This is a genomic window from Leucobacter komagatae (assembly GCF_006716085.1).
GTDB lineage: Bacteria > Actinomycetota > Actinomycetes > Actinomycetales > Microbacteriaceae > Leucobacter > Leucobacter komagatae.
Genome location: NZ_VFON01000001.1, coordinates 343,355 through 457,306, shown reverse-complemented (window position 1 = coordinate 457,306; position 113,952 = coordinate 343,355). Strand labels below are relative to the sequence as shown.

General features: G+C 68.2%; 100 protein-coding genes, 2 tRNA genes and 4 pseudogenes (2 of these 106 only partly in view). 26 read left to right on the top strand and 80 right to left on the bottom strand.

What is annotated here, in order from left to right; all coding sequences use genetic code 11:
* Window positions 1–294, top strand: partial view of a class C sortase gene (locus tag FB468_RS02050; protein WP_246055691.1) — the final stretch only. 372 nt of this gene lie to the left of the window's left edge; the window shows 294 of its 666 coding nt (coding positions 373–666); its start codon lies beyond the left edge, outside the window; the stop codon is at window positions 292–294.
* 98 nt (window positions 295–392) lie between these two features.
* Here FB468_RS02050 and FB468_RS02045 read toward each other — a convergent pair whose 3' ends face one another.
* The 6 genes from FB468_RS02045 to FB468_RS02020 form a co-directional block, all read right to left on the bottom strand.
* Complete coding sequence (locus FB468_RS02045) at window positions 393–869, bottom strand: helix-turn-helix domain-containing protein (protein ID WP_141885876.1); 477 nt, start codon at window positions 867–869, stop codon at window positions 393–395.
* Window positions 870–872: 3 nt separating this feature from the next.
* Entirely contained in the window at window positions 873–1,316 is a 444-nt protein-coding gene (locus FB468_RS02040; RefSeq protein ID WP_141885875.1) for a GNAT family N-acetyltransferase, read from the bottom strand.
* Window positions 1,317–1,325: 9 nt separating this feature from the next.
* Entirely contained in the window at window positions 1,326–1,748 is a 423-nt protein-coding gene (ctaF, locus tag FB468_RS02035) for an aa3-type cytochrome oxidase subunit IV (RefSeq protein ID WP_141885874.1), read from the bottom strand.
* Window positions 1,749–1,766: 18 nt separating this feature from the next.
* Window positions 1,767–3,413, bottom strand: coding sequence for an aa3-type cytochrome oxidase subunit I (ctaD, locus tag FB468_RS02030; protein ID WP_141885873.1), 1,647 nt, complete (start codon window positions 3,411–3,413; stop codon window positions 1,767–1,769).
* 14 nt (window positions 3,414–3,427) lie between these two features.
* Window positions 3,428–4,300, bottom strand: a complete 873-nt coding sequence (ctaC, locus tag FB468_RS02025) for an aa3-type cytochrome oxidase subunit II (protein ID WP_141885872.1) — start codon at window positions 4,298–4,300, stop codon at window positions 3,428–3,430.
* 139 nt (window positions 4,301–4,439) lie between these two features.
* Window positions 4,440–4,790 carry a HesB/IscA family protein gene (locus FB468_RS02020; RefSeq protein WP_141885871.1) on the bottom strand — a complete coding sequence of 117 codons (351 nt, stop codon included), beginning with the start codon at window positions 4,788–4,790 and terminating at the stop codon, window positions 4,440–4,442.
* Between the two features lie 219 nt (window positions 4,791–5,009).
* Between FB468_RS02020 and FB468_RS02015 the strand changes: the two genes are divergently transcribed.
* Complete coding sequence (locus FB468_RS02015; protein WP_141885870.1) at window positions 5,010–5,582, top strand: DUF3043 domain-containing protein; 573 nt, start codon at window positions 5,010–5,012, stop codon at window positions 5,580–5,582.
* Between the two features lie 123 nt (window positions 5,583–5,705).
* Here the strand turns inward: FB468_RS02015 and FB468_RS02010 are convergent, their stop codons facing one another.
* From FB468_RS02010 to hisD, 3 genes are read right to left on the bottom strand one after another with little or no spacing between them, the layout of a single operon-like run.
* Complete coding sequence (locus tag FB468_RS02010) at window positions 5,706–6,773, bottom strand: quinone-dependent dihydroorotate dehydrogenase (protein ID WP_281290253.1); 1,068 nt, start codon at window positions 6,771–6,773, stop codon at window positions 5,706–5,708.
* Window positions 6,774–6,781: 8 nt separating this feature from the next.
* The gene (gene nrdR, locus FB468_RS02005; protein WP_141885869.1) at window positions 6,782–7,282 is read right to left on the bottom strand and encodes a transcriptional regulator NrdR; all 501 of its coding nucleotides are present in this window, start codon (window positions 7,280–7,282) and stop codon (window positions 6,782–6,784) included.
* On the bottom strand, window positions 7,282–8,595 hold the full coding sequence (hisD, locus tag FB468_RS02000) for a histidinol dehydrogenase (protein ID WP_141888066.1): 1,314 nt from the start codon (window positions 8,593–8,595) through the stop codon (window positions 7,282–7,284). Before hisD ends, nrdR begins: the two co-directional genes overlap by 1 nt.
* Window positions 8,596–8,736: 141 nt before the next feature.
* Between hisD and FB468_RS01995 the strand changes: the two genes are divergently transcribed.
* Entirely contained in the window at window positions 8,737–9,489 is a 753-nt protein-coding gene (locus FB468_RS01995) for a sulfite exporter TauE/SafE family protein (RefSeq protein ID WP_141885868.1), read from the top strand.
* Here the strand turns inward: FB468_RS01995 and FB468_RS01990 are convergent.
* The 5 genes from FB468_RS01990 to FB468_RS01970 form a co-directional block, all read right to left on the bottom strand.
* Window positions 9,486–11,072 carry a DUF7059 domain-containing protein gene (locus tag FB468_RS01990; protein WP_141885867.1) on the bottom strand — a complete coding sequence of 529 codons (1,587 nt, stop codon included), beginning with the start codon at window positions 11,070–11,072 and terminating at the stop codon, window positions 9,486–9,488. The two genes, FB468_RS01995 and FB468_RS01990, sit on opposite strands and share 4 nt — an antisense overlap.
* 35 nt (window positions 11,073–11,107) lie before the next feature.
* Window positions 11,108–11,752 (bottom strand): NAD(P)-dependent oxidoreductase, encoded by a 645-nt coding sequence (locus FB468_RS01985; RefSeq protein WP_141885866.1) that lies wholly within the window; start codon window positions 11,750–11,752, stop codon window positions 11,108–11,110.
* A 131-nt stretch (window positions 11,753–11,883) separates the two neighbouring features.
* The gene (locus FB468_RS01980; RefSeq protein ID WP_141885865.1) at window positions 11,884–13,371 is read right to left on the bottom strand and encodes a glutamate synthase subunit beta; all 1,488 of its coding nucleotides are present in this window, start codon (window positions 13,369–13,371) and stop codon (window positions 11,884–11,886) included.
* Window positions 13,364–18,013, bottom strand: a complete 4,650-nt coding sequence (gene gltB, locus FB468_RS01975) for a glutamate synthase large subunit (RefSeq protein WP_141885864.1) — start codon at window positions 18,011–18,013, stop codon at window positions 13,364–13,366. Before gltB ends, FB468_RS01980 begins: the two co-directional genes overlap by 8 nt.
* A 368-nt stretch (window positions 18,014–18,381) precedes the next feature.
* The gene (locus tag FB468_RS01970; protein ID WP_141885863.1) at window positions 18,382–19,158 is read right to left on the bottom strand and encodes an SDR family oxidoreductase; all 777 of its coding nucleotides are present in this window, start codon (window positions 19,156–19,158) and stop codon (window positions 18,382–18,384) included.
* Between the two features lie 249 nt (window positions 19,159–19,407).
* Here FB468_RS01970 and FB468_RS01965 point away from each other — a divergent pair, with 249 nt between their 5' ends.
* A complete protein-coding gene (locus FB468_RS01965; protein ID WP_141885862.1) occupies window positions 19,408–19,770 on the top strand; it encodes an RNA polymerase-binding protein RbpA in 363 nt (120 codons plus the stop codon).
* 24 nt (window positions 19,771–19,794) lie between these two features.
* Here FB468_RS01965 and lnt read toward each other — a convergent pair whose 3' ends face one another.
* From lnt to FB468_RS17345, 8 genes and pseudogenes are all read right to left on the bottom strand, one after another.
* Window positions 19,795–21,429 carry an apolipoprotein N-acyltransferase gene (gene lnt / locus FB468_RS01960; protein WP_141885861.1) on the bottom strand — a complete coding sequence of 545 codons (1,635 nt, stop codon included), beginning with the start codon at window positions 21,427–21,429 and terminating at the stop codon, window positions 19,795–19,797.
* Entirely contained in the window at window positions 21,426–23,687 is a 2,262-nt protein-coding gene (locus FB468_RS01955) for a DEAD/DEAH box helicase (RefSeq protein ID WP_141885860.1), read from the bottom strand. The genes lnt and FB468_RS01955 overlap by 4 nt, the downstream gene beginning before the upstream one ends.
* The gene (gene tatC, locus FB468_RS01950; RefSeq protein ID WP_246055689.1) at window positions 23,684–24,574 is read right to left on the bottom strand and encodes a twin-arginine translocase subunit TatC; all 891 of its coding nucleotides are present in this window, start codon (window positions 24,572–24,574) and stop codon (window positions 23,684–23,686) included. The genes FB468_RS01955 and tatC overlap by 4 nt, the downstream gene beginning before the upstream one ends.
* 38 nt (window positions 24,575–24,612) lie before the next feature.
* A complete protein-coding gene (locus tag FB468_RS01945) occupies window positions 24,613–25,587 on the bottom strand; it encodes a helix-turn-helix transcriptional regulator (protein ID WP_141885859.1) in 975 nt (324 codons plus the stop codon).
* On the bottom strand, window positions 25,587–26,618 hold the full coding sequence (locus FB468_RS01940) for a helix-turn-helix transcriptional regulator (RefSeq protein ID WP_141885858.1): 1,032 nt from the start codon (window positions 26,616–26,618) through the stop codon (window positions 25,587–25,589). The genes FB468_RS01945 and FB468_RS01940 overlap by 1 nt, the downstream gene beginning before the upstream one ends.
* A 12-nt stretch (window positions 26,619–26,630) precedes the next feature.
* Window positions 26,631–27,569 carry a peptidylprolyl isomerase gene (locus tag FB468_RS01935; protein WP_141885857.1) on the bottom strand — a complete coding sequence of 313 codons (939 nt, stop codon included), beginning with the start codon at window positions 27,567–27,569 and terminating at the stop codon, window positions 26,631–26,633.
* Window positions 27,570–27,652: 83 nt separating this feature from the next.
* The gene (locus FB468_RS17350; RefSeq protein WP_246055925.1) at window positions 27,653–28,744 is read right to left on the bottom strand and encodes a tRNA (adenine-N1)-methyltransferase; all 1,092 of its coding nucleotides are present in this window, start codon (window positions 28,742–28,744) and stop codon (window positions 27,653–27,655) included.
* Window positions 28,745–28,885: 141 nt separating this feature from the next.
* Window positions 28,886–29,443 (bottom strand): annotated as a pseudogene (locus FB468_RS17345) (HAD family hydrolase); the annotation flags it as partial.
* A 64-nt stretch (window positions 29,444–29,507) separates the two neighbouring features.
* Between FB468_RS17345 and FB468_RS01925 the strand changes: the two are divergent.
* The gene (locus tag FB468_RS01925) at window positions 29,508–30,539 is read left to right on the top strand and encodes a PAC2 family protein (RefSeq protein WP_141885855.1); all 1,032 of its coding nucleotides are present in this window, start codon (window positions 29,508–29,510) and stop codon (window positions 30,537–30,539) included.
* A 90-nt stretch (window positions 30,540–30,629) separates the two neighbouring features.
* On the opposite strand, the gene mshC is transcribed toward FB468_RS01925, so the two are convergent.
* From mshC to FB468_RS01910, 3 genes are all read right to left on the bottom strand, one after another.
* Window positions 30,630–31,904: a cysteine--1-D-myo-inosityl 2-amino-2-deoxy-alpha-D-glucopyranoside ligase gene (gene mshC / locus FB468_RS01920; protein WP_141885854.1), complete on the bottom strand. Its 1,275-nt coding sequence runs from the start codon at window positions 31,902–31,904 to the stop codon at window positions 30,630–30,632.
* Window positions 31,901–32,770 carry an undecaprenyl-diphosphate phosphatase gene (locus FB468_RS01915; protein ID WP_141885853.1) on the bottom strand — a complete coding sequence of 290 codons (870 nt, stop codon included), beginning with the start codon at window positions 32,768–32,770 and terminating at the stop codon, window positions 31,901–31,903. Before FB468_RS01915 ends, mshC begins: the two co-directional genes overlap by 4 nt.
* 72 nt (window positions 32,771–32,842) lie before the next feature.
* Window positions 32,843–34,153: a M20/M25/M40 family metallo-hydrolase gene (locus tag FB468_RS01910; protein WP_141885852.1), complete on the bottom strand. Its 1,311-nt coding sequence runs from the start codon at window positions 34,151–34,153 to the stop codon at window positions 32,843–32,845.
* A gap of 97 nt (window positions 34,154–34,250) precedes the next feature.
* On the opposite strand from FB468_RS01910, the gene FB468_RS01905 reads away from it, so the two are divergent.
* The 4 genes from FB468_RS01905 to FB468_RS01890 all read left to right on the top strand — a co-directional run bounded on the left by FB468_RS01905 (window position 34,251) and on the right by FB468_RS01890 (window position 39,084).
* The gene (locus tag FB468_RS01905) at window positions 34,251–35,192 is read left to right on the top strand and encodes an EamA family transporter (RefSeq protein WP_141885851.1); all 942 of its coding nucleotides are present in this window, start codon (window positions 34,251–34,253) and stop codon (window positions 35,190–35,192) included.
* A 22-nt stretch (window positions 35,193–35,214) separates the two neighbouring features.
* Window positions 35,215–36,975 carry an ABC-F family ATP-binding cassette domain-containing protein gene (locus FB468_RS01900; protein WP_281290251.1) on the top strand — a complete coding sequence of 587 codons (1,761 nt, stop codon included), beginning with the start codon at window positions 35,215–35,217 and terminating at the stop codon, window positions 36,973–36,975.
* A gap of 236 nt (window positions 36,976–37,211) precedes the next feature.
* A complete protein-coding gene (locus FB468_RS01895) occupies window positions 37,212–38,297 on the top strand; it encodes a M23 family metallopeptidase (RefSeq protein WP_141885850.1) in 1,086 nt (361 codons plus the stop codon).
* A 7-nt stretch (window positions 38,298–38,304) separates the two neighbouring features.
* Window positions 38,305–39,084: an SDR family NAD(P)-dependent oxidoreductase gene (locus FB468_RS01890; protein ID WP_141885849.1), complete on the top strand. Its 780-nt coding sequence runs from the start codon at window positions 38,305–38,307 to the stop codon at window positions 39,082–39,084.
* A gap of 6 nt (window positions 39,085–39,090) precedes the next feature.
* On the opposite strand, the gene FB468_RS01885 is transcribed toward FB468_RS01890, so the two are convergent.
* From FB468_RS01885 to FB468_RS01860, 6 genes are all read right to left on the bottom strand, one after another.
* Window positions 39,091–40,011 carry a M23 family metallopeptidase gene (locus tag FB468_RS01885; protein WP_246055688.1) on the bottom strand — a complete coding sequence of 307 codons (921 nt, stop codon included), beginning with the start codon at window positions 40,009–40,011 and terminating at the stop codon, window positions 39,091–39,093.
* Window positions 40,011–41,690 (bottom strand): ABC-F family ATP-binding cassette domain-containing protein, encoded by a 1,680-nt coding sequence (locus FB468_RS01880; protein WP_141885848.1) that lies wholly within the window; start codon window positions 41,688–41,690, stop codon window positions 40,011–40,013. The genes FB468_RS01885 and FB468_RS01880 overlap by 1 nt, the downstream gene beginning before the upstream one ends.
* Window positions 41,691–41,840: 150 nt before the next feature.
* Window positions 41,841–42,326, bottom strand: coding sequence for a hypothetical protein (locus FB468_RS01875; RefSeq protein ID WP_141885847.1), 486 nt, complete (start codon window positions 42,324–42,326; stop codon window positions 41,841–41,843).
* A 227-nt stretch (window positions 42,327–42,553) separates the two neighbouring features.
* Window positions 42,554–42,639: transfer RNA gene (locus tag FB468_RS01870), tRNA-Leu, on the bottom strand.
* A 158-nt stretch (window positions 42,640–42,797) separates the two neighbouring features.
* Window positions 42,798–43,286: a Cys-tRNA(Pro) deacylase gene (ybaK, locus tag FB468_RS01865; RefSeq protein ID WP_141885846.1), complete on the bottom strand. Its 489-nt coding sequence runs from the start codon at window positions 43,284–43,286 to the stop codon at window positions 42,798–42,800.
* Between the two features lie 10 nt (window positions 43,287–43,296).
* Window positions 43,297–45,108 (bottom strand): DEAD/DEAH box helicase, encoded by a 1,812-nt coding sequence (locus tag FB468_RS01860; RefSeq protein WP_425460803.1) that lies wholly within the window; start codon window positions 45,106–45,108, stop codon window positions 43,297–43,299.
* Window positions 45,109–45,288: 180 nt separating this feature from the next.
* Between FB468_RS01860 and FB468_RS01855 the strand changes: the two genes are divergently transcribed.
* Entirely contained in the window at window positions 45,289–46,131 is an 843-nt protein-coding gene (locus FB468_RS01855; protein WP_246055687.1) for an SGNH/GDSL hydrolase family protein, read from the top strand.
* 12 nt (window positions 46,132–46,143) lie between these two features.
* Here FB468_RS01855 and FB468_RS01850 read toward each other — a convergent pair whose 3' ends face one another.
* Complete coding sequence (locus FB468_RS01850; protein ID WP_211359063.1) at window positions 46,144–46,674, bottom strand: GNAT family N-acetyltransferase; 531 nt, start codon at window positions 46,672–46,674, stop codon at window positions 46,144–46,146.
* Between the two features lie 73 nt (window positions 46,675–46,747).
* On the opposite strand from FB468_RS01850, the gene FB468_RS01845 reads away from it, so the two are divergent.
* Window positions 46,748–47,092: a hypothetical protein gene (locus FB468_RS01845; RefSeq protein ID WP_141885844.1), complete on the top strand. Its 345-nt coding sequence runs from the start codon at window positions 46,748–46,750 to the stop codon at window positions 47,090–47,092.
* On the opposite strand, the gene gluQRS is transcribed toward FB468_RS01845, so the two are convergent.
* The gene (gene gluQRS, locus FB468_RS01840) at window positions 47,082–48,023 is read right to left on the bottom strand and encodes a tRNA glutamyl-Q(34) synthetase GluQRS (protein WP_211359062.1); all 942 of its coding nucleotides are present in this window, start codon (window positions 48,021–48,023) and stop codon (window positions 47,082–47,084) included. The two genes, FB468_RS01845 and gluQRS, sit on opposite strands and share 11 nt — an antisense overlap.
* Before the next feature lie 89 nt (window positions 48,024–48,112).
* Here gluQRS and FB468_RS01835 point away from each other — a divergent pair, with 89 nt between their 5' ends.
* Both FB468_RS01835 and pdxY read left to right on the top strand, forming a co-directional pair.
* Window positions 48,113–49,483, top strand: a complete 1,371-nt coding sequence (locus FB468_RS01835; RefSeq protein WP_246055686.1) for an FAD-binding oxidoreductase — start codon at window positions 48,113–48,115, stop codon at window positions 49,481–49,483.
* 78 nt (window positions 49,484–49,561) lie between these two features.
* The gene (gene pdxY / locus FB468_RS01830; protein WP_141885842.1) at window positions 49,562–50,416 is read left to right on the top strand and encodes a pyridoxal kinase PdxY; all 855 of its coding nucleotides are present in this window, start codon (window positions 49,562–49,564) and stop codon (window positions 50,414–50,416) included.
* Window positions 50,417–50,453: 37 nt separating this feature from the next.
* Here pdxY and FB468_RS01825 read toward each other — a convergent pair whose 3' ends face one another.
* The 13 genes and pseudogenes from FB468_RS01825 to FB468_RS01770 all read right to left on the bottom strand — a co-directional run bounded on the left by FB468_RS01825 (window position 50,454) and on the right by FB468_RS01770 (window position 66,314).
* A complete protein-coding gene (locus FB468_RS01825) occupies window positions 50,454–53,810 on the bottom strand; it encodes an ATP-binding protein (RefSeq protein WP_141885841.1) in 3,357 nt (1,118 codons plus the stop codon).
* Window positions 53,807–54,430, bottom strand: coding sequence for a DUF4194 domain-containing protein (locus FB468_RS01820; protein WP_141888059.1), 624 nt, complete (start codon window positions 54,428–54,430; stop codon window positions 53,807–53,809). Before FB468_RS01820 ends, FB468_RS01825 begins: the two co-directional genes overlap by 4 nt.
* A gap of 136 nt (window positions 54,431–54,566) precedes the next feature.
* Window positions 54,567–56,132: a DUF3375 domain-containing protein gene (locus tag FB468_RS01815; protein ID WP_141885840.1), complete on the bottom strand. Its 1,566-nt coding sequence runs from the start codon at window positions 56,130–56,132 to the stop codon at window positions 54,567–54,569.
* A 58-nt stretch (window positions 56,133–56,190) separates the two neighbouring features.
* On the bottom strand, window positions 56,191–57,369 hold the full coding sequence (locus FB468_RS01810) for a DUF4303 domain-containing protein (RefSeq protein ID WP_141885839.1): 1,179 nt from the start codon (window positions 57,367–57,369) through the stop codon (window positions 56,191–56,193).
* Between the two features lie 96 nt (window positions 57,370–57,465).
* Window positions 57,466–57,828 carry a type II toxin-antitoxin system death-on-curing family toxin gene (locus FB468_RS01805; RefSeq protein WP_141885838.1) on the bottom strand — a complete coding sequence of 121 codons (363 nt, stop codon included), beginning with the start codon at window positions 57,826–57,828 and terminating at the stop codon, window positions 57,466–57,468.
* Between the two features lie 152 nt (window positions 57,829–57,980).
* A pseudogene (rhuM, locus tag FB468_RS17340) lies at window positions 57,981–58,175 on the bottom strand (RhuM family protein); the annotation flags it as partial.
* Window positions 58,144–58,356, bottom strand: a complete 213-nt coding sequence (locus FB468_RS17335) for a virulence RhuM family protein (RefSeq protein WP_246055685.1) — start codon at window positions 58,354–58,356, stop codon at window positions 58,144–58,146. The pseudogene rhuM and the gene FB468_RS17335, both read right to left, overlap by 32 nt.
* A gap of 136 nt (window positions 58,357–58,492) precedes the next feature.
* The gene (locus tag FB468_RS01795; RefSeq protein WP_141885837.1) at window positions 58,493–59,173 is read right to left on the bottom strand and encodes a GntR family transcriptional regulator; all 681 of its coding nucleotides are present in this window, start codon (window positions 59,171–59,173) and stop codon (window positions 58,493–58,495) included.
* A 75-nt stretch (window positions 59,174–59,248) separates the two neighbouring features.
* Window positions 59,249–60,961, bottom strand: a complete 1,713-nt coding sequence (locus tag FB468_RS01790; RefSeq protein ID WP_211359061.1) for a dipeptide ABC transporter ATP-binding protein — start codon at window positions 60,959–60,961, stop codon at window positions 59,249–59,251.
* 4 nt (window positions 60,962–60,965) lie between these two features.
* Complete coding sequence (locus FB468_RS01785) at window positions 60,966–62,819, bottom strand: gamma-glutamyltransferase family protein (protein ID WP_141885835.1); 1,854 nt, start codon at window positions 62,817–62,819, stop codon at window positions 60,966–60,968.
* A gap of 5 nt (window positions 62,820–62,824) precedes the next feature.
* The gene (locus FB468_RS01780; protein WP_246055684.1) at window positions 62,825–63,748 is read right to left on the bottom strand and encodes an ABC transporter permease; all 924 of its coding nucleotides are present in this window, start codon (window positions 63,746–63,748) and stop codon (window positions 62,825–62,827) included.
* Entirely contained in the window at window positions 63,748–64,701 is a 954-nt protein-coding gene (locus FB468_RS01775; protein WP_141885834.1) for an ABC transporter permease, read from the bottom strand. Before FB468_RS01775 ends, FB468_RS01780 begins: the two co-directional genes overlap by 1 nt.
* Before the next feature lie 5 nt (window positions 64,702–64,706).
* Complete coding sequence (locus FB468_RS01770) at window positions 64,707–66,314, bottom strand: ABC transporter substrate-binding protein (protein ID WP_246055683.1); 1,608 nt, start codon at window positions 66,312–66,314, stop codon at window positions 64,707–64,709.
* A gap of 512 nt (window positions 66,315–66,826) precedes the next feature.
* Between FB468_RS01770 and FB468_RS01765 the strand changes: the two genes are divergently transcribed.
* A complete protein-coding gene (locus tag FB468_RS01765) occupies window positions 66,827–67,807 on the top strand; it encodes an AraC family transcriptional regulator (protein WP_141885833.1) in 981 nt (326 codons plus the stop codon).
* Here FB468_RS01765 and FB468_RS01760 read toward each other — a convergent pair.
* A complete protein-coding gene (locus FB468_RS01760) occupies window positions 67,699–68,199 on the bottom strand; it encodes a GNAT family N-acetyltransferase (protein WP_141885832.1) in 501 nt (166 codons plus the stop codon). The genes FB468_RS01765 and FB468_RS01760 overlap by 109 nt on opposite strands.
* Before the next feature lie 88 nt (window positions 68,200–68,287).
* Here FB468_RS01760 and FB468_RS01755 point away from each other — a divergent pair, with 88 nt between their 5' ends.
* Complete coding sequence (locus tag FB468_RS01755; protein ID WP_141885831.1) at window positions 68,288–68,803, top strand: SRPBCC domain-containing protein; 516 nt, start codon at window positions 68,288–68,290, stop codon at window positions 68,801–68,803.
* Between the two features lie 13 nt (window positions 68,804–68,816).
* Here FB468_RS01755 and FB468_RS01750 read toward each other — a convergent pair whose 3' ends face one another.
* Window positions 68,817–69,137, bottom strand: coding sequence for a winged helix-turn-helix transcriptional regulator (locus tag FB468_RS01750; protein WP_141885830.1), 321 nt, complete (start codon window positions 69,135–69,137; stop codon window positions 68,817–68,819).
* Between the two features lie 63 nt (window positions 69,138–69,200).
* Here FB468_RS01750 and FB468_RS01745 point away from each other — a divergent pair, with 63 nt between their 5' ends.
* Window positions 69,201–70,064 (top strand): SDR family oxidoreductase, encoded by an 864-nt coding sequence (locus FB468_RS01745; RefSeq protein WP_141885829.1) that lies wholly within the window; start codon window positions 69,201–69,203, stop codon window positions 70,062–70,064.
* A gap of 22 nt (window positions 70,065–70,086) precedes the next feature.
* Here FB468_RS01745 and FB468_RS01740 read toward each other — a convergent pair whose 3' ends face one another.
* Together FB468_RS01740 and FB468_RS01735 are read right to left on the bottom strand one after the other, a co-directional pair.
* Window positions 70,087–70,515 carry a fluoride efflux transporter FluC gene (locus tag FB468_RS01740; protein WP_141885828.1) on the bottom strand — a complete coding sequence of 143 codons (429 nt, stop codon included), beginning with the start codon at window positions 70,513–70,515 and terminating at the stop codon, window positions 70,087–70,089.
* The gene (locus FB468_RS01735) at window positions 70,512–70,940 is read right to left on the bottom strand and encodes a fluoride efflux transporter FluC (RefSeq protein ID WP_141885827.1); all 429 of its coding nucleotides are present in this window, start codon (window positions 70,938–70,940) and stop codon (window positions 70,512–70,514) included. The genes FB468_RS01740 and FB468_RS01735 overlap by 4 nt, the downstream gene beginning before the upstream one ends.
* Before the next feature lie 83 nt (window positions 70,941–71,023).
* On the opposite strand from FB468_RS01735, the gene FB468_RS01730 reads away from it, so the two are divergent.
* Window positions 71,024–72,259 (top strand): aminotransferase class I/II-fold pyridoxal phosphate-dependent enzyme, encoded by a 1,236-nt coding sequence (locus FB468_RS01730; protein WP_141885826.1) that lies wholly within the window; start codon window positions 71,024–71,026, stop codon window positions 72,257–72,259.
* Here FB468_RS01730 and erm read toward each other — a convergent pair.
* From erm to FB468_RS01715, 3 genes are all read right to left on the bottom strand, one after another.
* Complete coding sequence (gene erm, locus FB468_RS01725; RefSeq protein WP_141885825.1) at window positions 72,234–73,010, bottom strand: 23S ribosomal RNA methyltransferase Erm; 777 nt, start codon at window positions 73,008–73,010, stop codon at window positions 72,234–72,236. The genes FB468_RS01730 and erm overlap by 26 nt on opposite strands.
* 223 nt (window positions 73,011–73,233) lie before the next feature.
* Window positions 73,234–73,926 carry an SOS response-associated peptidase family protein gene (locus tag FB468_RS01720; protein WP_141885824.1) on the bottom strand — a complete coding sequence of 231 codons (693 nt, stop codon included), beginning with the start codon at window positions 73,924–73,926 and terminating at the stop codon, window positions 73,234–73,236.
* Between the two features lie 9 nt (window positions 73,927–73,935).
* A complete protein-coding gene (locus FB468_RS01715; RefSeq protein WP_141885823.1) occupies window positions 73,936–74,913 on the bottom strand; it encodes a LysR family transcriptional regulator in 978 nt (325 codons plus the stop codon).
* A gap of 77 nt (window positions 74,914–74,990) precedes the next feature.
* Between FB468_RS01715 and FB468_RS01710 the strand changes: the two genes are divergently transcribed.
* Window positions 74,991–76,739, top strand: coding sequence for an FAD-binding protein (locus FB468_RS01710; protein WP_141885822.1), 1,749 nt, complete (start codon window positions 74,991–74,993; stop codon window positions 76,737–76,739).
* A 16-nt stretch (window positions 76,740–76,755) separates the two neighbouring features.
* Here FB468_RS01710 and FB468_RS01705 read toward each other — a convergent pair whose 3' ends face one another.
* Window positions 76,756–77,541, bottom strand: coding sequence for an SDR family NAD(P)-dependent oxidoreductase (locus FB468_RS01705; protein ID WP_141885821.1), 786 nt, complete (start codon window positions 77,539–77,541; stop codon window positions 76,756–76,758).
* Window positions 77,542–77,623: 82 nt separating this feature from the next.
* On the opposite strand from FB468_RS01705, the gene FB468_RS01700 reads away from it, so the two are divergent.
* Together FB468_RS01700 and FB468_RS01695 are read left to right on the top strand one after the other, a co-directional pair.
* Window positions 77,624–78,289 (top strand): TetR/AcrR family transcriptional regulator, encoded by a 666-nt coding sequence (locus tag FB468_RS01700; protein WP_141885820.1) that lies wholly within the window; start codon window positions 77,624–77,626, stop codon window positions 78,287–78,289.
* Window positions 78,290–78,573: 284 nt separating this feature from the next.
* Window positions 78,574–80,205: an ABC-F family ATP-binding cassette domain-containing protein gene (locus tag FB468_RS01695; RefSeq protein WP_141885819.1), complete on the top strand. Its 1,632-nt coding sequence runs from the start codon at window positions 78,574–78,576 to the stop codon at window positions 80,203–80,205.
* A gap of 32 nt (window positions 80,206–80,237) precedes the next feature.
* Here the strand turns inward: FB468_RS01695 and FB468_RS01690 are convergent, their stop codons facing one another.
* The gene (locus FB468_RS01690; protein ID WP_141885818.1) at window positions 80,238–81,122 is read right to left on the bottom strand and encodes a LysR family transcriptional regulator; all 885 of its coding nucleotides are present in this window, start codon (window positions 81,120–81,122) and stop codon (window positions 80,238–80,240) included.
* A gap of 79 nt (window positions 81,123–81,201) precedes the next feature.
* Between FB468_RS01690 and FB468_RS01685 the strand changes: the two genes are divergently transcribed.
* Window positions 81,202–82,215, top strand: coding sequence for an EamA family transporter (locus tag FB468_RS01685; protein WP_141885817.1), 1,014 nt, complete (start codon window positions 81,202–81,204; stop codon window positions 82,213–82,215).
* On the opposite strand, the gene FB468_RS01680 is transcribed toward FB468_RS01685, so the two are convergent.
* The 7 genes from FB468_RS01680 to FB468_RS01650 all read right to left on the bottom strand — a co-directional run bounded on the left by FB468_RS01680 (window position 82,127) and on the right by FB468_RS01650 (window position 91,328).
* Window positions 82,127–83,311: a cysteine desulfurase family protein gene (locus tag FB468_RS01680; RefSeq protein WP_141885816.1), complete on the bottom strand. Its 1,185-nt coding sequence runs from the start codon at window positions 83,309–83,311 to the stop codon at window positions 82,127–82,129. The genes FB468_RS01685 and FB468_RS01680 overlap by 89 nt on opposite strands.
* Window positions 83,308–84,156, bottom strand: a complete 849-nt coding sequence (gene nadC / locus FB468_RS01675; protein ID WP_141885815.1) for a carboxylating nicotinate-nucleotide diphosphorylase — start codon at window positions 84,154–84,156, stop codon at window positions 83,308–83,310. Before nadC ends, FB468_RS01680 begins: the two co-directional genes overlap by 4 nt.
* Window positions 84,157–84,291: 135 nt before the next feature.
* On the bottom strand, window positions 84,292–85,926 hold the full coding sequence (locus FB468_RS01670; protein WP_141885814.1) for an L-aspartate oxidase: 1,635 nt from the start codon (window positions 85,924–85,926) through the stop codon (window positions 84,292–84,294).
* Entirely contained in the window at window positions 85,923–87,260 is a 1,338-nt protein-coding gene (gene nadA, locus FB468_RS01665; protein ID WP_141885813.1) for a quinolinate synthase NadA, read from the bottom strand. The genes FB468_RS01670 and nadA overlap by 4 nt, the downstream gene beginning before the upstream one ends.
* On the bottom strand, window positions 87,257–88,297 hold the full coding sequence (locus tag FB468_RS01660; protein ID WP_141885812.1) for an NUDIX hydrolase: 1,041 nt from the start codon (window positions 88,295–88,297) through the stop codon (window positions 87,257–87,259). The genes nadA and FB468_RS01660 overlap by 4 nt, the downstream gene beginning before the upstream one ends.
* A gap of 96 nt (window positions 88,298–88,393) precedes the next feature.
* Window positions 88,394–90,628, bottom strand: coding sequence for an accessory Sec system translocase SecA2 (secA2, locus tag FB468_RS01655; RefSeq protein WP_141885811.1), 2,235 nt, complete (start codon window positions 90,626–90,628; stop codon window positions 88,394–88,396).
* The gene (locus tag FB468_RS01650; protein ID WP_141885810.1) at window positions 90,618–91,328 is read right to left on the bottom strand and encodes a hypothetical protein; all 711 of its coding nucleotides are present in this window, start codon (window positions 91,326–91,328) and stop codon (window positions 90,618–90,620) included. The genes secA2 and FB468_RS01650 overlap by 11 nt, the downstream gene beginning before the upstream one ends.
* Before the next feature lie 239 nt (window positions 91,329–91,567).
* Between FB468_RS01650 and FB468_RS01645 the strand changes: the two genes are divergently transcribed.
* Entirely contained in the window at window positions 91,568–93,337 is a 1,770-nt protein-coding gene (locus tag FB468_RS01645; protein WP_141885809.1) for an HNH endonuclease signature motif containing protein, read from the top strand.
* Window positions 93,338–93,433: 96 nt separating this feature from the next.
* On the opposite strand, the gene FB468_RS01640 is transcribed toward FB468_RS01645, so the two are convergent.
* Window positions 93,434–94,045, bottom strand: coding sequence for a DEAD/DEAH box helicase (locus FB468_RS01640; protein ID WP_246055924.1), 612 nt, complete (start codon window positions 94,043–94,045; stop codon window positions 93,434–93,436).
* A 24-nt stretch (window positions 94,046–94,069) separates the two neighbouring features.
* Window positions 94,070–96,484: pseudogene (locus tag FB468_RS17535) on the bottom strand (DEAD/DEAH box helicase); the annotation flags it as partial.
* A gap of 421 nt (window positions 96,485–96,905) precedes the next feature.
* On the opposite strand from FB468_RS17535, the gene cyoE reads away from it, so the two are divergent.
* Window positions 96,906–97,973, top strand: coding sequence for a heme o synthase (gene cyoE / locus FB468_RS17040; protein WP_170219601.1), 1,068 nt, complete (start codon window positions 96,906–96,908; stop codon window positions 97,971–97,973).
* Here the strand turns inward: cyoE and FB468_RS01625 are convergent.
* Window positions 97,970–98,566: a helix-turn-helix domain-containing protein gene (locus tag FB468_RS01625; protein WP_141885805.1), complete on the bottom strand. Its 597-nt coding sequence runs from the start codon at window positions 98,564–98,566 to the stop codon at window positions 97,970–97,972. The two genes, cyoE and FB468_RS01625, sit on opposite strands and share 4 nt — an antisense overlap.
* Window positions 98,567–98,713: 147 nt before the next feature.
* Between FB468_RS01625 and FB468_RS01620 the strand changes: the two genes are divergently transcribed.
* Entirely contained in the window at window positions 98,714–99,757 is a 1,044-nt protein-coding gene (locus tag FB468_RS01620; RefSeq protein WP_141885804.1) for an NAD(P)/FAD-dependent oxidoreductase, read from the top strand.
* Window positions 99,758–99,768: 11 nt separating this feature from the next.
* On the opposite strand, the gene FB468_RS01615 is transcribed toward FB468_RS01620, so the two are convergent.
* Together FB468_RS01615 and FB468_RS17035 are read right to left on the bottom strand one after the other, a co-directional pair.
* Complete coding sequence (locus FB468_RS01615; protein ID WP_141885803.1) at window positions 99,769–100,092, bottom strand: thioredoxin family protein; 324 nt, start codon at window positions 100,090–100,092, stop codon at window positions 99,769–99,771.
* Between the two features lie 167 nt (window positions 100,093–100,259).
* The gene (locus tag FB468_RS17035; protein ID WP_246055923.1) at window positions 100,260–101,933 is read right to left on the bottom strand and encodes a GNAT family N-acetyltransferase; all 1,674 of its coding nucleotides are present in this window, start codon (window positions 101,931–101,933) and stop codon (window positions 100,260–100,262) included.
* Between the two features lie 338 nt (window positions 101,934–102,271).
* Here FB468_RS17035 and FB468_RS01605 point away from each other — a divergent pair, with 338 nt between their 5' ends.
* On the top strand, window positions 102,272–103,114 hold the full coding sequence (locus FB468_RS01605) for a DUF2690 domain-containing protein (protein WP_141885802.1): 843 nt from the start codon (window positions 102,272–102,274) through the stop codon (window positions 103,112–103,114).
* Window positions 103,105–103,932, top strand: coding sequence for a hypothetical protein (locus FB468_RS01600; protein ID WP_141885801.1), 828 nt, complete (start codon window positions 103,105–103,107; stop codon window positions 103,930–103,932). Before FB468_RS01605 ends, FB468_RS01600 begins: the two co-directional genes overlap by 10 nt.
* Window positions 103,933–104,173: 241 nt before the next feature.
* Here the strand turns inward: FB468_RS01600 and FB468_RS01595 are convergent.
* The 13 genes and pseudogenes from FB468_RS01595 to FB468_RS01535 form a co-directional block, all read right to left on the bottom strand.
* A pseudogene (locus tag FB468_RS01595) lies at window positions 104,174–105,854 on the bottom strand (long-chain-fatty-acid--CoA ligase).
* 233 nt (window positions 105,855–106,087) lie between these two features.
* A tRNA-Ala gene (locus FB468_RS01590) sits at window positions 106,088–106,160 on the bottom strand.
* A gap of 96 nt (window positions 106,161–106,256) precedes the next feature.
* Window positions 106,257–106,634, bottom strand: a complete 378-nt coding sequence (gene rsfS, locus FB468_RS01585) for a ribosome silencing factor (protein WP_246055682.1) — start codon at window positions 106,632–106,634, stop codon at window positions 106,257–106,259.
* Between the two features lie 19 nt (window positions 106,635–106,653).
* Window positions 106,654–108,078: a hypothetical protein gene (locus tag FB468_RS01580; protein WP_141885800.1), complete on the bottom strand. Its 1,425-nt coding sequence runs from the start codon at window positions 108,076–108,078 to the stop codon at window positions 106,654–106,656.
* Complete coding sequence (gene nadD, locus FB468_RS01575; RefSeq protein ID WP_281290286.1) at window positions 108,075–108,677, bottom strand: nicotinate-nucleotide adenylyltransferase; 603 nt, start codon at window positions 108,675–108,677, stop codon at window positions 108,075–108,077. The genes FB468_RS01580 and nadD overlap by 4 nt, the downstream gene beginning before the upstream one ends.
* A complete protein-coding gene (locus tag FB468_RS01570) occupies window positions 108,677–108,886 on the bottom strand; it encodes a hypothetical protein (protein ID WP_141885798.1) in 210 nt (69 codons plus the stop codon). Before FB468_RS01570 ends, nadD begins: the two co-directional genes overlap by 1 nt.
* Window positions 108,887–108,943: 57 nt before the next feature.
* On the bottom strand, window positions 108,944–110,194 hold the full coding sequence (locus FB468_RS01565) for a glutamate-5-semialdehyde dehydrogenase (RefSeq protein ID WP_141885797.1): 1,251 nt from the start codon (window positions 110,192–110,194) through the stop codon (window positions 108,944–108,946).
* 23 nt (window positions 110,195–110,217) lie between these two features.
* Entirely contained in the window at window positions 110,218–111,006 is a 789-nt protein-coding gene (gene proB / locus FB468_RS01560) for a glutamate 5-kinase (RefSeq protein ID WP_246055681.1), read from the bottom strand.
* A complete protein-coding gene (obgE, locus tag FB468_RS01555) occupies window positions 111,003–112,511 on the bottom strand; it encodes a GTPase ObgE (RefSeq protein WP_141885796.1) in 1,509 nt (502 codons plus the stop codon). The genes proB and obgE overlap by 4 nt, the downstream gene beginning before the upstream one ends.
* Before the next feature lie 169 nt (window positions 112,512–112,680).
* Window positions 112,681–112,935, bottom strand: coding sequence for a 50S ribosomal protein L27 (gene rpmA / locus FB468_RS01550; protein ID WP_119279429.1), 255 nt, complete (start codon window positions 112,933–112,935; stop codon window positions 112,681–112,683).
* A gap of 28 nt (window positions 112,936–112,963) precedes the next feature.
* Window positions 112,964–113,272, bottom strand: a complete 309-nt coding sequence (gene rplU / locus FB468_RS01545; RefSeq protein ID WP_141888053.1) for a 50S ribosomal protein L21 — start codon at window positions 113,270–113,272, stop codon at window positions 112,964–112,966.
* A gap of 136 nt (window positions 113,273–113,408) precedes the next feature.
* A complete protein-coding gene (locus tag FB468_RS01540) occupies window positions 113,409–113,852 on the bottom strand; it encodes a hypothetical protein (RefSeq protein WP_141885795.1) in 444 nt (147 codons plus the stop codon).
* A 77-nt stretch (window positions 113,853–113,929) separates the two neighbouring features.
* Window positions 113,930–113,952, bottom strand: partial view of an IS1249 family transposase gene (locus FB468_RS01535; RefSeq protein ID WP_141885794.1) — the final stretch only. Its footprint extends 1,129 nt past the window's final position; 23 of the gene's 1,152 nt are visible here — the last part of the coding sequence; its start codon lies beyond the right edge, outside the window; the stop codon is at window positions 113,930–113,932.

The window sequence follows — 113,952 nt, the reverse complement described above, 5'->3', positions numbered from 1 at the left end:
CCGGGCAAAGACCTCATGACGCTCATCACCTGCACCCCGCTCGGGGTGCACATGCACAGGATCATCGTGACCGGCGAACGAGTCACACCAACCCCGCCGCGGATCTCGACGCTGCGAACAAACGCCCCGAGGTACCGGGTTTCCCCTGGTGCCTCGGGGGGGGGGGGGGGGGGGTACGGCGCCGGCCTCGCGCTCATTGGCTTGTGGACGTGGCGTTCGGTGCTGCGCGTGGCGGCGCCCAGCCCGTCCGCAGCAGCTCAGCCCGCACCCCCGGCCCCTCAAATAATCGAGTAGCCCGCAGTTTCCGCGGGTAATTGGAGGGGAACCGCGAAATTGGGTGGCGGAGGTGGGGCTGAGCGAAGGCGCAGCGCAGAGCGGGCAGGCGCGACGCGTCAGTCGAGCAGGATCGCCGCGGCGTCCGACAGCACCCCATCAAACTTGGCACCGAGACGCGATCGAAGCCCGCTCAGTAACTCGCCAAGCTCGGGGGAAAGCGCAGGATCGCGCGCGGCCGCAACCGCCTGAAACAGCAACAGCGCTGCATCCGAGCTGAATTGCTCTGGGTCGCGAACGTCGACCCCGGTTGCATCCCCGGCTGCCCCTCCAGCCGCACCGCGAGGAAGCGACCCCGCGGTCGCGTCAAGCTCACGCACGCACGCAAGGAAGAGGTCGCGCTTCGAGGAGAAGTTTGCGTAGACGTTGGGTTGAGAAACGCCGGCGCGCACCGCGATCGCGGATGTCTGCGCGCCGGCGTACCCGTGGAGCCCGAACTCGATGGTTCCGGCAACGATGAGTCCCGCGCGGTTCTCCCCCGGGCGCCGTCGTTGACGGCGAACGCCCGGGGCAGCGCTGTGCGAGGCGCCACTCACGAGCTACTCGAGTTCGAGGAGCTTGCGATAGTGCTCACCGACGGCCTCGAAGCCTCGGTGATTGTAGAACGACCCGATGCGAGCGGTCGACGCAGAGAGCTGACGCACGCCGCGGCCCATGCAGTAGTGCTCGTTGGCCGACATGAGCCTGTCGCCAATGCCGAGCCCGCGGGAGGCCTCGTCGACGACGATCTCCTGCAGGTGTGCGGTGAGGCCCGGTGCGTGAAGCAGGCGCGACACGGTCATGAGGGAGTAGCCGGCGATGACGCCATCGGACTCGGCCACGAAGAGCACGTTGGTCTCTTGGTCACGGCGGCGCAGCACATTGTCGTAGGCGACCTGGAAGTCGTCACGGCCAATGGGATCGCGCCCCGTGGTGAACTGACGGGCCAGGCCGAGGAGCGCTTCCGCGTCCTCGGCCTGGCCCCGGCGAATGGTGATTGCCACGATGTCTAGTTACCTCGCGAAGTGTCCGCGGTAGTACTCATAGACCCAGCCCACGATGCCGACGATGACGAGCGGCAGCGAGAGGAACGAGATCCAGAAGTTGAACCCGAGGCACAGGCCAAGGACAACGAGCGAGATCGCGAGCGACAACACGAGGGGCCACCAGCTCCAGGGGCTGAACTCGCCGAGCTCAGGGTCCCCATCGTCGATGTCCGAGTCCTCGAGGTCCTCGGTGAGGGTGCCGCCCTGCTTCCGCTGAGCGAGCATGAGGTACACGGCGATGAAGCCAGCGAGGAAGCCAGCACCGATGATGGTGGCGCTGCCTGCCCACTCAACTCGATCGTGAACGATCAGGTTCCACACCGTGTACACGCCGCCGAGGAGCGCGAAGTACGCCGTCAGAATCCAGAGGATGACAATGTTCGATTTCATAGCGAATGACTCCTCAGACTACTTCGTCGGTTCAGCGAAATCGGGAACCGTGGCCGGCTTCGGCTGCTCAATGCCACTCACCTCGGGGTGATTGAGATCGAACGCAGGCGACTCGGTACGGATACGCGGAATCGAGGTGAAGTTGTGACGCGGCGGCGGGCAGGAGGTTGCCCACTCGAGCGAGCGGCCGTAGCCCCACGGGTCGTTGACGGTCACCTTCGGCGCACGACGAGCGGTGATGTACACGTTCAGGAGGAACGGAATCATCGATGCACCGAGGATCATCGCGCCAATGGTCGACAGCTGGTTACCCCAGGTGATGCCGTCCTCAGGCAGGTAGGTGTAGTAGCGACGGGGCATAGCCATGACGCCAAGCCAGTGCTGCACGAGGAAGGTGGTGTGGAAGCCGATGAACAGCACCCAGAAGTGGATCTTGCCGAGGCGCTCATTAAGCATCTTGCCGGTCCACTTCGGCCACCAGAAGTAGAAGCCTGCGAACATCGCGAACACGACCGTACCGAAGATCACGTAGTGGAAGTGAGCCACGACGAAGTACGTATCCGAGAGGTGGAAGTCGAGCGCGGGCGACGCGAGGATGACGCCGGTGAGGCCACCGAAGACGAAGGTCACCAGGAAGCCGAGCGACCAGAGCATCGGGGTCTCGAACGTGATCGAGCCGCGCCACATCGTTCCGAGCCAGTTGAAGATCTTCACGCCGGTCGGAACCGCGATAAGCATCGTCATGAGGGCGAAGAACGGGAGCAGTACCGAGCCGGTGACGTACATGTGGTGCGCCCACACGGTCATCGAGAGAGCCGCAATAGCAATCGTCGCGTAGATCAGCGTCTTGTAACCGAAGATCGGCTTGCGGCTGAAGACCGGGAAGATCTCGGAGATGATGCCGAAGAACGGCAGCGCGATGATGTACACCTCTGGGTGACCGAAGAACCAGAAGAGGTGCTGCCAGAGAATTGCTCCGCCCTCACCGCTAAAGATCTGAGCACCGAAGACACGATCGGCCGCGAGACCGAAGAATGCAGCGGCGAGCACCGGGAAGACCAGGATCACGAGGAGCGAGGTCACGAGGGTGTTCCAGGTGAACACCGACATACGCCACATGGTCATGCCGGGAGCGCGCATCGTGATGATCGTGGTGATGAAGTTCACGCCACCCATGATGGTGCCGAAGCCGCCGATACCGAGTCCGAGAACCCAGAGGTTGCCGCCGACGCCCGGCGAGTACGTGACCTCGGAGAGCGGCGCGTATGCGAACCAACCGAACGAAGCCGCACCCTGCGGGGTGAGGAAGCCACCGACCGCGATGAGCGAGCCGAAGGTGTAGAGCCAGAACGCGAAGGCGTTGAGTCGCGGGAAGGCGACGTCAGGGGCACCAATCTGGAGCGGCATCATCACGTTCGCGAAGCCAGCGAAGAGCGGCGTAGCGAACATGAGGAGCATGATTGTTCCGTGCATGGTGAACAGCTGGTTGTACTGTTCCTTGGTCGCGATGACCTCGAGCCCGGGAGCGAACAGCTGCGCGCGGATCAGCAGGGCCATGAGACCGCCGACCAAGAACCACACGAAGGAGCTGATCAGGTACATGTACCCAATCACCTTGTGATCCGTGGAGGTCATCCACGAAACGATGATGTTACCCTTCTTCATCTCTCTATCCCTCGTTACTTCTTCTCGTTCTGAGCCTGAGCCTCGTCGCCGTGGAACGACTCGATGTTCGCGTTCGCCTCGTCACCGATGCGACCGGTGTTGCCCTCAGCGCGGAGCGACTCGACGTACGCGTCGTACTCGTCCTGCTCAACAACCTTGAGCTCGAAGAGCATCATCGAGTGGTCCTGACCGCAGAGCTCTGCGCACTTGCCCATGAACGTGCCGGTTTCAGTCGGCGTGAAGCTCATGTAGTTGGTCTGGCCCGGGATCATGTCCTTCTTGTAGAGGTACTCAACGACCCAGAAGGAGTGGATGACGTCACGGGTTTCCAGGCGGATCTCCGTGGTCTTGTCGACGGGGAGCATGAGCACGGGCATCGTCTCGGGGAGAGCCGAGCCCTTCTCGTCGGTCTTGACCTGGACACCCTGGAAGTGGACGTCGTCGCTGATGTAGTTGAAGTCCCACGCCCAGCGCTTGCCGTAGACCTCTACGACGTTCTCGGGGTTGTCGTAGCGAGCCTCGATCTTTGCCTGCTCCTGCGCGGTGAACGCGAAAAAGCCGAGCACGAGGATCACGGGGACAACCGTGAAGAACGTCTCAATGGGCATGTTGTAGCGCAGCTGCACGGGAAGGCCGGTCTGGCCCTTGCGGCGACGGTACGCGATGGTTGCCCAGATAATGAGGCCCCAGGTGATGACACCCACACCCAGCAGCACGATCCACGAGTTCACCCAGAGGGCGGTGATGCCCTCAGTGTGGTTCGTGGCGTGAGTGGAACCCTCAGGGAGGAAGCCACGCTGCTGCTCGGGAGTACAGCCAGCGAGCAGGAGAGCCGCACCGATGGCGACTGGGGCCGCAACCCACTTGTTTACACGATTGGAACGCACCGCATACCTTTCGAATTCTTACCGGTCATTGCCCACGCAGGCAGGCGAAACTGATGACTACCTGTTAGCTTAGCGCGAACCTGAGCGTTCCCCGAACGCAAACGGGGGTGTCGCGCGCAACTGGGCAGAACATTCTTTCCTACGCGAAGCTATCGCCGCACGCGCAGCTCCCCTGCGCATTGGGGTTGTCTATGGTGAAGCCCTGCTTCTGGATGGTGTCTTCAAAGTCGATCGTCGCGCCGGAGAGGTACGGGATACTCATCTGGTCAACAACGACCTCGACACCCTCGAAGTCAACGATCGCGTCGTTATCGAGCTCGCGCTCGTCGAAGTAGAGCTGGTAGATCAGCCCGGAACAGCCCCCCGGCTGCACCGCGATCCGAAGGCGAAGGTCGTCTCGGCCCTCCTGGCTCAGCAGACTGCGCACCTTCTCCTGTGCTGCTGAGCTCAGTGCGACGCCGTGCTCGGCTACTGCAGTGTCGTTACTCATGCGTTCTCCTCTGCTCATTCGGCGACTCGCCGAATTCTCTCTCGCCCACCCCGCCAGCGCCGCCCGCACCGAAGAGGGCGCAGTTGGAATCTCGCAGGCTAGACAAATAACGGCTGCTCGGCCGGATGCCATCAGTCTACGCCCGATTGACGCGGTACGCTTGAGAGATGAAGTGATGGCCGCTGACGGCCGTCTGACGAGAGGAACACACAGGCGATCATGAGTGCTGCCAAGCGAGACGAGACAGCAGGTTCGGCCCCGGAAGAAACTGCCGGCACACAGGGCAAGGGTCGCCCGACGCCGTCACGAAAGACGGCCCAGGCCGCGAATGCCCGCCCGATCGTCGGTTCCCAGGACAAGGAGCAGCGCCGCGCGCAGCGACAGGCGCAGACCGAAGCGAGGGATCGCGCGCGCGCAGGCATGATGGCGGGCGACGAGCGCTACCTCACGCAGCGCGACCGCGGGCCGCAGCGTCGCTTCGTACGCGACTACGTTGACGCCCGGTGGAGCGCCGGCGAGCTGCTCATCCCCGTCATGGTGATCTTCCTCGTCGTCGCGATGTTCCCGGGCTGGGTGCAGGTGTACGGCGTCTTCTTCGTCTGGGCCTTCCTGCTCTTCGCGATCGTTGATGCCTTCGCGCTCACGTTCATCCTGAAGAAGAAGCTCACCGCAAAGTTCGGCGAGGGCAACGTGCAGCCCGGCTTCAAGTGGTACGGCGCCATGCGCGCGATGCAGTTCCGCATGCTGCGGATGCCGAAGCCGCAGGTGAAGCGCCGCCAGTTCCCGAGCTAACGCCACCGCTCGACAAGGCCAGCAGGCCAGCGAAGAGGGCCCCGGACGATCATCGTCCGGGGCCCTCTTCCTGTATGCGTGGCGGCACACACGCCAGCTACGCGCGCCAACTACACCCACCAGCTACGCAGCCTGGCGCCAGCCCGCCTTCCGCAGACCACGGTTGATCTGCCTCGCCCACAGGGGCCCCTCGTAGATAAAGGCCGTGAAGCCCTGCACGAGCGTGGCCCCGGCTTCGAGTCGCTCGAGCACGTCACCGGCTGTCGTCACTCCCCCGACGGAGATCACGCAGAACTCGGCTGGCGCGGTCGCGCGGATGCGCCGAAGCACCTCGAGTGACCGAGCTTTGAGCGGTGCGCCCGAGAGCCCACCAGCGCCCATATCCGAGACGCGGTCGGCCGGGGTGCTGAGGCCCTCGCGCGAGATCGTCGTGTTGGTCGCGATGATGCCGTCGAGCCCGAGGCGCACGGCGAGCGCGACGATGCCGTCGATCTGCTCGTCCCCCATGTCTGGCGCGATCTTCACGAGCAGCGGGGTCTCGCCGGCAGCGGCCTTCACGGAAGCGAGCAGCGGCTCGAGCAGCTCGAGCTCTTGCAGCCCGCGGAGGCCCGGGGTGTTCGGGGAACTCACGTTCACGGCGAGGTAGTCGGAGATCGGCGCGAGGCGCTCGGCGCTCCAGACGTAGTCCGCGGTCGCGTCCTCGACCTCGGTGATGCGGCTCTTGCCGATATTCGCCCCGATGATCGGGCGGTTCCGGCGCAACCGGGCGCGCTCGATGCGCGGGACGGCGGCGGCCGAGCCCCCGTTGTTGAACCCCATTCGGTTGATCAGCCCGCGATCTTCGACGAGGCGGAACATGCGCGGTTTCGGGTTCCCGTCTTGCGCGTGGCGCGTCACGGTGCCGACCTCAACGTGCCCGTAGCCAAGCTCGCCAAGACCGGCGATGCCGGCCGCGTTCTTGTCAAAGCCAGCAGCGAGGCCAAACGGGCTCGGGAACTCGAGTCCGAGCGCCTTCACCCGCAGCGATGCGTGCGGCCTGCAGAACCGGTGCACGATACCGCCGAGCGCGGGGAGGGCGCGGATGACAGCGAAGGCGAGGTGGTGCGCCTGCTCTGGGTCCATTCGCTTCAGGACCGTCGAAAACAGCAGCTTGTATGGGGTGAGCGGCCCGCGCTCCGTGGTCTCAGGCACAGTCGTTTCTACTCTCCGTCGGCCGCAGCCGAATTGCTTGCCGACACGGGAGCGCCCGATCCACCGCGCTTCACGCGCAGGTCACGGACGGCAGCCTCGAAGTCGTCGAGCGAATCAAACGACTGGTAAACGCTAGCGAACCGCAGGTAGGCGACCTCGTCGAGTTCCCGGAGGTGCGGGAGGATCGCGACGCCGATGTCGTTCGTCTCGAACTGGGCGACGCCCGTGAGCCGCAGCGACTCCTCGACCCGCTGGGCGAGCAGTGCGAGATCAGCCTCGGTGACGGGCCGCCCCTGGCAGGCCTTTCGCACGCCGACCATGACCTTCTCGCGGCTGAACGGTTCGACAACGCCCGAGCGCTTGATCACGGTGAGGCTGGCGGTCTCGGTGGTGGTGAACCGCTTGCCGCACTCGGGGCACTGACGTCGCCGCCTGATCGACATGCCGTCGTCAGCCGTGCGCGAGTCGATGACCCGGCTGTCGGAGTGGCGGCAGAAGGGGCAGTGCATCAGATGCCTTCCTGTTCAAAGCGGGCGCTCACGGCCTCGCCGTGGGCGGGCAGCCCCTCGGCCCGGGCGAGCGCGAGTAGCGGCGCCTCGGTCGCTGCGAGGGCCTCGAGGTCATAGTGGATGATTTGCTGCGGGCGCAAGAATGTATGCGCTCCGAGGCCAGCCGCGAATCGCGCCGTGCCGCCGGTCGGGAGCACGTGGTTCGAGCCGGCGAGGTAGTCGCCGAGGCTGACGGGCGTGTAGCTGCCGACGAAGATCGCGCCCGCGTCGGTAATCGCGGCGAGCACGCCCTCGTCGTCGCGGGTCTGGATCTCGAGGTGCTCGGGCCCGTAGGCGTTCGATACGCGCGCGGCCGTCTCGAGGTCGCTGACAAGGATCACGGCCGATTGGGGGCCCTCGAGCGCGGCGCGAACGCGATCTGCGTGCTGGGTCTTTGGGGCCCGCTCGCCCACCTCGGCGAGTACCCGGGCAGCGAACTCCTCGGAATCGGTTACGAGCACGGAGGCCGCGGCCTCATCGTGCTCCGCCTGGCTGATGAGGTCGGCCGCGACAAAGCGCGGGTCTGCAGAGCCATCCGCGATAACGAGGATCTCGGTCGTGCCAGCCTCGGAGTCGATGCCGACCTTGCCACTCACGACGCGCTTCGCTGCCGCGACGAACACGTTCCCGGGCCCCGTCACGACGTCGACGGGTTCGAGCCCGATCTCGTGGACGCCGTGTGCGAAGGCGGCGATCGCGCCCGCGCCGCCAATCGCATACACCTCGTCGATGCCGCACAGCGCGGCCGCCCAGAGCACAGCCTGGTGCGGCAGCCCGCCGTTATCCTGCTGCGCTGGCGAAGCGAGCGCGAGGCTTGGCACGCCGGCGACCTGAGCCGACACCGCGTTCATAATGACCGACGACGGGTAAGCTGCCTTCCCGCCCGGAGCGTACAGCCCGACGCGCGAGACGGGCTGCCACCGCTGCGTGATCCGCGCGCCAGCGCCGATCTCGGTCACGCGCTCGGCCGGGACCTGGGCGGCCGAGCCAAGCCTGAGTCGCGCGATGAGCTCGGTGAGCGCCTCGCGTACGTCGGCCGGGCAGTCGGCGAGGGATCCGGCAACGAGCTCAGCGGGCACGCGCAGCGCGTGCCCCTCAACGCCGTCGAACTGCAGCGCCTGCTCGCGCAGCGCGGACTCGCCACGGGCGGCGACGTCGTCGACGAGGGGGCGCACCCGCTCGACAGCGACATTCGCGCCGAGCGCGGCGCGGGGCACCAGGGAAAGAAGGTCGCCACGGGAGAGCTCGCGGCCGCGGAGATCGGTGGTTCGCATCACGCATCTATCTTACCGAGCGCGGAAGCGACCCGAGCGCCGGCCCCGGGGTGGGACAATGGGAGGGATGGAAACACTGCCGACCACTGACGCTCGCCACAGGCCACCGCTCCACTCGCCGCACCCCACGGAGCCGGGCCGATGAGCCTCACACTCGGTGCGCTCGTCGTGCTCGTCACCGTTGTCGGCGCCACCGCACAGCGGATGGCCGGCCTCGGGTTCGCGCTGCTGGTCTCGCCGCTCATGACCCTCATGCTCGGGGCACACTCGGGCGTGCTGCTCGTCAATGTGTTGAGCATCGTGTCGAGCGGACTCATCATCCCGCGCGTGTGGCGCCAGGTGAACTGGTCACTGTTCCGCTGGCTTGGAGCCTGCGCCGTCGTCGGCGCGGTGCTCGGGGCCTGGCTCGCGCAGCTCCTCTCCCCCGATGTTATGGGCGTGGCGGTCGGCGCGATTGTGCTCGCGGCACTCGGACTCTCGGCGCTGCTGCGAGGTGATCGGTTCACCATCGAAGCGCGGGGCCCGAGGGTCGCCGCCGGCTTCCTCTCCGGCCTCACGAACTCGCTCGCCGGCGTCGGCGGCCCCGCGGTGAGCGCCTACGCGGTGTTGACGCGGTGGCCGCAGCTCTCCTTCACCGCGACCATGCAGCCGTACTTCGTGCTGACGGGCGCGGCGGCGCTGTCGTCGAAGCTTGCGCTGAGCGCTGCCGAATTCCCGAGCGCCGCCTGGTGGTTCTGGCTGCTCTTGCTCGCCGCGATCCTCATCGGTATTGCCGCCGGTGAGCGGCTCCTTCGCCTCGTCACCCCGACGCAGGTCAGACGGTTCGTCGTCATCCTCGCGTGCGCGGGGGCCCTGGCCTCGCTCGTGCGCGGCTTGGTGGGGCTGCTGGGCTAAGCGAGGGCGTGCCCTTCCGGCGCGATCATGCCGAGCCAGGCAAGCTCGCGCACACCGGCGACGAGCGCCTCACCCGCAGCCACCGGGTCAACCTCGAGCAGGGTCGCGAGCGCGTCAGAGATCTGCCGTAGCGTGAGGTCGCCGTCGCACGCCCCGACAGCGGCGGCGAGCAGCGTGTCTGCGGCGACGCGACGCGCGATGGGGCGATCCGTCACGAGCGTGATCGCGCTCGGGGATTCCTCGCCGGGCGTGTGGATCCGCTCCTCAACAACCTCAGAAGCGCGCACCCAGCGCGTGTCGAGCACGTGGGCGGCGCTCGCTCGCTCGGCCGCGACGCCCGCGAGGAACGCCAGGTGCAGGCTCTCGCCGAGCCGCTCGGCGGCCAGTGCCCCTGTCGCCTGATCGACATGGATGACCGAGGAATCGACAGCGCTGAGGCCATCGGTTGGGTCCTCTGCACGTCGGCGGACGTGTATCGCCCCAAGCCCGACGCTCACAATGTGGCGCGCACCAAAGTCGTCAAGCCAGGACTCGAGGAGCGCATCGAAGGCGACATTGCCGGGCCGCGCTCCCCCGTCTCGTGCCCAGGTCTCGGCGTACTGGACGGTGTCGACCCTGTCGCGCTCGATCACCCAGGCGTCGAGGGCGGAACCCGCGCGCTCGGCGCCGTCGCGCACCCACCCGCGCACGCGTTCGAGCCCGTGGCCGCCCCACTCGGTCTCCCAGTTCGCGAGGCAGACGAGCGAGCCACCCGCGTCGAGGTGCCGCGGGGCCTCGCGAATCACCTTCGCGGCGAGCTCGTCGCCCGTCATGCCGCCGTCCCGGTACTCGTACGTCACGCCGCCGTCGCCGTCCCTCGGCGTGATGACGAACGGCGGGTTCGTCACAATGAGCGAGAACGTCTCGCCTGACACAGGCTCGAACAGATCGCCGAGCCGGAAGTCGATGCGGCCAGCGAGGCCGTTGAGCGCAGCGTTTGCGCGCGCCAGGGTGAGCGCACGCTCGGAGATGTCCGTGGCCACGACCCGTGGCACACCGAGTTCAACCAGGCGCAGCGCCGCGATGCCGCAGCCGGTACCGAGGTCGAGCGCCGTCGCCCCAGGAACCGGGGGTACCTGGGCCAGCAGAGTGCGGGTCGCCCCGCCGACGCCCATCACGTGGTCGGGCCGCGCCGGCCCTCGCCGCAGTTCGTCGTCGAGGTCAGAGAGGATCCACCACTCCCTCGCGCCCTCGCCCGGGTCGAGCGCGACGGGGTTGAGCGAGAGCGCTGCGCGAAACGAGCCCGGCGCGCCGTCGGTGTCAGCCGCCGCAACGAGCCCGAGCTCAGTCGCGCCGGCCGCCCCGAGCGTGGGCAGGGCCGCTGCGAGGCGGTCTGCCGAGACAGCGGCGCCGAGCAGGAACATCTCGCCGAGCGTCGAGAGGGCGCTCGGCTCCTGCTGAGCGAGGACGCGTCGCGCGGGGGCAAACACGCCGCGGCGACGGGCACCCTCAGCGGTCCTCCCCCAAAGGGTCTCGAGCGCCGCGAGCGAGTAGCCCGCCCGGCGCAGGTCGTCACCGAGCTTGCTGATGAGTTCTGCATTCACCAGATCAGCGTACCGGCCCCAGCGGGCACCCCCGCTCAGTACGCGACGGTGAAACGCTCGCGCTCGTGCGCGTGATCCTCGATTTCGTCGACAATTGCAACGCCGAAGTCTGCCCCACCGATTGCCGAGATGCCGTCGGCGTCCGTGAGTGGCACGTCGCCACCCACGCGGTACTCCCCGCGGTACTCGCCGGCCGCCCACGGCCCGAAGTCGCCCGCCGGGCTCACGAAGAACCAGTCGAGGCCGTCCGACCGCGAGCGGAGGTCGCCGAGCACCTCGGCCATTTCGCGAGCCTCGGCGCGATAGTCGTCGCCGAACTCCGGCGTCTCGAACAGCATGCGGCCGCCGGGGACTTCAAGGAGCGAACCAGCCCCGCCGATCACTCCGAGCCGCACTCCCGCAGCCGCGGCCTCGGTGGCCAGCGCGGCGATCGCGGGCCGCACCTGGCCCGCCATATCCCCGCGCGGCGACACCGCAACGATGACGACCTCCGCGCCCGCGAGCGCGGCTGCGCGGTCAGCAGCGTCAAGGATCGAGCCGGTCCTGTACGTGGCTCCTGCGATCTGCGTCGCGGACTCTCGCCGGGTCATGCTCGTCACAGGCAGACCCCGCACCGCGGCCGCCTCAACGATGTGTGAGCCAGCGTAGCCCGAGCCACCAAACACCACTGTCGACGTCATATCCGAGTCCTTCCCTCGCGCAACTGTTGCTCCTGATTCGAGGATAGACCCGCGACCTCTGTGCGGCCCGCACCCGGGCGCCACGCCCTCAGCGAACGCCCGGGTGCCGCCGCCGCGATCGTGCGAGGGCGCTAGGAGAACGCGCGGTCGTCAGCGCCGACGGGGCTGGGAAGGGTCGTGGAGCCCATGAGGAAACGGTCGACCGACGCCGCGGCCGAGCGCCCCTCAGCAATGGCCCAGACGATGAGCGACTGGCCGCGCCCCGCGTCACCGGCAACAAATACCCCAGGCTCGGCGACCGCGAAGTCACGCGTCCGCTCGAATCCGCCGGAACCACCTTGACTACCGGAGCCACCCGGCCCACCGGGGTCACCCGCATTGGCACCGCCCGTGCGAGCGAGCCCAGCGTCCGCCACGCTCTCCGGCCCGGCGAAGCCCATCGCTATGAGCACGAGGTCGGCAGCGATGACCCGCTCAGTGCCGGCGATCGGCTCGCGGCCGCGCTCGGTGAAGCCGGTCTCCGCCACGCAGAGCCCGGTCACGCGGTTCCCGTCGCCACGAAATTCGACGGTCGAGGCAAGGTAGCTCCGCTCGCCGCCCTCCTCGTGCGAGCTCGACACCTCGAACAGGGTCGGGTGCGTCGGCCAGGGCTGACCGGTCGGCCTGAGCGTTCCCGGCCTACGTCCGATCGCGAGGCTCGTGACACTCAACGCCCCCTGACGGTGCGCGGTGCCGACGCAGTCGGCGCCGGTATCGCCGCCGCCGATGACAACGACGTGCTTGCCCGCGGCATGGAGCTCCTCACCCGCTTCTGCGCCGCGGTTCGCGGCAGTGAGGTAGGCCATTGCGGGCGCGATGCCCGCGAGCTCTCGCCCCGGGAGCGCGAGATCGCGTGGCACAGAGGCCCCCGTCGCGACAACGACCGCGTCGAACCGCCGACGCAGTTCCCGCCACGACATGTCGCGCCCGATCTCCACGCCGCAGCGGAATCGCGTGCCCTCGGCTCGCAGCTGCTCAACGCGCCGCGCCACGAGCGACTTCTCGAGTTTGAAGTCTGGGATCCCGAATCGCAGCAGCCCGCCGGGCTCCTCGTCGCGCTCGTAGACGGCGACCGTGTGCCCTGCCCTGGTGAGCTGCTGCGCAGCAGCGAGCCCGGCGGGGCCCGATCCGACGACCGCGACAGTCTTCCCGGTGAGCCTCGATGGCGGCTGAGGAACGACCCAGCCTTCCTCGAAGGCGCGGTCGATAATGCTGTTCTCGATCTGCTTGATCGTGACGGCGGGCTGGTTAATGCCGAGCACGCAGGCCGACTCGCACGGCGCGGGGCAAGCGCGGCCCGTGAACTCGGGAAAGTTGTTCGTCGCGTGCAGCCGCTCGATCGCTTCACGCCCGCGCCCGCGGTGCACGAGGTCGTTCCACTCCGGAATCAGGTTGCCGAGTGGGCACCCCTGGTGGCAGAACGCCACCCCGCAGTCCATGCAGCGCGAGGCCTGCCGGGCAACCATCGCCCCGTCGGCCGCCTCGACGACTTCTCGCCAGTCGAGCAGGCGCAGCGCAACCGGGCGCTTGGGGGCGAGCTCGCGTTCGCGCACCGTCAGAAATCCGCGTGAATCAACCATGTGTCGCCTCCAATATCTCTGTCCAGACGGTCCCGCCGTCCGGGTCTTGCCCGGCCGCGACTGCCCGCTCACGAATGCTCAAGACACGCTCGTACCCGCGCGGGATCAGTCGCGTGAAGCGGCCAAGCGCCGCGCTCGGATCTGCGGCGAACTGATCGAGGAGCCCCGCGGCAACGGCCGATCCGGTTTGCTCAACGTGCCGCCGCAGCAGCGCGGTAATGCGGGCCCCGCCCTCGCTTTCCGCTCCGTCGGAGTCGGGGCCGGAACCGGGTGCGAACCGTTCCAACCGCAGGGCCCCCGAGGCCACCTCGGCCGCGTTTACCGCGCTCGGGTCAAGGTCGAGGATCACGGCTTCGCCGCCAGACATGCCCGCCCCAAGGTTTCGGCCGGTGGGCCCGAGGATGAGTGCGAGGCCTCCGGTGAAGTACTCCAGCGCGTGATCACCAACGCCCTCGACAACCGCGGTCGCGCCTGAGCCGCGCACGAGGAAGCGCTCGCCAACGGCCCCCGCAATCCACAGTGCACCGCCGGTCGCGCCGTAGCCGATCACGTTGCCGGCGAGCACCTCGCTATCCAGGTAGTGCGCGCTCGCCTGCCCTGCGTGTTCGGCAGGGATGGCGTGTTCGGCAGCGATCGGGTGCGGCCTGATCACGATCTCGCCGCCTGAGAGCCCCTTCCCGACGTAGTCGTTCGCTTCGCCCGTGAGGCGAAGTGTGACTCCCGCGGGGAGAAACGCGCCGAGCGACTGGCCGGCTGAGCCCGTGAGCGTCACGTCGATCGTCTCGGGCGCGAGCCCACCGGCCCCGTACCTTGTCGTCACAGCGTGCCCAAGCATCGTTCCGACGGCGCGGTCGCCGTTTCCGATCGGCAGGTCGATCACGACCGGTTCCGCGCGGTCGAGCGCGTCCCCCGCGAGCGCGATGAGCCGAGTGTCGAAGTGATCGCCGAGTCCGTGATCCTGCTCCACGCCGCTCCTACGCGGGGATCCGACCGGGAACTCGGGCCCGCGAAGCACTCCCGTGAGGTCGAGCCCCTCGGCCTTCCAGTGCCGCACCGCCTCGTCGACGTCGAGCGATGCGGTGTCGCCGACGGCCTCGTCGAGGGTGCGGTAGCCGAGGCTCGCAAGGATTTCGCGGACCTCCTCCGCGATGAACGTGAAAAAGTTCACGATGTGTTCGGCCTGCCCCGTGAACCGCTCGCGCAGCTCGGGGTTCTGCGTAGCAACGCCGACGGGGCACGTGTCGAGGTGGCACACCCGCATCATGATGCAGCCGGAGACGACGAGCGGCGCCGTCGCGAAACCGAACTCCTCGGCGCCGAGAAGCGCCGCGATGACGACATCACGCCCGGTTTTCAGCTGCCCGTCGGCCTGCACGACGACGCGCTCCCGGAGCCCGTTGAGCATGAGCGTCTGCTGGACCTCGGCGAGCCCGAGCTCCCACGGTGACCCCGCGTGTTTGAGCGAGTTCATCGGGCTCGCCCCGGTGCCACCGTCGTGCCCGGAGACGAGGATCACGTCTGAGAGCGCCTTCGCGACCCCGGCCGCGACCGGCCCGATGCCGCTCTGCGCGACGAGCTTCGTCGAGATCCGCGCGTCAGGGTTCGCCCGCTTGAGATCAAAGATGAGCTGCTTCAAGTCCTCAATCGAGTAAATATCGTGGTGCGGCGGAGGCGAGATGAGCCCAACTCCGGGCGTCGCGTGCCTGGTGCGCGCGATCCACGGGTACATCTTCCCGGGCGGGAGTTGCCCGCCCTCGCCGGGCTTCGCGCCCTGGGCGAGCTTGATCTGGATCTCGTCGGCGTGGGTCAGGTACATGCTCGTCACGCCGAACCGCCCCGAGGCGACCTGCTTGATCGCCGAGCGCCGCTCGGGGTCGAGCAAACGCTCCTCGGCCTCGCCGCCCTCGCCTGTGTTCGAGCGGCCGCCGAGCCGGTTCATCGCGATCGCGAGTGTCTCGTGGGCCTCGGGCGAGATCGAGCCGTAGCTCATCGCTCCGGTCGCGAACCGCTTCACGATCTCTGAGACGGGTTCGACGCTTTCGACAGGTACCGGCCCGCGCTGCGGTGAGAACCGGAAGAGCCCGCGGAGCGTCATGAGACGCTCCTGCTGCTCGTTCACCCGCGACGTGTACTCGGCAAAGATCTCGCGCTTGCCGGTGCGGGTCGCGTGCTGCAGCTTGAAGATCGTCTCGGGGTCGAAGAGGTGCGGCTCTTCGCCGCGGCGCCAGCGGTACTCGCCGCCGCTCTCGAGGCGCTTGTGCGCGAGCGGGGCCGTGTCGTCGGGGTACGCTGCCCGGTGCCGGGTCGCGACCTCGGCCGCGAGCACGTCGAGCCCGACCCCGCCGAGTTTGGAGGCCGTGCCGGTAAAGAACCTGTCAATGATCTCGCTCGACAGCCCAATCGCTTCGAAGGTTTGCGCGCCGCAGTACGACGACACGGTGGAGATACCCATCTTGCTCATGACTTTGAGGAGGCCCTTGCCCAGGGCCGTGATGAGCCTGGCGGTGGCCTGCTCCTCGGTCACCCCGGCGATCGTCCCGTCGCGGACGAGCAGACTGACGCTCTCCATCGCGAGATACGGGTTGACGGCCGCCGCGCCGTACCCGACGAGCGTTGCAACGTGGTGCACCTCGCGCACGTCACCCGCCTCGGCGATGAGCGCGACACGCATCCGTTCTCCCTCCCGGATGAGGTGGTGGTGCACCGCCGAAACCGCGAGGAGGGTGGGTACCGGCGCGAGATCCTTATTCGAGTCGCGGTCCGAGAGAATGATGAACTCGGCCCCCGCAGCGATCGCCGCGCTCGCCTCCCAGCACATGGCTTCGAGGCGGTCGCTCAGCCCCGCCGCGCCGAAGTCGACGGGGTAGAGCCCTCGGATCGTGACCGCACGCTCACGCTCGACATCCGTACCGAAGTGCTGAATGCGCGCGAGCGCATCGTTGTCGATCACCGGGAAGTCGAGGATGACCTGCCGGGCGTGCGCGGCTGACTGCGTGAGGAGGTTCTGTTGCGGGCCGATCCCGGTGCGCAGGCTCGTCACCAGTTCCTCGCGCAGCGCGTCAAGCGGCGGGTTCGTCACCTGCGCGAACTGCTGCACGAAGTAGTCGTGAACGTGCCGCGGCCGCTCAGCGAGCACCGCGATGGGGGTGTCTGAGCCCATTGCCGACAGCGGCTCGGCGCCCGTCTCGGCCATCGGGGCGAGGATGAGCCGCAGCTCCTCCTCCGTGTAGCCGAACGTGCGCTGGCGCCTCGCGACCGAGGCCGAGGGGTGCACAAGCGGCTCTCGGTCGGGCTCGTCAGCGAGCCTGATTCGACCCGATTCGAGCCACTCACCCCACGGCGCGAGCGCGGCTAACTCGGCTTTCACCTCAGCGTCGTCGCGCACCTCGCCCGTCGCGACGTTGACCGCGAGCATCCGGCCGGGGCGAAGCCTACCCCGGCGAACCACCCTTCCGGGTTCAAGGTCGAGCACGCCCGCCTCGCTCGCGATGATGAGCAGGCCGTCACGCGTGACGGTGAACCGCCCGGGCCGCAGCCCGTTTCTGTCGAGCAGCGCGACGATGTCGGTGCCGTCGGTCGCGATCATCGCCGCAGGCCCATCCCAGGGCTCCATCACAAGCGAATGGTACTCGAGGAAGTCAGCAAGCTCGGGGTCGAGGTCGATGTTCGACTCCCACGCCTCCGGCACCATCATCGCGAGCGCGTGCGGCAGCGACCGGCCGCTCATGACGAGCAGCTCAAGCACCTCGTCGAAGCTCGCGGAGTCGCTGCCGCCAGGCGAACAGATTGGGAGGAGCGGCGTGAGGTCGCCGAGTGCCACCGACTCGAGCTGGGCTTCCCTCGCACGCATCCAATTCCGATTGCCACGCACCGTGTTGATCTCGCCGTTGTGCGCGACGAGCCTGAGCGGCTGCGCGAGGTGCCACGAGGGAAACGTGTTCGTCGAGTAGCGCGAGTGCACGATGGCGAACCGGGTCTCAAAGCGCGTGTCACCGAGGTCGTCGTAGAACCCGGGGAGCTGCAGCGTCGTCACCATTCCCTTGTAGACGATGGTGCGCGCCGAGAGTGACGGCAGGTAGCACCCGGTCTCGTGCTGAATCCGCTTCCGGGCACGGAACGCGCGTCGCTCAAGCTGCTGCGTGTCCGCGGGCGCACCGGTCGGGCTGGCGACGAGCAGCTCGATGACCGGCGCGGCGTCGCGGGCGCTCGTGCCGAGCACCTGCTCCGACACTGGAACCGGCAGCCACGCGAGCACCGTGAGGCCCTCGGTTTCGGCGATCCGCTCGATACGGTACCGCGCGGCGCGGCGCGCCGTCGACTGCTGGGGAAGGAACGCGAGCCCGGCCGCGTACTGGCCCGGGGCGGGGGCCGCGACCCCCGCATCGGCGAACTTCGCGCGGATCAGGCGGTGCGGAATCTCGGTCAGGATCCCCGCACCATCGCCTGTTCCAGCGTCTGAGCCGACCGCTCCCCTATGCTCAAGGTTCTCGAGCGCGCCGAGCGCAAGCCGCACGATGTCGTGGTTCGGGTCGCCACCAAGTGAGATGACTGAGGCGAGGCCGCAGGCGTCGTGTTCCTCGCGCGGGTCGTACAGGCCTGTCGCGGGCGGGGTGCTGCGTGTGGAATCCATCGATAGCGCCATCGACGTCCTCTCTCTCGGCGGGACGTCGGTGACCCGGTCGGAGCGGCTGCTGTGTTGCCGCAGCAACCGCGGGGGTACGAATGTAGCACTCGTTTATTCGGCAGACACAATCCAAAGTCGACGTTTCTGCAAACTTGCCCGAGGTTGCCATCCTGCTTCCGCAGATTCTTCGCCCAAGGCGCCCGGAAGTCGAACATCACACAGGAGCCGGCCGCCCCGCGCCCCTGTCCGCCCGGCCCCAGCACCAGCACCCACCCGCCACCAGCAATAGAAATGCGATCTGCCGTAGGTATCACCCACACGCTTGGCGCTGGGATACCTACGGCAGATCGCAGGGGTTGCGGCCGATCGGCCGCGAACCGGCCGGACTAGGCCCCGAAGCTCGAGACGTCTCCGACAAGGCGGGTGTTGTCTGCCGGCACCTCGTCGACCGCGGCGCGCGCGACCTCGGCGGCGAACTCGGCCACGTTGTACAGCTTGCCCGCCTGCTCGCGGCGCTCCTCGATCGCGCCCGGGTTCATGCGGTTGAGCAGGGTCGCAGTAACGGTCCCCTCGATCATGTCGCCAGAGACAACAACGAACTCGACGCCGCGCTCGGCAAGCGCGGGGATGCGCTCACGCAGCGCATCCTCACCCGCGCGCTTCGACAGCGCTACCGCTTCGTACTCGGGCATGGTCGGCGTCGTCCGAATGAAGTGCGCCTGGTGGCTCGTCACGAAGACGACGCGCGAGCCCTCTCCCATGAGGGGCAGCGCCGCGTCGAGCACCCGCAGCTGAGCGTCGCGGTTGAGCTGAAGCGCGTAGTCCTCGGCCATGCCCGACTCCATCCCGCCCGAGGCGTTGAGCACGAGGATGTCGAGCCCGCCGTACTCGGCACGGATCGCCTCCATCATGCCGTCAACCGAGGCCTGGTCGGTGAGGTCCGCACCCTGCACGAGTGCGCGGACGCCGAGCTCGCGGAGCTGCTCGCCGAGCTTCTCAGCGCGGGGAGCCTTGTTGCGGAAGTTCACGACGACGTCGGCACCTGCCTCGGCGAAGTAGCGAACAGTGTCGGCGCCGACACCGCGGGAAGATCCCGTCACGAGTGCCCGACGGCCTTCAAGGCTCTTGGCTGCAAGCGGTGGAGTGGCTACGGTCTCAGTCACAGTGTGATTCCCTCAGGGTGCGAGTCGATTGGTATTTGAACGTCACCAAGCGTAGTCCACGAGGCCGGTGCGGCGAGTATGCCTCGCGCGGGGGCGCGACCTTCGCGGCGTCCCGAGGCCCCAGCGCAAACTCGCGTTCAGCGAAAGAGGGTGTACTCGGCGACGAAATCGCGATACGCTGCGAAGAAGTCGGCGGCAGAGTCACCCCCACACACTCACCCAGCGCCGCCGAAGGCGAGGGAGGCTTCAATGGCCGATCGAACACTCAAGGGCTCACGCATTGGTTCGACAAGCTTGCAGGGCGAGACAGGCGTCGAGCTGTCAGCCAGGCGCAGAGTCGAGTACATCACCGATAAGGGCGTGGCGTTCTCCGTCTTGTTTGACGCTGACGCCGAGCCGCCGCCAGAGTGGGTCGACCAGCGCAGCGGCGAGATCGGGTTTCTCGACGACGAAGCCGGCCGCACCGCCCGTGCCGAGCTTGAGGCGAAGGAGTCTGCGCAGCGCACCCCGTGGGACATGCTCATCGAGCGGCGTACCCGCGAGGAGCTTGAGGAGCTGCTCGCGGAGCGACTGAAGCTGCTCCGTGCGAGGCGCGGCACGACCGACTCGTAGGCGTCAGGCCACGGCCTCGACGTGCTAGCGTGTTCGGCGCTGCCTGCCCAGCACCCCGGCCGCGATTCCAGCGACACCGAGCGCCATCCACGCGAACGCAATCCCGGCCCCAAACCGCAGCGCCGGCGTCTTCCCCTCAACGAGCGGAACCGAAGCGACCATCGCATCGCGAGTGAACGGTTCGAGCCCGGCGATGTCGCTGCCGTCTGGCGCGATGATCCGGCTCGTGCCCACCGTCGAGATGTTCACGAGCGCCCGGCCCGACTCGATCGCCCGCAGGCGAGCGATCTGCAGTTGCTGGACGCTCTCGTCGGTGCGCCCAAAGTCTGCGTTGTTCGTCGGCGCGAAGATCACCTCGGCGCCATCATCTGCCATCCGCTCGGCCTGGTCATCGAAGATGATGTCGAAACAGATCGCGACACCTGCGACAACCTCACGCCCGAGCGCTTCAAAGCCGTGCACCGGCTCGTACTCGCCGGGCTCATATTCGAGCTGCACGAGGTCGACGAGCTCGGGCGCGAGCGCGTGGAAAAAGTCTCGGTTCGGCATGTACTCGGCGAACGGCACGGGGAACCGCTTGTCGTAGCGCGCGCCGGCCGCCGACTCGACGAGCCCCTCAGGGCCCCACACGACCGAGCTGTTCGTGTAGGTGCCGTCGTCGTTGGCGAGCACGGATCCGGCGACGATCGGCGCGCCGGCCCGCTTCGATAGGAGGGCTACCTCTCTTCCGCGCAGCGGGTTGTCGGTGAGCCCGAACTCCGCGGAGTTCTCAGGCCACACGATCACGTCGACGCTGTCCCCCGAGGCTTCGAGCTCATCGAGCATCTCCTCGGTGGCGCGGACGTGGTCGGCGTAGACGTCGCCCGACTCGCGGTCGTCAAAGATCCCTGACTTCGAGTTGCCCTGCACCGCTCCGACTCGCAGGCTACCTGTCTGCCCGAGCAGCGCGGGGGGCGCAAAGCTCAGCCCCGTGAGCACCCCCGCGACGGTAACCGCCGCTGCGCATCCGCGCACGGCTGTCCGCCGGAAGGCGGGCGCCTGCAGCCGTGCCTGCGACGGTGCCTGCCCGAACGCGCCAATCACAACAGCCATCGCGAACACGATGAGCCCGCTGAGCCCCGCGAAGCCGAACCATGAGGCGAGGGCACCGAACGGGGTCTCGGCGAACACGTGGGCCACGCGCCCCCACGGGAACCCGCCGTACGGCCAGCTCCCCTGCACGCCCTCGCGAAGCACCCAGACGCCCGTCGCGGCAAGCGACTGCGCGAGCACGATCCACGCGCTGGCGAAGCGACCGAGCGATGCGACCCGCCGCATCCCGAGGCGCGCGATGCCCGACGTAGCGACGGCGGTTGCCGAGCCCTGCAGCACGAACCAGGCGGTCATCACCGTGGCGAGCCCGAGCCAGGGTACGGGCCCGAGGTAGAGGGTGAGCCAGCTCAGGTGCGCGAGCCAGAACCCCGCACCCGCAGCGAGCCCGGCAAGCAGGGCGACGCCCTGCCGCTGTTGCCACCAGCTCGCGAGCATGAGGGGCACCGCGAGGAAGACCAGCGGCCAGGCGGCAACGCCGGGGTTCGCGAGGTCGAACAGGAAGCCGCCGAGGCCCGCGGCGGGCACCGCGGCCCACCACGGAAGGCGGCGAGGGGCGGGCGCGGTCACGACGAGCTCGACGTTTCGACGATGCCGCGCTTCACCGAGCGCTTCGCGTCTCGCGCGAACCCGGCGAGCAGGGCAAACCGTGCCGACTCGTGCTCAAGGTCGGGGTGCGCGAGCGCAACCTCGCAGGCCTGCGACACCTGGTCGAGCATGTCGATCGTCTGTTTCGCCCAGCGCACGAAGTCGCCCGCACCGATACCGCTCGACTCGAGCACCCGCTCAAGCGTCGCACCCTTCGCCCAGTCCCACATGGCGCCCGCGAGGCCAGCGTGCGGCATCTCGGCGCGGGGCAGGCGGTACCGCTCAGCGAGGTCGTCGAGCGCGACCCAGCGATCGAGCACCCTGTCGAAGGCCTGCGCAAACTTGCCGCCCGGCCCACGTTCTCCGCCCTCGTCATCGCGGCGCGGTTCGTAACTCAGCGCGCAGCACATGGCCGCCAGGCCGTGCGCGTCGAGGCCCCGCCACAGATCATCGCGGATGCACTCGGCAACGAGAAGGTCGCGGTCGCCGTAGATGCGGCGCAGCATCTCGCCGTAGGGGGCGACCACGAGTTCGCCCCGCCGGGTGTCGCCCTCGAGATAGCCGAGCTCAAGGAGCTCTTCCACGACCCGCTCAAAGGTGCGCGCGATCGTGCCGGTGCGGTTCGCAACCTGGCGCCTGCCCCGCTCAAGCTGGCGGCGAAGCTTGCGCGCCCGATCCTCCCAGCGCTTCTTATCCGAGCCGTGCGCACGCGCGGCGGCGGCTTCGTAGCCCTTGAGCGAAGACTGCGCGGCCTGGAGTTCGCGCGCCTGGTCGACGACGGCCCTGTCTGCCTGGAACTGGGCGAACGAGAGTTCGAGTGTGTCACGGGCCTGGTCGTAGCTCAGGCGCTGCAACAGGTTGACGGCCATGTTCGCCGTCGGCCTAAACGTTGAGCGCACGGGGAACGAGCGGGTGCCGGCGAGCTGCGAGAGCTCTTCGACGTCGACCCCGTCGCTCCACACGACCACCGAGTGGCCCTCAACGTCGATACCGCGCCGGCCCGCGCGACCCGTGAGCTGGGTGAACTCACCCGAGGTGAGCGGCACACGCTGCTCACCGTTGAACTTGTCGAGCCGCTCAATGACCACCGCCCGTGCGGGCATGTTGATGCCGAGGGCGAGGGTCTCCGTCGCGAACACGAGCTTCACGAGCCGCCGCTGGAACAGCTGCTCCACGACCGCTTTGAAGCCCGGCAGCAGACCCGCGTGATGCGCGGCAACGCCGCGTTCGAGCCCCGCGAGCCACTCACGCGTCTCAAGCACCCGGCGATCCTCGTCGCTCAGCGTCGCGAGCAGTCCGTTCGCGACGCGGCGAATCTCCTCGCGCTCCTCGCGGTTCGTGAGGGCGATCCCCTCGTAGAGGCACTGCCGCACGGCCTGGTCGCAGCCGTTCCGGCTAAAGATGAACACGATTGCGGGGAGCAACCGGGTCTCGTCGAGGGCGCGCGCGATGTCAGCCCGCGAGATCCTACGCGTGCGCCGCTGCGGCGGCCCTCCCCGGGAGCGACGGCGGTCTCCCCCGCGGCCCCCGCCGCCGCCACGGCCGCGGTTTCCGAGCATGCGCAGCTCGGGGTTCACTTTGCCCGAACGCGCGAGCTCGCCGTCGCGATCGACGAAGAGCGGCAGCAGCTCCTTCGGGGTAAGCACGTGCTGGTACAGCGGCACGGGCCGGTTCTCCGAGAGCACGACGTCGGTTTCGCCGCGCACGGCGTGCATCCAGTCGCCGAACTCCTCAGCGTTCGACACCGTCGCCGAGAGCGACACGAGTCGCACACTCTTCGGCAGGTGCAGGATGATCTCTTCCCAGACCGCGCCCCGGAACCTGTCTCCCAGGTAGTGCACCTCGTCGAGCACGACGAACGCGAGGTCTGCGAGCGTGTCTGAGTCTGCGTAAATCATGTTGCGCAGCACCTCGGTAGTCATCACGACGATCGGGGCATTCCCGCGGATGTTCACGTCACCCGTGAGCAGCCCGACCTCGTCCTCCCCGTACTCTTCACAGAGCTCGTGAAACTTCTGGTTCGACAGCGCCTTGATGGGTGCGGTGTAGAAGATCTTGGCGTCGCGCTCGCGCCGCGCGAGGTACACGGCGAACTCGGCGACAGTCGTCTTGCCCGAGCCCGTTGGCACCGCGACGAGCACGCTGCGCCCGGCCTCAAGTCGCTCGCAGGCGTTTCGTTGGAACGGGTCGAGCGGGTACTCGAGGCGCGACTCAAAGTGCGCAAGGGCGGTCTCGTTCACGCGTCGCTATTCGTTTCTCGGGGCTTGCCCCGGGTCGGTCGTGCCTTGCCACTCTCGGCGTCATCATCGAACTCACTGAGGTCGGGTTCGCTCATGTCGATCCCGTACTCCGCGAACTCGGCCGCGCGCCGCTTGTCGACGCGGCGGTCGTGCAGGAGCGCAATCCCGACCGCGATGAAGAACAGCAGCACCATGGGAGCTGCGAGGAGGAACATGCTCCAGAGGTCGGCGGCCGGGGTCGTGAGCGCGGCGAAGAGCACGATGATCAGGATCGCGACGCGCCACCCCTTCAGGATCGTCTTGCCGCGAATGATGCCGACGAAGTTCAGCATCACGAGCACGACCGGCATGACGAAGCCGACGCCAACGGCGAGCATGAGTTTCACCGCGAAGTCGAGGTAGAGCCTGGCGCTCAGGAAGAACGCGTCCTCTGACGGCTGGAACGTCGACATCAGACGCACGATGTTCGGCAGCACGGACCAGGCCGCGAACACGCCGGCCAGGAAGAGGGGCACGGCGGCCGCGAGAAAGCCGACGCCGTACAGTTTCTCTTTGCGGGTGAGCCCGGGTGCGAGGAAGGCCCACACCTGATAGAGCCAGACCGGTGCCGTGATAATCACGGCAATGAACAGCGCGATCTGAATGCGCAGGTCGAACGCCTCGGTGATCGTGCCGTAGGTGAGCGTCGCGTTGCGTCCCTGCAGTTGTAGCGCGTTGATCGGCTCGCGCAGCATGTCCCAGACCCAGTCGACAAGGAAGAAGCCGGCGACGAGGCCGACCACGAGCCCGAGTGCCGCGTACATGAGGCGCTTGCGGAGTTCGACGAGGTGTTCGCCGAGGCTCATTCGCCCCTCCCTGTTACGCGGCTCGCGTGCCTCTTTCACCATGGCGCAAGTGTATCGTTTCCGGACTGCGTGCTGCCGCGCTACTCGCCGTATGCGAAGAGCGCGGCCTCGGCCCATTCGCTCACCGCGGCGCGGGCCGCGGGCGGCGACACGATCTCGATTTCGCCGGGCCCGTGCTGCGCGAGACGCACCGCCGCGCCGGCGTGCCACGCCTCAAAGCGCACGAGGGTGCAGCCCGCGGGAACGGCGCGCTCGGGCTTCGCGACCTCCTCGGGGGCGAACCCCCGAATCGCGGGCAGCAGGCGCAGGGGAACAATGGCGAGGATCTCGGTGCCGACACGCGGCTCAGCAGCACCGACGGCACCGGTGCCGCCAGCCGCACCGGCCGCCTCGCCCGCTACCTCCTCGATCCCGCTCATCTGCGCGACACTAAACGTGCGCGCGGCGCCGCGCTCGACGTTGAACCCGTGCAGGTACCAGACGCCCTCGCGCTCATCGAGGGCCTCGGGGCGCACGGTGCGTTCGCTCTCGTTCCCAGCCGCGTCGAGGTAGCGGAACCTGACGGCCTGGCCGCGCTCGATCGCGCCGACGAGCAGCGAGAGGCCGCCTTCGCTGTCAGCCTGACTCACCGCGACCGACGGCACGGTGGTCGCGCCCATTACACTCCCGAGCCGCTCCCCAAGCGCCGAGGCGACGATCGCGTCGGACTCGTTCAGGAGCGGCCGGAGCGCGGCAAGGCCGGCAAGGAGCGCCGCCGTCTCAGCGCCAGTAAAGCGCGGTGTCTCGTCGATGGCGACGGTGTGCGTGAGCGAGACGGTGTCGCGCTCCTCAAACTCGTCCCAGTCAATGTCGAAGAGGTCGTTGTGCTGGTACGACAGCGTCTCCCCCGGAATACCCGCAGTCCCGAGGAACGAGATGAGTCTGCGCAGCACGCGCGGCTCGACATCGAACGTGCGCCCAAGCTCGGCGATGGGCGTCGGCCCGTGCTCGCGCAGGTACGGCACGAGCGCGAGGAGCAGCAGCACCCTGTCGCTCGCGAGCAGTGACTTGGCCATCAGAGCTGACCCTCCCCGAGCGCGGCGCCCGCGTGCGCCCTGTCGACCGAGCGCAGTAGCTCGACGACACGCGCGCGGAAGTCCTTCGGTTCAAGCGCCACGGCGTCGGCGCCGTAGCTCGCGACGATCGCGGCGAGCTCGACGGTGTCGACCGAGCCGAACTCGAGCACGCGCGCGCCCGCGCTCTCCTCGAGCACGCGGGCGCCTCGCGAGAAGCGCGCGTCAGCACGCGATCGTGGCCGAACGCGCACGCGCACGCGGGTGCGCTCCTGGATCTCGCGCATCTCAGTGACGGCGCGCTCGATCAGGATCGCCGGCTCCGCCGGCCGCCCCGGTTCGTTCGCGAGTGCGGCGCGGCAGCGCACCGGCCCCGAGATTCGGGCAAGCAGGAAGACGCGGGTGGCGTCACGGTCGACATCAAACGCGATGAGGTGCCAGCGGCCCTCAAACCTGCGCAGCTGCAGCGGGTAGACGCGGCGCGCGAGGGGCGCGTCGCGCCCAGGCATCTGGTAGTCGAACTCCGCGAGCTGCTCCGCCTCGATTGCGGTGAGCAGCGCCGGGGCCGACGGCTCTGACGTGCCGAAGCCAGCGTTCACGCCGAGGCTCAGCGGGTCGCGCCCGCCGCCGAGAGATTCAAGCTTCATCGCGGCGCGGCGCGCCTCGTCGGTGAGGCTCCCCTCACGCCACGCGAGCACCGCCATGCGCAGCATCATGAGCTCACGGTCGCTGAACGAGAGCCCCTCGGGCACCTCAAGTTCCGCCTTCGAGATCCGGTAGCGCGTGAGCTGGTTGTTCCCGGGTTCGCCGGGCGAATCGATTGTCTCGACAGGGATCCCGAGCAGCCGCAGCTGCTCCTTGTCGCGTTCGAACTGCCGCTCGAGCGAGGCTCGCTGCGAGTCGTCGCGGTAGCGATCGGAGTAGCCGTACACCGACGACAGCAGCTCGTGCTTCGTCAGGCCTCCGGCGCTCGCGACGAGCGCGAGGACGAGGCTAAAGACCCGCTCTTCGCTGGGGACCTTCGACCGGGCCATTCTCGCCCTGAGCTAGCCCGCTGCAATGATGTCGAGCACGATAACGCGAGCGTTGTCGCCGCCCTCGGTGATGACGACCTGCGAGCCGACCTTCTTGCCGTTGAGCTCGCCGCGGAAGGCCAGGCCCTGTGCCTCGGACTCGGCCTGCTTCGGCAGCAGCTGGGGGCCAGTGCCTGCCCAGGTGTTTGTAAGCACGGAGCCGTCCCAGCTCACCACGAGCGTCTGTACGAGCACGCGGTTCTCAGCGGTGACCTTCTCCCCGCTGCCTTCGATGCGCACACCGGTCGTGAGGCCGACGGGAGCGTCGCGGGGCGGCAGAACGACGCCGGGCACGCCATTCTCGTCGGTCACGACCGCGGGGAACCCATTGGGGAGCCCCCGCTTCTTGCCCGAGGCCTTGAGGCCAGATACGCCTTCAACGTCCATGACAGCCACGAGGGCCGATTCAGGCGTTCCGCCAAGGTCCTGGCGCAGCGGCAGCGCGTCCTGCGGGCTCAGCGCGAGAACGACGCGCTCGCCTGGTGCTGCGCACTGAACTGCCGCGGTGAGCGGGTTCATCGTCTCTTCCGAGACCATGAAGAACTCCTTGGTGGTGTTCTGGCCGCCAAAGCCAGCGCTCTCGAAGAGCTTCTCGCCCGTGCCCTGGTCGTAGAACGCGAAGTTCACCGAGGCGATGCTCCCGTTCCCCGCGACCTTCGCTCCGGCCTTCACTCCGGAACTGTCGACAATCGACCGCTGCGACGTCGTGATCTCGGTCTGCTTCGAGATCGACACCTCGGGCGCGGTTCCGAAACCGCCGAGCACGACGACGCCGTCGCTCAGCGCGCCGGCACCGAGCATCGGGGCGCAGTCGCCGCGGTTCACCTCAACCGGGCCGGTCGAGCTGCAGCCCGTGAGAACGGCTGCGGAAACTGCAACGGTGAGAACCGCTGGGGCGATGCGACGAAGCATGGAACACCTCTCGAGTGCGTCGAATGCGAACCTGGCCATCCTACCGGGTGCGCGCTGGGGATCTGGGTTGGGGCGGGCCGCGGCTACTCGGCGGCCGGGGTGTCAGTCTGGTCGACTGCGCCCCCCGCATCGGCCCCGCCTATGCGGTGCTCGGCGATGCGCTGCGCCTCACGTGCTTTCTTGCGGAGGATCTTGTCGCTCTTCACGAGCTGGCCGACGCTCTCCTCGCTCCACGCCGCGGCGTCGCCGTCCTCACCCATGTCGGGGAGCCAGCTCGCCATATCGGCGTCGGTGAAGTCGCTCTTCGACGCCCGCCGCTTGAGGCTCGGAAGGTTCGTTCCCGGCGCGAGCTTGCGCGCGGTGACCAGGAAGCCGGTGTGGCCGACCATGCGGTGGTCGGGCCGCACGGCGAGCCCTTCAACGTGCCAGCCGCGCACCATCGTCTCCGACGCCTGCGGGTGCGTGAACATTCCAGAGCGCCGCAGTTCCTCGACCGTGCGCGAGAGCTGCGTCACCGTCGCGACATAACAGATGACGACGCCGCCGGGTGACAGCGCCTCGGCGGTGACCCCGACGCACTCCCACGGGGCGAGCATGTCGAGCACCACCCGGTCAACGGACCCGGCCTCGAGCGCGGCCGGCAGCGCTTCCTGCAAGTCGCCGACGCGAACCGTCCAGTTCGCGGGATCCTCACCGGCGTACGCGCGCGCGTTTGCGCGAGCGATCTCAGCGAACTCCTCGCGCCGCTCGAACGAGTGCACCTCACCCTCGGGCCCGACGGCGCGCAGCAGGTGCAGCGACAGGGCGCCCGACCCGACCCCGGCCTCGACAACGCGAGCGCCGGGGAAGATGTCAGCGAGCGACACGATCTGAGCGGCGTCCTTCGGGTAGACGATCGCCGCGCCGCGGGGCATCGACATCACGAAGTCAGACAGGAGCGGCCGGAGAGCGAGGTACTCCTCGCCGCTGTTGTTCGCGATGACCGAAGCGTCGGGTACACCAACGATGTCATCGTGTCGGATCATGCCCTTGTGGCTGTGGAACTCGCCCCCAGCTTCAAGCGTGATCGTGTTCATCCGCCCCTTCGGGCCGGTGAGCTGGACGCGGTCGCCGAAACGGAACGGGCCGCGGAGGGCGGGGGTTGCCTGCGCGGGGGCGGCCTCGGCTGATGTCAACGTGTTCTCCTCAGATGATGGTGTGCGGTGCTGCGCCCAGAGCGCGAACGCCGCGTCGGCGTCGAAACCCGCGAGCGTCGTGCGGGTCTCGTGTGCGAGCCCGGCGTCGAGCGGGACAAGGCCGGGGGTTGCGATGACGACGGCGCCGGCGTCGACGGCGGAAGTGGCGCCCGGCCGCGAGTCCTCAAACGCGATGCAGTCGCGGGCGGCAGCCCCAACGGCTGCGGCTCCCCTCAGGTAGGGGTCGGGGTGCGGCTTCTCGTGCTCGACCTCGTCGCCCGCGATCACGGCCGAAAACGTGCCCTCGGGCAGCAGCGCCACAACCGCGTCGGCGATTCGGCGCACCGACATCGTCACGAGCACGTTCGGTACGCCGCGCTCTGCAAACTCCGCAAGCAGCTCGGTCGCGCCAGGCATCCAGCGCGGCCGCTCAACGGCGAGCCCCGCGACGAGCGAGCGCGACCACTCGTCGATAATCTCGTCTGTCGAGAGCGGCACCCCGAGCTTCTGGAAGTGGGTGGCTGCGGTCGTCAGCCCGAGGCCGACGAGCTGCGTCTCCATCCCTTTCGGGAACGCGAGCCCGTACCGCTCAAGCATCGCGATCTCTGCTTTGATCCACAGCGGTTCGGAGTCGATGATCGTGCCATCCATGTCCCAGAGTGCGGCTGCTGGGCGGCCGACAGGCGTCGCGGTCGTCATTTAGCTAATCCTACCTGGCGGCCACAGATCGGCGGCGCCGCGGGCGAGAGATAGTCTGGGTGCTGTGAATGATTCGACTCCCTCTGAAACCGCACCGCGCGTGCTCATCGCCGCGTTCCAGGGCTGGAGCGACGCGGGCGATGCCACGTCGGAGGCGCTGCAGCACCTCATCAAGCTGCAGAAGGCCGAGTTGCTGCACGTGATCGGGGGCGAGGGGTTCGTCGACCTGCAGTTGCAGCGGCCCCGCATGTATCGCGACGAGGACGGGAAGCGCACGATCGACTGGCCCGACACCCGACTGTACGGCACCGTGCATCGGCCGGGCCTTCCCGCCCCAACCGACGTCGACGCGGGCGAGGCCGACGCGATCACCCGCATCGACGGCACCCCCGTCCACGACCTCTTCTTCCTCCCCGGCTACGAGCCGGGCCGCGACTGGGAGAACTTCGCAGACGAGATCGTCGAGCTCGCCGAGGTGTGGGGCGTCGACCTGGTCGTGCTCCTCGGCTCGATGTACTCCGACGCGCCCCACTCGCGCCCCATCATCACGAGCGTGAGCGCGGAGAGCCCGGAGCTCCGCGAGCGCTACGGCGCCGAGCGAAGCGACTACGAGGGCCCCGTCGGCATCGTCACCGCGATCGAGATGGCGCTCGAGACCGCAACGATCGACAGCCTCGCCCTGTGGGTGCAGGTGCCGCACTACGTCCACTCGGCGCCATCGCCCAAGGCGACGCTCGCGATCCTCGACAAGCTCGAAGAGCTGCTCGACATCGTCATCCCGCGCGGCGAGCTCTTCGCGCAGGCGACCGACTGGGAATCGAACATCAACCGCATCGCCGAGAACGATGACGATATGACGCGGTACATCCGCAGCCTCGAAGACGCGCGCGACGAGGCGCTCGCTGCGGAGACGACGGGCGATGCCCTCGCGGCAGAGTTCGAGAAGTTCCTTGAGCGCGACTCGCGTGGCGCGGCCGGCACGATCCGCGAAGACGGCGCGGCCGGCGAGCTCGGAGAGAGCAGCGAGCTCGGGCAAGGCAGCGAGCAGAGCGACCAGCCCGGTCAGGATCCGGATCCCGGCGAGCAGCAACGGTAGCGCTACAGCGCTAGCTCTCAGGAAAACCTCGGCCCCGATCTCGCGATCGGGGCCGAGGTGTTCTGTGCTGGTGTGTTCCGTGCCAGGGGTCTATTCCTCGGGCTGCAGCTTGACGCCGAGCAGCGCCTGCACGGCGTGCGCGACGAGGCACGGGTCGTCGACCCCTGCGGCGAGGGCAGCGTCGAGCGTCGCCAGCATGACCGGGGTGTCGAGGTCGTTCGCGAGCGCAGCGCGCAACTGCTGCAGCACAGCGGAGGCGGAGACCGGCTCGGCGGTCGTGCGATCGAGGCCCTCGCGCCACGCTGCGAGCCTGCGCTCCGCACGCTCAAGGTCGCTGTCGAACCACTCCCACTCGGTGCGGTAGTGGTTCGCGAGGAGCGCGAGCCTGATCGCTGAGGGGTCAACGGGGTGCCCAGCGTGGGTACCGTCGAGCAGCTTCGACACGAAAACGAGGTTGCCGCGCGACTTCGACATCTTGTGCCCGTCGTACGACACGAGTGCCGCATGGCAGAAGGCGTGCGCGAGCGGCTTGCCCGAGATCGCGGTCACGTGTGCAGCGGTGAACTCGTGGTGCGGGAACACAAGGTCGTGACCGCCGCCCTGCACCGTGAACAGCTCGCCGAGCGCCTGCCTGGCGATCACGGCGCACTCGATGTGCCAGCCGGGTCGCCCCTCACCCACGACCGACTCCCAGCTCGGCTCCCCCACGCGAGCTGAGCGCCAGAGCAGCGGATCAAGCACGTCGCGCTTGCCCTCGCGTTCGGGGTCGCCGCCGCGCTCGGCGCTCAGGGTCTCAAGCAGAGCGCGCTCGTACGGCGCGACGTCGCCAAGCCGCCACTGTGACTGCCGCTGCGCGCCGCGCACGTCGAAGTAGATGTCGTCGCCTGCCTCAGACTCCGGCGTCGGCACGGTGTAGGCGTAGCCGAGGTCGATGAGTTCTTCGACGCCGCCAGCGATCTCGTCGATCGCCTCGGTGACCGCGACGAAGTGGTCGGGCGGGATCATGCCCATGCGATGCATGTCAGAGCGGTAGAGCCCGATCTGCTCGTCAGCGAGGCCGCGCCAGTCAACGCCCGTGGCGTTCGCGCGCTCGAGCAGCGGGTCATCGATATCGGTGATGTTTTGGGCGTAGACCGTCTCGATGCCGGCGTCGCGCCAGGCGCGCTGCATGATGTCGAACGTCAGATACGTGAAGGCGTGCCCGATGTGGGTGGCGTCGTACGGCGTGAGCCCACAGACGTAGAGTGTCGCTCGGTCGTCTTGAATCGCGGGGTGCTCGAGCCGGCCCTTTGCCGTGTTGAAGAGCTTGGGAGCCTCGCCGGCACCGGGGAGCTCCGGGATTACCGGAGGGGTCCAGGTTCTCACTGCGCACCGTCCTGGAACGCGATTGCAGGGACCTCGCCGCCCGGGGTGAGTACGCCGGTGACGAGCAGCACGATGATGACGACACCGATGAGCACGCGGTAGATGACGAACGGCATAAAGCTGCGCTTGGAGATGTAGCGCATGAAGAAGCCGATCACTACAAGGGCGATCGCAAAAGCAACGACCGTGGCGATGATCGTCATGCTCCAGGGGGTCTGCGTCTCGGGCGCCTTGATCACCTTGAACACCTGGTAGAAGCCAGAGCCGAGCACGGCGGGAATCGCGAGCAGGAAGGAGTAGCGCGCAGCCGCCTCGCGCTTGTAGCCCATGAAGAGGCCCGCGGTGATCGTGCCACCGGAACGCGAGACGCCGGGAATCAGCGCGGCCGCCTGGGCGAACCCGTAGATCAGGCCGTGCTTCCACGTGAGCTTCTCGATGGGTCGCACCTTCTGACCGACCCGGTCGGCGACGCCAAGCAGCAGACCGAACACGATCAGCGAGATCGCGGTGAACCAGAGCGACCGGAGCGTCGTCTCGATCGAATCCTGGAACAGCAGCCCGAGCACGACAATCGGGATAGTGCCGAGAATGATCCACCAGCCCATCTTCGCGTCGGGATCGTTGCGCGGCACGGTCTTCCCGGACAGCGACTTGAACCACCTACCGATGATCCGCACGATGTCGCGCCAGAAGAACACAATGACCGCCGCCTCGGTTCCGATCTGCGTGATCGCGGTGAACGCCGCACCGGCGTCACCGATGCCGAGCAGCTCGCTCGTCACCCGGAGGTGTGCGCTCGAAGAAACCGGCAGAAACTCAGTGAGCCCCTGAACGATGCCGAGGATGATCGCCTCGAAAATACCCATGCGGTAGTGGCCTTCCGTCTCGTGGCACGCGCTGCGAGCCGTCGTCCAGACTAGCCCAACGGGGCTTGGGGATCAGTAGGAGCGGAGCAAATCTGCGAGCACGCGGTGGCCAAAGTCAAGCGCGTCAAGGGGCACGCGCTCGTCGACCCCGTGGAACATCCCGGGGAAGTCGAGGTCGGCCGGCAGCCTGAGCGGGGCGAAGCCGTACCCCGTGATGCCGAGACGCGCGAGGGCCTTGTTGTCGGTGCCCCCGCTCAGCAGGTACGGCAGCACCTTCGCGCCAGGGTCGTGTGCCTCGATCGCGGCCTTCATCGCCTCGACGAGCTCGCCCGCGAAGGGCACCTCGAGCCCAATGTCGGAGTGCACGGTCTCGATCTCAATGTCGGGTCCGACGATCTCGCGAATCTTCGCGATCACCTCATCACGCTCGGCGGGCAGGGTGCGCACATCGACGAGGGCCTCCGCGGTATCCGGGATGACGTTGTGCTTGTAGCCCGCCTTCAGTACCGTCGGGTTCGTCGTGTTGCGCAGGCTAGCCTGGATCAACCCAGCCCCCTTGCCGAGACTGAGCACCATCTCCTCGGGGTTGATCTCCGTGAGGTCTGCGCCAACGAGCGTCGCGATTTCATCGAGCAGCTCGCGGGTCGTGTCGCACAGTGCGATCGGCCACTCGTGGCCGCCGAGCGCAGCAATAGCGGCTGCGAGCTTCGTCACAGCGTTGTCGTGCCACACGCGCGAACCGTGGGCCGCAGTGCCCCGGGCGCGCAGCCTGATCCAGTCGAGCGCCTTCTCCCCTGTCTGCACGAGGTACGCGCGCTGGCCTGCGATCTCGATCGAGTACCCGCCGACCTCGCTAATCGCGGTGCCAGCGCCGGCAAACAGCTCTGGGTGGTGCTCAACGAGGTAGTGCGACCCGTAAACGCCACCGTTCTCCTCGTCGGCGAAGAACGCGAGGATGATGTCGCGGCGCGGCTTCTCCCCCGCGCGCAGCAGCTCAGCGATCGCGGTAAGGATCATGGCGTCCATGTCTTTCATGTCGACCGCGCCGCGACCCCACAGGAGCCCGTCCTTCACAACGCCCTCGAACGGATCAACTGTCCAGTTGGCCGGGTCCGCGGGAACGACGTCAAGATGCCCGTGGAGCACGAGGGCCGGGAGCTCGGGCTGCGCGCCCGCGACGCGCGCGACGACGCTCGCGCGCCCGGGATCCGACTCGATCGTCACGGGGTCGAGCCCGAGATCGCGCAGGAACGCACTCACATAGTCCGCAGCTGGGCGCTCGGGATTCGCGTCGCCCTCCCCACGGTTCGACGTATCGATCCGAATAAGGTCGCGAGCGATTCGCGCGGTTTCTGACAGTTCAACATCGAGCTCTGGTGCCATACCTCCACCATAGCCCGCCCGAACGCCCGTTCGCCCCTCCGAACGCGATAGCCTCTCTTCGAGTGTCCCCGCCCGGGGAACAATTCGAGAGGCAACGATGCACGCGACCCACCCCGCACAGAACACCGCGGTTGCGGGCTTCCTCCTCGCGATCGGCTCCGCCGCCTCGTTCGCGCTCTCCGGGATCTTCGCCAGTGCACTGCTCGCCGCCGGCTGGTCTGCAGGCGCCGCGACGACGGCGCGCATCACACTCTCGGCACTCGTGCTGCTCGGCCCGACGCTCGTGCTCATGCGGGGCCGCTGGCAGCTCGTGCGCCACGCCTGGGGCCAGCTCGTCGTCTTCGGAGTGCTTGCCGTGGCGGGCTGCCAGCTCGCATTCTTCCTCGCGGTGCAGTTCATCCCGCCGAGCCTCGCGCTACTCATCGAGTTCACCGGCCCGGTCATGCTCGTGTTCTGGATGTGGGCGCGCAGCAGGGTTGCCCCCTCCGCCGTCACTCTGCTGGGCGCCGGAATCGCTATCGCCGGTGTCGTCGCGATCTCAGGCGTACTCGCGGGCGTTTCACTGCACCCGCTCGGCGTCGCGTTCGCGCTCATCGCGGCCGCAGGGAACGCCGCGTATTACGCGACCGGCGCATCGAGCAATCACGGCATCCCGACGCTGCCGTTCGTCGGTCTCGGCCTGCTCGTTGGCGCAGTTCCTCTCATCATCGCCGGGGCCCTCGGGGTACTCCCATTCACCGTGACGGCCGCGCCGGCCGTGATCGCTGGCAGGTCGGTGTCGCCGTGGCTCGTCGTCGCCGGCATGGTGCTCATCTCAACGGTGCTGTCGTACCTGCTCGGTGTCGCTGCCTCGCGGCGGCTCGGTGCGACGGTGGCGAGCTTCACGGGGTACTCTGAACCCCTGTTCGGCATCGTCTGGACGATCGCACTTCTCTCGGTCATTCCGACGCCGCTCCAGTGGCTCGGGGCCGCGCTCATCGTCGCGGGCGTCGTAACCGTGAAGATCGGAGAGCTGCGACGCGCGCGATCCCGGCAGTGACCGAAACGTCAGGGGACCCACAGTGACCGCTTCAACCGCCGAGACACACCTCCGCCTCGATGGCGTTTCGCACGCCTTTGGTGCGCGCCGCGTGCTCACCGACGTGAGTTTCTCTGTTGCCTCCGGAGCGCGCGTTGGGCTCATAGGCGAGAACGGCTCGGGGAAGTCGACGCTGCTACGCATCGCGGCGGGCGCACTTTCCCCCTCCGCAGGCGCCGTGACGGTGATGACCCCCGGCGGTCGAGCACCGCGGGTCGGGTTGCTGCACCAGGAGCCACCGTTCGCTGGGGCCGCCACGATCCGTGACGCCCTCGCAGCCGCGACCGCCCCGGTGCGCGCCGCCACGCTCCGCCTTGATCGCGCATCCGAGGCACTCGCGCTTCCCGGTGACGCCCGAGAGACTCGAGCACGGGAGGGCGCGTACTCCGAGGCGCTCGATGATGTTGAGCGCCTCGGCGCGTGGGAACTCGAGACCCGTGTCGAGCAGACGCTCGCAGGGCTCGGGATCAGTGAGATCCCGCGAGACAGGGCGACCGCTGAGCTCTCTGGAGGGCAGCGCGCCCGCCTCTCACTTGCGTGGACGCTGCTCAACTCGCCCGACGTACTCCTGCTCGATGAGCCGACGAATCACCTCGACGACCGCGCCACAGCGTACGTCGTGTTCACGCTCAGCCGTTGGCGAGGCCCCGTCATGTTTGCGAGCCACGACCGCGCATTCCTCGACGAGGCCGCGACCTCGCTCGTCGACCTCGACCCGGCCCCGAGGCAGCACTCCGTTGCGGCAGCGCTCGCGCAAGACGGGACTGGCTCAGGGATCGGCGTCACACGGTTCACCGGGGGCTACTCCGAGTACCTCGCGGCGCGCAGCCTGGCGCGCAAGCGGTGGGAAGCGCAGTACGCGGCTGAGCAGGCTGAGCTTCGCAGGTTGCGGGCTTCCGTGGGGTCGAACCAGATCGTTGGCCATGAAGAGTGGAAGCCGCGCACAGAAAGCCGCATCGCCACGAAGTTCTATGCCGACCGCAACGCCCGGGTCGTCGCCCGCAGAGTCAACGACGCCAGGTCGCGACTCGACGAGCTTGCGGTGCGGCAGGTCGCGCAGCCACCTCGCGAGCTCACGTTCGCGGGCTTCGGCGCCCCGTCCGCGCCAAACGCTGCAGAACCGATCCCAGCAGCGCCGATTCCAGAGCCCGTCGTTGCCGCGGTCGGGATCAGCGTTGCGGGGCGCCTCGCACCGACCACACTCACCCTGCGGGTCGGCGAGAAGCTGCTCATCACCGGGGCAAACGGCGCCGGGAAGTCGACGTTGCTGGCCGTGCTCGCGAGGCTGCGCTCCCCCGACACTGGTGCGGTGCATCTCGCACCGGGCACCCGCGTCGGCATCCTGGAGCAAGACTCGACCTTCGCCGGCCCGCATGGAAGCGGCGGAGACCGCAGCGTCGCGGAGGTCTACGCAGAGGCTGTTGGCCTGAAGATCGCCGAGGCGGTGCCGCTCAGCGCACTGAGGCTACTCGCTGCACGCGACGAAGCGGTGCCTGTCGAGACCCTGAGTGTCGGGCAGCGCAGGCGCCTGGCGCTCGCGACGCTCATCGCTGATCCACCCGACGTGCTGCTGCTCGACGAGCCGACAAATCATCTCTCACTCAGCCTCGCCGACGCTATCGAGCGCGCTGTCACGAACTTCCCAGGAACCGTGGTGCTCGCCTCGCACGACCGCTGGCTTCGAGAGCGGTGGCGCGGGCGCCGCCTTGAGTTAGGTCCGGCACAGACAAGCGAAAACACCTGATTCCCCTGGGTTTCCGAGCGATAACCACACGGTTCTTAGCCGAAGCGTAATCGAATCGTTGCAAAATCGTTGCGCAATTCTCCGGTCGCGTTCAGCCTCTGTCCGACCGGCGTCACCGGCGGGTGAGCTTTCCGGGGCCGCCGGCGGTTTGCTATGGTTGCATGATTCAAGCTTCGAGGGGCCGGGTGAAGCGGCCGGAACCCTCGATAAGACAAATGACCGCTGACTCTCACTACATGTCTCTTCCCCCGCAACAGCCGGCCTCGTACCCGAGCCGGCGCTCCCTCCGCGAGGCCCGCCAACGGCGCGAGAAGGCGTCGGCCGCAGAGTCAAACGAGGCGCTGCAGCCAGCGAAGTCACCGGCGCCTGCCGTTGAGGGAACAGAGACGCCAGTCCCCGAGGCAACAGCGACGCCTGCCGCCGAGGCAGCAGAACCGACGCCCGCAGCCGCACCAACTCTTGCCCCCGACCAGCCGGTCACCCCGCCAGCAACACCGGGCCTCTTTCTCACCCCGCTCCCCGAGTTCGTACTCGGCGGCACACAGGAGGCCGCGGCAACGCCCTCCCCCACGACTCCCGAAACGGCAAAGCCGAAGCGCCCCACAGCAAAGAAGCTGTTGGCAGCAACATTCTCCCTCGCGTGCGTCGGCTCTCTCGCCGTCACGACCACGCTCCCCGCATTCACGAGCGCGTTCGGCGACGTGGCGGCTGCTGCCGCCCCCGCGGCCCGCTCAGACCAGGAGCTGCAGAGCTCCGCCGTCACAAACAGCCAGGACGCGCTCGACGCGATCGGCTCCGTCGAGCTCGGCGTTGACCCGGGATCGTACAAGCAGCTCACGCCTGAGGCTGGCCTCGTCGACCCCGCATCGCTCGACTCGACAGAGATTCGCTTCGCCTTCGACCGCGAGTACCCGCTCACCGACGGTTTCGCCTACCGCACCGCCCCCGTTGAGCAGTTCCACGACGCGCAAGACATCGCGGCGCCCGGCGGCACTCCGGTGCTCGCCATCGGCTCGGGCCAGGTCATCGAGGCCGGCTACGCCACCGATGGGTGCGGGTTCTCAATCAAGTTGCAGCACAACGTGAGCGGCGAGACCCTCACGAGCCGTTACTGCCACATGCAGGTTGACTCCCACGACCACAAGGTCGGCGACAAGATCGAGATCGGCGACTTCATTGGCAAGGTCGGCAACACCGGCATGTCTTTCGGCGACCACCTCCACCTCGCGCTGCGCCGCAGCGGCGTACCGATCGATCCGCTCCCCTACATCCAGGAGCAGATCGACAAGGCCGCCAAGCGGGCAGCTGCCAAGCGCGGCTAGCAGCTTCGTGGCCTATCGAGCGCTCGTGACGGGTGCGTCTGCCGGGCTCGGGGCGGAGTTTGCGCGGCAGCTCGCGGCGCTCGGAATTGATCTCGTACTCGTCGCCCGTGACAGTGCCAGGCTCGAGCGGCTCGCGCACGTCCTCCGAGGCCGCTACGGCGTGGGCGTCGAGGTGCTTACCGCCGACCTCACTGATGAAGCGCGGCTCGACGCCGTTGCCGCCCGCCTCGCGGACGGCGACGCACCCATCGACATTCTCATCAACAACGCCGGCTTCGGTGTGTACGCGAGCTTCGAGGAGAGCGCCATCGCCGACGAGCGCCGCCTCCACGAACTCCTCTCGTGGGTTCCGCTGCGCCTCGCCCACGCCGCAGTCCCAGGCATGCTCGCCCGCGGGCAAGGCTGGATCCTGAACGTCGCGAGCGCGGCCGCGTTCATGCCGAGCGGCAGCTACGGCGCGGCGAAAGGCGCCGTGGTCTCGCTCTCCCGCTCCCTGAGCACGCGCTATCGCCGTCGCGGCGTGCGCGTGACGGCGCTCTGCCCCGGCCTGATCGCGACCGAATTCCACGAGCGCATGGGCGAGGATCACCTTCCCGACCTTCCCGCGGTCGCCTGGGCAGATACCGGGCGCGTCGCCCGCGAGGGCCTCAAGGCGCTGCACCGGGGCACACCGGTGCTCGTATCAGACTGGCGCTACCGCGCGCTCAGGCCGATCGCGAGACTCGTGCCCGACGCGCTGCTTGAGCGTCTCGGTAGCACCGGACGCGGCGTTCGCGCGGATGGATAGCGCGCCCTAAGCCGTCAAGAACTCTCCCGAGCGCGGCATGCCTGGCACGGTCGGTTCGACTTGGTTTGAATCATCGTTCGAACCACCGCTCGGAGCCGCGTTCGGCTGCTCGATCGTAAGCCCGGTAAAGGCCATCGCGATCCCTTGCGCGGTGACGAACGAGCGGCGATCCATGAGCTGTGCGTGCACGTGCGGCTCCGAGGAGTTCCCCGAGTTCCCGCACTCACCCACAACCTGGCCCGCGGTCACCCGGTCGCCGGGCTTCACCCGGAGCGAGCCGCGACGCAAGTGCGCGACCGCAGCGTACACGCCATCCAGCCCGCCCTCGCCTCGAATGACGACGTGGTTCCCAATCACGAAGCCGGGGCCTCCGAGCTCACGCAGCATGCCCTCAATCATGAGATAGATCATGGCGGCCGACGACGACCGTGAGCGGTGGTCGCGCCGCCAGCCGGTCGCCCGCACCACGACACCGTCGATCATCGCGTGCACGGGCTCCCCAAGGGCCGGGAAATCGCTCGCAGGGCGCATTGCTGGTCCAGAGCCGTACTCGGGCCGAACTGCCCCGTGCGGCGCGTACACGAGGTCGACGGCGTGTGACTGCCCGTAGCCTCGAACGCCGTGGCTCGGCACCTGCGTCGCGGGGCTATTGAGCGCGAGCCACCGGCCGCCCACGGGCGCGGCGACCCAGAGAGGCGCAGCCTCCCGCTCGCGCGCCGCGATGCGCCGACCGCCGAACCACGCGAGCGCGATCGCGGCCGCGTACCCGATCGCCGAGACCAGGGCGACGACCCCCGCGACGTCGGCGGCACCACCCGCGGGTAGCGCGAGGCGAACGACTACCCCACCGAGGAGGCCGAGCGTCGAGAGCACGAGTGCCACGCTGCGAGCGCGGTACAGGGCACCAAGCAGGTTCGGCGCACCCACTATCGCGCCCCGCGATCACGCTCGACCCGTGTCTCTCTCCAGACTGGCGTGGCCGACTCGCGCACGTCACCATCGCTCCCGAAGACGAGGAAGCGCTCGAAGTCACGCGCAAACCAGCGGTCGTGGGTGACGACGATCACCGTGCCGTCGAACAGGCTGAGCGCGTGCTGGAGCGCCTCGGCCGACACCAGGTCGAGGTTGTCGGTGGGTTCGTCGAGCAGCAGCAGGGTCGCGCCGCCAAGTTCAAGCAGCAGGATCTGGAAGCGAGCCTGCTGACCGCCCGAGAGCGACTCAAACAGTTGCTCGGCCGCCCGCGCAAGCTCATAGCGGGCGAGCGCGCGAGCGGCTTCCTCGCGCGGCATGCCCGCTCGGCGCTCGTCACCTCGGTGCAAGATCTCGAGCAGCGTGCGGCCGTGCAGGTCGGGGCGCCCCTGGTTCTGCGCGAACCAGCCCGGCCGCACGCGCGCACCGAGCCGAGCCAGGCCTTCGTGCTCGACGGGAGCGATCTCGGCCTCCGTGACCGGAGCGTGCTCGGGAGAGGGGTCGGTGCCGCCCGCAGCGAGCAAGCGCAGGAAGTGCGATTTCCCTGAGCCGTTCGAGCCGAGCACAGCGATGCGGTCGCCGTACCAGGCTTCGAAGTCGAACGGGAACATGAGCCCGACGAGCTCCAGTTGCTCGCACACGAGCGCGCGCTTGCCCGTTCGCCCGCCCCGCAATCGCATCTCGAGGTGCTGGTCGTGGGGTTGTTCTTCGGGCGGACCTGCGTCCTCGAACCGCGCGAGCCTGGTCTGTGCTGCGCGGTACCGCGAAGCCATATCTGAGTTGTACGCCGACTTCTGCTTATACATGAGCATGAGCTCGCGCAGCTTCGCGTGCTCTTCGTCCCAGCGCTTCCGCTGCTCCTCAAGCCTCGCAAACCTGCGTTCGCGGGCCTCGTGGTAGCTGCCAAAACTTCCGGGATGGCTCCAAGCGGTACTGCCCGCGGCCCCGAGCTCCAACGTCACGATGGTGGTCGCCGTCCGCGCAAGGAGTTCGCGGTCGTGGCTCACAAACAGGATGCCCTTCTCGGTCGCCCGGAGCTGGTCTTCGAGCCACCGCTTCCCCGGCACGTCGAGCGAGTTATCGGGCTCGTCAAGAATAAGGATCTCGTCTGGCCCACGCAGCAGCGCCTCAAGCGCGAGCCGCTTTTGCTCACCACCGGAGAGGGTCGCGAGCGGCCGGTCCCGGCAGTCGTCATACGGCATGCCGAGGGCCGCAACCGTGCACGTGTCCCAGAGCACCTCGGCGTCGTACCCACCCGCGTCACCCCATGCCGTCACCGCGTTGGCGAAGGCCATCTGCGACTTCGTCGAGCCCGTCTCCGTCATGCGGGCCTCAGCGGCGATGAGGCGTTCGGCGACCTCCCTGAGCGCGGGCGGAGACACTGAGAGCAGCAGCTCGTGAACGGTTCCGCCGACGATGAACTGACGCATAACTCCGACAGACCCCGTGCGGGCGACCGCACCAGATTCATCCTTCAGTTCGCCCATCACAATCTTGAGCAGCGTGCTCTTGCCCGCACCGTTCGCTCCGATGAGCGCGACGCGCTCCCCCTCGCCGACCGAGAACGAGACCTCAGAGAGGAGCGGTCGGCCGTCTGAGAGCGTATAGCTCACCGCCGCGATATCAAGATGAGCCATTGAACGAACGTAGCACGCGGCGGCCACGTGCCACCCTTGAACTTGCCCGGATGGCAACGGCGGCCGGCAAGGATAGCTCGGCCGGCTCGGCCGGCTCAGCCGGCTCAGCCGGCGAGGCCAGCTTTCCCGGAGCCCAAGGTTGGCTCCCCGCTACGGGTACCGCTCACCGGTGCGCGGTGGGCGCCTCATGAGGCGCTGGAGAGCGCCAACGACGACGCACACAATGAACGCGACGAGCGGGAGGCCGGTCATCAGCAGCATCGCGAACGGGACCCAGATTGACCCCTCGAGGAGTTGAGCCGCGGTCGCCTCGTGCGATTGCGCCGTAAGCATCGCCCCGGCGGCGAGGCTGAAGAGATAGAGCAGCGCCCCGGCGAGTGCAGAGAGCATGATGGCACGGAGCCGCTCTGGGCTACGGCGAGTGCCGAGGGCGAGCGCCAGGAGCGCGAGTACCGTCGCGGGGGCGATCAGCCAGCGGAGGCCGGGCGTCGGGAACAGCCACCCACCGAGCCACAGCGTCACCCCGGCGAGCAGCGCGCCCCCAACGAGGTAGAGCACCACAATGCGAAGAGTGCTTGAGGAATGGCGCTCCCCTGCGTGACCGTCTGAGTGAGTTATGGCCGAAGACTCCGTCATGCGTCAAGTATGCCCGACCCCGTTCCACCCCCGATGTACCCGCTCCGCACCGGTGCACCCGGAAAATACGCGTAACAAGCGGGCACATCGGCGCCAACCGGGTGAATCGGCCGCAGGGCGTGGCCGGGGGCCGCGGGCTGGTGCTGGGCGGGCCGGCAGCCCCAGAGACGCGGCACCACACAATGCAAGAAGGCCCCTGCCGAAGCAGGGGCCTTACTCGATTCGCGTGCGCGAAGGGGGACTTGAACCCCCACGCCCTAATACGGGCACTAGCACCTCAAGCTAGCGCGTCTACCAATTCCGCCATCCGCGCGAATCTGTTTGGCTGGTTTCTCACCGGCCGAACAGGGAATAATTTAGCATGGAACGTTGGCGCATTGCGAATCACCCCGTGAAGCCGGGCGCGGCGCGGCCTCGTTTTCGCAGGGAATGACCCCCGGATCCCAATGCCAGCAACGATCTGTGCCAGATTCAGGCTTTTGCGATCGGCGCGAAGCTTCCGCCGGTCGCGCGGGCAAGATCGTCCGCCGAAAGCTCGATATCGAGCCCACGGCGCCCCCCGGAGACCAGAATCGTCGGAAACCCGGGCGCGGATATGTCTATGACTGTAGCCAAACGCGTCTTTTGGCCGAGCGGACTAATGCCGCCAACGACGTAGCCGGTCTTGCGCTCGGCGATCGCCGGGTCAGCCATCTGTGCCCGCTTTCCGCGGGCGGCGGCCGCAAGGGCCTTCAGGTCGAGCTTGCCTGAGACTGGCACGACCGCAACGACGAGGGCTCCGTCAACGTCGGCGAGCAGGGTTTTGAAGACCTGCCGCGCATCGACACCGAGCTCGCGCGCCGCTTCTCCCCCATAGTCGGTTTCTCCGGGGTCGTGAGTGTAGCCGCGCACAGCGAAGTCAATGCCCAGCTTTGTGAGCGCCACCATCGCAGGCGTCGCACCTGCCGCTTTCTTTGCCATGTGCTCCACCCTACGGGCGCAGGCGCCGCCTCAGCAGATCGATGCGCTTCTGCAGCTGAGTGACCGAGGCCTGCGCAACGGCAGGCCCGCCGCAGGAGCGCCGCAACTCATTGTGAATGTCTTTGTGCGGCTCGCCGCTCACCCGGGAGTACATGCCAACGAGGCTCGAGAGCAGCTTGCGCTGCTCCTGTAGCGTCCGGTGCAGGGCGCCGGGGGCCTCGGCCTTCTCGGGCGCGTGCTCAAGGATGCCCTGGTTCTGGGCGCTCCGCCTTGCCTGCTTCGACTGCCTTTGCTGGAGCAGCGCGCGAACTTCCTGCGGCTCGAGGATGCCGGGGAACCCGAGGAAGTCGAGTTCTTCCTCAGTTTCGACCTCGGCGTAGCCACCGAATTCTGCGCCGTCGAAGACCGCGCGGTCGAAGTGGGCGTCGGATTCGAGCGCCTGGTACTTAAACTCGTCTTCGATGAGCTCGGACGATGCTTTATCCTCGCGCTCGGCCTCCGCCATGAGCGCGGCCTCGGCGTCCCACATCTCCTCGGCCGACTTCGGCCCCTCAAGCACGTGGTTGCGCTCTTTCTCAAGCTGCGCTGCAAGCAGCATCAACGGCGGCACGTTCGGAATGAAGACCGACGCGACCTCGCCACGGCGGCGGGAACGCACGAAGCGACCAATCGCCTGGGCAAAGAACAGCGGCGTTGACGAGCTCGTCGCGTACACGCCGACGGCGAGGCGCGGAACGTCGACGCCCTCGGACACCATGCGCACCGCGACCATCCACCGGGAGGTGCCCGCCGAATAGCTGTCGATGCGCTCCGAGGCGCCGGCGTCGTCGGACAGGATCAGCGCGACCTCTTCACCCGAGATCTCCTGCAGCATCTGCGCGTAGGCCTTCGCTGAGGCGTGATCGGTGGCGATGACGAGGCCACCAGCATCTGGGATGTGGCCGCGCACCTCAGTGAGGCGACGGTCAGCCGCCCGGAGGACTTTGCCCATCCAGTCGCCCGCCGGGTCGAGCGCGGTGCGCCATGCCTGACTCGTGACATCCTTCGTGTTGCCCTCGCCGAGGCGGGCCTCCATCTCCTCACCGGCGGAGGTTTGCCAGCGCATCTTGCCTGCGTAGACCATGAAGATCACGGGGCGAACGATGCCGTCAGCGAGCGCTCGGCCGTAGCCGTAGTCGTAGTCGGTGAGGGAGATGCGCGAGCCATCACCCTGGGGCGCGTACTGCACGAAAGGAATGGGCGCCTCGTCCGAGCGGAACGGCGTTCCCGTGAGCGACAGGCGACGCTTCGCCGTGCCGTAGGCCTCGCGGATCGCGTCGCCCCAGCTCAGCGCGTCACCGCCGTGGTGCACCTCGTCCATGATGACGAGCGTGTCGGTGAACTCGGTGAGCAGCCTGTGCTGCACCGGCTTCATCGCCACCTGAGCATAGGTCACAACGACGCCGTCGTAGTGCCGGCCGTAGCCGAGACCGTCGCTGTTCGAATAGCGCGGGTTCAAGCGGATGCCCGCGCGCGCGGCCGCGTCAGCCCACTGCACCTTCAGGTGCTCTGTCGGCGCGACAACGATGATCTGCGACACCGTCTGGTTGCCACGGAGTGTTGCGGCGAGGCGAAGCGCGAATGTCGTCTTACCTGCGCCCGGCGTTGCCGAGGCGAGGAAGTCTTTGGGGTTGCGCTCAAGGTAGAGGTTAATGGCCTCCTGCTGCCAGGCTCGGAGGTTCCCTGCGGTGCCGCGTGCTGCCCGCTCTGGGTAGGCGGGCGGAAGATGCTCGGCGGCAAACGTTCCCGGGAGGAGAGTCCCGTCTTCTGCCGATTCAATCACAACGTCTTAGACTACCCATGAACGCTTAGTCGTGCCTTGGTGCGCGGCAACCCGAGCGCGTCGCTGTTGCGACCACCCCAAAGTGACCGGGGAAAGCTAGGGCGCTGCGCACTAGCAAGCTAGCGTACGCCGCATACGACGGCGGGAATGAGACCCAGAAACGAAGAAGGAGCGCGGACCGTGGTTCAAGATTCACACCAGACTGGTGGGCCGAACGGTGCGGCTGGCGACAACGCGGAGCTGCCGTGGTCGCGGTTTGTCGCGATAGGCGATTCTTTCACCGAGGGGCTCGGCGACCCTGACCCCGAAAGCCCCGGGGGCCTCCGCGGCTGGGCCGACCGCTTCGCCGAGGTGCTCGCCGACAAGAACGACGAGTTTGCCTACGCGAACCTCGCGGTGCGCGGCAAACTTATCCAGCAGATCATCGACGAACAGCTCGACAACGCGATGGAGCTGCGGCCCGACCTTGTGAGCGTGTGCGCGGGTGGAAACGACGTCATCCGGCCCGGGACCGACCCCGACGAGGTCGCTGCAAAACTCGATCACATCGTCTCGAGGTTGAGCGAGACGGGCGCAACGATCCTGATTTTCACCGGCGTTGATGTCGCGTTCCAGCCGGTGTTCCGCTCGATTCGCGGGAAGGTCGCGATCTTCAACGAGAACGTTCGCAAGGTGGCGCAGCGGCGCGATTGCTACGTCGTCGACCAGTGGGCCATCGAGGAGCTGCAGGACAGCCGCTACTGGGCGGGTGACAGGCTGCACATGAACGCGCTTGGGCACCACACCATCGCGCGCGCCGCGCTCGATGCGCTGAACGTGCCACACGAGCTCGGCCCGCTCGATCCGCCACCACTGCCCGAGCGCACCTGGCGTCAGGCTCGCAAGGAAGACGTGGTGTGGGCGCGGGAGCACCTCGTGCCGTGGGTGGTGCGGCGTATCAAGCACGTTTCCTCCGGCGACGACATCGAGCCCAAGCGCCCCGAACCGCAGGCGCTGCGCCCGCGGCACGGCGCCGGCGACTAGCCCCCTGGAGCGCTAGCCCCCCCCTGAGGGCTGCACCGCGGGTCCCTTGGCGAGGCTAAGCACGTACCGCTGCATCGGGTATCCGGCCGTCGGGTGCGGCGTCGGGCTCCCCGACGCGACGAAGCCGTGGCGCTCGTAGAGCGAGATCGCTCGCGCGTTGTTCGTGCGCACCTCAAGCGACACACTCGCAAGGGCGGCAGCTCGCGCGTGCTCGATCGCGTCGCGCAACAGCGCCGAACCGACCCCGGGTACCGCGTTCCTTGGATCGACAGCGAGGTAGTGCAGTAGCGCCTTCGCAGGCTCTCCGGCTTCCCGTTCGAGTAGCGAGAAGCCGGCTCCCGGGGAAGTGGCAATTGCGAACCGCACGATCGGCGCCGCAAAGGCATCCCGAACCCGCTGCTGCATGACCGGCCGGTCGACGCTCCCGTCGCGCGCCGCGAGCGCGTCGGCCCAGAGCCTGGCGCACCACTCGACGTCGTCGGGCGCGACCCCGGTGCGGATCACGGTGGGCTCGGCAGGGCTGCGTATTGACGGCTCGGTCATGAGACCTCAATCTAGCGCGCGCCGAGCGAAGATTTCACTTCGCGCCCCCAGACGCTCGAAGTAGGGTGGGAGCATGCCCAACATTACGAAGCAAATCGCAGACACCGTCACTCAGACCGGCGTGCACACAGCCTACGGCGACCCAGTCGACCTCGACGGCACGACGGTCATGCCCGTCGCCGTCGGCGGCTACGGCTTTGGCGCCGGCGAGGGCGGTGGCGGCGCCGACGGCACCGTCTCGGGTGAGGGATCGGGCGGCGGTGGCGGCGGAATCTCCGTTCCGATCGGCGCGTACGTCGCCCGCGATGGCCACACCCGGTTCGAACCGAACATCATCGCGCTGCTCACCGTAGGCGTGCCGTTTGTGTGGGTCGCGGGCCGCGCGCTCGCGCGCGTGATCCGCGCGCTCAAGCGCTAGCCGGGCCCCACACCCACGGCTCGCGCGGCAGCGCCGCGGGGTCGAACCGCTCGACGAGCTGGTCGGGAGTGACCGACTCCCCCGGCTCAGCGAGCCCGAGCGAGGTCGCGAGCATCGCTCGTACCTCGCCTGCGCTCGTGCCCGCGGCGGCCAGGTCACGGAGAGTGACCGCGCCGTCGCGCTTCGCGAGGCGCGCGCCCGTCGGCCCCAGCACAAGCGGCACGTGCGCGTAGCTCACCTTGGGCGGGGTAGGGAGCCCCAGCAGCCCCTGGAGCAGGATCTGGCGCGGCGTCGACGACGCGAGGTCGTCACCGCGCACGATCTGGTCGACGCCCATCGCTGCGTCGTCGACCACAACTGCGAGGTTGTAGGCGACGGTGCCGTCGCCGCGCTTGAGCACAAGGTCATCGATGTCGCCGACGACGTGTCCGAGCACGAGGTCGTCGAAACCGAGGCCTGTCTCTCCAGCGGGCGCCCGGAGGCGCAGAGCGGGCAGGCGCGGGGCGATCCGCTGCCGGGCCGCCGCCCGCTCGGCCTCGGTGAGGTCTCTGCAGGTTCCCGGGTAGGCGCCAGGAGGCGCGTGCGGTGCCGTCGGGGCGGCAAGAATGTCCTTGCGGGTGCAGGTGCACTCGTAGACGAGCCCGGCGCTCGACAGCTGCGCGATCGCGGCCTCGTGGGCGGCCGCCCGGGTCGTCTGCAGCACCACCTCGCCGTCCCAGTCGATGCCGAGCGCACTGAGATCGGCGAGCTGCGCGTCAGCCGTTCCTGCGTCGCGGGCCCTGTCGAGGTCTTCAACTCGCAGCAGAAACCGCCGCCCACTCCCCCGGGCGAAGAGCCACGCGATCAGCGCGGTGCGCAGGTTTCCGAGGTGCAGCTCCCCTGATGGGCTGGGGGCGTAGCGGCCGGCGCCGGGGGTCAGATGCGAGTTCACTGTCTCATGTTCTCACGGCCGCGAAGGCCCGGCCGCCACACCGCCCGGCCGCGCGCTACGCTGGAAAGCAGAGCGACAAGGAGGCCCGGGTGGAGAACAGCGACGTGGATCTTGACGGCGACCTCGCAGAGCTGCGAGTCAAGCTGGGCGACCGCCTCATCACCGAGCGGGCCGCAGTGGCACCGTTCGAACGCGACTCGTCACGCACCGTTTTTGCCGGGGAGGCGCTCGCCCTCGTCCTCGCCGAATCAGCCGAAGACGTGTCGAATGCCCTCGCCTGGGCGAACACCCGAGGCATCCCCGTGAGCGTCAGGGGCGCCGGCACCGGTCTCGTCGGGGGCGCGACGGCGTACGATCGGGGGCTCATCGTCTCGCTCGAGCGCATGAACGCCATCCTCGAGATCTCCCCGCGGGAACGGCTCGCCACGGTGCAACCGGGGGTTGTTACGGCCGACCTCGACGAGGCGGCGCACGCGCACGGCCTCTTCTTCCCGCCCGACCCGGCGAGCGTGCGCACCTGCACGGTCGGCGGCAATATCGCAACGAACGCGGGCGGCCTGCGGTGCGTCGCACACGGCGTTACGTCAGATTGGATCGCGGCGCTCACCGTCGTGCTCGCCGACGGGCGGGTCATGCGCACTGGCGCGCGGACGCGCAAGAACGTCGTCGGGTACGACCTCACCAGGCTCTTCGTCGGTTCGGAGGGCACGCTCGGCGTCATCGTCGAGGCCACCGTGCGGCTCGAGTCACTTCCTCCCGGCGCCCCGGTGACGTTCTGGGCCGAGTTCGATGGGCTCGCCGGGGCGGGCGGCGCGGTGACCGAGATCGTCGGGTCTTCATCACGGCCGGAGGTGCTCGAGCTCATGGACGCGCTCACCGTCCAGACGATCGAAGCGGTCTTCCCGTCGGGAATGAGGATCCCGCGCGGCGCACTGCTCGTCGGCCAGACCGTCGGGCCCGACGCCGCCGCGCACGCCGATGCGATCCTCGCAATCTGCCGTGCCCACGGGGCGTCGGACGCCGCCATCGCCGCGAACGATGACCTTGTCGAGGCCCGCCGGAAGTCGAACCCGGCGCTCAGCGCGCGCGGCTTAAAGATCGCGTGCGACGTCGGCGTGCCCGTCTCGCGACTTGCGGAAATGTTCGCCGGCGTCGCCGAGATTTCGCGGCAGCACGGGATCGAGGTCGCGAGCGTCGCCCACGCGGGCGACGGCAACCTGCACTGCAAGGTCGCGGCGCCCAACACTCCGACCGGGATCGCCGCGGCCGACGCGCTCATCGACGACATCACGCGGCTCGCGCTCACGCTCGACGGCACGATCACCGGCGAGCACGGCATCGGCTCGGTGAAGCAGCACGAGCTTGCCTGGCAGCTCGACGCCGTCGCCCTCGACGTGCAGCGCGAGATCAAGCGGGCGTTGGACCCACGCGGGATCCTCTCCCCCGGACGCGCGATCTGACGGCACACCCCGGATCGATTGGTCCAGCCCAAGCGAAGCGAAGTGGATCACTCGATGGTCCAGTGAAAGGATCGGACAATGCGCATTCTGTCGATCCAGTCATCTGTCTCTTACGGTCACGTCGGCAACTCGGCCGCGGTGTTTCCGCTGCAGCGGATCGGCGTCGAGGTGATGCCCGTCTACACGGTCGCGTTCTCGAACCACACGGGGTACGGCGCCTGGCGCGGCCCCATGTTCTCGGGAAACGACGTCCGCGAGATTGTCACCGGAATCGAGGAGCGCGGCGGCCTTGAGGGTGTTGACGCGGTGCTCTCCGGCTACCAGGGCGGCGACGACATCGGCGACGCAATCCTCGACGCGGTCGACCGCGTGAAGCAGCACAGCCCGAACGCCATCTACGCGTGCGACCCGGTGCTCGGCAACGCCGTCTCCGGCTGCCACGTCGCCCCCGAGGTGCAGAACCTCATTCGCGACCGCGTCGTGCCGCGCGCAGACCTCATCACGCCGAACCAGTTCGAGCTCGGGTTCATCACCGGCACGACGCCGACGACGCTTGAGTCCACGCTTGAGTCGGTCGAACGCGCCCGCGAGATCGGCCCGAAGACCGTGCTCGTCACCAGCGTTGAGCGGCCCGAGCGCGCGTCAGACGGTGTCATCGAGATGCTCGCCGTCCACGGTGACGGCGCCTGGCTCATCGAGACGCCGCGGCTGCCGCTCAAGGCAAACGGTTCGGGCGACGTCACGGCCGCGCTGTTCACCGCACACCTCACGGCGTCGGGTGACGCGGGCGACGCCCTCGCCCGCACCGCTTCGAGCGTCTTCACCCTGCTCGAGAACACGCTCGCTTCGGGCCAGCGCGAGCTGCAGCTCGTCGAGTCGCAGGAGGCCTACGCCCACCCGAGCATGCAGTTCGAGGCGAAGCGGGTCCGGTAGCGGCCCCGTTTCACTCCGGGGCCACCGGCCCCGGGGGCTACCGGGCCTCCGGCAGCCCCACCTTCGGCTTCGCCCACGACCTCCCGGTCGTGTCTTTCAGGATGTCGTACTCGACGTCGACGTGGGGCTCAATCGCGCTGTACTTATCGTTCGGTGCGCCGATCACGAGCTGGAACCCCAGGCCACGCCACGCGCCGATGGCGCGCTTCGTGAAGTGTGCGTCGGCCTTGATGAGGGCCTCGTCGAGGAACACCGGGGCGTAGCGGGGTCGCTCAGCGTCTGCGTCGCCAAGCTGGTAGCGGAGCGCGGCACCCACGATGAACGCGATCAGCTCCTGCGACTCACCACCCGACTTCTCACCGATGTGGTCGTAGAGCGCCGCGTGCTCCTTCGTGACGGCGTCAACCTTCTCAGCGCTCACGCGCACGTGGTTGCGCACGTCAACGAGCTCGGCGAAGTCGGGCGCGGTACGCCTGATGCGCCCGATGAACTTCTTCATCCGCTCGTACGCCTGCTCGCGATCCTCATCCGTTTTCGCGTCGCTGATGAGCGAACGCACCTCGCGCAGCTCGGCCCGGAAGCGGCGGCGCGCCTCCGACTGGTTCTCGCGCGGCGTGATCTGCAGCCGGTGGTTGTCGTCGTAGAACGGCAGGTCTTGCATGATGCGGTTGATCGGCTCGATCCGCTCCTTGATCTCGCGCAACGCGCGGCTGAGCATCGAGTCGAGGTTGGTGAGGTCGTTGCCCGAGAGCTTCAGCAGGCTGTGCTTCCACTCGGTCTCGAGCTCGTGCAGGCCGCTCGTCTCGAGCTCAGCGAGGATGCGCTCGAAGTCCTTCAGCGACGAGTCGGGGTCGGCGCGGAGGTTCGGGTTGGGCCAGCTCTCGAGGAACGACTCGAGCGCGCGCTTCAGGTGCAGCCGCTGTTCCTCGAGCGTGAGCTGCGCGGCGGCCTGATCCTCCCGCAGCAGCTTCGATGCCGTATCGAGCGCGGCGTCGAACCGCGCGAGGGCCTCAAGCTTGCTTCGCGCTGGCGCGCCCGCTGGGTTGTCGAAGCGATCGTCGAGGTAGGCGAGCTGCTGTGGGTCGAGCGTGCGCTCCGCGTCCTCTGCGTCGTCAACGGCGCGCTGCGCCTCGTCGACCTCGTCGGTGATGTGCGCCCAGTCTGTGGCGACCTTCTCCTGGCGGGCCTCGGCGCGACCGAGCGCCTTCTGCAGCTCCGCGAGCTTCTGCTTGAGCTGACCGATCTGCGCCTTGAGTGGCTCAAGCTTCGGGTTGCCCGAGACAAGCTCGGCGACGAGCGCCGTCCACTTCTCGCGCTGCTCCTCAAGCGTCGCCACGTCGACCTGATCCCACGTGAGGTCGCTGATCTTCGCGTACGCGGCGTAGCGCGCGTCGAGCGCGTCGAGCGCCGCAGCGGCTTCCTTCTCCGCCTTCGTCGCGGCGGTCAGCCGCGCCGACAGGTCGCCGGCCTGGCCCGCGAGCTCGTCGAGGCGGCGCTGGTTCGAGAACCCGAGCACGTTGGCCCGCCCGTGCCCGCCGTGCGCGCCGCGCGTGCCCTGCGACATCTGGCCGCTGATGCTCAGCGCCATGCGGTGCTCCGAGAGCCCGGCCGCCGTGTCGACGCAGACGAACCCGAACTGCTCCTCGAGCCTGTCCATCAACCAGCCCGTGAACGGGGTGTCGCGGAATTCAAGCCTGCCGGGCAGCAGCGCGGGGTCGAGCCGCGCGTGCCACCCGCGGTCGGTGTGCGCGCCCTCGTAGCGCAGCCGCATGGGCAGGCGCACATCGTTGATCGCCTGCCGAAACTTGCCGAGATTCGCTGTGTCAATGAGCAGCGTCGTCGCGAAGCCACCGAGGGCAAGGTTGAACGCCTGCCGCCAGGGCTCGAACTCCGTGCGCACCTCGATGAGCTCGCCGACGAACGGCAGATCTTCGACCGGAATCCCGGCAGCGCTCGCGAGGAGCTCCCGCGCCTCGTGGAGGTGGCCGGGGATGTTTCCTCTGAGCCCTTCGGCGCGGCCGCTCTCCTTTGCGAGGTCGGAGACCTGCTCGCGCAGCGCGTTCGTCTTGCCCCGGGCATCGGCGTAGGCGTCACGAACGCCTGCCTTTGCCTGCGGGTCGGCGAGCGCCGCCTGGGCGCGGGCGATGAGCTGGCGGAACTGCCTCTCGGTCGCCGCTTCCTCCCCGATGGGCGAGATGGCCTCGTCGAAGCGCCGACGCGTCGCCGTGACGGTCTCGAGCTGCTTTTCAACGATCGAGAGGTCGCGCTCGGCACGCTCGATCTGGTCGCCGCCGGAGTTGCGGAGCACCTCGACGAGACCTTCGCGCTCTGCCTCCGCGGCAGACGCCAATGCCTGCTGCGTGCGCACCTCGGTGTCAGCCGCCGCCTTATCCTGCTGCAGCTCAGCCTCGACGGCGCGCAGCAGTTCGAGGCGGCGCCCCGTGCGCCACAGGGCTGACAGCGAGTCGGGGTCGTCGAAGCGCCCGATGTCGTCGATGAGGCGCAGCTGGTCTGCCGCCGCGACGATGCGGCCCCGCATATCGCGGATCGGGCGCAGGGCGCGCACCTGGCGCTGCGCCGTGACCATCCGCATGCGAGTACCCTCAAGCTCGTCGAAGTGCTCGACGACGGCGTCTGCAGTTGCGAGCGTCTCGGGCTCTTCAAGCACCATGCGCTTGTACAGTTCGTCGACCGTCGTGATCTGCTGGCCAGCCTGGATTCGAGCGAGCAGGCTCATCGCCTTCGCGCCTGCCCCAGAGGCCCCGATGCCGAGCACCGAATGAATCTTCGCCGAGAACTCCCTGTCGGTCGAATAGGTTTCGAGCCCCGCGGTACGCACGGCGGCATCGCTCAAGCGCTGGATCGCCGCCGATTCAAGGTCGCCGAGCTCGAACGGGCCGTCGATGGTTGCGCGCACCCGCACCGTGTCTTCGATGATGCGGGCCGAGGCTGGGATGTACCAGGCGCGCAGCGCGGTGAACTTTGAGCCGTCGTGGTCTTCCCAGGTCGCGGCAATCGCCGTCCACGTATCCTCGCCGTCACCGCGCAACACCCGCACGCGGGTGCCCTCGTCGGTGCGGGATTCGTCGAGTTTGCCGCGACCGTAGGAGAGGATGTTGCGCTGTTCTTCACCGCGCGAGCGGCCAGCAACTCCCCCGTTCGAGGCGCCGTTGAAGGGCGTCGTGTGCGGCATCATGAGCGCAATGTAGGCGTCCATAAGGGTTGATTTCCCCGAGCCGGAGCCGCCACAGAGCAGCGTCGCGTTAGGCGAGAACTTCACCCGGTGCGCCCCGTCGTAGCCGCCCCAGTTCACGAGCTGCAACTCGTCTGCGACCCATTGCTGACCGCGGGAGGCAGCGGGAATCAGCCCAAAGAGTGTGTCGAGCATGGTCATGATGCGGGATCCTCGTTCTTCATGGCGGCGTCAACCACCTGCTCCTTCAGCCACCGCTGCAGCTCGCCGAGCCTGTCTGCGCTGAGCACGACCTCGACGAGCGGGGTCACGAGGTACCTACCCTCAGACTCCTCGTCGATGATGCCCTCATTGCGCAGGCGGTTGAGCGCCTTCTCAATCGTCTTCTGACGGGCGGCCGTGTTGCCGTCGCTGTCGGCGAAGTAGCTGAGCACCGTCTGCTCGATCTCTTCGACGTCGATGCGCACGGAGGGCTCGCCCGCCGTCGACTCGCGCTGGTACACCGTGCGCAGGTAGACGAGCACGAGCGTCTCGGCGCGGTTGTACGCCTCATCACGCAGCAGCACGGGAACCTCGAGCTCCTCAGAGCGAACCTGCTGCTTGTAGGCGACCCCGCGATCGGGGTCGACGATGAGCCTGATGAACAGATCGTGCAGTCGCGACTCGATGACCTGCTGGTTCTCGAGCAGCACCGTCCAGTCGTCCTTGTGTCGATCCGCGAAGACCACGCGACGCTGCAGAATGCGCACGAGCACGCGGCGCACGGCGGGGTCGAGCACGCCCCGGTCTCCGACGAAGAACTCCTCGGGGTCGCGCTCCATCGGCGCGGCGCCGACGAAGGCGCCGTCGGCGTCGTGCGTCTCGGCTACCGGCGCTGCTGCCTCCGGCGCTGCCGTCTCCGGCGCTGCTACCTCCGGCGCTGACTGCTCGGTCGCTGCCTGCTCGGTCTCTGCCATCTCACTCACTTGCATGTGCTCCAACTGTGGCCGCGGATTGCGCGGCCGATGAATCAATAGGTGCCGTTTCGTCGGCGCCACGGGTGTCGCCGGCGACGCCAGCACGAGCCGTCACTGCGCCGAACGCGAACCGTCGGGTCGTGCCATCGGGGCGCGTCGCTTCGACAACCGATACGCCGTCGCCCTCGCTCATCCCGCGCCGGTGCGCGAGTTCAAGCAGACCGAGCAAGTCAGCCGGCCTCCGGGTCTCGACGTCGTCGATGCCCTCGAACGCCTCGGCAAGGTCAAAGGCCTCGCCCTCGATCCGTGCGACGTATGCCTCCAGCTCGACGTACTTCGGGCCGCCCCACGCCCGCGTGTCAGCGTCGACGAACTCCGCCGCACTCGCGGCCTCGTCCGCGTCGCGCAGCGGGGCGGGCAGGTTCGGGGGCCGCGGGTCGCTCACGGTTTGGCGGAGGTGGTGGATCCCTGCCGTCGGCAGCGCCCGCAGCGGCTCGACGCGGTCGCGCGCGTTCGATTCGGGCACCCAGGCTTGCAAGCCGGCCATGACGCTGCGCAAGAGCCCGTCGACCTCGCGGTCGCGGATCGGGTCGTGCGTGCGCACCTGGGTCGTAATGATGTGCGAGGCCCGCCGCTGGGCGGTCAGCACCTCTTCGACGCCCTGTTCGACCCGCTTCGCGATCGCGCGGAGGTCGCCTCGCTGCTCGGCGGTCATCAGCCGGGCGAAGGGTCGGCCAAGGATCGACTGGAGCTGCTCAGTGAGCTGGTCAATATGTTCGGGGTCGCCGATGAGCTTGAGCGCGCCGGAAAAGGCGCGGCCCTCAGGGGTCGCATCCATCACGTGCTCGCCCCGCCGCAGGTACTCCCGCAGCACGTCGCCCGTCGGGCGCTCGTCGCGGCGCAGCTCGGCGATGACGTCGCGCTGCATCGCGTTGATCGACTCTGCGACCCGAACGAAGTCGGCCGGGAGCTCGCGCGAGAGGTGCAGCACGTTCTCCGTGTCTTCGAGCAACTGCTCGTCGTCGATGGGGTCAAAGTCGTCGTCGCCGTCGAGGCGAGCGAGCTCGGCGTCGATCTCGGCGCGTTCGGCGAGCAGCCGTTCGATGCGCTTCGCCGGATCCGTCTCCGCGCTCAGCGTCAGCTGCTCGACGGATTCGAGCAGCGTGCGCACGCGCGAGCGCGATACCTTTGCTCGCCCGCCACCGGCGCGGCCGGCGATCTCGAGCGCGCCGACGGCCTGCGCTGAGAGTCGGTACAGCTCGACACCGTCCTGAATCTGTGGGACGAGCCACCCGACGCGGGCCCAGTACCGGCAAATATCACGGCCCGAACCGCTCGGCAACCGCCGCTCGTCACGGTCGTACCCTGCCGCGCGAAGCTCGTCGACGAAGTTGCCGACCTCGATGTGGGCGTCAGAAATCGGCACGGAGTGGCGTTCGGCGGTAAACATCCCCGAGAGCACCGAGACCACGAAGGGAGCGTAGCGACCGTGCAGCAGGTCGAGCGTCGGGTTCTTGAACGCTGCCAGCGCGCGCTGGTAGGCGGTTTCTGAACGAGAGCTTGTCACTTACCAAGGATACCGCCGCGAGCGAGGCGCCACGGACACGAGCAGCAGCGCGGCGGTGTCACGCCGAGGCGCCGGCGTCCTCGAGCACGACTCGGGCGTGTGTGCGCACAATCTCCCACCGGGATGCGAGCGCGGCGCGCGCGGTGGGAATTTCGTCGGACGCGAGCGCGCAGTAGCCGCTACCCGGGCGCAGCTCCTCTTCGAACACCGCCTCGAGCTCGGGGTGGCGTTCGAGCGCACGCTCAATCGGCGCGTAATCGAGCGGGCGGTGAGCACCGCGGTCGCGAAACGAGCTCAGCGGGTCGGCGAGGCCTCGCACGGCGACGTCGACGGGCAGCTCGGAGACGCGGGTGAGGATCAGGTCTGATCGGCCGAGCCGCGCGAGGGCGCTCGCCGCCCAGGCGCGGGAGTTCTGTTGCGCTTTCTTCGAACGCATGAGCCAGTCAAGCGCCTCGATCACCTCGGGTGTATCAACGTTGATCTCCGCGAGGAGCCGCGCGGCGACGACATCACCGCGGGCGAGCGTCTCGTGTCGTACGACGCTCGCGAGCGCGGGGATCGCCGCTGTGCCGCAGCCGACGAGCAGGCCCTCGTGCTCTCCGATCAGTGGCCCTTGATACCGGGGCGCAACCGCCTCGGTGAGGAGTTCTGCGACGCGCTCCTCGACGGGGAGAGCTGCGAGGCGGCGGCGCTCACGCTCGGCGTCGTCGTACTCAGGGAAGTGCGCGACGAGCTGCGACTTCGTGAGGCTCAGCGGGATGAGCTCGCCCGCCTCGTCTGCGGCAACCGCCACGAACGATTTCGACACGGTTCCCTCTGCGACGAGCTGCTTCATGGCCTGTTTCGCGGCCTTGGGGAAGCAGCGCAGCCAGCGATCGTACTGGTTCTCCCACTGGGCACTCCCGGCACCCGCCGACGCCTGTACCGCATCAGCACGGGCCTGCAGCTCCGGGGTCGGGTCGAACCCGTGTGTGAGGTCGGGCCCAGACCAACGGAGCGACTCGGAGAGCCCCTCTTCAGCGCCCGACTGCGCGGTGTAGTCGGCGACGACCGCGGCGAGTGTTTCCTCGGTACCGACGGTGACCATCGGCCAATAGATCACCGTGCCATCGCCGTAGAACTCGTGAAACATGGCGCCGTAGATTGCCTCGGTCGGGTACTGCTCGTGGACGGAGCGCACCGCTTCGACAAGTTGCGCCGCGGCCGCCGCGACGACCGCTTTCGTGTCAAACGCCATGCTCGCTCTCCTCCAGGGAAACTCTCGTTGGGGCTACGGGTACTCAGGCCACCGACTCCAAGTTACCTGTCGCGGGTGTCGCATGGGCTCCCCTGATCAATCGGCCAGCATTCGCACGAGCAGCGCGATCATGAGGTCTTTCTCTCCCGGGTCACTCATCGCGATCATCAGGGTCGTGGCAGCAAGCGCCTTGTTGCCGATGCGAGGCCTTCCGAAGCCGTCGTTGAGGAGCCCGTTCCGGGCGAGAAAGGTCACGAAGAGCGCCGTAGCGCTGCGTTTGTTGCCGTCGGCGAGCGGGTGGTCCTTCACGACCAGATAGAGCAGGTTCGCCGCTTTCTCCTCAACTGTTGGGTACAGCTCGTGCCCGGCGAATCCCTGGTAGATCGTTGCGACTGTCGCCTCAAGCGCATCACCGCGTTCCCGGCCCAGCAGGGTGTCTGCCGGAAACTCCGCGGCCACCTGCCGACCCCCGGGAGATACCCGGCCAACACGTCGGCGACCCCTGCGACAAGTTCGTCGTCAGACCGGCTCAGCACCTTGACGACGACGCCGAGCTGCTCGAGCCGTTGCTCGTTGAGGGCATACCCGCGCACGAGATAGTCACGGAGCCGGGCGGTCGCCCAGATTCTGAACTGCGTTGCCACCTTGCTCTTGACCCGGTAGCCCACGGAGATGATTGCGTCGAGGTTGTAGGTCAGGGTCTTGCGTCGAACCTGGCGGTTGCCCTCAATTCGAACCTGTAAGGATTCCTTACAGGTTGCCGACTCAGCCAGTTCACCCTCGCGATACACCCCACGAAGGTGCATGGTGCATACTCTCACGGGTCGTGCCAAACAGCTCAGCAATCTGCTGCTGGCTCAGCCACACCGAGTCATGCTCAAGCCGCACTTCGATGGCGGGCGAGCCATCGGCCGCGTGGTAGAGAATCACTTCGCCCGTCGAATCGGCGCTCACGCCGCGGCCGTCAGTACTTTTGGTGTCGTCCATCGTGCACCCTCCCGTGTTGTCAACGCTGACAGCGGGGTTCCGCTGATGCGGACAGGCTAGGCGCGACCGCCGACATTCACCTCGGGAGCGCTATCTCCGGCAGCCGTATCTCCGGCAGCCACGTCCCCCAGCAGCGCTATGCCTCGGAAGGGGCGACAGCCTCTTTCGGGAGCCCGCGGAAGTAGCTCCGCTTGGATCGACGTACGTGGCCCGCCATGGCGTTGCCTGCGGCATCGACGTCGCCCGCGTCGATCGCCTCGATGATGGTGTGGTGCTCGGGCCACGAGGTCTTCGACCGTTGCGGGGCGTCTGCCTTATAGAGCCGCTCAATTGAGCCCGCGATGGTGACGAGCAGTGCCGAGAGCACGCTACTCCCCGCGAGCCCCGCGACGGCCTGATGGAAGCGCATGTTCAGCCCAACGAGCAGGTCAAGGCGCTTCTCCGCGAGCGCCGCGTCGCCCTCCGCGAGGATCTCGGTGATCTCCGCGCGAATCGCTGCCCAGTCTTCGTCTGCTGCCTCGCGCAGGGCTGGTGCGCGTCGCGCCGCTTTCCGAGCTGTCGCGCGCTCGATCTCCTCGCGGATATCAAACAGATCGGCCGCGTCTTCGGCGGGTAACGCAGTCACCCGCGACCCGAAGTAGAGCTTCGAGTCGACGAGCCCCTCGGACTCGAGCGCCCGAATCGCCTCTCGCACGGGGACTCGGCTCACGCCGAACTCACGGCTCAGGGCGATCTCGTTGAGGTGGGTGCCAGCGGTGAGGTCCCCCATGACGATGCGTTCACGGAGCACGCTGCGAATCCGTTCTACGTTGCTCACAACCACGTGCACTCCTCATCGTCTGCGGTGTGCCGGTTCACGGGTCGCGACCCGGCACACCGCAGGTACTGCTGCTTAGGCGAAGAACGCCGCTCCCGGAATAGATTCGAGGAGCTGCGCGGTGTAGTCGGTCGCCGGCGTTTCGAAAATAGTATCAACGGAGCCTGATTCGACGACCGCCCCCTGTTTCATAACGAGCACTTGGTGCGCGATCTGCCTCACCACGGCAAGGTCGTGGGTGATGAACAGGTAGGTGAGCCCGAGCTCCGACTGTAGCTCCGCGAGCAACGCGAGAATCTGGTCCTGCACGAGCACGTCGAGCGCCGAAACGGCCTCGTCGCACACGACGAGCTGGGGGTTGATCGCAAGCGCGCGGGCGATCGCGACGCGCTGGCGCTGGCCTCCCGAGAGCTGGCCCGGTCGACGCTGGGCGACCGCGCGCGGCAGCGACACCTGATCGAGGAGCTCCGCGACGCGGGCCCGACGTGAGGCTCGATCGCCGACGCCAAAGATCCGCAGCGGCTCATCGATCAGTCGCTCGATCGAGTAGCTCGGGTCGAGCGACCCAAACGGATCCTGAAACACCGGCTGCATCCGCCGGCGCGCCGCACGCAGCCGCGCTCCCCGCGAGGCCGCGATGTCCTCGCCCCCGAGCAGCACGGTCCCCGACGTCGGCGATTCAAGCCCGAGCACCATCCGTGAGAGCGTCGTCTTTCCCGATCCCGACTCGCCGACGATCGCGGTTGTCGTTCCCGCCGCGACATCGAATGAGATGTTATCGACCGCGCGCAGGATCCCTCCGCCGCCACGGATCTTGAACTCCTTGGTGAGGCCGCTCACCCGCAGCAGCGGGGTGTTCACGGCCGCCGTGTCGAGCTGCAGGTGCGCGCGCGCCTCGGCCTGAGCCGCCGCCTCCCCCTGCACCTTCGCCGCGTCGCTATCGCGCACAGCGACGAGCGACGGGGCTGCCGCAACGAGCCGGCGCGTGTACTCCTCGCGCGGCGACTTCAGGATCTCGGCGGGCGTGCCCTGCTCGACGATCTGCCCCTGCTTCATCACCACGACGCGATCGGCACGGTCGGCCGCAAGGCCAAGGTCGTGCGTGATGAAGAGCAGCGCGATGCCCTCGGCGTCGATGAGGGTCTGCAGGTGGTCGAGGATCTGGCGCTGCACGGTCACGTCGAGCGCAGACGTCGGCTCGTCGGCGATGAGCAGGTCGGGGTTGCAGGCAAGCCCAATCGCGATGAGCACGCGCTGGCGCATGCCGCCCGAGAACTCGTGCGGGTACTGCTTCGCGCGCCGCTCGGCGTCGGGAATGCCCGCGAGCGACATGAGCTCGGTAACCCTGGCGCGCAACCCGGAGCGCGACAGGTCGCCGTGGCTCGTTGGGTGCGCCCGGATCGTGTCGGCGATCTGCGCCCCGACCTTCATCGTGGGGTTGAGGTTCGACATCGGATCCTGCGGCACGAGACCGATCTGCTCGCCGCGGATCGTTCGCAGTTCACGTTCGGTGGCCCCAGTGAGCTCCAGACCGCGGAGCTTGATCGAACCTCCGGTGACTCGACCGTTCGCCGCGAGCAAGCCCATGATCGCTGCCGCGACCGTCGACTTCCCCGACCCCGACTCTCCGACGATCGCGACGCGCTCACCTGGCTTGATGTCGAGGTCGACCCCGTGGAGCACTTGGGTCTCGCCCTGGTCCGTTGCGAAGCCGACGGTCAGGCCGGAAACCTGCACGAGGGGCTCGGCGTGTGCCTGCGGCGTGGCGGCCGCTGTGCCGCCAGGCATGAATTTAGCGTCCTGCTGCATAGCCCTGCGCTCCTCGCGGGTTGGCGGCGGCCGAAAGCGCGCCGGTCTGTGGGTTCCGTCCGACGCTGGAGAGGCGGCCAAGCGCCCAGTCTCCCGCGCGGGTAATCTTGTGGCCGCGAGCCTCGAGCGCCTCGATGACATCGTCGCCGAGCCGATCCTCCACCACGACGCCGCCCGGCGTCCACGTGCGCGGCCAGAATGACTCCGGCACCGACGTCGTATGCAGCGCGGGGGCATCGATGGCCTCTTGCTGGGTGTAGCCGCCGACGAGCACGCGCAGCAGGAACAGGAGCTGCCACTGATCCTGCTGGTCGCCGCCGGGCGAACCGAGCGCGAGCACGGGCTCGCCGTCCCTCAGCACGAGCGTCGGGGTCAGCGTCGTGCGTGGCCGCTTCCCCGGGGTGAGCGTGGAGGCCGCGCCCTCCTCGAGCCAGGTCATCTGCAGTCGCGAGCCGAGGCAGAAGCCGAGCTCGGGGATGACCGGAGACGATTGCAGCCAGCCGCCGGAGGGAGTCGCCGACACCATGTTGCCCCAGCGGTCAACGACGTCGATGTGGCACGTGTCGCCCTTGGTGACGCCCGCCTTCGAAACGGTGGGCTCACCGACGCCGGCGATCGCTTCGCCCTCGGCGAGGGCCGGCGGCCGGTACTCGGTGCGCAGGGGCGGCTGGAACGGAGCGTACCCGGGAACACTCCCGGGCCTGAACTCGGCCGATGCGGTCTCGCCGATGAGCGCGCGCCGCTCAGCCGCGTACTCCTCAGACAGCAGCACATCGAGGGGCACCTCGTGGTCCCCGTAGTACGCCTCACGGTCGGCGTAGGCGAGCTTCTGCGCCTCAATGATGCGGTGGGCGCCATCGGCCGTTGACGGGTCGATCTCGTCGTCTGCGAATCCGGCAAGGATTTGCAGCGTCTGCAGCAGTGCGGGGCCCTGGCCCCAGGCTCCGGTCTTCGCGATGGTCACACCACGGAACTCGATCGAGACCGCGTCCTCGGTGCTCGCGCGGAAACCGGCGAAGTCGGCCTTCGTGATGACGCCGGCGTGGTCCGTGCCCGAGGAGTGCCGGTGCGGGGTGCGCACGAAGTCAGCCGCGGCCTCGGCGACGAAGCCGTCTGACCACGCGTCGCGCGCCGCCTCGATGCGGGCGACGCGGCCGGCGCCCTCGGCACCCGCTGAGCCCTCGCCGCCCTCGGCGCCCTCGCCGAGAGCGGCACCAGCCGCAATCAGCCTGTCGAGGGTGCGCGCGTAGGGCTCGTTTCGGATGACCTGCCCGGGCTTCGGAGCCTCGCCTTCGGTGAGCCAGAGCTCAGCCGAGGTCGGCCAGTGCTCGAGGAACAGCTCGCGGACACTCTCAATCGTGGTGCACACCCGTGCGAGCGCGGCGTGCCCGTCTCGGGCGTACCCGATCGCAAACTCGAGCACGTCTGCGAGTTCCCAGGTGCCCTGCTCAGCGAGCAAGAGCAGCCAGGCGTCGACCGCGGCAGGAACGGCCGCGGCAAGCGCGCCCGACCCGGGCACGAGTTCGAGACCCTCCCCGAGGTAGTGCTCTCGGGTCGCGCCCGCGGGCGCGTGCCCCTGGCCCATGAGCACGCGCGGCCCATCGCTCGAACCCGCGACGTGGAAGACCCCGGTCATGTCACCGCCGGGCCCGTTGAGATGGGGCTCGACGACGTGGAGGACGAAGGCGCCCGCGACGGCCGCGTCGAATGCGTTGCCGCCGCGCTCAAGCACGGCCTGGGCGCTCGCCGTCGCGAGCCAGTGCGTCGACGCGCTCATGCCGAAGGTGCCTTCGAGCGTCGGTCGCGTCGTAAATGCTGGTGGTGGTGTGAAAGGCATGGGGTTCACTTTCTCGCGCTCGACGGGTCGAGCGCGTCACGGAGAGCGTCTCCAAAGAGGTTGAAGGCCAGGCAGATCACCATGATCGCAAGGCCCGGGAACACGGCCGCGCTCGGCGCGCGGAAGATGTACTGCTGCGCGTCGGAGAGCATGATGCCGAGGCTCGAGCCGGGGGGCTGAATGCCCAGGCCGAGGAAGGAGAGGATCGCCTCGCCGATCACGGCGACGGGGATGATCACGGTCGCCTGGACGATGATCGCGGAGACGATGTTCGGCAGGATGTGCCCGCCAAGGATCCGGGTGGGCCCGGCGCTCATGGCCTGCGCGCTGAGCACGTAGTCGAGCTCTTTCACCCGGAAGGTCTCTGCGCGCACGACGCGGATCATCGTCGGGATCTGGGCGATACCGAGGGCGACGGCCGCGTTGCCAAGGCTCGCCCCGTTGATTGCCGCCAGGCCCACGGCAATGATGAGGAACGGGAAGGCGAGCATCACGTCGGTGAGGCGCGACACGATGCCGTCGAGCCAGCGCCAGTACCCTGCGAGCAAGCCGAGCGGTGCGCCGATGACAATCGCGAGCGCGACGGAGAGCAACCCGACCTGAACGGACGCCTGCGTGCCGTACAGGATCCGCGAGAGGATGTCGCGACCGAGGTCATCCGTGCCGAGTGCGAAGCCAACGGTTCCGGGGACCTGGAACGGGGTGTCGAAGTGCACCTCGGCCGGATCATAGGGCGCGAGGAGCGGGGCGAAGAGCGCGACAAACAGCACGATAATGAGCAGCACTCCACCGGCGAGCCCGAGCGGGTTGCGGCGGAGCGACCGCCAGAGGCGACCGCGGTCCGAGCCGAGGTCGGAGCCAACCGCGATCGCGGCGGTCGACGGCGGCACTGCCTGCGCAGCGCGCGTTGTTGGGGAATTCGAAGACACTATTTTCTCCCTCCCACGCGAATGCGGGGGTTGATCACCGAGTAGAGCACGTCCACGGCAAGGTTGATCAGAATGTAGGCGAGCGTTACGACGAGCACCACGGCCTGGATGACCGGGTAGTCGCGGGTAAAGACGGCGTCGAGTGTGAGCTTGCCGAACCCTGGCAGGCCGAAGATGCGCTCGGTCACGACGGCGCCCGAGATGAGGCCGCCGAGCTGGAGACCCACGATCGTCATGACGACGATGAGCGAGTTCCGTAGGCCGTAGCGGAACAGGATCCGGAAGCGGCCAAGACCCTTCGCCCGTGCCGTGCGCACGTAGTCAGATCCCATCGATTCGATCATCGAGGCGCGCGTCTGGCGCATGATGACGGCGGCAAGGCTGATCCCGAGAATGATCGCGGGCAGCGTGAGGTAGTAGAGACCCGTGATTGGGTTATCCAGCACCGGGACGTACCCGGAGGCGGGGAACCAGCCCAAGATCACGGAGAGGTACATGATCGCGAGAATGCCGAGCCAGAAGTTCGGCACTGATAGCCCGACGATCGCGAAGATGTTCGCGATCCACTCGGGCCAGCGGCCTCGGAAGCGCTCGGCGATGACGCCCGCAAGCACACCAACGATGACTGCGATAACGATCGCGTAGGTGGCAAGCCAGAGCGTGACCGGAAGCGTCGCGCCGATGAGGTCGGTCACGGGTGCGCCGGTGCGCAGCGAGTTGCCGAGATCACCTCGGAACAGGTTGCCGACGAACGACAGATACTGCACGAAGATCGACTTGTCGAGGCCGAGGCGTTCCCGTGTTGCGGCGACGGTCTCGGGGTCGGCTTCCTCCCCCGCCATCGCGAGAGCGGGGTCACCCGGGATCGCACGAACGCCAATGAAGACGACGATCGAGGCGAGGAACAGCGTGAGCGCGGACTGCCAGAGCCGGTTCAGAATGTAGCGTGGCATGCGTTCTAGTCCTCCTCGGCGACGAAACCGGCGCGGCTCAGCCGCACGACCCCGTCGGTGTAGGTGCTAACACCGGCGACGTCGGATGCGTGAGCGGTGATGTTGCGCTGCCGGTAGGTGTAGATGAGCGGGTTGTCTCGCTGCGCGAGCTCGACGGCCTCGCCGTAGAGTTCGGCGCGCTCGCCGATGTCGCTGAGCTGCGCGGCGCGGGCGAGCAGGTCGTCCATCTCCGCGCTGTTGTAACCGCCGTCGTTGTTGCCGGCTCCCGTTGTGAGGAAGGTGGCCATGTTGCCGTGCGGGTCGATGCGACCCGACCAGCCGATCTGCATGAGGTCGAATTTGCCGCCCTTCTGCATGTCGAGCAGGGTCGAGTATTCGACAGGCTCGATGCGCAGATTGAAGCCGCCCTCACGCACGCTCGCTTGCAGGGCCTGCGAGTAGCGCAGTGCGTCTGGCGAGTTCGCGACGTTCAGCGTGACCGTGAGCGGAATGTCCACGCCGGCTTCCTGGAGCAGCGCCCTCGCGCCCTCAGGGTCGAATTCGGGGCAGTTGCTCGACGCCGGTGTCGCAAACGGGCTGTTCGGCGAGATCGCACTGCAGGCGGGGTCGTACCAGTTGTTGAAGACCGAGTTCACAAGCGCAGGGCGGTCAATCGACATCGAGAGTGCCTGGCGCACGCGCGGGTCTGAGGCGAGTGGCCCTTCCCGCTGTTCGACGGGCTGCCCGGTGCCGTTGGTGTTCCCAATGTTGACGGTGAGACCCTGGTAGCCAAGCGACCCCGACTGCAGCACCTCGATGTCGCGCTCGAGCATGAGCGCGTCGGCATCCTGCGGTGAGATCGCGTCGGCAACGTGCACGTCGCCCGAGCGCAGGTTCGCGGCGCGAATGTTCGCGTCAGACATGATGCGGAAGGTGATCGTGTCGAGGTGAACCTCGTCGGCAGCGTAGTACCCGGGGTCGCGCTCAAGCTTGATCGATGTCTGCGGGATGCGCTCGACGAACTTGAAAGCTCCTACGCAGCTGGGGCTATCGGCGAATGCCGTGGTGTCGTCGGCGAGCGCTGTCGGGGACAGGATCATGCCGGCGCGGTCGGCGAGGGCAGCGGTGAGTGGCGCGAACGGTGTCGCATACTCGACGACGACGGTCTCGGCGTCGGGGGCGCTCACCCGTTCGATCGGCCCAAGCTCGGCTTTTCTGGTCGAGCCCTCGAGCGTGAGGTTACGCTCAAGCGTGCCGCGCACGGCGTCGGCGTTGAATGGGGTGCCGTCGGAGAACTGTGCGCCCGTGCGAACGGGGATCGTCACGCGCAAGCCGTCAGCGCTCACCTCGGGAAGCTCGGTCGCCAGCTGCGGGACGATTTGGCCGTCGGCGTCGATGTCGTAGAGCTTTTCGCACATCGCGTTCATGACGAAGCGCGTGTAGAGCGACGTCGAGGTCGTCGGGTCGAGTTTGTCGGGTTCCGAGGACAGCGCCATGACGAGGTCACCCCCGCTCTGCATTCCCTTGCCCGTTGACGGGGCCTCGGTGACGTCGGTCTGTGGGCCGCGCGCCTCCGGGTACTGCAACGGCACGCACCCAGTGACGGTCATCGCGAGCGTGGCCAATGCGACCACACTCACCCACTTCCGGGACGCACGCACACGCGTTCCGTGATCCTGCATGGTTCTCCTGACTTCTGGCCCGCCGTCGTTGGCGGACGAGACTGATCAACAATGTATACAAAAACCAGGCCCGTTGTCACATTTTTGTATACACATTTCTGCAAGGAACTCGGGCTGGAACCCACAACGTTCGCACCCCGTGCATGTGACTCGATTATCCAAGCGTGGCTTCACTCAGGCCTGGCGCGCGCGTCAATTACCTGCCAAGGTGGGGTAGCCCCCGGCCCTACACCAACCCCGAAAGCTCTCAGTATGACCGCCGCAACCTGGCCCCGCTCAGCTAGTGATCGCACCGAAATGAATGGGGTGCGCCCGCAGCGCGAACGACTTGAACGCACCGATTTCGGCAGCCCCAGCCTCACAGACTTCGATTGGCCAGGCACCGCCCCGAACTTCACAGCCCTGGCCGCAGGCCGGCGCGGACGTCTCCGTGCGCACCCCGGCCAGCGTGGTGGGAGCGCGGCATGACGGGCCCCCTCTACGTACTGTCCGAAGCTGAAGTATTCGCCCGACCGGGCACGGTGCTCGCCGCAGAACGCGTTGAGCTGCGCAAAGACATGGTCGCGCACGCGCACGACTTCGCCGAGGTCGCGCTGATCACGGCGGGCGAGGGCGAACACTTCACCGAGGCTGGCGTGCATCCGCTCGCCCCCGACACCCTGCTAATCCTGGGCCCTCAGGGCTGGCACGCTCACCGAGCGGTCTCCGAACTCAGCTTCACCAACGTCTACCTCACGCGCGGCCTCCTCGCCACGCTCACCGCTTCGCCAGAACTCACTGCGGCCATGGGGCCAGCGATCCACCACCTTGCGACACCGGGCGCTGCGGCGGCACTCCTCCTGCAGCGGGAAGACGCCGCGCGACTCGGAGATCTCCTCACCCGGATCGCTGAGGCCCCTGAACGAACGCTGCTCGGGCAGGTCGCGATCGCCTACAAGCTCATGGACTTCCTCGCGAACCAGTGGGCGACGGCAACGCCCCTCGCTTCCTCACCGCTCGCGCCGCCCCACTTCACGAGCGAGGCGACCCTGCTGCCCCACAGCGAGCGAACGAGCCAAGCCATCTCTTTGCTGCACTCCCGGCTCGCCGCGCCGTGGCGGCTGGACAGGCTCGCTGCGGCCCTCAATACCTCCGGCTCTCAGCTCGTGCGCGCGTTCCGTGCCGATCTCGGCGTTGGGCCGATGGCGTACCTGCAACAGCTGCGTGCCGAACGCATGGCCTACCTGCTGCGGACCACCGAACTCACGGTAGCGGCGGCCGGCCGAACCGTCGGGTGGGAGGATCCGAGCTACGCAAGTCGGCGGTTCTCAGCCCACTGGCGGCTCTCCCCCACCGACTATCGGCGGCTCGCCCCTGGGCCACCGACCGAGGCACTCCGGGATTTTTCCATGCGCACGTCGCCATCGGCAAGGGCAACAGTCACCCGCCAGCCACGGCGCGCGTAGAACTGAGCCGCACCGCTCTCGGCACCGGTCTCGAGCCAGATGGTCTCGCAATCGGCGAACAGGCTCGCCTCGAGCCGCGAAAGGATCGCATCGCCAATCCCGAGTCCTGACGACCCCGGGTCCACGAACAACGCGAACACGCTGCCTTCTTCCCGGTCCACGCTCCCAAACCCAACGACGATGCCATCGCGCTCCGCCACCCAGGTATCTGCGGAGGCGCGGATCAACTCGCGAAACGACTCGGGTGTCACGCCAAGCCGAGCGAGCTCCGCCATCGTGAGTACATTCTCCCGGACGGCGAGTCGCACGGCGAAGATCGCCCCCACGTCGGCTTCGCGAGCGAGGCGCACCGAGAACTGCCCGCCAGGTTCGACATCTTGAGCATGCGTCATAGCTCCCCAGTTTATCGACGCCTCACCCGCTGAAAGGCCACCGAAACTCACAGGTGCGACTCTCGACGCCGGCGGTTAGATTTGCATCATGAGCGACACGGACAACACCCCGGGCCCACCCTCCGAACTCAGCTTCACCGTCTCAGGCAGGGTTGCCCGACCGCGCGCCGAGGTCTACGAGGCGGTCGCTGACCCCGCGAAGCTCTCGAAATACTTCACGACGGGCGGCGCCGTCGGCCGCATAGACACTGGGCTCATCGTGCAGTGGGACTTCGCCGATTTCCCCGGCGCGTTCCCGGTCACCGTGGTCGCCGCGGAGGCACCTAGCCGGATCGAGATCAGGTGGGCGGGCGAGGCCACCGCGAGCGGGTCAGATAGTCCGGATGGGCCGAATGGAGCGGGCTACACCACTGTCGTGTTTGAGTTCGAGCCGTTCGACGACGACACACGCACCCTCGTCAAGATTACGGAGCGATCGTGGCAGGCAACCGAGGCCGGCGCCCGGGCCGCGTTCGGAAATTGCGAGGGCTGGACGGGCATGCTCGCTGCCCTCAAGGCCTGGGTCGAGCACGGTATCAACTTGCGCGAGGGCTTCTACCGCTAAACTCCGGCCCTCCCTACGCGCTGGCGGCCGGAACCGTCAGCGCCCACTCCGCCATCGCGTCGAGCACCGTGCGCAGCTCTCGCCCGAGCGGCGTGAGCTCGTATTCGACGCGCGGCGGAACCTCCGCGTACACGGTGCGGGTCACCAGCCCGTGGGCCTCGAACTGCCGCAGCCGGCTCGTGAGCGTGTGGGGGCTGATGCCAGGAAGCGAGTCGCGAAGCTCACCAAACCGGAGCGGGCCGCGCAACAGCTCGCGAACGATAAGCGTCGCCCACGGCCCCTCGAGGAGCACAAGGAAGCGGGCAACCCCGCACTCGGGAAGTTCTTCGGTCATGGGCTGAAGTCTACCCCAACAGTGCAGTTGATGTAACTGATGCTCTTGCTGCACTATTGAAGTATGAGAACAGTAGTTCACGGCGCAACAGGCGCCCAAGGGTCCCCCGTCGTAGCCGCTCTCGTCGCCCTCGGCGAAGAGCCCATCGCGCTCAGCCGCTCCGGCAAGCCGGTTCCCGGCGCCCGTGCGCTCGCAGTCGACGCAACGTCAGAGAGCGACCTCACCGAGGCCTACACCGGCGCGGACGCGGTCTTCATCCACCTCCCGATGGCGCCGCAAGATGAGCTGATGAAGATCGCAGGCGCTGCGACTGCCGCCGTCAAGGCCGCGCGCCCCGGCCGCGTCGTCATCTCGACGAGCGGTGTGATTTTGGGCGCGCCGGGTACCCCGCTGCAGGCGCCCGCCGACTCGCCGCTCGCCGAACTCGTCGACGGCGTGACCGCGACCGGCATTCCGACGGCGGTCATCGAGCCGCGACTGTTCCTCGAGAACCTCCTACTCCCCCACATTCAGGCCGGTATCCGCGAGGACGGTGTGCTCCGGTACCCGATTCGCGAAGACTTCGCCGTGTCGTGGGCGTCACACCTCGACGTCGCCGAGGCGATCGTCGGGCTGCTGCGAGACCCCTCGGTTACCGGCGTTGTTGGCGTCGGCCATCTGCCTCCCGTGAAGGGCGCAGACCTCGCCGCCGCGTTCTCGGAGGCGCTCGGCACCGAGGTCGCGTTCGAAGCCATTACGCCCGCCGAGTTCGGGGCGCAGGCCGCGCCGATCCTTGGTGAGGGCCCCGCTGCGGGCGTCGTGGGGTTCTACACCGCGCTGCAGACCGAGCCCGCGTTCACGTTTGACGCGACAGTCGGCGCTGCGGCGCTCGTCGGCGTGTCACCGATGCCGCTCGCCACGTGGGCGAAGGCAGTGACGGCCAGCTAAGCGACGTCAAGCTAAGCGACCGCTAGCTCATCGCCTGTCCGATCAGGATCCCCACGGCCGCGAGCAGCGCGGCAGCACCCAGCGTGCCGAGCGCGTTGCCCGCGGCCGCGGCGATTCGGCCGGACTGCGCGAGGCGCACCGTGTCGAGGCTCGCGGTACTCATCGTCGTAAAGCCGCCGAGCAGCCCGACGCCGACAGTGAGCCAGGCCATGCCCCCAGCCGTCGTCGCGTTCGAGGCTCCGCCGCCAAGCCAGCCCACGAGCAGCCCCAGCGCGAGGGAGCCCACGAGGTTCACGACCGTAATCCCCCACGGGAACCGCGTTCCCGGCACCCGCTGCCCCGCGCCCCGCGAGGCGCGACGAACCGCGAAGCGAGTCACCCAGCGATCGAGCAGGTATCGCAGGATCGCGCCGCACCCTCCGCCCGCTGCCACCAGTAGCGCGGCAATCACGGGGCACCCCCGGCCGAAAGCCGCCGCCCGATCCACACCCCGACGAGCGAGGCAATCCCGGCGCACACCACCGTTCCGAGCGCGAGCAGCAGCGCAACCGCGACGTCACCGGTCAGGGCAAGTTGGGCGACACCGACCGCGAGCGCGCTGTAGGTGGTGAAGCCGCCGCAGAAACCCGTGCCGAGTGTGAGCTGAAGTCTTGGCCAGCGGCCCGCGCAGCCCGCAACGATCAGGCCGAGCACGAGCGAACCCGCGACGTTGATCGCAAAGGTCGCGGCGTTCGCCTCCCACGGCAGCGCGAGCCCCGCGAGGTAGCGCACAACGGATCCGACAGCGCCACCCAACCCAACCAGCAGCACATCGCCAGCAGAGACCCCGAGGCCGCGGCCGAACGCGGCCTGCTGGCCTGAATGAGAATCGCTCACCCACACGATCCTACGCGCCCAAATGCTGCGGCCCGTTACGCGCCGCAAGCCGAGTGCGGCCCGCACCGCATAGTGTGGTGGGTATGGACTCACGGTGGAGAAAAGTGGCAGCAGCAGCGGGGCTTGCGGGCGAGGACGGTTCAACCAGACCGACGATCTTCGCCGAGATGAGCGCGCTCGCTGCGGCAACGGGTGCCGCAAACCTCGGCCAGGGGTTCCCCGACGAGGACGGACCGGAGTGGATCCGGGAGGCCGCAGTCGATGCGCTGCGATCCGGCGAGAACCAGTACCCGCCGCGGCGCGGGTCGGCGGCCCTGCGCGCGGCGATCGCGGGCCACCAGCTGCGCAACTACGGCATCTCGCTCGACCCTGAGACCGAGGTACTCGTCACGGTGGGCGCGACCGAGGCTCTGACCGCCGCGCTCCTTGCGCTCGCGGGCCCCGGCGACGAGGTCGTCACGCTCGAGCCGTTCTACGACTCGCACGCAGCGGCGATCGCGATGGCGGGCGCGACGCACGTGACCGTGCCCCTCGTGCCCGCTGATGGCGGCTTCGCACTCGACCGCGCGGCGCTCGATGCGGCGGTGGGCCCGGCGACCCGACTCATCCTCGTAAACACCCCGCACAACCCAACGGGCGCGGTGCTCGCGCGCGACGAGCTCGCCTCGATCGCCGCAGCAGCCGCCCGCGCTGACGCCATCGTCGTCACCGACGAGGTTTACGAGCACCTGACGTTCGACGGCGCCGAGCACGTTCCGTTCGCCACGCTGCCCGGCATGCGCGACCGCACGATCACGATCTCGTCGTCGGGCAAGACGTTCTCGCTGACCGGCTGGAAGATCGGGTGGGCATCGGGGCCTGCCCACCTCATCGAGGCGATCACCGCGATCAAGCAGTTTCTGACGTACTCGGGCGGTGCGCCGTTCCAGTCCGCAATCGCCAGGGCGCTCACCGAGGGCGACGACGATATCGTCGCCCTCAAAAACACGCTCAACCGTCGCCGCGAGCTCTTGCTCGACAGCCTCACTCGGGTCGGGTTCCGCACGGTACGGCCGCAGGGCACGTACTTCGTCTGCGCCGACGCGACCCCGTTTCTCACCGCTGGGGTGCCCGACGGCGCGGCGTTCGCACGGTGGCTTCCCGGCGAGATCGGGGTCGCCTGCGTGCCGCTCGCCGCGTTCTGTCGTGAGGGCTCCGAGAGCGCAGGCCGCCTGCGCAACTGGGTGCGCTTCACCTTCGTGAAAGACGACGCGACGCTCGCGACAGCGATCGAACGCCTCGCAGCGCTCCGCCCTACGCGCGCCATCGACGGGGGTTAACCCCGCGCCAGAGGATCGGCCACTGGTCAGCGCCAACACTGCGAGGCAGCGCGCGCGACGCGACCCCGGCCTCCTGCAGTGCTCGGGTAGTCGCTCCCTGGTCTCCCCCGCACGCCGCGCGCACGGCGGCACCGATTGAGCCACCCCGTGCGGTGAAGGCACGCCGCACAAACGCGTCGTATGCGCGGCGCTCGGACTCGCACACCCGCGGCCTGGGGCGCCGCCGGATTGCCAGTATCCCGCCATCGATGCTCGGCATCGGCGAGAACGCGCGCGCTGGCACGCGACCGTGCAGCTCAAATTCAAACCAGGGCGCGGCTTGCGCGGTCATCATCGTGCCGCCACCGACGCCCGCGCGCTTGCGCGCGACCTCCCACTGCACGAGGAGGATCGCATCGTGCCATCCCGGCTCGGCGAGCAGGCGGCGTAGGATCGGCGTAGTGAGGTGAAACGGCAAATTCCCGACAATGACGGGCTCCACGAACGGCACGCTGAGTGCGTTTCCGATACTCACCCGCGCCTCCGGCACGGTGCGCGCAAGCCGCGCGACGTGGTGCTCGTCGATGTCAATCGCGGTGAGCGGCCGTCGGAGCCGCGCGAGCGGCACGGTGAGAGCTCCGTCGCCAGCGCCGAGCTCAAGTATCGGGCCTCGCGTCGAGGCGGTAAGCCCGGCAATGCGGTCGATCGTCGGGCGGTGGATCAGGAAGTTTTGGCCGAGCTCGTGTCGGCCGCCGTGTTGTGAACGAGGCATGGGTGCACTCCAGAAGAAACGTCGTGGAGCGCCACCGGGGCGGGTGCGGCTGGTACGCCAATTCGACCCCGAGGCGCTGAGGGCTCTCGGAGGACGACGCGCGGAGCGAAGCTGCGGCGCGCCGTTAGGCGCGGCGCCGCCGCGTGCTACGTGCGTACGCCACTGCGCACGCACGAATCAATGTACCCATGCGGGCTACCCTACCGCGGTCGGGCGGGCCTGGCTAGAACAGCGTCGGCTGCGCGTCTGGCGGGGCCGTTTTCGACGTGCCCCTCGCTGGTCCCGCGACAGGCCCCGCCGCGACGAGCGCGCCCGACACCTCTTCTGAGGCTCGGATCGCGCGCTCCACAAGCGACGCGTCGCCCCGCCTGGCCGGGTCGAGCCACTCGTCGTGCAGCGACTCGGGGAGCACGAGCGGCATCCGGTCGTGCACCCGGGCGGCGTCGGACACGGCCTCGCGCGTGACGATCGAGTAGCTCGTGAACGACTCGTCGGCGGTGGGCGCCGTGATCGCCGCGATCCCAAACGGCTCGCCGCCGGGCAGCTCGAACCGCACGCCCTTCTCGACGTACCAGCTCGCGGGCGCGAGCGCCCGATGCTGGAACGGCTCGCGCCAGCTCTGCAGCAGCCTGTCCGAGCGCGAGTTGAACGCCGTGAACTTCGCGGGCTGACCGCCCACGTGCAGCCACCACCACGCGAGCTCAGCCTCTGGCCCGGCCTCGCCACGCCGGATGATCGGGTTCAGGTTTCGGGCGTTGCGCCCCGTGATGCGCGCCTCGCCGTGCTGTTCGTCGAGCCACCGCCGCACGAGTTCGAGCTGGTCGTCGTCGCGGCCTGGCACGAACGCGAGCACGCCCAAGCGCTCTCCCGAGCTGGAGCTCGGCCCGCGGAGCTCAAGCCCGTATCCGGCACACATGGGGCAATGTTACCCCTGGGCGGGGCGGGGCTCTCCCTGGGCGGGGCCGACGCGCCGCACGAGCGTCGTGAGCCGGGCGTCGTCACTCGCGAAGCGGTCGGCGGTCTCGCGGATGAGCGCGTGCATCGCCGCGCCCGCGTGGGTTGGGGTCATGTCCGCCCTGCGAGCGATGCTCACGGTTCGCGAGATGCCCGGCGCGGCGAGCGGAGCGACCCGCAGCGTCGGCCGCTCGACGGCGACCATCGCCGGCACAACCACAACGCCGAGGCCGCGCTCGGCGAACCGCAGGGCAGCATCCATCTCGACACCCTCGACGGCAACGGTGGGCGTGAGGCCACGTGCGCGAAATTCGGCGTCAAGGGCTGCGCGAAGGTCGTAGTTCTCGGGAAACATGATCTGCGGCACCGCTGCGAGGGCCGCGAGGTCAACGGGCGTCGCGAGTTCGGCCGGCCAGGGCGCATCTGCCCCCGTCGCAACGACGAGCTGTTCTGACAGGATCGGCTCGCGTTCGAGCACCGCGCGGCCCGATTCAGACGACACGCTCGTGACGATGAGCGCGAGGTCGAGCTGGCCCTCGACGAGGGCGGCGATGAGGCTCCGAGAGCCGCGTTCGAGAATCTCGATGTCGACGCCGGGATAGCGGCCGCTGTACTGCGCGACAACCTCGACGACGAGGCTCGTGCAGAGCGTCGGGGTCGCCCCCAACCTGATCCTGCCGCCTTTGAGCCCCGCGAGTTCAGCCATCGCGGCGGCCGCGGCCTCCGCGTCAGCGAGCATGCGCTTCGCGATGGGGAGCAACCGCTCACCGGCCGCGGTGAGCGAGACGTTGCCGCGCGCCCGGTGAAACAGTTCAACGCCGAGCTCGGCCTCGAGCGTGGCGATCTGCCGAGACAGCGAGGGCTGGGTCACGTGCAGCCCCTCTGCGGCCCGGGTGAAGTGACTCGTCCGGGCAATCTCGACGAAACCACGCAACTGCTCAAGGTTCATGACCATAGCCTACGCGCATCGTCACGATGATAACTATTCATTGGATGTATCGAAGCGCAATCTCTAACGTTGCTCTCATGACTTCACCAGGCACACACGAACGACTCATCTCAACCTCAGCTCTCGTCATCGGCACGGGCGGTGCGGGCCTCCGCGCATCCATCGAACTCGCGGAGCGCGGGGTCCAGGTGCTTGCGGTCGGCAAGCGCCGCAAGCACGACGCGCACACGACGCTCGCCGCGGGCGGTATCAATGCCGCGCTCGGCACGATGGACCCCGAAGACAGCTGGCAGCAGCACGCCGCCGATACGCTGCGCGAGTCGTACTTCCTCGCCGACCCCCACATCGTCGAGATCGTCGCGAAGAACGCCGCGCAGGGCATCGAAGACCTGGAGCGCTGGGGCATGCCGTTCGCGCGCGAGGCCGACGGCCGGATCAGCCAGCGCTTCTTCGGGGCTCACCTCTACCGGCGCACCTGCTACGCGGGCGACTACACCGGGCTCGAGATCCAGCGGACACTCCTCCGCCGTGCCCAGGAGCTCCAGGTGCCGATTATCGACTCGATCTACATCACCCGCCTGCTCGTCGGCGACGGCCGAGTGTTCGGCGCGTACGGCTTTGACATCGTCGACGGCACCCCCGTCGTGATTCACGCCGACGCCGTCATTCTTGCGGCCGGCGGCCACACGCGCATCTGGCGCAACACCTCGTCTCGCCGCGACGAGAACACGGGCGACTCGTTCAGGCTCGCCGCCCTCGCCGGCGCAAAGATTCGCGACGCCGAGCTCGTGCAGTTCCACCCCTCGGGCATTCTCGAGCCCGCGGACGCCGCCGGCCTGCTCGTCTCCGAAGCCGCGCGCGGCGAGGGCGGGATCCTGCGCAACGCGCTCGGCGAGCGGTTCATGGAGAAGTACGATCCGGAGCGGATGGAGCTCTCGACCCGAGACCGCGTCGCGCTCGCGAGCTACACCGAGATCACCGAGGGCCGCGGCACGACGAACGGCGGCGTCTTCCTTGACGTCTCACACCTGCCGCGCGAGCAGATCCTCGAGAAGCTTCCCCGGGTATACCGCAACCTCATCGACCTGCAGATGCTCGACATCACGCAGAGCCCCATCGAGATCGCACCCACAGCGCACTACTCGATGGGCGGGGTCTGGGTGAGCGCGGAGGAGCACGCGACGGGAGTCGACGGCCTCTACGCGATCGGCGAAGCGGCGAGCGGCCTGCACGGGGCGAACCGCCTCGGCGGCAACTCGCTCATCGAGCTGCTCGTCTACGGCAGGCTCACCGGCGGCGACGCGGCGAGCTACATCTCGGGGCTCACGAGCATCACCCGCGACCCGGGCGCGGTCGCCGAGGCACGCCAGGAGATGCAGCAGCTCCTCACCGGGTCCGGCGAAGAGAGCCCGCGCCTGCTGCAGCGGCAGCTGCGCAACCTCATGACGGAGCACGCCGGTGTCGTACGCAGCGAGGAGGGCCTCACCGCGGGCCTCGAGAAGCTCGACGCACTCGGTGAGCGGGTCGCGAACCTCACCGCGCACCCCGATATCGCGGGCTTCGATGACCTCGCGCACGCGTTCGACCTCTACGGCTCGATGCTTGCCGCCCGCGCAACGCTTGAGAGCGCGCGCGAGCGTCGCGAGACCCGCGGGGCCCACAACCGCTCCGACTTCCCCGAGCAGAGCACCGCGCTTCGCGGCAACATGGTGTGGACCCCTGATGCGGGCGTCACGTTTGAGCCGGCGGCCGAAGCGCCCGATTCGTTCCGCGAACTCGCCGAGCAGGGCATCGACGACTCACCTGCCGGCAAGCTCGCGGAGTAACCCGCGGCGGCGGCACCTAGAAGTGGGTGCCGCCGTCGATCCGCACCTCGGTGCCCGTAATAAACTTCCCGTCGGCGCTCGCGAGCATCGCGACGACGCTCGCGACGGATTCGGGCCCCGCGTATCCGCTGCCGAGCACCGGGCTCATCTTCATGAAGAGCGACATGTCTGCGTCTTCGGGGAGCCCGGGCCCGCGGTTCTGGCCGCTTTCCCCGGAGCCATCGGTCATACCCGACGAGATCGAACCCGGCTGCACCGAGGTGAACCTGATGCCGTCCTTCGAGTATTCCGACGCGAGCGCGTGGGTCATCGACTGCACGCCACCCTTCGACGCCGCATAGGCTGCCATGTACGGGTGGGCGAAGTCCGCCGACGTCGAGCTGAAGTTCACCACCGCGGCGTCGGCTCCCTCCTTGAGCGCGGGAATCGACTCGCGAATCACGGTGAACGCGCCAACGAGGTTCACTCGCAGCACCTGCTCGAACTCCGCGACGCTCGTCTCGTGGGTGTGTGACGAGCGGAGGATGCCCGCGGCGTTCACGAGCACGTCGAGCCCGCCCAACCACTGGACGGCCTCGGCCACGCCCGCGCGCACCGACTCTTCCTCGGCGACGTTCAAGACGACCGTGGAGAGCCTGTCGGCGTTCGTCGCGGCCTTCGAAATGGTGTCGGCGAGGCCCGCCTCGCTCATGTCGGCGGCAACAACGCGGCCGCCCTCCGCGAGCATGCGCAGCACAGTCGCCTGGCCGATGCCAGATCCGCCGCCGGTGATGAGCGCGCGGCGATCCTCATAGCGTTTCATGGGTCATCCTTTCCCTCAGCCACGGTCGAATGGCACGTGGCACGTCATGCCACTATGGCACATCATGCCATATACTCAAACCATGCAGCCCTCAGCTCCCTCCGCTAGCACCCCGGGCGCGGCCTCCGCGCGGCCCCTCGCCGAGCGCCGCCGCGAGGCGACGAGGCTCGAGATTGCGCGCGCTGCCGCGGGCCTCTTCGCCGAGCACGGGCCACAGCACGTCACGGCGGAGGCAATCGCGGAGGCTGCCGGCATCTCCCTGCGCACCTTCTACCGCTATTTCTCGGCGAAAGAGGAGGCCATCACCCCACTCCTCACCTCTGGCGCCGATAACTGGGTGAGCCTCTTGAGCGACGCCCCCGAGCGCGACCCGCTCACGCTGTTTCCGCGCCTCATCGACGAGGTGCTCATCCCCCAGACCGCGGCAGCCCGCGAGGAGCTCCGCGTGACCCGCCGGGTGCTCCGCGGCATCGCGGAGACGCCGCTCCTGAGCACCGCGTGGCACCGCGTGAACGCCGATTCCGAGGCGCGGCTGCGCCCGATCCTGAGCGAGCTGTGCGGCCCCGACGCCGACCCGCTCGACGTCAGAATCCTCGCGACCATCGCCTCTGACGCGATCAGGCTCGGGCTCGAGCACTGGGCCGCGGGCGACACCGACCCCGATGGCTCAGCGGGGGTGCCCGCTGCGATCGCGCAGCAGGTCTTCGCGCGCCTCTCCCGCGGCCTTTCGCGAGACTTTTCCGAGTAGCGCCACGCCCGGCGTGCTATTCTTGCCCGCATGGAGATGATTGAGGTGGATGGCATCTAGCCTCCGCGCTACCGCCGCCGTCAGCATGACAGGGCAAAGCCCGTGTGCGTTGACCGCCCCGTAGCGATTCGCTGCGAACCTCCCCGCCTGCTCCGCGCCGCACCCCCATTCGGGGTCTCTCTTGCGCGCCAGGATGCTCGGTTCGCCCGCCCGTCACGGGCACGCAGTTCGAACACGATTCCGGCGACCCCGCGGTCCGCCGAGGAAAGAGGGCACCCCTCACCATGTTGCATTCAGCACCCCACACGCAGGCTCAAAAGTCAGCCATCACGCTCCGCGACGTCACCCTGGAGTGGCCCGACGGCTCGGTCGCGCTCGACCGCGTGAGCGGCTCATTCTTGCCCGGACGGACCGGGCTCGTCGGCAAAAACGGCGCCGGCAAATCGACGCTGCTCCGGCTCATCGCGGGCGAACTCGCCCCAACGTCGGGCCACATCGACACGGCGGGCGACGTCGGCTACCTCGCGCAAACACTGACGCTCGCGGGCGACGCCACGATCGCGGATCTCCTGGGCATCAGCGGCGTCCTCACCGCGATCCGCGCCATTGAGGCCGGCGACGTCGCGGAGGAGCACTTCGATATGATCGGCGACGACTGGGATATTGAGTCGCGCGCCGACGAGGCGCTCGGCCGCATCGGCTTCGCCGCGAGCGATCTGGATCGCCGCGTCTCCGAGGTCTCGGGCGGCGAGGCGATGCTCATCGCGATCACCGGGCTCCGGATCCGGCGCACCGCCATCACGCTGCTCGACGAGCCGACGAACAACCTCGACCGGCCGACGCGAGCCCGCCTCGCGGAACTGATCGACGAGTGGCCCGGCACCATCGTCGTCGTGAGCCACGACCTCGAGCTGCTTGAGCGCATGGAGCACACGACCGAGCTCCACGCCGGGGTGCTCACCACTTTCGGCGGCCCCTACAGCGAGTGGCAGGCACACCTCGAGCAAGAACAGGCCGCCGCGCAGCAGGCAGCGAAGTCCGCGCAGCAGACCCTTCGAGCGGAGAAGCGCCAGCGCGTCGAGGCCGAGACAAAGCTCGCCCGGCGCGAGCGCACCGCGAAGAAAACGCAGAAGGACGGCGGTATTCCGAAGATCATCCAGGGCAGGCGCGCGAGCAGCGCGCAGGAGGCGGCCGGGTCGCTGCGGAACACGCTCGACGACAAAGTGCGCGCAGCCCAGTCGGCGCTTGACGCGGCCGACGCGCGGGTCAGGGAGGACGAGCACATCCACCTCACCCTCCCGGACCCCGGGGTACCGCGCGGCAGGCGCATCGCCGAGTTCGAGGACGGCGGCCGCACCGTCGTCGTGCAGGGCCCCGAGCGCGTCGCGCTCATCGGAGCGAACGGCAGCGGCAAGTCGACGCTCATCGCGCAGCTGCTTGGGCAGCGCGAAGGCGACCCGGATCGCCCGGCGGCGCGGCTCGTCACCGACACTGTCGGCTACCTCCCGCAGCGCCTCGACGGCCTCGTTGACGGCGAGAGCGCGATCCAGAACGTGCAGCGCGTTGCCCCCGGCACCGAGCAGGGCACGATCCGCAACCAGCTCGCCCGGTTACTGCTGCGCGGCGATGCCGTCGATAGGCCGGTGCGCACCCTGTCCGGCGGCGAGCGGTTCCGCGTCTCGCTTGCGACCCTGCTGCTCGCCGACCCGCCGGCGCAGCTGCTCGTGCTCGACGAGCCGACGAACAACCTCGATATCGCGAGCGTCCAGCAGCTCGCCGAGGCGCTCGACGCCTACCGGGGTGCGCTGCTCGTCGTGAGCCACGACTTCGGGTTTTTGAAGCGCATCGGCATCGATACGGTGCTCGCGCTCGACGAGGAGGGGCGCATGGCGCAGCTCCCCGAGCTGCCGGAGTAGCTGGTGATTTCGGGGTAGAGCTCGACCCGGGCCTAGCCGCGCGCGAGCCCGCCGCCCTCAACCGTTCGCAGGAACGCGAGGGCGGCGGGTGACGGGTTGAACTCGCTCCAGGCGAGGTATTCGACTCTGCCGGGCCCGTCAGCGAGGTCGACGGTCGCGAGCCCCGGCACGCCAGCGACGAGGGCGGGCGAGAGTAGCGCGACGACGAGCCCGTGCCGCACGAGTTCGACGATGATCCCCATATCCATCACCTCGAACGCGACGTCCCGGTGCACGCCAGCCGCCGCGAACGCGAGGTCGGACTGCGCGCGCCCCGGGGTGCTCACCGGGAAGTCAACGAAGGTCTCGTCGGCGATCTCGGCGAGGCTCACGCTGCCCCTCCTCGCGAGGGGATGCTGCTCCCCCACGACCGCGACGAACCGCTCACGGACGAGCTCGCGGTGCGCGACGCCGCGCGGGAGTTCCCCCTCGGGGAGCCCGAGTACGGCCACGTCCATCCGGCCCGCGGCGATCGCCGCGACAAACTCATTGCTTCCGCCGCCGCGCAGCGCGATCTGCACGGCGGGGTGCACGCGGTGGAACGCGGCCAGCGCCGCGGGCGCGTCAACGGCAGTCACGGTCGGGATCAGCCCAATCGTCAGCGTCCCTCGCACCTCACCGGCCGCCGACGCTGCGTCTGCCTGGGCGCGCTCGGCCGACTCGAGGCTTGCGCGGGCGTGAGGCAGGAAGGCCTCACCAGCCGCGGTGAGTTCCACGCGACGGCTGGTGCGAGCGAACAATCGCACTCCGAGCTCGCGCTCGAGCGCCTTCACCTGGTGACTGAGCGCCGACTGGACGACGCGGCATCGTTCCGCCGCGCGGGTGAAGTTCCGCTCCTCGGCGACCGCCACGACGTATCGCATCTGCTGCAGTTCCATGCAATCAATGATCACAGCTCATCAATGCAATCGCAATTATGCGTTGGACTGATTGACTCGGCGCGAGGACGATGGAACCGTGAATACCCCGTCAGCCCCAGCTTCAACCCCCGTCCCAGCCGCAGCGCCCTCGCTCGGCGCCCACGCCCCGCGATCCCGCGCGTCACTTGTTGCGCTCACCGCGCTCGCCCCCGCGATCTGGGGCACGACCTACCTCGTCACAACACACCTGCTCCCCGACGGCCACCCGCTCTTTGCGGCCCTCATGCGGTCGCTCCCCGCGGGCCTGATCGCGCTCCTCATCACACGGACCCTCCCGCGCGGCTCGTGGTGGTGGAAGAGCCTCGTGCTTGGGACGCTGAACATGGCCGCCTTCTTCCCGCTGCTCTTCGTCTCGGCGCAGCACCTCCCAGGCGGTGTCGCGGCGACGCTCGGCGCGGGCCAGCCGATCATCGTCGCGTTCCTCGCGGTCCTCCTGCTCGGCGAGCAGCTCTCTAGCTGGCGGCTCGGGTGGGGCGTGGTCGGCGTCATCGGCGTCGGCCTCGTCGTGCTCGGCCCGGGCGCCGGTTTCTCCCCCGTCGGCATCCTCGCCGGGCTCGCCGGGACCATGTCGATGGGTGTCGGTGTCGTGCTCACGAAGCGCTGGGGCAGGCCCGAGGGCGTCTCGGCGATGGCGCTCGCAGGGTGGCAGCTCACCGCGGCCGGCCTCGTGCTCGTCGGGCCCGCCCTCCTCATCGACGGCGTGCCGCCCGTGATCGACACGGCTGCGGTGTGGGGGTACGTGTGGCTCGCCCTGCTCGGGGCGCTCGCGAGCTACACGATCTGGTTCTCCGGGATCAGGCAGCTGCCCGTCACGTCGACCGCGCTCCTTGGGCTGCTGTCACCGCTCGTCGCGGCCGCGCTGGGCGTGCTCGTCGCTGGCGAGGCGCTCGCCCCCGTGCAGGTCGTTGGCTTCGCCGTCGCGCTCGCGGCGATGCTCGCGGGGCAGCTTGCTCCGCCAACGCTCAGCCCGCGGCGCCCCGCAGCACCTCGGCCCGCAGCACGCGAACGATCCGCTCAAGTGTCTCGCCCGGGAGCGGGTCGGCAAGGCTGAACCGCACGGCAGTCTGCGCGAGGTCGTCCGAGACCCCCAGCGCGAGCAGCACTGGCGAGGGCTCGGACTTGCCTGCCGCACACGCCGACCCCGACGACACGGCGAGCCCGGCCGAGTCGAGCGCGACGAGCATCGACTCCCCGCTCACCCCGCGCACGGTGAACGACGCGTGGCCGGGTAGCCGTTCCGTCGGGTGCCCGGTCAGCTGCGCGCCCGGCACCTCGGCGAGGATCCTGCCAATGAGCGTGTCCCTGCTCTCCATGAGCGCGAGCGCGGCTGATCCGATCTGTGCGGTCGCCGCACCGACGGCCGCGGCGAACCCCGCGACCCCCGCGACGTTCTCGGTGCCGGAGCGCGCCCCGTGCTCCTGCCCACCGCCGTGAATGATGGGCTCGACCCTGAGCCCACTTCGCACGATAAGCGCTCCCACGCCTTGGGGGCCGCCGAACTTGTGGGAGGCGACCGACACGGCGTCGACGACGTTCCCCGGCCAGGCGTCAGCCGCCGCAACCGAGACCGGCAGCGAGGCCGCCGCCTGGACGGCGTCGGTGTGCACGATCGCACCCACCTCACGCGCGAGAGCGGCGAGGGCAGGAACCTCCTGCACCGTGCCGACCTCGCCGTTCGCGAGCCCGATCGAGACGAGCGTCGTGTCGGGTCGAAGCGCGGCACGGAGGTCGGCGGGCGCGACGCGGCCGTCTCTGTCGACGGGCAGCACGGTGAGCTCGAAGCCGAACACCCGCTCAAGGTAGCGGCACGATTCGAGCACCGAGGAGTGCTCGATCGCTGTCGTGACGAGGTGCCGACCGCGAGGGGTAGCGAGGGCAAGCCCGACAATCGCGAGCGAGTTTGCCTCGGTGCCGCCAGAGGTGAAGATCACGTCGCCGGGCCGAGCGCCGAGCGCCACCGCGACCCGCGCGCGCGCCGCCTCGACCTCCTCGCGCGCGCGGAAGCCCGGCGAGTGCACGCTCGATGCGTTCACCTGGCCCGCCGTGAAGACGCGCAGCATCGCGTCGAGCGCCTCCGGCCGCAACGGGGCGGTGGCCGCGGCATCGAGGTAGGTGGCAGATCCGGTGCCGCCCGCGGTCTCGGTCATTCCGCGTCGAGCCCGAGGTCGAGCGCCCGGGCTCCGTGCGTGAGTAGCCCGACCGAGATCACGTCGACGCCGGTCTCGGCGATACCGGCGACAGTGTCAAGGTTCACGCCGCCGCTTGCCTCCGCGATCGCGCGGCCGCCGATGAGTTCGACGCCTGCGCGCAGATCGGCGAGCGAGAAGTTGTCGAGCAGCACCCCCGTCGGGTTCCCGGCGAGGACGGCCTCGATCTGGTCGAGCCGATCCACCTCGACGATGATCGACGTCGTGTGCCCGGCCTTCGCCCGGAGGGTCGCCAGCGCGGCCGTCGTCGTTGCCGCGTCGACCGCGCCGAGCGCCGCAAGGTGGTTGTCTTTCACCATGATCGCGTCGGAGAGTCCGAAACGGTGGTTCGATCCACCGCCGGCCGCAACAGCGTGCTTCTCGAGCGCGCGGAGGCCAGGGGTCGTCTTGCGCGTGTCCGCGATTCGTGCGCCGGTGTGCGCGACGAGGGCGACGAACGTCGACGTGAGCGTCGCGATGCCGCTCATGCGCTGGCTGAAGTTCAGGGCGACGCGCTCGCCCGTGAGCACCCCTCGGGCGGGCCCAGTGATGCGTGCGAGCACGTCACCGGCGACGAAGGCGGTGCCCTCGGGCGCAAGATCGGCAATTTCTACCCGGTCGTCGACCTGCGTGAACGTCTCGGTGATGAGCGGCCCGCCCGCGAACACCCCCGACTCGCGCGCAACGACGCGCGTGGCGAGGGTCGCGGATTCGGGGATCGCGAGCGCCACGGTGAGGTCGCCCCACGGGGCATCCTCCGCGAGCGCGCGCTGAACGATGTCTGTGATGATCTGCGGGGTAAGCACGGGGCGGCTCCTGGGGCGTTGAGGTGGTCTGGCGTTGCGGCGGTGGCGCGGGGCGTGTGGTGGGGGCGGTGGCGGGTTGTGAAGGCGATGGCGGGTTGTGAAGGCGATGGCGGCCAGCGCGTGCGGGGCTGGGCGCTACCCGGCGGTGGCGGGCTCACGCGAGGGTTCTCGCCCTGGTTCTCGCGCTAGTTCTCTCACTGCACCCAACGCGAGCGCGCGTCGCTCGGCCCAGGCGGGGTCCGTCTCCGGATAGTCAGAGCGTTGGTGTGCGCCGCGAGACTCGGTGCGCGCGAGCGCGGCAGCGCACACGAGGCCCGCGAACTCGGCGAGGTCGGAGCCGCGCGCGGCCTCGCCCGCGAAGACGTCGGCGGCGGCGCGCAGCCCCGCGGCGTCGCGTTCGATGCCGAGGTGAGTGGCGATTGCCGCCGACACTGTGGCGTCAGGCGATGTGGAGTCTGCGAGAGCGGCGCCTGGACCAGGGAGCGCATCAGCGGGCACTCGGCTCGCTGGTACGGCGTCCCACCGCAGCCCGAGCTCGGTTTCGGTGGCGCCCCAGTCATGTCGACCCGCCGCGACATACGCAGCTGCGGCCACGCCCGACCGTTCGCCGAACACGAGGCCTTCGAGCAGCGAGTTCGAGGCGAGCCGGTTCGCACCGTGCACGCCCGTCGACGCGACCTCGCCCGCGACGAACAGGCCGGGCAGCGTGCTGCGACCACGAGTATCACTGGCCACGCCCCCCATCGTGTAGTGCGCGGCGGGGGCCACTGGGATGGGGTCGCGCGTCCAGTCGTACCCGTGAGCTTCGACAGCGGCCGAGATACCCGGGAACATCCGGGCGAGGGCCCTGTCCCCGTGTTCGCGCTCGATCGGGGTCGCGTCGAGAAACACGGTCCCGCCCACGCTCAGCACGCGGTGAATCTCCCTCGAGACGACGTCGCGCGGCGCGAGCTCAGCGAGCGGGTGGCGGCCCTCCATGAAGCGCCGGCCGGCCGCGTCGCGCAGCACTGCACCGGCTCCGCGAACCGCCTCGGAGACGAGTTCCCCTGTTTCGAGCGCGGTCGGGTGAAACTGCACAAACTCGAGGTCGGCGACAAGGGCGCCGGCGCGAGCTGCGATCAGGATCCCTTCGCCCCGCGCCCCCGCGTGGTTCGTCGTGCGGGGGAACATCGCGGCATACCCGCCAGTCGCGAGCACGACGGCATCCGCGCGGTGCACGACAGCATCCGAGCTGCGCGCGCTGGGGCCAGCCGGGTCCCGCAGGCGCGCCCCGACGACCTGGCCGGCTTCGACGATGAGCGAGGAGACCGCGGACTCTTCGCGAAGCTCAAGCTTCCCAGCGGCGACCTCGGCGAGCGCGCGGTTCGCAAGGAACGCGTGCAGGGCCGCCCCGGTGCGGTCTCCCCCCGAGTGGAGGATGCGGGGCACGCCGTGCGCCCCCTCGAGCCCGAGCAGCACGGACCCGTCAATGGCCCGGTCGACCGGAAGCCCGGCGGTGAGCAGCTCGCGCACGATCCGGGCACCCTCGAGCGTGAGCACGCGCGCGGCCGCGGCGTCCACGAGGCCCGCGCCCGCCGTGAGCGTGTCTGCGAGGTGCGCGCCAGCGCTGTCGCCCGGCCCCACTGCCGCGGCGATGCCGCCCTGCGCGAGGGCGGTGTTACCGCCGTCACGCAGGCGGCCCGGGGTGACGAGCACCACCTCGGCACCGCGGGCCACCGCGGCCAGAGCGCACGACAGTCCGGCGACGCCCGCGCCGACGACCAGGATCATGGCTTGGCCGCGAGCATCCGCTCAAGCGCGATCCGGGAGTCACCCGCGACGCTCTCGGAAACGCTGATCTGGTTCGGCACCTGGCCGGCGAGCAGCGACTCGAGCGTCCACGCGAGGTAGGCGGGGTGGATCCGGTACATCGTCGAGCACGGGCAGACGACGGGGTCGAGGCAGAAGATCGTGAGGTCTGGGCGCTGCTGCTGCAGCCGGTTCACGAGGTTGATCTCCGTACCAATCGCGAGCACCGAACCCGGCGCGGCCGCCTCGACCTCCTTGCGAATGTACTCGGTCGAGCCCGCACCATCCGCAGCTTCGACGACGGGAGCCGGGCACTCAGGGTGCACGATGACCCGCACGCCCGGGTACTCGGCGCGCGCCTGCTCAATCTGCGCGACGGTGAAGCGCTTGTGGACCGAGCAGAAGCCGTTCCACAGGATCACCTTCGAGTCCCTCAGCTGCTCTGCGGTGTTCCCACCCAGGGCGAGGTGGGGGCGCCAGAGCGGCATCAAATCCTCAGAGATACCCATCGCCTTTGCCGTGTTGCGGCCGAGGTGCTGGTCGGGGAAGAACACGACGCGCTGGCCACGCTCGAACGCCCACTCGAGCACGGTGCGGGCGTTCGAGGAGGTGCAGACGATGCCGCCGTTGCGCCCGCAGAACGCCTTGATCGCTGCCGAGGAGTTCATGTAGGTGACCGGGATGACCGGCTGCAGCTCACCCTCGCCCGCGGGCCCGAGCGCCGCGGTCAGCTCGCTCCAGCACGCTTCGACCTGCTCGATTGTCGCCATGTCGGCCATCGAGCAGCCCGCGGCGAGGTTCGGCAGGATCACCGACTGTTCCGACCCCGAGAGAATGTCTGCCGTTTCGGCCATGAAGTGCACGCCGCAGAAGACGAACGACTCGGCCTCAGGGTGCTGCTTCGCGGCCTGCGCGAGCATGAACGAGTCGCCCACGAAGTCGGCGTACTTCACGATCTCGTCGCGCTGGTAGAAGTGCCCAAGAATGCGCACGCGGTCACCGAGTTCGGCCTTCGCCGCGGTGATCCACTCGTCAAGCTGCTCGTCGCTCGCGCTCGTGTAGCGCTCGGGCAGTGGCCCCTGGCGCGGCGCGGTTCCGGGAATCACGTCCTCAACAGATGCGCCGGGCCCGTACCCGGGCTTCGTGTCGATCGCCCACGGGTCATCCGCGAGCTCGGTGCCGCACGACGACACCTTCCCAGTCGCGCGAAGCGCAATCGGCTTCCGGTGCGGGGCTGACGTGGGCCGGCCGGATCGCTCGGCGTTCTCCGCCTCGCGGGCTACCGCGCCGCGGATGAGTTCGTGCACGCTGCTCATGAGATGGTCCTCGCGTTTCGTTCGGTGGTGTGAGGTCTGGGGGCCGATGTGCCCGCGGCCGGGTCGGCTTCGCTGAAGCGGTAAAGTCGCGCGGGCCGGTGCGCCCCGCCCGAGTCAAGCTCGCCGGTGTCGACAAGCCCGCCGCGGGCGAGCGCCTGACGCCTGAAATTCGCCGGGTCGACGGTCTGGCCGAGCACCGCTTCAGTGACGGCGCGTAGCTGCCCGAGCGTGAACGCCTCGTCGAGGAACCTGTGGGCGACGGCCGCGTACTCGGTCTTCGCGCGAAGCCTATCGACGGCGTGGGCGATGATCTCGGCGTGGTCGAAGGCGAGCTGCGGGAGCGCGTCGATCGAGAACCAGGCAACGTTCTCCCCCGCGGGCTGCTCAAGCGCCTCTGCGGTCTCCGCGGCGCCCGCGTCGCCGCTTTCACGCGACGAGAGCGGCGGAAGCGGGTCGTCCCAGCGCCGGGGCCGGCGCGCCGCAGCAGGCGACCCGGCAGGATCAGGATCCGGATCCTGGTTGCGATCGGCGCCCCGCGCGCTGCCTGCCGCGCCACCGGCCCCAATGTCGCTGCCTCCCACGTCACTTCCACTCACGGGCTCCGCGTCGAGCTCACCTTCGCCGTACTGCGCCCAGTACGCGATGGTGACGAGACGCTGGGCCTCGGCAGAGCGCTCGACGCCGCCAAACGAGTAGAGCTGCTCAAGGTGACGCGGATCCCGCCTCGCAGCGGCCCGAAGCGTGCGCAGCGCGGTGTCTGCGAGGGTCTCATCCCACTCGGTCGGTCCGCCGGGGAGGGCCCAGTCGCCGAGGAACGGCGCGCGAGTCCTCCGGACGAGGGGAAGCCAGATCGTGGGCGCCGCGCCACTGGCACCGCCGCTGTTACTGGCACCGCCGCTGTTACTGGCACTGCCGTGCTCAGCGCTGCCGCCACGCTCAGCGTCGACCGGCGGGCGGAGCGCGAATGCCACGACGGAGACCGCAACCGCGGGCGGGAGGTAGCGCCGCTCGGCGACGCTCGCGCGCTGGTACTGCATCCTCGCTCAACCCACTCTCGACTTAAAGTCACTATGACTATAAGTGAGCATACGCCGATTCTCCGGCTTGTCAAACTCGAGCGAGGGGCGCGGCGGCTAGCGGTGCAGCAGCCGCTGGAGCCCACGTGTCGCGCGGTCTGCCCTGCTGCCGAGAGGGTTGTCGACGAGCATGTAGGTCCACGTCGCCGACGGGCGGCGCACCGCGGTTGCGACGCCCCCGAGGAGCGAGTCGGCGTCGAGCCCCGCGAGCGCCTCAACAATACGGTCGAGGGCCGCGTCGAAGAATCCCTCAAACTCGCGCAACGCCTGCATGTGGAAGGCTGCGGTTGGGGCCTCGTCCGCGAGCGCGCGCAGGTGGATCCCGTCGCGCAGCTCGTCGAGGAGCTCGAGGTGTTCACTCCACAGCTCGTCGAGCTGCCACAGCGCGATGTCGCGACAGGCGCTGAGCGCCACGGCCCGGCCCGCGCGCGCCTCGAGCCGGGCGACCAGCTCGGGTGCGCGCTGGCGGACCGCGTCCGCCGCCGATCCTCCACCCGTGAGCCACTGCTCGCGCGTCGCGAGCACCGCGCGGCGCTGTTTTGAGATCGCACGCGAATACTCCCAGGCGCTGCGGTGCCGGTCGAGCCGCTGGGCGGTGGCGATCCGCTGGGCCGCGAGCGCGGCCTCGGCAACTGCGCGCCTCCCAGCGTCGCCTTGCCGAGCAGCCGCGCGGCGCCGGAGAGAGTCGGGTGCGTGCTCGACGAGCAGGTCGTCGTCGAGCGAGACGTAGGTGGCGGCCGAGCCCGGGTCACCCTGGCGCCCGGCCCGGCCCCGCAGTTGGGCGTCGAGGCGCTTCGTCGGGTAGATGCCGTCAGCGATCACCCGGAGCCCGCCGGCGGCGACCACTCGGTCGCGATGCACCCCATCGGCGCCGCCGAGCCTGACGTCTGTGCCACGCCCAGACATCTGCGTCGAGATCGTGACGGCGCCGGGCGCACCCGCTTCGGCAACCAGCGCGGCCTCCGCCTCGTCGTTGCGGGCGTTGAGCACACGGGCCAGGATCCCTCGCCCGGCGAACTCTGCGGCGAGCGCCTCTGAGTCACTGACCGACTGTGTGCCGACGAGCACGGGGCGCTGTACCGCAACGCACGCAGCAACGTCGCGTGTCATCGCGTCTACTTTCTCGGCTCGCGTCAGGTGCGCCGCGAGTGGCTCGTCGGTTCTCGCGTTCGGGGTTGCGCGGTCGACCCGGCACACCTTCAGCCCGTAGAACTCCTCGAGCTCGTTCGCCACCGCGACCAGGGTTCCGCTCATCCCTGCGAGCGAGTTGTAGCGCGCGAGGAGATCCTGGATGGTGAGCGTGTCGAGCATCGTTCCCGGCTGAGTCGCTGTGATTCCTTCGGCGGCTTCGACTGCGGCGTGTAGGCCGTCAGGCCAGCGCTGGATACTCGCTATCCTGCCCCGCCCTTCGTTGACCAGCCGTACCGCTCCGTCGCGCACGACATAGTCGACGTCGCGCCGGGCGACCGCCACCGCCATCAGGGCGACGTTGACCCGGGACAGCTGGTCGCCCCTCCCCTCTGCGTAGAGTTCTACCCCGAGGTCGCGCTCGATCTCCGTGGCGCCAGCGTCGGTCAGGAACGCGGTCGACCGTTCTCGGTCGAGTTCGAAGTGCGTGCCCTCGATGAGGCGCCGAACGGCAGCGATCTCGCGCGTGAAGTCCTGCGGCTCGGCTGCGCGTTCGCCCGCGAGCACGAGCGGCGAGACGGCCTCGTCGATCATGACGGCATCAGCCTCGTCAACGATTGCGGCGTCGAGGATCGGGTGCACCCGTTCCCGCTCATCTCGGGCGATCCCGTCTCGGAGGACGTCGTAGCCGATCTCGGTAACAGCCGCGTACACCACGTTGGCGCGGTAGGCCTCGGCGCGGGCGCTCGGGTCAGAGTCGCTGCCAACCGCCGCGACAGAGAGCCCCAGGTCGCGGTAGATCGGCCCCATCCAGGCCGCGTCCCGGCGCGCGAGGTAGTCGTTCACGGTGAGCACGTGCACGTGTCTCCCACCCAACGCGAGGCTTGCTGCGGCGAGCGCCCCCACGAGCGTCTTCCCCTCACCCGTGTCCATCTCAACGCCGTACCCGGCCGCGAGCGCTGACGCCGCCGCCAGCTGATGCTGGGTCGGCTCCAACCCGAGTCGCGCTGTGCTCGCTTTCGCGGCCTCCGCAATCCGCTCGCGGTGGACGGGGTCTGGCGTGGGCGGCGGCGGGGCAAACGTCGTTTCACTCCCTAGGCCGAGTCGAACCCGGCCGACGAGTGTTCGGAGCGACGCCCAGGGCTGGCGCTGGCTAGTCGACACTCGCGCCGGTGGTCGTCTTGGCGTCGGGGATTGGGGTTCCGCGTGTTCGTGGGCCGCGTGCGAGCAGCACTATTCCGACGATCAAGAGTACGAGCCCGACGAGGGTTGCCACGGCTCCACCGACCGACCACCAGAAGAGCGGCGAGAAGAAGCTGGTGAGGTTGAAGGCCGGCGCGGCGAGAACGGCGCCGTCTTCGGTTTCACACTGGATCACAATGTCCCCGGTGCTCGGCGCACGGAGTACGGCGAAGGCCGAGAAGTCGCGGCCTCCGAAGTCGGAACTGTATGCGGACGCGCTGACCGGATCGATCCGAATGGACTCGCCGGACGCTCCCGTCGCGGTACAGAACTCTGGTGCGACCGCTCCCGCTGCGTGCGAGGGCCCGAGCAGGTAAAACTTGTCGCCCGCGGCTTTCGCTGTGACGGCGCCCGAGGGAGCGACCTCCGTGATTCCCTCAATCATCCCGAGCGCTTGGGGAACCGTTGCGATCCCGCCTATCGCGACTCCAAACGGTAGTCCGCCGAGGAGCAGGATCGCGCCGAGCACCACTGCGATGATCGCGCCGACCTTGGACTGGCGCGGTGCAGGGGGCGCGGGTGCGGGTGCGGGTGGCGCGGTCTGTGCTTGCTGCCCGTAGGGCGCGCCCTGAGGCAGCTTCCCGTAAGGTGCGGGTTGTTGCTCGTGTGGGACCTGTGTCATGACGGTTCCCTTCTGCTGAACGCCGGCGCCGCTGTTGGGTCGGACCACCTACCAGCGGCGAGCGCACTGCGGTTGATTCCTTCAGCGTATGCGCACCGCTCAACAACTGACAAGCACTCGGCGGCGGTCCCCGGTATGATCGTCGTCCACAGCTTGGTATTCTCGCCGGCATCGCGCGGTTCCCTCCAAACGTTGGGGACAAGATCGGGCACCATCGCCGCCCATGTTTGACTCGCCCCATGTTCAATGCACCCGAGGTAGACCCTCCCCCAGAAGATCCCGGCCCTGAACGCGGCGCTGAGCAAGGCGCAGAGCAAGGCGCTGAGCAAGGCGCAGAGCAAGGCGCTGAGCAACAAGCTACGCCCGAGACCGAAACCGATGCGCTCGGCCTCCCGCTCAGCTCGAAAAACCTCAGCCCGGAAGACCTCAGCCCGGAAGACCTCAGCCCGGAAGACCTCAGCGACGCCGAAGACCTTGCACAGATGGAAGAGGCGGCGACCGCCATTCGAGTGGCCGAGGCCGCACAGCTCACTGCGCTCGGACGCGTCATGCACCGTGCCTTCGGTCACGCGGCAGGTGGCTCGCGAACCCCGACCACTGATCGCGGCACGGCCTCCGCAACGGGACGTCCCGCCAGCCACCGCCGCAGCCCCGAGCTCGAGCACCGCTCCCTGCGCTTGGAGGTGTCCGCGCGGCTGCAGGTGAGCGAACACGTCGCCGAGAAGCTCATGCTGACCTCGCACCAAGCCCACGACATCTACGTGGAAACGCTCGGCGCGCTCGCCGCAGGTGAGATCTCACTGCAGAGCGTGCACGTCGTGGTAGACGAGGGGCTGGTGTTCCACTCACTGCCAGAGCATGAAGCGGCGAGTCGACGAGCCCGTTTCGAGGTCGAGATCCTGCCACACGCACGCACCGAGACGCCGAACCGGCTGCGCCCGATCGCTCACCGCGTAGCACTCCACCTCGCGGACCTACCGCTTGAGGAGCAGCATCAGGAGGCAGCGCGGCGACGCTGCATCCAAGTTCGCGAGCTCCCCGACGGCATGGCAGAGCTCTCGGCCTATCTTCCAGCGATGGCGGCCTACGGAATTCGGGATCGGATCGCTCAGATCGCCCGCCAGCTCACAAGCGATTCCGCCGAAACCCGCCCAGAACACGGCGGAATCCAGACCGAGCACCAGACCGGGCACCAGGCTGAAAGCCAGACTGAGCAACAGAGCGAGCACCAGGCAAACCGGACGCAGTCCCAGATCGAAGCCGACCTGTTCGCCGACCTCCTCCTTACCGGTGAGGTACCGGTCACGGGTGACGGTTCCACGCCACTCGGCCGCGGCATAGCCGCCCATGTCCAGGTCATCGTGCCGGAGCATCAGCTTGCACAGGGGGCGCTCCGCCCGCGTGGCATCACCGCCACACGCGCGAGTTCTCCCGCGGGTGGAGCGTTTACCGGCCACGATCCAGCGAGCAAGGCGCGGGCTGGCGATGCGTCAGTCGGGAGCACTCCAACCGGGAACGCTCCACCCGGCAGCGCCACCGTCGGCAGCGCTCCAACAGGGAGCACTTCGGTCGGAGGCGTACCCGAGCTTCTCGGCTATGGCCCCGTGAGCGCCGGTGTCGCACGGAGCGCAGCTGACCTCGCGACGTCTGAGGGTGGTTCCTGGGACGTCGTGAAAGTCGACCTCGGCGGGAATGTACTCAGCGTCGACCGTTACCGTCCATCAGCGGAGATGCGTCGATTCATCTCTGCGCGAGACCTCCACTGCAGGGCTCCGGGCTGCCGAAGGCAAGCGGCACGCTGCGACATCGATCACACCGTTGCAGCCAAGGACGGCGGCGCTACCAGCACAGACAACCTCGCAGTGCTCTGCCGAGGACACCACGTCGTGAAGCACCACACCCGCTGGGCACTGGAACAGCGCGACGGCGGGGTTGTCGTGTGGACGAGTCCGACCGGCAGACAGTACCCGTCACAGCCTCCGAGCCGCGTACGGTTCCGGGCACGCTAGCAGCCGCAACCCCAACCTCAGCCGCCGCCCCGCAACCCCGCAACCCCAGCAGCCCCGACCGAGTACACCCAACAGCGCGGACTCAACCCAACAGCCTCAACCCAACAGCCTCTGCATATCCTCGGCAGTGAATGCCTTCGAGAACAGTGCCTCATCGTCGATGACGGCGTCGAACAGCGCCCGCTTGCGTCGTTGCAGTTCGAGCACCTTCTCCTCGATGGTGCCGAGCGCGATCATGCGCACCACATTCACGGGCTTGTCCTGGCCGATCCGGTGCGTCCTGTCGATCGCCTGGGCCTCGCTCGCGGGGTTCCACCACGGGTCGAGCAGGAAGACCGTGTCCGCCTCCGTCAGGTTCAAGCCGACCCCTCCGGCTTTGAGGCTGATCAGGAAGACATCGGCCTCTCCCGCCCGGAACCGCTCAATTACGGCGTCTCGGTTCCGCGTCGTTCCATCAAGTGTCACGGTACGGACGCCCTGGGCTTCCAGGTGCGTTGCGGCCTTCGCGAGGAACGAGGTGAACTGGCTGAAGACAAGCGTCTTGCGCCCCTCCGCGGCGAGGGCGCTCACATGCTCGCCCAGAGCTTCGAGCTTGGCCGACGGTATCTCCGAGTACTGCTCATCGATAAGCGTCGCGTCGAGCGCGAGTATCCGAAGCAACGTGAGCGACCGGAAGAACGTGAAGCGGCTGCGGTCGAGATCCTCCATCAGCCCGAAGAGCTTCTGCCGTTCTCGCTGCAGAAACGCGTCGTAAAGTTCCCGGTGCCGTGGGTCGAGTTCGATCTCAAGAATCTGCTCCTGCTTCGTCGGAAGCTCGGCCGCGACACTCGCTTTGGTCCGTCGAAGGATGAAGGGACGAATCCGCCTCCGCAGCTCCTTCGTGCGGCGCTGTCGCAGCTCCCGCTGCATCGCGGGGCCGCTCCCCGCCCCCTTGCCCACTGAATTGCCGGGAGCTTGTTGTTCGATGGCGCGAACGTACTCTTCCTAGAACCGGCGTGCCGACGGGAACAGGCCAGGCGCAACGATCTTCGTGAGCGCGTGCAGCTCGCGAAGGGAGTTCTCGATCGGTGTGCCGGTCACGGCGAGCTTCCAGCGCACCGGGAGAGCCTCCGCAAGCTCGTTCCCTTGCCCGGCCGAGTTCTTCACGAACTGGGCCTCATCGAGGATGAGGCCCGCGATCCCCTGCTCCGAATCCTCCGCGACTTCGCGATAGCGCTCGAAGTCGAGGCGGAAGAGGGCGTAACTCGTCACGATGATGTCCGCTTCCGCGGCATCAGCTCGCACCGTCCGACCGCTCGCCGCCTCGGTTGCAGCGCGCACCTTCACCCGCAGCCCGGGCGCGAAACGCGCAGCCTCTGCCGCCCAGTTACTCATCACTGAGGTAGGCGCAACGACAAGGAAAGGTCGGCGCTCGCCGCCACCGTCGCGAGGCCCACCGTCGCGAGCCCCACCATCGCGAGCCCCACCGCCACCGCCGCCGGTTTCCTTCGCGTGCGCGACGAGCGCGAGGCACTGCAGTGTCTTGCCGAGGCCCATGTCGTCGGCGAGGATCCCGCCGAGCCGATTCCGCCAAAGGAACGCCAGCCAGTGGAACCCCTCCCGCTGGTAGGTTCGCAGCTCCGCGTTGATTCCGACGGGGTCGGGTACCGGAGTCGGACGCTCCGCGCCGACCTCCCGGACGAGCGCCCGCCACTCGACCGCGGTCTCCGACTCGTCCGCAAGATCCTCGAAATCGGCCCACCTGGGGACCTGATGTTTCGGGATGCGCGGGCCGGTCTCCCACTCGTCGAGATCCTGCCCCTCCGCGATGAGCTCCGCGAGCGCCGCAAACGCCGGGTGGTTGAGCTGCAAATAGGTGTCGTCGACGAGTTTCAGCTTGGTTCGCCCCTGCGCGAGCGCACGAAACAGCGGCCCGAACGGAACAGTCCGCCCCTCGATCGTGACGAGCACGCCGAGGTCGAACCAATCCTCACGCTCGCTCGGGATGGCGGTCACTTTCAGGTGCGGTACACCGGTGAGTTCGCGGTATTCGGGCACGGCGCCGGTCGTGCGCACCCTCACCCCGGGCACCGTCTCAAGCAGCGGTACGAGCTTGGTGAGAAACTCCGCGGCGGCAACGCCGCGCAGCTCCAGCGGGCCAGGCAACTGCACCTGTGCCTGTGCCGACAACTGCGCACCCGTGCCAGCGCCAGCGCCAGCGCCAGCTACGTCAAGATCTCCAGCGCTCTGGCCATCCGGCCGGTCGCCCCGCCACGCGGCGGGGAACAGCTCGTCGCTGAGGATCGCCTCCGGAAGTACCCGGTCGAGCGAGACGGCGAGCTCCCTGCCACGGCTGCGTGAAGAACGATCCTCGCTCCAGGTGAGAAGCAGCCGGTGCCCCTCGCGCCAGGCGGCCAACAGCGTGAGCCGCACTCGATCAGGGTCGGGTAGACGAACGGAGCCGTCACTGCTGGCGACGGTGAACTCCGATTGCAGTTCGGGAACACCCTCGGCGATGAACTGGGCGCGCTCATCTGCGGCGACAACGAAGCTTCCCGGTTCCAGGCTCCCGGAGAGCAGGGCGACCTCGGACGGAGAGAGCTCCGCAGGTGTGGGCGCGAGGTGCACCGACCGGTCACGGCCGCGCCCGGCAATGTAGACGCCGTGCGTGCCGATAGCGCCCGCGCCAACGAGCGGCACCTCCGCACCGTCGAGCTCGAGCCGCGGTGCAAGCGTCACCGCACCCTCGGGCGTCGCAAGCGTGTCGAGCCAGAGTTCCGCCCCCTCGTGCAGGCGGACCGTTGATTCCCGGCCTGCGACGACGAGCGCGATGCCCAGCCCGTCGGCTTGCCCGAGCAGAGTCCACAGCGCAGGGCTAGCGAACTCATCGAGGAAGACCCAGTCGGAGTCTTTGCCGACCGCCACGGTTTCCGCAGCTCGGTGAAGCGCGTGCAGCTGGCGGAACCAGCGCTGCTGTGCGGGGTCGAGACTCAGCCGACTCCCGTGGTGGCCGATGTTCGCCCAGGTGAGCGTGCCGCGCGCCCATCCGCGCTCGGTTCGAGTGGCGGGTCGTGTCCCCAGCTGGAAGATACCGCTCCCAGCATCCTGGCCCGGCTTCACCGAGCGCGAGAGCGGGCCGTTCCAGTTGTCGGCCGACCGCGGGATCATCTCCCTCACCTCGAACTGCAGGCCAAGCTGCGCGAAGGGGCCCGCGTCACCGACACCGGCGGAGACGGCGGAGAGGGGTGCGGCTGGTGCGGCGGGTGCGGCGGCCGACAGCAAGTCGCTGAGCTGGGCGCGCCAACCCTCGGACGGACGCCGAGTCGGCGTCCGCTTCGAGTCTGCGTCGGGATCGTTCATACCTGCATCAATGCTATGCCGTACCGCAGACACCAGCTCCGCGCATCGTGTACACGCGAACCTGCGCGTCCGCTGGCCTTGCGGGGCCCGCAGACCCGGTATATTTGAGGGAAGAAGTCTGCGGCCCATCGGCTACGGCGCCTGGCACCGCCAGCGCTGCAGACACGCCGCACAGCAGGCGGCAAGCCGGAGCCAAATGGTGCACGGGCTTGAGAAAGGCCAGATTCGTATGCCCGCAAGTGGGATCCCTGAGGACGACCAGCAGGTCCCGAACACCCCCGAACCGCCTCGGGGTCATCGCGAGACCGCCGCGCGCGAGAGCGAGATCGCTCCCGAGTTCTCGGAGCTCGCCGACGCCGCAGTGTTCTCCGAGCGCAGCCGCGGCACCGACGCGAAGATCGCATCGCGCGCCGACGGAGATTCTGTGCGGGCCACGATCGCTCGCTACTACTCGCTCACGAAGCCCGGCGTGCTCTACGGCAACGTGCTCACGGCCGCCGCCGGCTTCCTGCTCGCCGCGGGCGTCGCTGGCGCGTTCGACGGCCTGCTCTTCCTCGCGACCATCTTCGGCACGACGTTCGTCATCGCTGCGGCCTGCGTGCTGAACAACGTGCTCGACCGCGACATCGACGACCGCATGGAGCGGACGAAGAAGCGCGCGACGGTGTCGGGCAGCATCGGCGTGCGGAACGCCGTCATCTTCTCGGTTGTGCTGTTCGTGCTCGGCAACGCGATCCTGGTGGCCTGGACGAACTGGCTCGTCGTCGCCACGGGCCTTGCCGGGTTCTTCACTTACGTCGTGTTGTACGGCATGCTCTCGAAGCGGATGAGCGTGCACGGCACGCTCGTCGGCAGCATTTCGGGTGCAGCCCCGATCTTCGCGGGCTACGTCGCGGTGACCGGCACGGTCGACGCGGCCGCGATCCTCGTGTTCCTCGCGATCTTCTTTTGGCAGATGCCTGAGTTCTATTCGATCGCCGTGTATCGGCGTGACGAGTACGCGCGCGCCGGGGTGCCCGTCATCACTGTCGTGCACGGGGTGCCGGCGGCGAAGATCCAAATCTTGCTTTATACGATCGCGTACGTGGTCGCGTCGGTGGCGCTCACTCCGCTCGGTTACACCGGGTGGGTGTACGCGGCGGTCATGGGCGTCCTCGGCATCTGGTGGATCGTCATCGGCATCCAGGGTTTCAGCGCGAAGGACGACAACGCCTGGGCCCGCCGCATGTTCCGCTTCTCGCTCATCATCATCATGGCGTACAGCCTGATGATCTCGATCGGCGCGCTGCTCCCCTAGCCGACGCCAGGCCCAGAGCGGGTGTGCGCTCGCACGTGCATCATCTCGCCCTGCGTGCCAAACAAGCTCAGCAGCTCGACCTGGCCGCGGCCGGTCGAGCCGAACCAGTGCGGCTGCTCCGTCGGAAACTCGGCGACCTCCCCCGGCCCGAGCTCGAGATCGTGCTCGCCCAAGCAGAGCCGCATTGTCCCGGAGAGCACGTATAGCCATTCGTAGCCGCTGTGCGTGCGCAACGCGGGGGTCGACTCGGTCGGGGGAATCACGAGTTTGAACGCTCGCGGTTCCGTCCGCTGACGCGTGAGCGGCACCACCGTGCGGCCGCCTGACCGCGAGTGAGGGAGCTCCACGCGCGGATCCGAGAGTTTGGGGGCAGCCACGAGCTCAACGAGCGGCACCTCAAGCGCGAGCGCGATGAGCAGCACAAGCTCCATCGTGGCGCGGCGCTGCCCCGACTCCAGCCGCGAGAGCGTACTCGTCGAGACACCCGTACGCCCCGCCAGGTCACTCAGGGTGAGGCTGCGCTTCTCGCGCGCCTTCCGAAGTCGCGCGGGGAGCTGTTCGAGCGCTGCACTTACGACGTGTTCGATTGCCATGTGAGCCATCCTCCGAGCGCACGGGTGGCGCGAGCAAACCTGTGTGCCGATTCGGCAAGGGTATTTCCTCTCCCGCTACGTCGCGGACCACGATGCATAGGAACCGACGGCTGCGAGCCTCGCGCCGCGGAACCGGAAGGAGTCATCATGCAGAACTGGGATGCAATCGTACTTGGCGGAGGGGCCGCGGGGTTGAGCGCTGCGCTCGTGCTCGCGCGAACCGGGGTGCGCACGGTTGTCGTGGAGGATCGCACGCCGCGGAACCGCCCCGCCGCCCACATGCAGGGATTCATCTCACGCAGCGGCATGAGCCCCTCCGCGCTCCTGCAGACGGCGCGGGAGGAAGTCGTGAGCTTCGGCGGTCGCATCCTCGCGGCTCGCGCGGTGTCGACCGCGGTGGCGGACGCAGGTGGAGTCTCGGTCACGTTGGATGACGGGAGCGAGCTCGCGGCGCCCGCGATCCTTATCGCTACGGGGCTGCGCGACGTGCTGCCCGATCTCCCCGGCGCCGCTGAACTCTGGGGCACGAGTGTGCACCACTGCCCGCACTGCCACGGTCGCGAGGTCGCCGGTCAGAGTATCGCGGTGATCGGGAGCGACGTCGCAGGGGGCGCGATGTCTCTGCATCAGGCGGCGCTCATGCGCCGCTACAGCGACAGGGTCACGTTCTACCCGAACGGGATCGCGGTGCCAGCCCACCAGCGCAGGGAGCTCGACAGCATTGGGGTCGTGATCGTTGACGACGGGAGGGTCTCGCGGCTTGAGCGGCCGGGCGGCGCCGGTGTCGGTGTTGGCGGCGCCGGCGGCGGAGTCGGCGGCGGAGTCGGCGGCGGAGTCGGCGGAGTCGGCGGCGAAGTCGAACTTTCCTTCGCTGACGGCGGTACGGCCGCACACGACGCCGTCTTTATTGCGCCACGCATGGTGCCGCGCGACGAAGCGTTCTCGGGCCTCGGGCTGACGCGGGCGCCGCAGGGCGGGTGGATCACGGTCGATGCGACCGGCCGCACCTCACTCGGTGGAGTGTGGGCGGCCGGCAACATCGCGAATCCCCGCGCACAGGTCATTACTGCCGCTGGCGAGGGGTCGACGGCGGCCATCGACATGTCAGGATACTTGCTGGGTCTTGACCTCGGCAGGTCCCTCAACGGCGAGGCCGCGAGCTGGTACGGCGTAGGGGTGCCGGGGGCCTAGCTCGAGGCTGTTTACCTCGCGATCGCCGCTGCGACCCGCTGTGTAAAGGGTTGCAGCGGCATCGCCCCCGAGAACGTTTCAAGCACCTGGTCGCCGCGGGCGATCACAAACGTTGGAACCGCGGTCACCCGGTACTTCATCGAGAGCTCCGGGTTGGCATCGATGTCGACCCGCGCGACGGCGACCGATGCCTCGTTCGCCTCAGCGAACTGGTCAACGATCGGGATCATCGCGCGGCACGGTGCGCACCACTCGGCCCAGAACTGGATCACGACAGGCCGGTCGTCGGCGAGCGCCGCATCAAGAGTGGCTGTGGTTGCGTCGAAGGTTGCCATTGTTGTCCCGCTTTCCTTGTTGGTTGCTCACCTCTTGGTTGCTCACCTCTTGGTTGCTCACCTCGTGGTTGCAAACCTTTGGTTGCTGAGCTCCAAGGATGACCGGACAGCAGACGCCTACGCGAAAATCTTTGCCGCTTTGGCACGGGCACACGCAGTGACCACACTCAGACCCACTTCGCGAGCGTGACGGAGCGGTCACGTTCTGTGAACCCCAGACGCTCGTAGAGACCGAGGGCGCCGCTCGGATTCGCCGAGTCGACGTCGAGCAGTGCGTTCACGAAGCCGGCCTCGCGATACGCGCTGAGCGCGGCGGCGATGACGGCGGTTGAGAGGCCCCTGCCGCGCCAGTCCCGCACAACGCCGATCGTGGACATGTAGCCGAACGAGCCGCCGTTCAGCTCCCACTCTTCCTCGTTCACCTCGGTGAGTACGACCGCGACAACGCGCACGGGGTCGCCGGCCTCCCCTGAACCCGTCGTGAGCACTCGCGACAGCTCGGGGGCGAACTCGTCAAGGTCGAGGTCGTCCGCCCACTCCTCTTCGGTCATCGGGCGCGAACCCCAGTGATCGCGGAACGCGTCGTTCACCGCAACGCGCGTCGCTTCGGAGAGCTCACTGGTGAAGACGCGGGCCTCGACCCCCGCGGGCAGCTCGCGCACAGGGATCTCGTCGGCGAGAGACCGCCCGAGTTCCATCCACCAGCGCACCGGCTGGTAGCCCGCGGCGGCGGCGAGGTCGCGCACACCCGTGCTCTCCGCCCGCGCCCCGAGGCTCAGCATGCCGGGAAGCTTGGCGTCGACGCTCGCGAGCAGCTGCCGTCCGCGCGCCTCCTGCCAGGCGAGCATTCCCCTACCGATACCGCGCCCGCGCCACTGCGGGTGGACGACCCCGTCAACGAACACGTCGACCTGGTCGCGCCAGTCGTCGTCGAGCTTCGCCTCGCCGTGCGCGACAAGGGTACCGTCGGCGGCGAAGGCGAGAACCGTGTCGGTTTCGAGGGTGAACCGCTCCCCCTTGAGCCAGAGCTTCACGCTGTCGAGGGCCACGAGCTCGCGCGGGTGGTCAACCGCGCCCGCAGCGCTGTACAGATCGTGGATGGCTTCCACGTCGCCAGGGGTTGCGGGCCGCCAGGTGAGCCGGTCGCCCGGGGCGCTTGTGGACGCTCCGGGTTGTGTATCGGCGGGCTGCGGCAGCTCCGGGAGCGTGGCCGGCGCAAACACCCGCTTGGCGAGCGGCACCCCCGCGGCCGCGAATGCGCGCGAATAAATCTCGCGCACCGCTGCGTGCTTACGCAGGTTGTAGGCCATCGCCGTCTGCGGCCCGCCCTCAGCGGCGGCGGCCTTCGCCTCCGCGTACATCTTCGCGTCCTCGGGGTGGGCCCGCAGCCAGTCGCGAAAGAGCAGGTGGCGGGCTGGCTCGGCGGTGCCCTGGGCGAACACGTGCAGGTTCACGCGCGGCTGTTCGAGTCTGAGCATGCGGTGCCCGTCGAGCTCGGGCTCCCGCACCGTGTGTCGATATCCGAGCGCCGTGAGCGCCGGTACATAGCTCGCTTCATCATCCGGGTCGAGCACGATGAGGTCGAGGTCGATGACGTCTTTTGCGGGGAGCCCCAGCACGGCGGTTGAACCAACGTGCTCGATCGAGACGACGGCGTCCCCGAGGGCCGTCCGGATCGCCTCGGTAAGAACCACGGCTCGATCAGGCCACCCCGTGTTCGGCGGCACGACGCTCAGCGCCTCGGGCCCGGGCTCGCCGTCGACCCAGGGATCCGCGAACTCCTCACCGTCTCGAAAATCTGCGATCCCGTCCGGAAGCGCGTCAGTCTGTAGGCCGTCCATGCTATTCACGTTCGGCACTGTATCGGTGTGAGGCGGCCGCCCGCTAGTGAAAATCGCGCAATTGGCAACAGCGGTTAGCGGCCAGAACCGGTAGTCCAGGGCCGGGGGCACCCGCCAACGGGACGAAGAACGGGGCCTTCCGCGGGCGTTCGGCACTCGAACGGAATATCGAAACCCGCGGAATCATGCGGAACTCATGCCTGCACCCCTCGGCCGAGGGGCCCCAAGCCTGAGAGTTACCTCAGCGCCGCCTATCCTTGAGCTGAAGACGCTATTCACGATTTCCGGATCACCGGACGAAAGCGTTCGAACACTCGAACGCCACTCTGGAGGAGTACATGTTGAACGCTGCGCCGTCAGAAGCCAGTGCGACGCGCGACGGGGCGCCTGGTTCCCCCGAGTCTGCCACCCCAGGCGACTCGGTCGAGGCCTTCGCCGAAGCGCTACGCGACCTGAAGATCGCCTCGGGAAACCCGACCCTGGCCGCCATCAGCGACCAGACCGGGATCTCGAAGAGTGTGATCTCGGTTGCGCTCGCCGGGAAGATCCTTCCCACTGAGAACACGGTCCTCAAGCTTGTCACGCTGTTCGGCGGGAACCTGAAGGAGTGGCGCGCGCGCCGAGCCGCGCTCGCGCCGGGCGGCTCCAGCGCCGAGCCCGCGGGAGAAGCCGGCGCACCGAGCAAAAGGTTCTCGCTCGGTCAAACCATCGCCATCGCTGGAGGCGCCGCAGCCGTCGCGGCGCTCATCACCGGCCTGACGGTCGGCGCGCTCGCGGCGCCATCGTCGAGCGCGGACGCGGCGAGCCGTCACCTTAGCCCCGCGGCCGACGGGATCGACCCGATGCTCACGAGCTGCCGCGACGACGCGGTGATCGCCGCGTCGGAGGCTCGCCTCGACAACGAGGTGCACGTGCAGCTCATGTACTCGAACAACTGCATGGCGGTGTGGGGCAGGGTGACCCGCTACGACAACAAGACCGAGGGAAATACGATGACGATGCGGGTGTGGCCGCTCGATGACCCCGACAGCGAGCGCGCGCAGTCGCGCACCGACATCGGCCTGCAGTCGCTCTATACCCCGATGATCATCGAGCCCGACACCGCGGCTCGCATTTGCGGCCAAGCGACGATCACCGTCGACGGCAAGACGGAAGACCTCGGGCCCAAGCTATGCATCTGACCCCAGCCCGCACCCGCACTCGCACCCGCACCCTTCTTCTCGCCGCAGCGGCCGCAGCGACCGCACTCTTCCTCTCCGCGTGCAGCTCTTCCGTTTCAGGCGGTGGGCCGTCGCAGGAGACGGCGAAATTCGGCCCGTTCGAGGCGGAGGCCGCGAGCGTCTCCGAGAGCAGGATCAACGGGCCCACCGCGATCCTGCTCCCCGACGATGCGACCGCTGAGCTCGACGCGGCCGCTCTGCTCGGCACCGGCGCAGAACTGCCGCCGCTCCCCGACCTCGAGAACTACCGCGTCACGAGCGAGCAGTACACGTACACCCTCGACGGGAAGCGCCCCGTACTCGTCGGTGTGGTCCAGGCGACCCACACGATGCACTTCCGTGGCTACACCGAAGACGAGTTCGTCACCTTCGTGCTCGGCATCAGCGCGGAGGAGGTGCCGCGCGAGATCTCGCGGACGAGGATCCTGCGTGGTGGTGAGCACACTGCCACGATTGCAGGCAGGTCCGACCTCGGCGTGGTTGCCGTGCTCCTCACGGGCGCGCTGAACACGAACGTGCCGCACGATAGCCGCCTCGTCGGCGTCGATGCAGTGCGCGCGACCGAGGTGTGGGGCAAAGAGCACGGCTACCCGGGCTACGGCGAGGAGACGGCGACGTTCTATCTCGCGGCGAGCCCGGACGCGTGTGCCACGCGGGTCGAGCAGTACACCGTGGCGAACGGGATCCCGGAGAGCGTCGAGGAGTTCGCCGACGCGCAGCCGGGCGACGCCACTTGCCGCCTGCCGAACGGCGACGAGCACCCCGTACCGTCGCTCTAGCGCCGTGCTGGTGCGTTGCGCGTTGCACGGCGCGGGTTCAGATGCCGTCACCGCTCACTCATTCGCCTGAGGCTCGCTAGCGCAGTCAGATTCGGCGCGCCGACGAATGCGGTGACGATGCCAACTGGAACCTCGCCAACTGCGGCGCGCCCGCAGGGCAATCGCTCCGCAGCGCGGCCCCTGGCACGGGTCAAGGCGATGCCCCGTGGCAGCACATCGCTGAGATCTTGGTCAACCGGTCTCAGGAGTCCACGAGAAGCATTTCTCGCACCTCGCGTCGCAACACTTTCCCAATCAACGACCGCGGCAATTCATCGACGAGGTCCACCCGCATCGGAACCTTGTACGCAGCGAGCCTGGTCCGGCAGAAGTCACGCGCACCCGCGGGATTGACGTCAGCACCGTCCCGGGTAACGATCGCAGCCACGACGATCTCAGCCCCATCACCCCGTGGCAGCGACACGACTGCCGCATCCTCGATATCTGGGTGCGACAGCAGCACCTCTTCAACCTCAGAAGGCGACACGTTGAAACCGCCAGTGATGATCAACTCCTTGCGGCGGTCGACGACAGTCACGAAACCATCCGTTGAGACTGTGACGATGTCTCCAGTACGGAGCCACCCGCCATCCAGCAGCGTCTCCGCGGTTTCCTCTGGGCGTTTCCAATACCCGCCAAAGACCTGCGGGCCGCGGATGAGGAGCTCTCCCGGCTGGCCGGTCTCCACCTCGGTCGACGGCTCATCTGGCTCAACCACGTGAATATCGGTGCTCGGGAACGGCACCCCCACGGAACCGGGGCGCCGAGTGGGCCCGGCAGGGTTACCGAGCGCAACCGGAGACGCCTCCGTCATGCCGTAGCCCTCCGCAAGCAATCCCCCGCTAATCTTCTCCCAACGTTGCACCGTCGACACTGGCAGCGGCGTCGCTCCGGAAATCGCGAACCGCACCGTCGAGAGGTCTAGCTCACCGTGAGGCGCCGCGCGGGCGAGACGGTCATACATCGGAGGCCCACCGGGTAAGAGCGTGGGCGGGGAGTGCTTCGTTGCCTTCTTAACGAGATCGACGTCAAAGGTGGGGAAAAGCACCAGCCGGGCGCCAACGTTCATCGGAAACGTCAGACACAGCGTCAGTCCGCACGCATGGAACAGCGGGAGCACGCCATAGAACACCACGTTGCCCTCGCGCAACCCGGGCAACCACTCGCGACCCTGCATCGCGTTCGCACGGAGATAGGCGTGCGTGAGAATCGCGCCTTTTCAGCATGCCAGTCGTGCCGCTCGTGTACTAGAACACCGCAACGTCGTCGAGCTGTGGCCCAGCTACGCGCGACGAGAGCCGCTTCCCCAAAAGCGACTCCCACGAGTGCCTTCCTTTGGCGGCGAGACGCACCGTGAGCTTCTTACGCGCGGCTCGAGCTGCCGGAATCGGGAGGCGAAGCGCATTTTGCTGCGCGGTCGGCATCGATTTGGTCATGTTCACAGTGACGATGCGCTCTGTCCACGCATCCGCTGGGAGCTGATCGACTTTCCCACTGACTACGTCCCACACGATGGCTACTTTGGCTTCGTGATCCTCGAATTGATGGCGAAGCTCGCGCTCCGTGTACAACGGGTTGTGTTCAACGACGACGGCTCCCAAGCGCAGCACCGCGTAGAGCGCTACAACATGCTGCGGGCAGCTGGGAAGCACAAGCGCGACCCTGTCCCCCGCTCGCGCCCCAAGCTTGCGCAACCCTCCGGCGGCACGCTCGACCTGCACATGCAGGTCTCGATAGTTTGTGGTCCGCCCAAAGCACTCCAGCGCAACATGCTTCGAAAACTGCTTTGCGCTCGCATTCAACGCCTCCGGAAGTGTCTGGGTGACCGGGTCGATATCAGAGCGCACCCCGTCGGCGTACGCGGCCAGCCACGGCCGCTCCAAGCCTGAATGAGCCTGCCAGATGTTGACGATACTCGCTGATCTTCCCGCCCATGCATCCCACCAGCCTACGGAGGCCCCATTCCCGGCACTGCATCTACGTCAGCCGAGCGGGGCCGCGGAGAGACCACAGGTCACCGCAGTGAGACCAGCAGCTCCAGCCAGGCCAGCACAGCACAGCACAGCTCCAAAAACGCCAAAAGCCCCCAACTCATCGAGTAGGAGGCTTCAGTACGTGGATCTGAGGGGATTCGAACCCCTGACCCCCTGCATGCCATGCAGGTGCGCTACCAACTGCGCCACAGACCCTCATGGAAGTCGGGCGAATGCTCGCCCGACAACTCTTCTATTCTACACCAGCCCGGATCGCACGAAGCAAATCGACGCGCCCGGAACCGGCACGAATTACTGGGCGGCGACCTCGATCATCGACGCAGTGTCGATGACGGGAGAATCGTGCCACAGCCGTTCGAGCTGGTAGAAGTCGCGCTCTTCCTGATGGAAGACGTGCACCATGATGTCGCCGAAGTCGAGGAGCACCCAGCGGCCACCTTCGCGGCCCTCGCGCCTGATCGTGCGAACGCCAGCCTCGTTCATCTCGCGCTCGATCTCATCCGAGATCGCCTGCACGTTCCGCTCAACACTGCCGGTCACGATGAGGAACGCGTCCGCGTACCCGAAGTGCTCGCCAACGTTCAGCGCAACGGGAGCAATTGCCCCCTTGCTATCGGCAGCGCGCACAGCGATCTGCAAGTCGGCCAGCAAGTCTCGTGCTTCTGCCACGTGTGTACCTCTCAAGGTATTAGTTAAAGAATCCCTGCGTCGCGGCAAACACCACGACGCCGATGACGACGACAATCAAGCCGCCACCCGAAAGAGCGAGGATCAGCGGCATCTTGCTGCGATCCTTCGTCGGCTCGGCGACGACGGGCACCTCGGGCCGGCGACGCGCGCTGACGGCGCTCAGCGCGGAGACGGGCATCGGCCCAGACTCCGTCGACGACGCGATCGACCCGGGCGCCTCCCCCGAAAGGAACGGGTCGAAATCAATCGAGTCGTGAATACCCGAGTGTCCGCCAGTCTCCCCCATCGACTTCGGGAGCTCGATCGACCCTGTCACGAAAAGCTCGCCGGTCGCGCCCAGCGGGCCTGTCAGGCCACCGGTGTCGCCGGGATGCGAGGGCAGGATCAGCGCCGAGGCGCCGGTACCGCCAGTACTCCCCTCCTGCGCAACCGCGCGGGAGATGAGGTCGTCAAAGTCGCCCGAGTCGCCCGGCGCGGAGATGTTCGCCGCACGCGAGGGGTCATCGAATACCGAGCGCCACTCCTCGGGCGGCTGGATGTCAGGGAACGAGTAGCCGGCGGTATCGGTACCAGTGTCGGTGCCGGCGTCGCGATCAGCCTCTTCGTCAGCTTCGACCTCAGCCTCTGCTTCAACCTCAATGGCGCTGGCATTAAGGTCCTCGGCGACGAGCTCGACGTCGATCTCTTCAACGACTTCAACGACGGGTTCTTCGACGGGCTCTGCAGCTTCGACGGGCTCTACAGTCTCGACGACCTCAACAGCCTCAGCCTCCACGGCCTCAGCTTCGTCAATATCAGCAATATCAGCGTCAACATCGATGATCGCGTTCGGCTCGGTCGCAAACAGGTTCGCGACGGCCTCGGCGTCTCCGGTCGGCGACTTCGGCTCCGCAGCGTCGAGCATCTCCTCGAGCGTGAAGGCCTCCGTCGGCGCGTCGAGCTCGGGCTCAACCTCACCCTCAGCGGCCTCGGATGCGCCGGCCTGCGGCAGGTCTTCGAGGCTCAGCGCCTCGGTCGGCGCACCGTAGGAATCGTCGGGAGTGAGCAGCGCCTCCGGGGTGTCTGCCTCCGCAGCGTCTGCCTCCGTGGCATCTGCCTTACCGACGTCGCTCGCGGGCTCCTCGACCGGATCCTCGTCCGCCTGATCCTCGTCCCGCTGCGCGGCGAGCAGCTCTGCCGCCGCTGCCTCCCGCAGTTCGCGCATCTCGCGCCGGGTACGGGGCGTGCCGTCTGGGTTGAGCGGATCAATCTCGATGCTGCCGAGATCAACTGCGCTTGGCTCCGCGACGACTGCCCCCTCGGCTGCCGCGGCCTCTTCGCTCGCGACAATGTCTTCGATCGAATCGACGCCCTCGCGTTCGGCCTGCTCGCGCAGGCGCATCTCGCGCCGCGTCAAGGGCCGTTCGTGCTCTTGCTCACTCATCTATTAGTCGCTTCCTCGGAATACAAGCCGTGCTTGGCGATGTACTGCACTACCCCATCAGGTACTAGGTACCACACAGGGTAACCTCTCGATACCCGTTCCCTACAGTCTGTAGAGGAAATAGACAGCGCCGGAATTTCTAGCATGCTTACGTTGTCGTGCGAAAGCCCCGACAGGGACAGCTCGTGACCGGGCCGTGAAACGGCGATGAAGTGAGCAAGCTCCCACAGCTGCTCAACGTCTTTCCAACTCACGATCTGCTGCACCGCGTCCGCCCCAGAGATGAAGAACAGCTCTGCGTCGGGCATGAGCCGCTTCAAGTCCCGCAGCGTGTCGACCGTGTAGGTCGGCCCATCGCGGTCGACATCGACACGGCTCACGGTGAACTGCGGGTTTGATGCCGTCGCGATGACGGTCATCAGGTATCGGTGCTCGCTCTCAGAGACATTGCTCTTCTGCCAGGGCTGCCCCGTTGGCACGAACACGACCTCGTCAAGGTCAAAGCTCTTCGCTACCTCGCTAGCGGCGACGAGGTGGCCATGGTGAATTGGGTCGAAGGTGCCGCCCATCACCCCCACACGTCGCCGACTAGCCACGATTAGTGCTGCTGCGCCTCACCGTGCTCGCGGGCGTAGGCGGCGGCCTTCTCAGCGTGGCGGTTTGCGACGTCACGGAACGAGAACACCACAAGCGCTGAAACAACGAACAGCGAGAAGACGATGACGCCATACACGGGAGCGGGCATCGGAAGCTCGGTAACGACGTGGCTTGCGCCCTCGGCTGCTGCAATCGTGGCTGCAAATGACATGAAGAGCCCTGACCTTTCCTATGGCAGAAATACTTACTACAAGCCTACAGGGTTTGGCTAGCGAATCTGCCCAGTGCCACGCACAAGCCACTTCGTGCTCGTGAGTTCCGCGAGCCCCATCGGGCCGCGCGCGTGCATCTTCTGGGTGGAAATGCCCACTTCGGCGCCGAACCCGAACTCACCGCCGTCAGTGAACCTGGTCGAGGAGTTCACCATCACCACGGCGGAGTCGACCTCGGCGAGGAAGCGCTCGGCGTTCGCGAAATCGCTCGTCACGATCGACTCGGTGTGCTTCGTCGAGTAAGTATCGATGTGTGCGATCGCTTCGTCAAGCGAATCCACGACACGCACCCCCATCGCAAGGTCGAGGTGCTCGGTCGCCCAGGTTTCGTCGGTCGCGGCCTCGCGTGCGCCGGCCGCCCGCGCGCGCTCGTCGCCATACAGCACGACACCGCGCTGCTCGAGCACCGCGAGAATGCTCGGAAGCAGTTCCCCCACCTGGTCGGCGTGCACGAGCAGCGTTTCGGCAGAGTTGCAGACGCTCGGCCTGTGGGTCTTCGCGTTCACGACGATCGAGTGCGCCATATCAAAGTCGGCCGAGGCGTCGACGTAGACGTGGACAATACCGGCGCCGGTTTCAATCACGGGCACCGTTGACTCGTTCACGACCGTCGAGATGAGGCCAGCGCTGCCGCGGGGAATGAGCACATCCACGTACCCGCGGGCCCGCATGAGGCGCCCCGCGCCCTCACGCCCGAACGGGTCAATCGTCTGAAATGCGTTGCCGTCGATGCCGCTCCGCCTGACCGACTCCTGGATGAGCCGCACGAGCACGCGGTTCGAGTTCTCCGCCGCAGAGCCACCCCGGAGGACCGCCCCGTTGCCGCTCTTCAGCGCGAGCGCCGCAATATCGACGGTCACATTCGGCCGCGCCTCATAAATCGCGCCAACCACGCCAAAGGGCACCCGCGTCTGGGCGATCGTGATCCCGTTGGGCAGCGTGCTGCCGCGCACGATCTGGCCGACCGGGTCGGGGAGCGCGATGATCTCGCGAACGGCCGCCGCTAGCCCGAGGATGCGTTCTTCGTCGAGCCTCAGCCTGTCGAGCAGCCCGTCGCCGATGTTGTTCTCGACGCCGCGGGCGAGGTCAAGCTCGTTTGCCGCAATGATTTCCGGGATCGCGCCCTCGAGCGCGCGCGCCATATCCTCGAGCGCGGCGTTCTTCGTCGCGGTCGTGGCGGTCGCGAGTTTGCGCGACGCCTGCTTCGCGCGGGTCAGGAGATCAACGAAGGCATCATTGCTAGACATGACGCCATTCTAGCCCGCGCGGGCTAGCGAGAAGCGGCGCCGAAGAGCGTCCCGTGATCAGCACCGTCGAGCACCGCGGCGAGCAGCCGCGCCTCGGTGAGCAGCACGGTAGTGCCCGCGTCAGCGGCGAGCCGGGCCGCCTGCACCTTGGTGGCCGCTCCCCCGGTGCCCCAGCCCGACTGGCTCTCGCCAATGCGAACCCCATCAAGCGGGTCGCCGTAGGGCACGCTCGCGATCCGCTCCGCGCCGACAACCTCCGGCGGCGCGGTGTAGAGGGCGTCGATGTCGGAGAGCAGCACGAGCTGGTCAGCCTCGACAAGTCGGGCAACGAGCGCGGCGAGCCTGTCGTTGTCACCGAAGCGGATCTCGTGGGTTGCGACCGTATCGTTCTCGTTGATGATCGGCACGGTGCCGAGGGCGAGCAGCCGCTCGAGCGCGCGACGCGCGTTGCCGCGGTGGGTCGGGTTCTCCATGTCGTGCGCGGTGAGGAGCACCTGCCCCGCGACGAGGTCGTGGCTGCTCAGCGCGCGCTGGTAGCGGTTCACGAGAATGTTCTGGCCCACCGCGGCCGCGGCCTGCTGGGTCGCCAGGTCGTCGGGCCGCGCGTCGATGTTCAAGAACGGCACGCCGGTCGCGATCGCGCCGCTGGAGACGAGGATCACCTCGGCGCCGGCGGCGCGGAGGCGCGCGAGTGAATCAACGAGGACGGGGATCTGGCCTGCATTGTCGCCGGACACGGACGAGGATCCCACCTTGACGACGACCCGCCGCGCCGCGAGCAGGGTCTGCCCGCGCGTTCCCGCCTCGCTCACTCGGTGGACTCCCACATCCCTGAGCGACGCTCCTCCTCGAGCTGCTCACGGGCGGCGGCTTTCGCGTCCATGAGGTCGTGGTAATCGGAACGGCGCTGCTTGTTGGTGCGACGCTGGGGCCCGTCGAGCCTGTCGTCGCTGCCGCGGACACCAACCTGCACCTCAGCGGCGCTCGTGAGCGACGGCTCCCAGTCGAAGACGACGCCCTGGCCCGGGCCAATCACGACGGTCGACCCGGCGACCGCGCCGGCCTTCACTAGCGCGTCCTCGATGCCGAGCTTCTGCAGCCTGTCGGCGAGGTAGCCGACAGCCTCGTCGTTCTGGAAGTCGGTCTGCTGCACCCAGCGCTCGGGCTTCTGCCCGAGCACGCGGAAGAGCGTGCCGTAGGTGCCGCCCTCGGTGACGACGCGGAAGCCGGCCTGGCGATCCACCGCCTTCGGCGTCAGCACGATGCGCTCGAGGCGCTCGCTCTCTGCCTGCTCCTTCGCGCGGGCGTCCTCGACGACCTCGGCGAGCGCGAAGCCGAGCTCACGGAGGCCCTCACGCGACGCCGTCGAGATCTCGAAGACGCGGTACCCCATCGCCTCGAGGTCGGGCCGCACGAACTCGGCGAGCTCGCGAGCCTCGGGCACGTCGATCTTGTTCAGCGCGACGAGCTGCGGGCGGTCGAGCAGCGGGATCTGCCCTTCGGGGACCTCATACGCCGCGAGCTCCTTCTTGATGATCTCAAGGTCGGAGAGCGGGTCGCGCCCGGGCTCGAGCGTCGCGCAGTCGAGCACGTGGAGCAGCGCGCTGCAGCGCTCGACGTGGCGCAGGAAGTCGAGGCCGAGGCCCTTGCCCTCGCTCGCGCCCTCGATGAGTCCCGGTACGTCGGCGACGGTGAAGCGGGTCGAACCGGCCTCGACGACGCCGAGGTTCGGGTGCAGCGTCGTGAACGGGTAGTCCGCGATCTTGGGCCGGGCTGCGCTCATCGCAGCGATGAGGCTCGACTTACCGGCAGACGGGAGCCCCACGAGCGCGACGTCTGCGATTGTCTTGAGCTCGAGCGTGACGTCGCCTGCCCAACCCTCGGTGCCGAGCAGCGCGAAGCCAGGGGCCTTGCGCTTCTGGCTCGCGAGCGCGTGGTTACCGAGCCCGCCGAGGCCGCCCTCAGCGACGACGAAGCGGGTGCCGGCCTCGGTGAGGTCTGCGAGCACCTCCCCCTCGGTGTCCTTCACCACGGTTCCGACGGGAACGGGGAGCACGAGCTCAGCCCCGTGCGCACCCGCGCGGTAGTCGCCCGCGCCGTACGCTCCGTTCTCGGCAGAGCGGTGGGGCCTGCGGTGGTACTCGAGCAGCGTCGTCACCTGCGGGTCTGCGAGCAGCACGATCGTGCCACCGTTGCCGCCAGCACCGCCGTCTGGCCCGGCCAGCGGCTTAAATTTCTCGCGCCGAACAGAGACACAGCCGTTTCCGCCTCGACCCGCCTGCAGGTGCAGTTGGACCTGATCCACGAACGTCACCATGAGAGATTCCCCTTCCGACCCGAAGACGCGATCGAGTAACTACATTTTGCCTGACGCACGCGCCAAAGCGACACCGGATTACGTCGTGTGCGCGCCCTGCGGGCACGCACCATCCGGCCAGATACGACAAAAGGCGAGCCGAAGCTCGCCTTTGTCGATACCGAACTACTTACGCAGCGGCGACGATGTTGACGACCTTGCGGCCACCCTTCGCACCGAACTCGACTGCGCCCGCTGCGAGAGCGAACAGCGTGTCGTCTCCGCCACGGCCAACGTTGACGCCGGGGTGGAAGTGGGTTCCGCGCTGACGCACGATGATCTCGCCGGCGTTCACCTGCTGCCCACCGAAGCGCTTCACGCCGAGGCGCTGTGCGTTCGAGTCGCGGCCGTTCTTGCTGGAGCCGACGCCCTTCTTGGATGCCATTGGTCTGTCTCCTTAGAGTCTAAAAGTGTTACTTGATGCCGGTGACCTTGAGGCGCGTCAGATCCTGACGGTGCCCCTGGCGGCTCTTGTAACCGGTCTTGTTCTTGTAACGCTGGATGACGATCTTCGGCCCACGAAGGTCGTCAAGGACCTCGGCCGTAACCTTCACCTTTGCGAGAGCCGAAGCGTCGCTCGTCACCTTGTCGCCGTCAACGAGGAGAACAGCCGGGAGCTCAATGTTGCCCTTAGCGTCTCCCGATACACGGTTTACAGTGATGATCGAGCCAACCTCGACCTTCTCCTGTCGTCCGCTTGTGCGCACTACTGCGTAAACCACTTGGTCACCCATCTCTCGAGGATCGTCTTAATCGTGTCGAATCGCGAACCCGTCACGATCGAAGTCATACGTGCACTTCTCGCCTCAAAAGCGAGTACGCACAACGGTCAATAATAACGCGAATTATCGCGTCCGGTCAAATAAGGGTCGGCGTGTCAGTCTGCGCCCCGCCACGACCGCCGGTCCTGGCGTCGAGCGCGTCGAGCAGCATCCGCTCAGGATCGAGGGCGGAGCCCCCGGTCGAGGCGGCCTCGGCCGCGGGCTTGGAGCCCGCCGCTGACTGCGCGCGCGACGAACGCGTACGCGCGCCGCGCTTCGGGGCACCGCTGTCAGTGACAGCGGGTGCCTCGGCAGACGCGCCGTTTTCACGGCTCGCCTCTCCCTTACCCACGGTCTCAGCAAGCTCAGCGGCAAGCGCCGCCGCCCCTGCCGATGCCGCGGTCTCCTCAGCGCCGGAGCGCTGGGACGTCTTGTGCGCCGCTTTCGGGGCGCTTGCGGGCGCACCCGCACGCGAGCTCACCCGCCGGTTGCGCGACTTCGAGGCGCCAGCGGGTGGCGCGTCGGGGAGCGCGTCAAGCACGCTCTCGAGCGCGGCAGCCGGAGCTTGTGCCTGTGCCTGGGCCTATAGGACAAAAAGTGTGTAAACCGTTGGGCGTGTCAGGTCCGCCCTCCCCATCCTT

What these genes read in the sequence shown, in the direction of transcription:
- FB468_RS02015 (WP_141885870.1), top strand. Translation starts at nt 5,010, where the DNA reads ATGAGTGCTGCCAAGCGAGACGAGACAGCAGGTTCGGCCCCGGAAGAA.
- gltB (WP_141885864.1), bottom strand. Translation starts at nt 18,013, where the DNA reads ATGGCGCTATCGATGGATTCCACACGCAGCACCCCGCCCGCGACAGGC.
- FB468_RS01660 (WP_141885812.1), bottom strand. Translation starts at nt 88,297, where the DNA reads ATGCAGTACCAGCGCGCGAGCGTCGCCGAGCGGCGCTACCTCCCGCCC.
- hisD (WP_141888066.1), bottom strand. Translation starts at nt 8,595, where the DNA reads ATGCGAACCACCGATCTCCGCGGCCGCGAGCTCTCCCGTGGCGACCTT.
- FB468_RS01820 (WP_141888059.1), bottom strand. Translation starts at nt 54,430, where the DNA reads ATGGAGCGCGACCCCGAGGAGTTCTTCGTCGGAGACCGGGGCGTGCTC.
- FB468_RS01700 (WP_141885820.1), top strand. Translation starts at nt 77,624, where the DNA reads ATGCAGCCCTCAGCTCCCTCCGCTAGCACCCCGGGCGCGGCCTCCGCG.
- FB468_RS01720 (WP_141885824.1), bottom strand. Translation starts at nt 73,926, where the DNA reads ATGTGTGCCGGATACGGGCTTGAGCTCCGCGGGCCGAGCTCCAGCTCG.
- FB468_RS01615 (WP_141885803.1), bottom strand. Translation starts at nt 100,092, where the DNA reads ATGGCAACCTTCGACGCAACCACAGCCACTCTTGATGCGGCGCTCGCC.
- FB468_RS01620 (WP_141885804.1), top strand. Translation starts at nt 98,714, where the DNA reads ATGCAGAACTGGGATGCAATCGTACTTGGCGGAGGGGCCGCGGGGTTG.
- FB468_RS01995 (WP_141885868.1), top strand. Translation starts at nt 8,737, where the DNA reads ATGAGCCTCACACTCGGTGCGCTCGTCGTGCTCGTCACCGTTGTCGGC.
- FB468_RS01750 (WP_141885830.1), bottom strand. Translation starts at nt 69,137, where the DNA reads ATGACCGAAGAACTTCCCGAGTGCGGGGTTGCCCGCTTCCTTGTGCTC.
- FB468_RS01845 (WP_141885844.1), top strand. Translation starts at nt 46,748, where the DNA reads ATGCCCAACATTACGAAGCAAATCGCAGACACCGTCACTCAGACCGGC.
- nrdR (WP_141885869.1), bottom strand. Translation starts at nt 7,282, where the DNA reads ATGCACTGCCCCTTCTGCCGCCACTCCGACAGCCGGGTCATCGACTCG.
- FB468_RS01580 (WP_141885800.1), bottom strand. Translation starts at nt 108,078, where the DNA reads ATGAGTGAGCAAGAGCACGAACGGCCCTTGACGCGGCGCGAGATGCGC.
- nadA (WP_141885813.1), bottom strand. Translation starts at nt 87,260, where the DNA reads ATGAGCAGCGTGCACGAACTCATCCGCGGCGCGGTAGCCCGCGAGGCG.
- FB468_RS17335 (WP_246055685.1), bottom strand. Translation starts at nt 58,356, where the DNA reads ATGGACGACACCAAAAGTACTGACGGCCGCGGCGTGAGCGCCGATTCG.
- FB468_RS01945 (WP_141885859.1), bottom strand. Translation starts at nt 25,587, where the DNA reads ATGGCCAAGTCACTGCTCGCGAGCGACAGGGTGCTGCTGCTCCTCGCG.
- FB468_RS01905 (WP_141885851.1), top strand. Translation starts at nt 34,251, where the DNA reads ATGCACGCGACCCACCCCGCACAGAACACCGCGGTTGCGGGCTTCCTC.
- erm (WP_141885825.1), bottom strand. Translation starts at nt 73,010, where the DNA reads ATGCCTCGTTCACAACACGGCGGCCGACACGAGCTCGGCCAAAACTTC.
- FB468_RS01810 (WP_141885839.1), bottom strand. Translation starts at nt 57,369, where the DNA reads ATGGCGTTTGACACGAAAGCGGTCGTCGCGGCGGCCGCGGCGCAACTT.
- FB468_RS01980 (WP_141885865.1), bottom strand. Translation starts at nt 13,371, where the DNA reads ATGGTTGATTCACGCGGATTTCTGACGGTGCGCGAACGCGAGCTCGCC.
- FB468_RS01775 (WP_141885834.1), bottom strand. Translation starts at nt 64,701, where the DNA reads ATGCCACGCTACATTCTGAACCGGCTCTGGCAGTCCGCGCTCACGCTG.
- FB468_RS01640 (WP_246055924.1), bottom strand. Translation starts at nt 94,045, where the DNA reads ATGGAGGATCTCGACCGCAGCCGCTTCACGTTCTTCCGGTCGCTCACG.
- FB468_RS01910 (WP_141885852.1), bottom strand. Translation starts at nt 34,153, where the DNA reads ATGGCACCAGAGCTCGATGTTGAACTGTCAGAAACCGCGCGAATCGCT.
- ybaK (WP_141885846.1), bottom strand. Translation starts at nt 43,286, where the DNA reads ATGGCAAAGAAAGCGGCAGGTGCGACGCCTGCGATGGTGGCGCTCACA.
- FB468_RS01745 (WP_141885829.1), top strand. Translation starts at nt 69,201, where the DNA reads ATGAGAACAGTAGTTCACGGCGCAACAGGCGCCCAAGGGTCCCCCGTC.
- FB468_RS01790 (WP_211359061.1), bottom strand. Translation starts at nt 60,961, where the DNA reads ATGCCTGGCGGCACAGCGGCCGCCACGCCGCAGGCACACGCCGAGCCC.
- FB468_RS01670 (WP_141885814.1), bottom strand. Translation starts at nt 85,926, where the DNA reads ATGATCCTGGTCGTCGGCGCGGGCGTCGCCGGACTGTCGTGCGCTCTG.
- cyoE (WP_170219601.1), top strand. Translation starts at nt 96,906, where the DNA reads ATGCCCGCAAGTGGGATCCCTGAGGACGACCAGCAGGTCCCGAACACC.
- FB468_RS01985 (WP_141885866.1), bottom strand. Translation starts at nt 11,752, where the DNA reads ATGACGTCGACAGTGGTGTTTGGTGGCTCGGGCTACGCTGGCTCACAC.
- FB468_RS01825 (WP_141885841.1), bottom strand. Translation starts at nt 53,810, where the DNA reads ATGACCATGCTCGACACACTCTTTGGGCTGATTCCCGCTGCCTCCCGC.
- FB468_RS01570 (WP_141885798.1), bottom strand. Translation starts at nt 108,886, where the DNA reads ATGTCATTTGCAGCCACGATTGCAGCAGCCGAGGGCGCAAGCCACGTC.
- pdxY (WP_141885842.1), top strand. Translation starts at nt 49,562, where the DNA reads ATGCGCATTCTGTCGATCCAGTCATCTGTCTCTTACGGTCACGTCGGC.
- ctaF (WP_141885874.1), bottom strand. Translation starts at nt 1,748, where the DNA reads ATGAAATCGAACATTGTCATCCTCTGGATTCTGACGGCGTACTTCGCG.
- tatC (WP_246055689.1), bottom strand. Translation starts at nt 24,574, where the DNA reads ATGGTGAAAGAGGCACGCGAGCCGCGTAACAGGGAGGGGCGAATGAGC.
- FB468_RS01850 (WP_211359063.1), bottom strand. Translation starts at nt 46,674, where the DNA reads ATGACCGAGCCGTCAATACGCAGCCCTGCCGAGCCCACCGTGATCCGC.
- FB468_RS01695 (WP_141885819.1), top strand. Translation starts at nt 78,574, where the DNA reads ATGTTGCATTCAGCACCCCACACGCAGGCTCAAAAGTCAGCCATCACG.
- FB468_RS01880 (WP_141885848.1), bottom strand. Translation starts at nt 41,690, where the DNA reads ATGGCTCATCTTGATATCGCGGCGGTGAGCTATACGCTCTCAGACGGC.
- FB468_RS01730 (WP_141885826.1), top strand. Translation starts at nt 71,024, where the DNA reads ATGGACTCACGGTGGAGAAAAGTGGCAGCAGCAGCGGGGCTTGCGGGC.
- FB468_RS01680 (WP_141885816.1), bottom strand. Translation starts at nt 83,311, where the DNA reads ATGACCGAGACCGCGGGCGGCACCGGATCTGCCACCTACCTCGATGCC.
- FB468_RS01710 (WP_141885822.1), top strand. Translation starts at nt 74,991, where the DNA reads ATGACTTCACCAGGCACACACGAACGACTCATCTCAACCTCAGCTCTC.
- FB468_RS01935 (WP_141885857.1), bottom strand. Translation starts at nt 27,569, where the DNA reads ATGCTTCGTCGCATCGCCCCAGCGGTTCTCACCGTTGCAGTTTCCGCA.
- FB468_RS01875 (WP_141885847.1), bottom strand. Translation starts at nt 42,326, where the DNA reads ATGACGGAGTCTTCGGCCATAACTCACTCAGACGGTCACGCAGGGGAG.
- FB468_RS01765 (WP_141885833.1), top strand. Translation starts at nt 66,827, where the DNA reads ATGACGGGCCCCCTCTACGTACTGTCCGAAGCTGAAGTATTCGCCCGA.
- FB468_RS01625 (WP_141885805.1), bottom strand. Translation starts at nt 98,566, where the DNA reads ATGGCAATCGAACACGTCGTAAGTGCAGCGCTCGAACAGCTCCCCGCG.
- FB468_RS17035 (WP_246055923.1), bottom strand. Translation starts at nt 101,933, where the DNA reads ATGGACGGCCTACAGACTGACGCGCTTCCGGACGGGATCGCAGATTTT.
- FB468_RS01755 (WP_141885831.1), top strand. Translation starts at nt 68,288, where the DNA reads ATGAGCGACACGGACAACACCCCGGGCCCACCCTCCGAACTCAGCTTC.
- FB468_RS01785 (WP_141885835.1), bottom strand. Translation starts at nt 62,819, where the DNA reads ATGCCTTTCACACCACCACCAGCATTTACGACGCGACCGACGCTCGAA.
- obgE (WP_141885796.1), bottom strand. Translation starts at nt 112,511, where the DNA reads ATGGTGACGTTCGTGGATCAGGTCCAACTGCACCTGCAGGCGGGTCGA.
- FB468_RS01645 (WP_141885809.1), top strand. Translation starts at nt 91,568, where the DNA reads ATGTTCAATGCACCCGAGGTAGACCCTCCCCCAGAAGATCCCGGCCCT.
- FB468_RS01650 (WP_141885810.1), bottom strand. Translation starts at nt 91,328, where the DNA reads ATGACACAGGTCCCACACGAGCAACAACCCGCACCTTACGGGAAGCTG.
- rpmA (WP_119279429.1), bottom strand. Translation starts at nt 112,935, where the DNA reads ATGGCATCCAAGAAGGGCGTCGGCTCCAGCAAGAACGGCCGCGACTCG.
- FB468_RS01690 (WP_141885818.1), bottom strand. Translation starts at nt 81,122, where the DNA reads ATGGAACTGCAGCAGATGCGATACGTCGTGGCGGTCGCCGAGGAGCGG.
- FB468_RS01915 (WP_141885853.1), bottom strand. Translation starts at nt 32,770, where the DNA reads ATGGGTATTTTCGAGGCGATCATCCTCGGCATCGTTCAGGGGCTCACT.
- FB468_RS01940 (WP_141885858.1), bottom strand. Translation starts at nt 26,618, where the DNA reads ATGGCCCGGTCGAAGGTCCCCAGCGAAGAGCGGGTCTTTAGCCTCGTC.
- ctaD (WP_141885873.1), bottom strand. Translation starts at nt 3,413, where the DNA reads ATGAAGAAGGGTAACATCATCGTTTCGTGGATGACCTCCACGGATCAC.
- FB468_RS01895 (WP_141885850.1), top strand. Translation starts at nt 37,212, where the DNA reads ATGTCTCTTCCCCCGCAACAGCCGGCCTCGTACCCGAGCCGGCGCTCC.
- FB468_RS01605 (WP_141885802.1), top strand. Translation starts at nt 102,272, where the DNA reads ATGTTGAACGCTGCGCCGTCAGAAGCCAGTGCGACGCGCGACGGGGCG.
- FB468_RS01965 (WP_141885862.1), top strand. Translation starts at nt 19,408, where the DNA reads ATGGCCGATCGAACACTCAAGGGCTCACGCATTGGTTCGACAAGCTTG.
- FB468_RS02020 (WP_141885871.1), bottom strand. Translation starts at nt 4,790, where the DNA reads ATGAGTAACGACACTGCAGTAGCCGAGCACGGCGTCGCACTGAGCTCA.
- FB468_RS01600 (WP_141885801.1), top strand. Translation starts at nt 103,105, where the DNA reads ATGCATCTGACCCCAGCCCGCACCCGCACTCGCACCCGCACCCTTCTT.
- FB468_RS01760 (WP_141885832.1), bottom strand. Translation starts at nt 68,199, where the DNA reads ATGACGCATGCTCAAGATGTCGAACCTGGCGGGCAGTTCTCGGTGCGC.
- FB468_RS01715 (WP_141885823.1), bottom strand. Translation starts at nt 74,913, where the DNA reads ATGAACCTTGAGCAGTTGCGTGGTTTCGTCGAGATTGCCCGGACGAGT.
- FB468_RS01565 (WP_141885797.1), bottom strand. Translation starts at nt 110,194, where the DNA reads ATGTCTAGCAATGATGCCTTCGTTGATCTCCTGACCCGCGCGAAGCAG.
- FB468_RS01705 (WP_141885821.1), bottom strand. Translation starts at nt 77,541, where the DNA reads ATGAAACGCTATGAGGATCGCCGCGCGCTCATCACCGGCGGCGGATCT.